This is a genomic window from Nostoc sp. UCD121 (assembly GCF_014222285.1).
Taxonomy (GTDB): domain Bacteria; phylum Cyanobacteriota; class Cyanobacteriia; order Cyanobacteriales; family Nostocaceae; genus Nostoc.
Genome location: NZ_JACKZS010000003.1, coordinates 1 through 106,738, shown reverse-complemented (window position 1 = coordinate 106,738; position 106,738 = coordinate 1). Strand labels below are relative to the sequence as shown.

The 106,738-nt window shown below is 40.3% G+C and carries 74 protein-coding genes, 1 pseudogene and 2 riboswitches; of the genes and pseudogenes, 45 read left to right on the top strand and 30 right to left on the bottom strand.

The genetic code is table 11. The features are described 5' to 3' along the window. Positions 1 to 177 precede the first annotated feature (177 nt). From GNF10_RS01480 to GNF10_RS01470, 3 genes are all read left to right on the top strand, one after another. Positions 178 to 354 carry a hypothetical protein gene (locus GNF10_RS01480; RefSeq protein WP_159402606.1) on the top strand — a complete coding sequence of 59 codons (177 nt, stop codon included), beginning with the start codon at positions 178 to 180 and terminating at the stop codon, positions 352 to 354. Positions 355 to 530: 176 nt separating this feature from the next. Further along, on the top strand, positions 531 to 3,425 hold the full coding sequence (locus tag GNF10_RS01475) for a glycerol-3-phosphate acyltransferase (RefSeq protein WP_185583456.1): 2,895 nt from the start codon (positions 531 to 533) through the stop codon (positions 3,423 to 3,425). Beyond that, positions 3,422 to 3,769, top strand: coding sequence for a cupin domain-containing protein (locus GNF10_RS01470; RefSeq protein ID WP_185583458.1), 348 nt, complete (start codon positions 3,422 to 3,424; stop codon positions 3,767 to 3,769). Before GNF10_RS01475 ends, GNF10_RS01470 begins: the two co-directional genes overlap by 4 nt. 98 nt (positions 3,770 to 3,867) lie before the next feature. Here the strand turns inward: GNF10_RS01470 and GNF10_RS01465 are convergent, their stop codons facing one another. The 4 genes from GNF10_RS01465 to GNF10_RS01450 form a co-directional block, all read right to left on the bottom strand. Next, complete coding sequence (locus GNF10_RS01465) at positions 3,868 to 4,224, bottom strand: hypothetical protein (protein ID WP_185583460.1); 357 nt, start codon at positions 4,222 to 4,224, stop codon at positions 3,868 to 3,870. A 275-nt stretch (positions 4,225 to 4,499) separates the two neighbouring features. Continuing rightward, positions 4,500 to 4,805, bottom strand: a complete 306-nt coding sequence (locus tag GNF10_RS01460) for a hypothetical protein (protein WP_012408049.1) — start codon at positions 4,803 to 4,805, stop codon at positions 4,500 to 4,502. A gap of 270 nt (positions 4,806 to 5,075) precedes the next feature. Further along, complete coding sequence (locus tag GNF10_RS01455; protein WP_185583462.1) at positions 5,076 to 7,304, bottom strand: CHASE2 domain-containing protein; 2,229 nt, start codon at positions 7,302 to 7,304, stop codon at positions 5,076 to 5,078. A gap of 5 nt (positions 7,305 to 7,309) precedes the next feature. After that, positions 7,310 to 8,140, bottom strand: a complete 831-nt coding sequence (locus tag GNF10_RS01450; RefSeq protein WP_185583464.1) for a DUF928 domain-containing protein — start codon at positions 8,138 to 8,140, stop codon at positions 7,310 to 7,312. A gap of 561 nt (positions 8,141 to 8,701) precedes the next feature. On the opposite strand from GNF10_RS01450, the gene aroA reads away from it, so the two are divergent. The 4 genes from aroA (at position 8,702) to GNF10_RS01430 (ending at position 14,985) form a co-directional block, all read left to right on the top strand. Next, a complete protein-coding gene (aroA, locus tag GNF10_RS01445) occupies positions 8,702 to 9,982 on the top strand; it encodes a 3-phosphoshikimate 1-carboxyvinyltransferase (protein WP_185583466.1) in 1,281 nt (426 codons plus the stop codon). Positions 9,983 to 10,721: 739 nt separating this feature from the next. Further along, the gene (locus GNF10_RS01440) at positions 10,722 to 11,273 is read left to right on the top strand and encodes a PEP-CTERM sorting domain-containing protein (RefSeq protein WP_185583468.1); all 552 of its coding nucleotides are present in this window, start codon (positions 10,722 to 10,724) and stop codon (positions 11,271 to 11,273) included. Between the two features lie 226 nt (positions 11,274 to 11,499). Continuing rightward, entirely contained in the window at positions 11,500 to 13,089 is a 1,590-nt protein-coding gene (locus tag GNF10_RS01435) for an alkaline phosphatase (RefSeq protein WP_185583470.1), read from the top strand. 1,062 nt (positions 13,090 to 14,151) lie between these two features. Continuing rightward, positions 14,152 to 14,985: a dienelactone hydrolase family protein gene (locus GNF10_RS01430; protein WP_185583479.1), complete on the top strand. Its 834-nt coding sequence runs from the start codon at positions 14,152 to 14,154 to the stop codon at positions 14,983 to 14,985. A 291-nt stretch (positions 14,986 to 15,276) separates the two neighbouring features. Here the strand turns inward: GNF10_RS01430 and GNF10_RS01425 are convergent, their stop codons facing one another. Next, positions 15,277 to 18,393 carry an MFS transporter gene (locus GNF10_RS01425; RefSeq protein WP_185583472.1) on the bottom strand — a complete coding sequence of 1,039 codons (3,117 nt, stop codon included), beginning with the start codon at positions 18,391 to 18,393 and terminating at the stop codon, positions 15,277 to 15,279. Positions 18,394 to 19,019: 626 nt separating this feature from the next. Between GNF10_RS01425 and GNF10_RS01420 the strand changes: the two genes are divergently transcribed. The 3 genes from GNF10_RS01420 to GNF10_RS01410 are packed head-to-tail and all read left to right on the top strand — an operon-like array spanning position 19,020 to position 19,724. Next, positions 19,020 to 19,232: a high light inducible protein gene (locus tag GNF10_RS01420; protein ID WP_185583473.1), complete on the top strand. Its 213-nt coding sequence runs from the start codon at positions 19,020 to 19,022 to the stop codon at positions 19,230 to 19,232. A gap of 42 nt (positions 19,233 to 19,274) precedes the next feature. After that, entirely contained in the window at positions 19,275 to 19,478 is a 204-nt protein-coding gene (locus tag GNF10_RS01415) for a high light inducible protein (protein WP_185607104.1), read from the top strand. 42 nt (positions 19,479 to 19,520) lie between these two features. Continuing rightward, positions 19,521 to 19,724: a high light inducible protein gene (locus tag GNF10_RS01410; protein WP_185583475.1), complete on the top strand. Its 204-nt coding sequence runs from the start codon at positions 19,521 to 19,523 to the stop codon at positions 19,722 to 19,724. Positions 19,725 to 19,912: 188 nt separating this feature from the next. Here GNF10_RS01410 and GNF10_RS01405 read toward each other — a convergent pair whose 3' ends face one another. The 5 genes from GNF10_RS01405 to ntrB all read right to left on the bottom strand — a co-directional run bounded on the left by GNF10_RS01405 (position 19,913) and on the right by ntrB (position 25,648). After that, entirely contained in the window at positions 19,913 to 21,250 is a 1,338-nt protein-coding gene (locus GNF10_RS01405) for an SLC13 family permease (protein WP_185591920.1), read from the bottom strand. Between the two features lie 112 nt (positions 21,251 to 21,362). Next, complete coding sequence (locus GNF10_RS01400; RefSeq protein WP_185581372.1) at positions 21,363 to 21,980, bottom strand: universal stress protein; 618 nt, start codon at positions 21,978 to 21,980, stop codon at positions 21,363 to 21,365. 207 nt (positions 21,981 to 22,187) lie between these two features. Beyond that, positions 22,188 to 22,299, bottom strand: a riboswitch (cyclic di-AMP (ydaO/yuaA leader). 37 nt (positions 22,300 to 22,336) lie between these two features. Further along, the gene (locus GNF10_RS01395) at positions 22,337 to 23,173 is read right to left on the bottom strand and encodes an ABC transporter ATP-binding protein (protein ID WP_185581373.1); all 837 of its coding nucleotides are present in this window, start codon (positions 23,171 to 23,173) and stop codon (positions 22,337 to 22,339) included. Between the two features lie 106 nt (positions 23,174 to 23,279). Then, complete coding sequence (locus GNF10_RS01390; RefSeq protein ID WP_185581370.1) at positions 23,280 to 24,722, bottom strand: ABC transporter substrate-binding protein; 1,443 nt, start codon at positions 24,720 to 24,722, stop codon at positions 23,280 to 23,282. Positions 24,723 to 24,796: 74 nt separating this feature from the next. Further along, a complete protein-coding gene (gene ntrB / locus GNF10_RS01385; RefSeq protein ID WP_185581371.1) occupies positions 24,797 to 25,648 on the bottom strand; it encodes a nitrate ABC transporter permease in 852 nt (283 codons plus the stop codon). Between the two features lie 97 nt (positions 25,649 to 25,745). After that, positions 25,746 to 25,958, bottom strand: a riboswitch (cyclic di-AMP (ydaO/yuaA leader). A 415-nt stretch (positions 25,959 to 26,373) separates the two neighbouring features. Between ntrB and GNF10_RS01380 the strand changes: the two genes are divergently transcribed. Continuing rightward, positions 26,374 to 27,564, top strand: coding sequence for a HAMP domain-containing sensor histidine kinase (locus GNF10_RS01380; protein WP_185586103.1), 1,191 nt, complete (start codon positions 26,374 to 26,376; stop codon positions 27,562 to 27,564). 58 nt (positions 27,565 to 27,622) lie between these two features. Here GNF10_RS01380 and rnc read toward each other — a convergent pair whose 3' ends face one another. From rnc to GNF10_RS01365, 3 genes are all read right to left on the bottom strand, one after another. Continuing rightward, entirely contained in the window at positions 27,623 to 28,816 is a 1,194-nt protein-coding gene (rnc, locus tag GNF10_RS39245; RefSeq protein WP_185586102.1) for a ribonuclease III, read from the bottom strand. Between the two features lie 72 nt (positions 28,817 to 28,888). Next, complete coding sequence (locus tag GNF10_RS01370; protein ID WP_185586101.1) at positions 28,889 to 29,497, bottom strand: hypothetical protein; 609 nt, start codon at positions 29,495 to 29,497, stop codon at positions 28,889 to 28,891. Between the two features lie 43 nt (positions 29,498 to 29,540). Next, positions 29,541 to 30,128: a Uma2 family endonuclease gene (locus tag GNF10_RS01365; protein ID WP_185586100.1), complete on the bottom strand. Its 588-nt coding sequence runs from the start codon at positions 30,126 to 30,128 to the stop codon at positions 29,541 to 29,543. A 91-nt stretch (positions 30,129 to 30,219) separates the two neighbouring features. On the opposite strand from GNF10_RS01365, the gene bchD reads away from it, so the two are divergent. After that, on the top strand, positions 30,220 to 32,253 hold the full coding sequence (gene bchD, locus GNF10_RS01360; RefSeq protein ID WP_185586099.1) for a magnesium chelatase ATPase subunit D: 2,034 nt from the start codon (positions 30,220 to 30,222) through the stop codon (positions 32,251 to 32,253). Between the two features lie 58 nt (positions 32,254 to 32,311). On the opposite strand, the gene GNF10_RS01355 is transcribed toward bchD, so the two are convergent. Then, the gene (locus GNF10_RS01355) at positions 32,312 to 33,097 is read right to left on the bottom strand and encodes an RNA polymerase sigma factor SigF (protein WP_118167949.1); all 786 of its coding nucleotides are present in this window, start codon (positions 33,095 to 33,097) and stop codon (positions 32,312 to 32,314) included. 845 nt (positions 33,098 to 33,942) lie between these two features. Between GNF10_RS01355 and GNF10_RS01350 the strand changes: the two genes are divergently transcribed. The 9 genes from GNF10_RS01350 (at position 33,943) to GNF10_RS01310 (ending at position 43,412) form a co-directional block, all read left to right on the top strand. Next, positions 33,943 to 34,671: a Bax inhibitor-1 family protein gene (locus GNF10_RS01350; protein ID WP_069069689.1), complete on the top strand. Its 729-nt coding sequence runs from the start codon at positions 33,943 to 33,945 to the stop codon at positions 34,669 to 34,671. 286 nt (positions 34,672 to 34,957) lie between these two features. Further along, entirely contained in the window at positions 34,958 to 37,468 is a 2,511-nt protein-coding gene (locus tag GNF10_RS01345; RefSeq protein ID WP_185586098.1) for an S-layer family protein, read from the top strand. A 180-nt stretch (positions 37,469 to 37,648) separates the two neighbouring features. Further along, positions 37,649 to 38,801 (top strand): PCRF domain-containing protein gene (locus GNF10_RS01340; RefSeq protein ID WP_185586097.1). Its coding sequence is split into 2 segments (ribosomal slippage): positions 37,649 to 37,723 and positions 37,725 to 38,801, totalling 1,152 coding nucleotides; the frame shifts between segments, so codons are not numbered across the junction. A 118-nt stretch (positions 38,802 to 38,919) separates the two neighbouring features. Then, positions 38,920 to 40,042 (top strand): peptide chain release factor 2 gene (gene prfB, locus GNF10_RS01335; RefSeq protein WP_185586096.1). Its coding sequence is split into 2 segments (ribosomal slippage): positions 38,920 to 38,991 and positions 38,993 to 40,042, totalling 1,122 coding nucleotides; the frame shifts between segments, so codons are not numbered across the junction. Positions 40,043 to 40,268: 226 nt separating this feature from the next. Beyond that, positions 40,269 to 40,424 carry a DUF3285 domain-containing protein gene (locus GNF10_RS01330; RefSeq protein ID WP_185586095.1) on the top strand — a complete coding sequence of 52 codons (156 nt, stop codon included), beginning with the start codon at positions 40,269 to 40,271 and terminating at the stop codon, positions 40,422 to 40,424. Positions 40,425 to 40,537: 113 nt separating this feature from the next. After that, the gene (gene ybeY / locus GNF10_RS01325; protein ID WP_185586104.1) at positions 40,538 to 41,065 is read left to right on the top strand and encodes an rRNA maturation RNase YbeY; all 528 of its coding nucleotides are present in this window, start codon (positions 40,538 to 40,540) and stop codon (positions 41,063 to 41,065) included. 151 nt (positions 41,066 to 41,216) lie between these two features. Further along, positions 41,217 to 41,672, top strand: a complete 456-nt coding sequence (locus GNF10_RS01320) for a diacylglycerol kinase family protein (RefSeq protein ID WP_185586094.1) — start codon at positions 41,217 to 41,219, stop codon at positions 41,670 to 41,672. Between the two features lie 369 nt (positions 41,673 to 42,041). Next, on the top strand, positions 42,042 to 42,641 hold the full coding sequence (locus GNF10_RS01315; RefSeq protein WP_114084118.1) for an aminodeoxychorismate/anthranilate synthase component II: 600 nt from the start codon (positions 42,042 to 42,044) through the stop codon (positions 42,639 to 42,641). 3 nt (positions 42,642 to 42,644) lie between these two features. Continuing rightward, entirely contained in the window at positions 42,645 to 43,412 is a 768-nt protein-coding gene (locus GNF10_RS01310; protein ID WP_185581263.1) for an MBL fold metallo-hydrolase, read from the top strand. A gap of 106 nt (positions 43,413 to 43,518) precedes the next feature. Here GNF10_RS01310 and GNF10_RS01305 read toward each other — a convergent pair whose 3' ends face one another. After that, the gene (locus GNF10_RS01305) at positions 43,519 to 44,760 is read right to left on the bottom strand and encodes a VCBS repeat-containing protein (protein WP_185581264.1); all 1,242 of its coding nucleotides are present in this window, start codon (positions 44,758 to 44,760) and stop codon (positions 43,519 to 43,521) included. A gap of 1,141 nt (positions 44,761 to 45,901) precedes the next feature. On the opposite strand from GNF10_RS01305, the gene GNF10_RS01300 reads away from it, so the two are divergent. After that, complete coding sequence (locus GNF10_RS01300) at positions 45,902 to 47,212, top strand: aminopeptidase P N-terminal domain-containing protein (RefSeq protein WP_185585653.1); 1,311 nt, start codon at positions 45,902 to 45,904, stop codon at positions 47,210 to 47,212. Between the two features lie 177 nt (positions 47,213 to 47,389). Here the strand turns inward: GNF10_RS01300 and GNF10_RS01295 are convergent, their stop codons facing one another. The 4 genes from GNF10_RS01295 to GNF10_RS01280 all read right to left on the bottom strand — a co-directional run bounded on the left by GNF10_RS01295 (position 47,390) and on the right by GNF10_RS01280 (position 52,991). Next, the gene (locus GNF10_RS01295; protein WP_185585654.1) at positions 47,390 to 47,935 is read right to left on the bottom strand and encodes a hypothetical protein; all 546 of its coding nucleotides are present in this window, start codon (positions 47,933 to 47,935) and stop codon (positions 47,390 to 47,392) included. A gap of 244 nt (positions 47,936 to 48,179) precedes the next feature. Further along, positions 48,180 to 50,501: a site-2 protease family protein gene (locus GNF10_RS01290; RefSeq protein WP_185585655.1), complete on the bottom strand. Its 2,322-nt coding sequence runs from the start codon at positions 50,499 to 50,501 to the stop codon at positions 48,180 to 48,182. A gap of 131 nt (positions 50,502 to 50,632) precedes the next feature. Then, positions 50,633 to 52,519, bottom strand: a complete 1,887-nt coding sequence (gene ftsH2 / locus GNF10_RS01285; RefSeq protein ID WP_185585656.1) for an ATP-dependent zinc metalloprotease FtsH2 — start codon at positions 52,517 to 52,519, stop codon at positions 50,633 to 50,635. Positions 52,520 to 52,844: 325 nt separating this feature from the next. Beyond that, positions 52,845 to 52,991 carry a hypothetical protein gene (locus GNF10_RS01280; RefSeq protein ID WP_185607103.1) on the bottom strand — a complete coding sequence of 49 codons (147 nt, stop codon included), beginning with the start codon at positions 52,989 to 52,991 and terminating at the stop codon, positions 52,845 to 52,847. On the opposite strand from GNF10_RS01280, the gene gatA reads away from it, so the two are divergent. Then, entirely contained in the window at positions 52,990 to 54,450 is a 1,461-nt protein-coding gene (gene gatA / locus GNF10_RS01275; RefSeq protein WP_185583455.1) for an Asp-tRNA(Asn)/Glu-tRNA(Gln) amidotransferase subunit GatA, read from the top strand. The two genes, GNF10_RS01280 and gatA, sit on opposite strands and share 2 nt — an antisense overlap. A 193-nt stretch (positions 54,451 to 54,643) precedes the next feature. On the opposite strand, the gene GNF10_RS01270 is transcribed toward gatA, so the two are convergent. After that, a complete protein-coding gene (locus tag GNF10_RS01270) occupies positions 54,644 to 55,123 on the bottom strand; it encodes a helix-turn-helix transcriptional regulator (RefSeq protein WP_185583453.1) in 480 nt (159 codons plus the stop codon). A 374-nt stretch (positions 55,124 to 55,497) separates the two neighbouring features. Continuing rightward, positions 55,498 to 56,232, bottom strand: a complete 735-nt coding sequence (locus GNF10_RS01265) for an SDR family oxidoreductase (protein WP_185583450.1) — start codon at positions 56,230 to 56,232, stop codon at positions 55,498 to 55,500. A 162-nt stretch (positions 56,233 to 56,394) separates the two neighbouring features. On the opposite strand from GNF10_RS01265, the gene GNF10_RS01260 reads away from it, so the two are divergent. Both GNF10_RS01260 and GNF10_RS01255 read left to right on the top strand, forming a co-directional pair. After that, a complete protein-coding gene (locus tag GNF10_RS01260; RefSeq protein ID WP_185583477.1) occupies positions 56,395 to 57,330 on the top strand; it encodes an AraC family transcriptional regulator in 936 nt (311 codons plus the stop codon). A 207-nt stretch (positions 57,331 to 57,537) separates the two neighbouring features. Beyond that, a complete protein-coding gene (locus tag GNF10_RS01255) occupies positions 57,538 to 58,164 on the top strand; it encodes a PadR family transcriptional regulator (RefSeq protein ID WP_185583448.1) in 627 nt (208 codons plus the stop codon). Between the two features lie 45 nt (positions 58,165 to 58,209). Here GNF10_RS01255 and GNF10_RS01250 read toward each other — a convergent pair whose 3' ends face one another. Further along, positions 58,210 to 58,896 carry an HAD family phosphatase gene (locus GNF10_RS01250; protein WP_185583446.1) on the bottom strand — a complete coding sequence of 229 codons (687 nt, stop codon included), beginning with the start codon at positions 58,894 to 58,896 and terminating at the stop codon, positions 58,210 to 58,212. Positions 58,897 to 59,091: 195 nt separating this feature from the next. Between GNF10_RS01250 and GNF10_RS01245 the strand changes: the two genes are divergently transcribed. Further along, positions 59,092 to 59,865: a glucosamine-6-phosphate deaminase gene (locus tag GNF10_RS01245; RefSeq protein WP_185583444.1), complete on the top strand. Its 774-nt coding sequence runs from the start codon at positions 59,092 to 59,094 to the stop codon at positions 59,863 to 59,865. A 141-nt stretch (positions 59,866 to 60,006) separates the two neighbouring features. Here GNF10_RS01245 and GNF10_RS01240 read toward each other — a convergent pair whose 3' ends face one another. Further along, on the bottom strand, positions 60,007 to 60,492 hold the full coding sequence (locus GNF10_RS01240; RefSeq protein WP_185583442.1) for a pentapeptide repeat-containing protein: 486 nt from the start codon (positions 60,490 to 60,492) through the stop codon (positions 60,007 to 60,009). Between the two features lie 133 nt (positions 60,493 to 60,625). On the opposite strand from GNF10_RS01240, the gene GNF10_RS01235 reads away from it, so the two are divergent. Then, entirely contained in the window at positions 60,626 to 62,689 is a 2,064-nt protein-coding gene (locus GNF10_RS01235) for a TrkA family potassium uptake protein (protein ID WP_185583439.1), read from the top strand. 111 nt (positions 62,690 to 62,800) lie between these two features. On the opposite strand, the pseudogene GNF10_RS38245 reads toward GNF10_RS01235, so the two are convergent. The 5 genes and pseudogenes from GNF10_RS38245 to GNF10_RS01210 all read right to left on the bottom strand — a co-directional run. After that, positions 62,801 to 62,953, bottom strand: a pseudogene (locus tag GNF10_RS38245) (WGxxGxxG family protein); the annotation flags it as partial. Between the two features lie 1,687 nt (positions 62,954 to 64,640). After that, on the bottom strand, positions 64,641 to 65,345 hold the full coding sequence (locus GNF10_RS01225) for a DevA family ABC transporter ATP-binding protein (RefSeq protein WP_185593557.1): 705 nt from the start codon (positions 65,343 to 65,345) through the stop codon (positions 64,641 to 64,643). A 267-nt stretch (positions 65,346 to 65,612) separates the two neighbouring features. Further along, positions 65,613 to 66,785, bottom strand: a complete 1,173-nt coding sequence (devC, locus tag GNF10_RS01220; protein ID WP_185581541.1) for an ABC transporter permease DevC — start codon at positions 66,783 to 66,785, stop codon at positions 65,613 to 65,615. A gap of 150 nt (positions 66,786 to 66,935) precedes the next feature. Next, on the bottom strand, positions 66,936 to 68,141 hold the full coding sequence (locus tag GNF10_RS01215; protein WP_185581542.1) for an ABC exporter membrane fusion protein: 1,206 nt from the start codon (positions 68,139 to 68,141) through the stop codon (positions 66,936 to 66,938). Between the two features lie 295 nt (positions 68,142 to 68,436). Beyond that, a complete protein-coding gene (locus tag GNF10_RS01210; RefSeq protein WP_114080674.1) occupies positions 68,437 to 68,760 on the bottom strand; it encodes a hypothetical protein in 324 nt (107 codons plus the stop codon). Positions 68,761 to 69,605: 845 nt separating this feature from the next. Here GNF10_RS01210 and GNF10_RS01205 point away from each other — a divergent pair. The 18 genes from GNF10_RS01205 to GNF10_RS01120 all read left to right on the top strand — a co-directional run bounded on the left by GNF10_RS01205 (position 69,606) and on the right by GNF10_RS01120 (position 103,350). Beyond that, complete coding sequence (locus GNF10_RS01205) at positions 69,606 to 69,872, top strand: hypothetical protein (protein WP_185580841.1); 267 nt, start codon at positions 69,606 to 69,608, stop codon at positions 69,870 to 69,872. Positions 69,873 to 70,653: 781 nt separating this feature from the next. Continuing rightward, positions 70,654 to 77,856 (top strand): type I polyketide synthase, encoded by a 7,203-nt coding sequence (locus tag GNF10_RS01200; protein WP_185580840.1) that lies wholly within the window; start codon positions 70,654 to 70,656, stop codon positions 77,854 to 77,856. 146 nt (positions 77,857 to 78,002) lie between these two features. Then, positions 78,003 to 81,290 carry a type I polyketide synthase gene (locus tag GNF10_RS01195; protein ID WP_185580839.1) on the top strand — a complete coding sequence of 1,096 codons (3,288 nt, stop codon included), beginning with the start codon at positions 78,003 to 78,005 and terminating at the stop codon, positions 81,288 to 81,290. 183 nt (positions 81,291 to 81,473) lie between these two features. After that, complete coding sequence (locus tag GNF10_RS01190; protein WP_185580838.1) at positions 81,474 to 83,135, top strand: PfaD family polyunsaturated fatty acid/polyketide biosynthesis protein; 1,662 nt, start codon at positions 81,474 to 81,476, stop codon at positions 83,133 to 83,135. Between the two features lie 14 nt (positions 83,136 to 83,149). Then, a complete protein-coding gene (locus tag GNF10_RS01185) occupies positions 83,150 to 84,451 on the top strand; it encodes a hypothetical protein (protein WP_185580837.1) in 1,302 nt (433 codons plus the stop codon). Positions 84,452 to 84,496: 45 nt separating this feature from the next. Continuing rightward, the gene (locus tag GNF10_RS01180) at positions 84,497 to 84,784 is read left to right on the top strand and encodes a 2Fe-2S iron-sulfur cluster-binding protein (RefSeq protein ID WP_185580836.1); all 288 of its coding nucleotides are present in this window, start codon (positions 84,497 to 84,499) and stop codon (positions 84,782 to 84,784) included. A gap of 248 nt (positions 84,785 to 85,032) precedes the next feature. After that, the gene (locus GNF10_RS01175; RefSeq protein ID WP_185580835.1) at positions 85,033 to 85,338 is read left to right on the top strand and encodes a phosphopantetheine-binding protein; all 306 of its coding nucleotides are present in this window, start codon (positions 85,033 to 85,035) and stop codon (positions 85,336 to 85,338) included. Positions 85,339 to 85,516: 178 nt separating this feature from the next. After that, positions 85,517 to 86,851, top strand: coding sequence for a condensation domain-containing protein (locus tag GNF10_RS01170; RefSeq protein WP_185580834.1), 1,335 nt, complete (start codon positions 85,517 to 85,519; stop codon positions 86,849 to 86,851). Between the two features lie 68 nt (positions 86,852 to 86,919). Continuing rightward, on the top strand, positions 86,920 to 88,797 hold the full coding sequence (locus GNF10_RS01165) for a hypothetical protein (RefSeq protein WP_185580833.1): 1,878 nt from the start codon (positions 86,920 to 86,922) through the stop codon (positions 88,795 to 88,797). 670 nt (positions 88,798 to 89,467) lie between these two features. Next, positions 89,468 to 90,220 (top strand): class I SAM-dependent methyltransferase, encoded by a 753-nt coding sequence (locus GNF10_RS01160; protein ID WP_221643672.1) that lies wholly within the window; start codon positions 89,468 to 89,470, stop codon positions 90,218 to 90,220. 154 nt (positions 90,221 to 90,374) lie between these two features. Then, a complete protein-coding gene (locus GNF10_RS01155) occupies positions 90,375 to 91,637 on the top strand; it encodes a glycosyltransferase family 2 protein (protein ID WP_185586189.1) in 1,263 nt (420 codons plus the stop codon). A 117-nt stretch (positions 91,638 to 91,754) separates the two neighbouring features. After that, positions 91,755 to 93,410, top strand: coding sequence for a cyclic peptide export ABC transporter (locus GNF10_RS01150; protein WP_185586190.1), 1,656 nt, complete (start codon positions 91,755 to 91,757; stop codon positions 93,408 to 93,410). Next, the gene (locus tag GNF10_RS01145) at positions 93,397 to 94,764 is read left to right on the top strand and encodes a hypothetical protein (RefSeq protein ID WP_185586191.1); all 1,368 of its coding nucleotides are present in this window, start codon (positions 93,397 to 93,399) and stop codon (positions 94,762 to 94,764) included. Before GNF10_RS01150 ends, GNF10_RS01145 begins: the two co-directional genes overlap by 14 nt. A 304-nt stretch (positions 94,765 to 95,068) precedes the next feature. Further along, a complete protein-coding gene (locus GNF10_RS01140; protein WP_185592782.1) occupies positions 95,069 to 95,956 on the top strand; it encodes an SDR family oxidoreductase in 888 nt (295 codons plus the stop codon). A 574-nt stretch (positions 95,957 to 96,530) separates the two neighbouring features. Then, a complete protein-coding gene (locus GNF10_RS01135) occupies positions 96,531 to 98,486 on the top strand; it encodes a PAS domain S-box protein (protein ID WP_185586013.1) in 1,956 nt (651 codons plus the stop codon). A gap of 11 nt (positions 98,487 to 98,497) precedes the next feature. After that, positions 98,498 to 100,015: a response regulator gene (locus tag GNF10_RS01130; RefSeq protein WP_185586014.1), complete on the top strand. Its 1,518-nt coding sequence runs from the start codon at positions 98,498 to 98,500 to the stop codon at positions 100,013 to 100,015. A 150-nt stretch (positions 100,016 to 100,165) separates the two neighbouring features. Further along, on the top strand, positions 100,166 to 101,329 hold the full coding sequence (argJ, locus tag GNF10_RS01125; protein ID WP_185586015.1) for a bifunctional glutamate N-acetyltransferase/amino-acid acetyltransferase ArgJ: 1,164 nt from the start codon (positions 100,166 to 100,168) through the stop codon (positions 101,327 to 101,329). Between the two features lie 818 nt (positions 101,330 to 102,147). Next, positions 102,148 to 103,350, top strand: coding sequence for an AAA family ATPase (locus GNF10_RS01120; protein WP_185586016.1), 1,203 nt, complete (start codon positions 102,148 to 102,150; stop codon positions 103,348 to 103,350). Between the two features lie 61 nt (positions 103,351 to 103,411). Here GNF10_RS01120 and GNF10_RS01115 read toward each other — a convergent pair whose 3' ends face one another. Both GNF10_RS01115 and GNF10_RS01110 read right to left on the bottom strand, forming a co-directional pair. Next, a complete protein-coding gene (locus GNF10_RS01115) occupies positions 103,412 to 104,263 on the bottom strand; it encodes a response regulator (protein WP_185586017.1) in 852 nt (283 codons plus the stop codon). 197 nt (positions 104,264 to 104,460) lie between these two features. After that, positions 104,461 to 106,440, bottom strand: coding sequence for a scytonemin biosynthesis sensor histidine kinase (locus GNF10_RS01110; RefSeq protein ID WP_185581984.1), 1,980 nt, complete (start codon positions 106,438 to 106,440; stop codon positions 104,461 to 104,463). Positions 106,441 to 106,738: the final 298 nt, after the last annotated feature.

The window sequence follows — 106,738 nt, the reverse complement described above, 5'->3', positions numbered from 1 at the left end:
AATTACTTCTTTCCCCTCTGCTACCTTATTCCCTAACTCTCCACCGTTAATAAATACGACTCATACCTCTGAAGAAATAAGTAATTGTGGGGTTGGAAAAATTGCGAGGCTTAAACAAAATAATATTAGGAATTTAACATCATCCGTAAATAGAGGGACTACAATCAAAACGGACAAATGTTTCATGCTCCAACAAGAGAGGATTACAAAGCTATGTCCGACTTAAATCGAGGAATTATGAAGTTTGAGGGTGCAGATTCCCCAAAAGTAGTCACTATCTCTACCGTGTTGCTTCTGGGATCGATCGCTGCTCTCATCATCTGGGCGCTGCAAGCTGCCTATGCGCTAAACTAAAACCATTAGTAGTCTAGAAGGGCACTTGTCTTAAACGGTTTCCGTTGTAGCCAAGTGTCCATTCCATGACTAATAAATAAAAGCGCCCTAATTACCATCAAAAATTTCAGAAAAACTTTAGATTTTAGATTTGAGGTTTTAGATGGAAAATTTAAATCTAAAATCCAAAATCCAGAATGTTTGAACCTTGGGGTGTTTTAGTTATTTTAATTATCTGCCCCCTCTTGGGCGGATTACCCCTGATTGCATGGATAGCTTACGCGCTTACGGGTAAGCAATTATCACAAGTTGGTACACGAAACATTAGTGTATCAGCTGCCTTTTATCACGGTGGTAAGTTTGTCGGAATTCTGGCAGTCTTGTCAGAAGCTTTTAAAGGAATTGCAGCAGTTTTCCTCACCCGTCTTTTCTTCCCAGAGGGATCGTTTTGGGAATTAATCGCCCTGATCGCTCTGGTAATTGGTAGATACTGGATAGGCAGAGGAGCAGGTACAACAAATGTCGTCTGGGGATTTGTCGTACACGATCCCCTGGTGGCAATATTTGTTTCTTTCTTTGCAGGTATTAGCTTTACAATTCTGCCATCAAAACAGGCAGTCAAATTTGGGGTTTTGCTTCTCTTTCCACTGTTTGTAGCAATTTTGCATCTAAGCGATATCCCCAGAATGCTTGCTGCTGTCGCTTTAGCTGGTTTAATGGCCTGGATTTATGCAAAAATTCCAGATGATATGAACCTACCAGTTCAAGAGGCACAAACAGAATCGCAAGCGATGTTGGAATTTTTACGGGGCAATAGCGCGATGGTTTCTTTAGATGAAGAGTTGGATGCTGCTATTGTCGGAGAAAAGGCGGCTACATTATCCCAAATTAAGCGCTGGGGCTATCCAGTGCCGAAGGGATGGGTACTAGCGCCAATCGACGATCCAAAAGTGTTGACAGAATTTCTCCAGCCATCAGAATTATCCCCCTTGGTGGTGCGTTCTTCTGCCATTGGCGAAGACTCAGAAAATTCTTCCGCAGCTGGACAATATGAAACAGTTTTAAATGTTACTAGCCCAGAGGCATTACAGCAAGCGATCGCTCAAGTTCAAGCTTCTTACAATCATCCATCTGCTGTACAGTATCGGCGCGATCGCGGCTCAAACGATACAGCAATGGCTGTGTTGATTCAACAACAAGTCCAAAGTGTATATTCTGGCGTTGCTTTCAGCCGCGATCCCATTACTCAGCAAGGTGATGCAATTATCATTGAAGCCCTTCCAGGCAGCCCAACGCAAATCGTTTCGGGAAAATTCACACCAGAACAATATCGCGCTTTTGTCGTTGAAACAGAAAAATCTTCCTCTGTGCAATTAGAGGGTGAAGGACGAGTTCCCCAAGCATTAATCAAGCAAGTCGCATATTTAGCTTACCGACTCGAAAAACGCTATCATGGCACTCCTCAAGATATTGAATGGAGTTACGACGGTCAAACGCTTTGGGTGTTGCAATCTCGACCGATCACCACTTTGCTACCAATTTGGACACGCAAAATCGCTGCTGAAGTGATTCCTGGAGTAATTCACCCCTTAACATGGTCAATTAATCGTCCTTTAACTTGTGGAGTTTGGGGAGAATTCTTTACTCTAGTTTTGGGCGATCGCGCTTTGGGGTTAGATTTTAATGAAACAGCAACTCTGCACTATTCCAGAGCTTATTTTAACGCATCCCTCTTAGGAAATATCTTTCTCCGCATGGGATTGCCGCCGGAAAGTCTGGAATTTTTAACCAGAGGAGCTAAATTAAGTAAACCTTCTTTGCAGTCAACCTGGGAGAATTTGCCAGGACTAGGGAGGTTGCTGAAGCGGGAATTAAATTTAGAAAAAGACTTCAAACAAGATTATCACCAACGGTTTATTCCTGGGTTGTCGCAGTTGGCGCAGGAAAATGTAGAGAATTTGGAACCAGCCAAGTTGCTAATCAGAATTGACTTTATTTTAGAGTTGCTGCGCCACGGGACATATTACAGCATTTTAGCTCCCTTAAGTGCCGCCCTCCGACAGGCGATTTTTCGGGTGAAGGATGGCCAAATTGATAATAGCGTGACTCCAGAGGTGGCAGCATTGCGATCGCTCAGTGCAATAGCCACGGATGCCAAGCAAGTATTGCTTGAGTTTGAACCACAGCAGGTATTTGAGCAATTAAAGCAAACCCCAGAGGGAGAGAAAATCCTGCAAGAATTTGACGAATTACTTCAGGATTACGGCTATTTAAGTGAAGTAGGAACTGATATTTCCGTTCCTACTTGGCGGGAAAATCCCCAGATGATTAAGCAGATGTTTGTGCAATTAATGCAGGGGAACGAACCACAAGCAGGCGCTAAAGATGCGATTAATAGCATCTTTGCTGGTAAACGCAAACGTTCTTTTGTCCAACGGCGTGTGGATATTAAAGGGCGAGTTACCGAAGTTTATTCACGGCTGTTAGCTGAATTACGTTGGAGTTTTGTCGCTTTAGAGAAGATTTGGTTAAAATCCGGCTTACTCCAGGAAGCAGGAGATATCTTTTTTCTCAACTTTGATGAAGTGCGGCGTTTAGTTGTAGCTGACGATTCTAGGTTGATTGAAGAGTTAGATAAGTTAGTGGAATCGAGGCGATCGCAATTCGTTCAAGATAGCGAGTTCATTCAAATTCCACTTTTAGTCTACGGCAACACACCTCCTCACCCCTTAGCTCCCTCTGCACTCTACTCTGACCAAATATTACAAGGGATTGGAGCCAGTCACGGGCAAGCTGAAGGCAGGATAAAGGTGTTGCGAAATTTACAAGATGTGCCGGAGATTGACAGAGATACAATTCTGGTAGTACCTTATACAGATTCCGGCTGGGCCCCTTTGTTATTAAGGGCTGGAGGATTAATTGCCGAAGTTGGTGGACGGCTTTCTCACGGTGCAATCGTGGCTCGTGAATATGGTATTCCTGCTGTCATGGATGTTCGGGGTGCTACATGGCTTTTGCAAGATGGTCAACGGGTAAGGATTGATGGGTCTAGGGGTATTGTGGAATTATCTAACGATTTAAGACCTGAATGATTACCAATTCTCTGAAAAACTTGCCAGAAGAGTCTGTCTCTCACAATCCCGAAATCAAGAAAAAGGTGATGTTACGCTTCGGCGATTTGCCTCACCTAACTAACTTTTCTCAAGCGCGTTTTGCTCCCGGACAAACCGCGCCAGCACACGCGCATCAAGATATGTGCGAAGTATTCTTTGTGGAAGCCGGTTCAGGAGTAATTTATATTGATGGTACAGAATACCCCCTGCTTCCAGGGAATTGCGTAGCGATAGAAGTGGGAGAAGTACATGAAGTTGTCAATAGTGGCTCAACTGAGCTTGTTTTGACCTACTTTGGTTTGCGTGTGGAAAAATCAGCGTAATTATTGGAATATCAAAAGCTTTAGTGAAGGCTCAAAAATGTTGTGCCCTCACTAAAGCTTGTGGATGTTGCTTAAAACAAAGATAAATTTGTAGAATCCTAATATACCAAGGGTGTCACGCCGCGCATCTGACGTAAAGAATTTATACAGGCAGGACAATCGCAGTTAAATAAGTTGACTGCCACATCGCTTTCCTCGACATTGAACTCTAGCATGGGAGAATCTTCTTGAGAAAACTCTATTTCACGCTGGTAGTTAGGAATTTGAGCCAATACAGAAGCCCTGGCACATACTAAACCCACTTTATGTTTATTGCGGATACAAGATAGACGGTCTGTGGTTTGGGTTTCTGATTGTGGCTCTATAGCTTGTGCTTGATTCAGCATTACCCCCATAGAGAGAATGGAGCTAATCAGTACAGGAGAAGAAAGCAAACTCAGTAAGAATTTGTTCATTGATTTTCTTAGAAAACAATTGCGATCGCTCAGGTTATCCGATTAAATTTTACAGTGCAAGTCAAGTCTATCAGGAATATCACTAAGAGGTTGTTTGAAAAGTATTATTGCTAACATCTAAGCTTCAGAAATCTAACCCTAGTTTTGTAGGGTGTGTTATCGCGTCAGCATAACGCACCGTCAAAGATTTTCGGTGCGTTAGGACTAAAGTCCATAACGCACCCTACTTAAGATTTGCTTTATAAATAGTCTCTTAATGTATTGAGGCTTATCTGCTAGCTAAAAAAATCTTTGTGGGCAGCAACAAGCATCTGAGCCTGCCTTAAAACGTTTCCGAATAAATAAATAGGAATCTGCCAAGCTGCAACAGTAACTTCTTTAACTATATCTTGTACACTAATTGCGATTAATTCATGCTCTGGCGGCTCTCCTTCAACGACACCAGACCAAGTAAAAGCTAATAAAAAATCATCCTCTCCAGGCAAGGATGCAATTAAGCATTCTTCTGGCGTTGGCTGGCAAATAATCCCATATTCATTTGCAAGCTCTACAAGTTTTTGAAAGTTGTTTATGTTTGTCATTTCTCTTTTGGATGTAATTGAATTTCAGTTTTAGAAAAATCATATTTTTGTCTCCATCACTCAACTTATTTGCTCCATAGCATAAATTAAAAATTACGAATTATTAAGGAGTTATTGGAGTCTGATCGGGCTTAAGTTCAAAATCTTACCGCGATCGCTTGGTTGCATCAGCAACAATTGTTACTGTTTTAAAAAATTCTGAACTACCTACTTTTTCAGTTGACTGTATTTACATACACCTCCCTTCGTTACCATTTAAATATTGATGCTCTAACCTGACTCAGCTTGACGGAGTGCATTGAGCATTGCGATCGCTTTTGGCGGAACGGCTGTAAACCGAAGCAGAAAAAGATGCTCATCAACATTAGACTGTTGGATCACCTTGGCATAGATATGTTCTTCTTCTGTAGCTATTTCTGCTTCAATCAATAGCTTGAGTTTGAGATTACTTAATATTTCTAAAGAATCTAACGATCGCAATTGTGCCCCTTTTTCAGAGAGGCTAATCAATGCTCCCAGAAATACTTTACCCACTGCATATTTTCCCTGTAAAATGGTGTATTTTACAGGTACTTCTTGATTGAGAATGATTATTTCTTCATCATCTTCAGGCAAGAATAAATTATATTTACCGCCAATGCCACGAATTTCACAAATTGTCACAGGGTGTCTCATCCCTTTGGGTTCTATTTGTAGTTGCCCAGCAATTTGGATGTCAATATTTGCATCTTTGCAGGTATTTTCAGAAACTAAAATCTGTCCTCCCACTGTATAAGATTCAATTCGAGCAGCCAAATTAACATGACTGCCAATAACTGTATATTGAGCGCGTTTTTGAGAACCTACATTTCCGGCTACAGCTTCCCCTGTATTCATCCCAATTCCCATTTCGAGAATGGGAAAATTCATTTGCCGATTTTGTTCATTTACTTGCTGCATTGCCAATTGCATCGCAATAGCACAAGCGATCGCTCTTTGGGAATCATCTATGCGGCTAATTGGCGCACCAAATATCACAAAAATGCCATCACCCATAAACTCATTAATCGTGCCTTTATACTGATTAATCACATCTGTCATTGTTCCCAAATAAAGATTCAAAATCTTTACTACTTCTTCAGGTGGCAATTGTTCGGAAATAGCTGAGAATCCTCTTAAATCAGACACAAGAACCGTAACTTTTCTTCGTTCTCCCCCTAGCTTTAACCCAGAAGGAGTTTCTAGGATATTGGCGACGATTTCATCAGTTAGATAGCGTCCGAGGGTTTTTCGCATCTCGGTAGCGCTTTGAGCAATATACTGAGTAAGTGCGATCGCAGAACCAGCGAATGCCAGCAATGAAGGGACAACAGGAATCCACCAACCAGCCAAAAACGCTAGAAAACTACCACCAATTAAACCGCCACCTGCTAGCAAAACACTAACAGTCATAAGGGTTTTCTGGTTGCTACTGTGGCGTTGTAACCAACACAAGCTAGCACCAATAATTGACCAAATTAAAATTGATAGCCATTCTAGCGGCTCAGGTAAACACTTAATCAACGGACGGCCATCCATTGCCGCACTTAAAATTTGACTAATCAAATTGGCATGAATTGTTATACCCGCCATTCGTTCTGCGTTAGTCAAGACGTTACTGCTATAAGGCGTATAAAATAGATCCTTCAAGCTCTCAGCAGTAGCACCAATTAACACCACCTTGTCCCGCATTAAGTCTGGTGGAATGGGCTTATCTTGTACTTCGCCCAGAGAAACTTTAGTAAACTGCTGTATCCGTCCTCGATAGTTCAACAGCACTTGGTAACTTCCCGCATCTGCTCGGACATAACCCCCATCATTAGCTTCAAAAATCGGGAAAACGCCACGATTTAACTGCAAATAATTAGAGTTAGTTGCTGCTGGCTTGGCGGTAATACCTTCAGGCTTCAAGTACAACAATGCCAGCTTTAACCCAAAGCTTTCCAGAATCTCATCATTATTTAAATTTACGTATAATAGCGATCGCCGAATTTTGCCATCCCCATCTATGGGTAAATCATTTGACCCAATTTGATCAAGTCGCTTTAGTTCTGGAGACGAATCAACTGCCGAACTATCAACAGTATCAGAGACTTTTTGGACTCCAATCAAATTTGGAGTAGATTTAAACACCTTAAGTAAAGCTTCATGACCAGGATTGACGGGTAAATCACGATAAATATCTAAACCAATCGCTCTGGGTTGTTGCTGTTTGATTTTCTCTAACAAACTGGCAAGTTTTCCATCAGACATAGGCCACTGGCCCTGCTTACGGACATCTGCCTCATTAATTTCAACTATGACGATGCGGGTATCAGGCGATTCTTGTGGACGGAGGAGAAAAAATTGATCTAGTGCTGCCAATTCCAACAATTGCAGTAATCCAGTCAAGCGTAGTGCAATCACCAGGGCTGTAATATTGGGAACAGCAAGTAAAACACCACGCCATTGCCAGATTTGCGATTTCAGCTTTGCCCACATAAGATTTAGTGCTGAGTGGGGAATAGGGAGCGGGGAGTTGGGAATGGGGAGTTGGGAGTTGGAAATTCTGCTTTAGCTCCATGCCCTTCTCTCTTAGATGTGCAACAATCGATCAATGCTTCTGAAGCGATCGCACTCAAACCTACAGACTTCAAAAATTGTCTCCAATCTAGCTTCGCTTTAAAATTATTCGGCTCAGTCCGGCGTAGCTGCACCAAACTAGTCAGCGCTTCATGCCAAATCCCAGCTTCTGCATAGATGGTGGGTAACTTGTACACATTTGCCTTTGCTAACGCCTCCGACAACGATGAGCTTGGTTGAGTGCGTTCCACCCAACCTTCTACAGTCGGATTGTCGCTGGAGTCTTGAGTATTACAAACAATTGTTAGATACCAGTGATAAGTTTTGCCTACAGTGAGACCGGGGGAACTCTCAGGAAGTTTGAAGCTAATAATTCCAGGTTTAGCAGGGAGCTTAAAAGACGTTTCATAAAATACATTCTGGTCTTCAGCTAGCAGCACAAACTTAGCTGTTTTAACTTGAAATGGAGGTAGATACCAGAAAAATGTTGGATGTTGAGCAAATGTCAGCCCTAATTTATCTGGAGGCATTAAGGGAGTTATTAATTTTTTCCCTATTAGGCAAGAGCCGCTACGGGTAGACCCACCAGCACTTGCAGGAGGTTTTCCTCGCTGTGGTGGCTTAAATGCCTGACTAATTTGCCAAGTTTTGTTGGGATGGTACGACTGAGCGTGTACTTGTGCTGTTAAAGCAGAAAGCAAACCCAAAGGTAAGGAAAAGGCTAGAAAATATAGGAATGCTTTAATCGGTTTCATATTGATAATGCCTGGGTTATAAATTATTCAAGTGAGTAAATTAAGTATTCCCAAAAGCAAGATCAAATTTTTCACCTACAAACTATTGGGTATGAGTAATTAGGAATTGCTTATTTTTCCCTGCTCCTGTGTCTAAGAGGATGTTTTAAAAGTCCTTTCGTCGGTAACAAAACGTTATCGATCCCCCCAACCCCCCCTTAAAAAAGGGGGGCTTTAATTCCGGTTCCCCCCTTTTTAAGGTCTACGGTGTACACACAAGTCTTATAAAGTTGTCTAACAGTGTTTCGATCCCCCCTAACCCCCCTTAAAAAGGGGGGAAATTTCTTCAAGTCCCCCTTTTTAAGAGGGATTTAGGGGGATCAGATGATTTGTGTGTACACGGTAGCTTTTTAAGGTAGGGGGGATCTAAAAGTGTCTAAAGTTACAGTGAAATACTTTTCAAACAACCTCTAAAGAGTCGAAATGCACAAGGGATAGACATGGAAGAAATCTAAAATCCAAATTGCTTGACAATATGGGAATATATAAAGTTGTAGCTAACCGCCTACGTAGAGGTTTAACGTGGATACCATTGCAATTCCTGCTCTAAATCGGCCAGTGGATGCCACGGTAGAAATTCCCGGTTCTAAAAGTCTTACCAATCGGGCATTGCTTGTGGCTGCTTTGGCACAAGGTGACTCCATTTTAGAAAATGCCTTATTTAGTGAAGACAGCGAGTATTTTGTCAAATGCGTAGAGCAATTAGGCATTCCCATTACGTTAAATCCTAATTTGGCTCAGATTCAGGTTGCAGGAAGGGGAGGCGACATTCCAGCTAAACAGGCAGATTTATTTGTGGGTTTGGCAGGTACAGCAGCACGGTTTATCTCGGCGTTGGTGGCACTGGGTAACGGTGAATATCGTCTAGACGGCGTTCCCAGAATGCGAGAACGACCGATGGGTGATATGCTCACGGTGCTGCAAACGGGTGGAGCAACCGTTAACTTTGAGGGAAACTCCGGGTTTATGCCCTACACCGTCTATAGCCAAGGATTCGCTGGCGGAAATTTTCGGTTAAAAGCTAACCAAACAAGTCAGCAACTTTCGGCATTGCTAATGATTGCGCCTTATGCTCAACAGGATACGAGCATTGAGGTTGAGGGGACATTAGTTTCTCAATCTTACGTCAAAATGACCTGTCGTCTGATGGCAGATTTTGGCGTGGAGGTGAATCAAATCGGCGATAATCAATTTCAGATTAAAGCGGGTCAACGTTACCAAGCTCGACATTACACAGTAGAACCCGATGCGTCAAATGCTTCTTACTTTTTTGCCGCCGCCGCCGTCACGGGGGGACGAGTGCGCGTCAAACATTTGACGAAACAATCGTGTCAGGGTGATATTCTCTGGCTAGATGTTTTAGAACAGATGGGTTGCGAAGTTAAAGCTTCGGATGATTACACCGAAGTGACAGGGCCGAAGCAATTGCAAGGCATAGATATTGATATGAATGATATATCGGATTTAGTGCAAACATTAGGTGCGATCGCGCCTTTTGCCAGTTCACCGATTACCATTCGTAACGTGGAACATATTCGCTATAAGGAAACCGACCGAATTCGAGCAGTAGTAACAGAGTTGCGTCGGCTAGGGGTTCAGGTTGAAGAATTTCCAGATAGACTAAAAATTGAGCCTGGCCCCATTACCCCGGCGGAGATTGAAACCTATCACGATCATCGAATGGCGATGGCTTTTGCTGTCACTGGCTTGAAGGTTCCAGGAATTGTAATTAAAGATCCTGGCTGTACAGCGAAAACTTTTCCAGATTACTTTACTCGATTCTTCAAAATGTTAGAAGAATAATTGAGTAGTATTTTGTAGCGATTATCTTCATTTTGTGTTTGATTTTAGTGGTAGGTTATGACTCATAATAAGTAGTTTGTAGTGGGGACTTCAGTCCCCAAAGCTAGGATTTTAGTCCTAAATACGAACGAAGATTTTTATTTGAAAAGGTTTTTGCTGAATTCAATAATCTTTATAGGACTTAGGGACTTCCAATAAATAAGTTATCAAGAAAGGCAGAGGGCAGAAGGCAGGAGGCAGAAGGAATACTGTTTTCTGCTCTCTGCCCGTGACCAAAGGGAACTTGGGTTTAAGACCCCCACCAAATTTTCTTGTTTTGTGGCCCCAACTAAGTACGGTGTTGAATCCCCGAATATATTGAACCTTCTGCCCTCTGCCTCCTGCCTCCTGCCTTCTTCAACCAAAACGAACCACAGAGACGCAGAGAACACAGAGGAAGAAGAAATAGAGAGTATTTTTGCGTCCGTTTTGGGATATTTTTTTATTTGGAAGTTCCTTATACAAAACTACAGGATGTAGACGCAAAAGGGCTTCCCGCAGAGTAGGAGAAGCCCTATATATTGCAAACTTAAATTTGATCTTATTTTACCTCTAATTAAAGTCTGCTTAAACTCGCAATTTTAATATAAGGTGCATCCAATTACTTGGAGACTTATTTCTCTTTATTAAAAAGGGAAAAATCATTGATTTCTATCACTGTTCTAATCAGTGATATCAGTTTATTGTGAGGAAAATGGAGATGAAAATAGTTCCAAAATTAGCCATTGCTGCTGCTAGCCTAACTCTAGGTTTTGCTGTTGTAGATGCAAAATCTGTATCTGCTGCAATTATTAATTACGCTTTCACAGTTGATAGTCCTATAACTAAGGGAAATGGCTTTTTTAGTTTTGATGACTCGACTTTGAGTAATGATTACATTCCCGAAGCGACAATTCAGTCACTCTCTTTTCAATTTGATGGTGATTCTACCGTCTACACAGAACAAGATGACAACAACTATCCAGACTTCCCTATCGTATTTCAAACCACATCTTTAACAGGACAAACATCTTTTTCATTAGATTATCAGTTCAACGATAAATCTGATCCTGCCAGTTCTACCAGTTACGAAATCATCGGTGAAGATTTTACAATTTTCTCTAGAACCGCTCCAGATGCTGAACCCATATCAGGTAGAGTTTCGTATACACAAGTACCTGAACCTACACCTTTATTTGGCGCTCTCTTTGCTTGTAGCTTTGGCTTGATGATGAAGAGAAAAGTAGCATCAATAAAAAAGGTTAAAGTCTAACCTTCATTAAGTTGATATTAATGCTTTCTTTGCCAAAACTTAATCTGTTATTAGTAGGCTTTTCTGTAGCAACATAACATCTAACACATTGATAATAATGGAGAAATTGGGAATTAAAACCTGATTTTGGTAAGGGAATTAATTATGAAATTTGCCTACGATTACCCTGCCTTCTTTGTGTTAGCTGTTGCTGTGCTTTAACTTACCTGTTACTCAGGAGTAGAGAATGGTAGATTACCGGAATTTTGAGCGCTTTCTGCATAGTCGAATGAAACGACGCAACTTAATTATCGGGGCAGGAGCATTGTCTGGTTTAGCGATCGCTAATCAATTTTCTCATCAAACAGCGATCGCTAAAAGCAGATTTTCTAATTATCCTTTCACCTTGGGTGTAGCATCGGGCGAACCTTATCCTACCAGCGTAGTGATTTGGACTCGTCTCGCTCCTGAACCCTTAGAGGGAGGAGGAATGCCACCTGTGAATGTGCCAATTCGTTGGGAAGTAGCAACTGATCCTGATATGAGGCGCATTGTCTCTAGAGGTACGGTACTTGCAACCCCACAACTAGCTCACTCAGTGCGAGTTGTGGTAGAAGGACTGCAATCTGATACTTGGTATTGGTATCGATTTCTGGTTGGTCAAGATGCTAGCCCCATTGGCCGCACTCGGACAGCACCTTTAGCAAATAGCTATTTGAGTAAATTTAACTTTGGTCTAGTCTCCTGCCAAAACTATCAGCAGGGATTCTATACCGCCTACAAATATCTAGCACAGGACGACCTCGATTTAGTAGTGCATGTTGGTGATTACATCTATGAAGGGGGAATCTCAACCACTAGCCCCAGAAAGCACAATAGTACAGAAATTTTCACCTTAGAAGATTACCGCAACCGCCACGCCCTTTATAAAACTGATAGCAATCTGCAAGCAGCCCATGCAGCATTTCCTTGGATTGTTACCTGGGATGACCACGAAGTAGAAAATAACTACGCCAACAATATTTCAGAAATTGATACTGAACCAGATCAGGATCGGGCAATCTTCCTCCAACGACGGGCTATTGCTTATCAGGCTTACTACGAACACATGCCACTGCGCCCCTTCTCGCGTCCCATTGGCCCCGATATGCAACTTTACCGTCGGCTTTCCTTTGGTAATTTAGCCACCTTCCATGTCTTAGATACCCGCCAATATCGCACCGATCAGCCCTGTGGTGATGGTACTAAAGAACGTTGCCCAGAAAATTTAGATCCGAATGCAACCATTATCGGTAAAGCACAGGAGGATTGGTTATTCGATGGTTTAAATAGCTCACAGTCGAAGTGGAATGTTTTGGCGCAGCAGGTTCCCATTGCTCAACGAGACATGAAACCAGGAGAAGGCGGAACTTACAGCATGGATAAATGGGATGGTTATGTGGCTTCGCGCGATCGCCTCATGGCTTTCCTCGGACAGCGCCAGCCCTCTAATCCAGTATCTTTAGCAGGCGATGTGCATTCCCATTGGGCAATGAATCTCAAAGCTAACTTTGATAATCCACAATCCGCTACAGTTGGCAGTGAATTCGTCTGTTCTTCAATTAGCTCCGGTGGTGATGGCTCAGACAGCACCCCCGCAGTTGAAGCTTACTTACCCGATAACCCACACATTAAGTTTTTCAATAATCAACGGGGCTATGTTCGTTGTTCCCTGACTCCCACAAACTGGAAGACAGACTATTTGGTTATGTCAAATGTCACAACCCCATTTGGCACGATTAGTAAGCGGGCTTCATTTGTGGTTGAAGATGGTCGTCCAGAAATACAACAAGTCTAATGGTTTAATTCCCAGGTATTGACACCACATAATCACAGATGGATACAGAGAAATTATCAGTGTTCATCTGTGTTTTTATTTTTAGAAAATTGACTTTTGCAAATCGATGCTTTCTAGCACCCACTCAATCGAAAAGATTAGCGATCGCACTATAAATCAATATCATTCAGTTAAGAAAAATAGTAGGTTGGGTTGAGCTATTGCTCAACCCAACCTACACAACTTCTAGCTTTTACTAAGAGGATGTTTGAAAAGTTTTCTTCTCGGTAACAAAACATTTTAGATCCCCCTAAATCCCCCTTAAAAAGGGGGACTTTGATTTCGGTTCCCCCCTTAAAAAGGGGGGCTAGGGGGGATCAGTTAGTGCCTAAAACCACAGTCAACCACTTTTCAAACAACCTCTAATAGGGATTTTGATAAATTGCAATCCAGTATTGTTTTATCATTGCTTTATCTACCTGTGTTTCAATCCCTGATAGGGATTTTGATAAATTGCAATCGTTGCGTTGCTTATCGCAGTAGTGCGATGGCGTGTTTCAATCCCTGATAGGGATTTTGATAAATTGCAATAATAGCGGGAGCCTGAAACCCAAGCTGTATTTACTTTTCAAGGTACAGTTGCGCGATTCGAGAGCAATCATAGCATTACAGAATTTGTTTGGAAAGAGTGCCAAAAAATTTAAAGGCTGAAATCGTCTTTTGGTAAGCATTTCAGAGATTGCGCGGATTAGGATTAGCTGACTAATGGGTTGAAAGCCTTGCTGTATTTGGAATAGAAGCACTTTTTGAGGACTTTAGAATTTGTACACCTACCCTTCCGCGCATTTGAGATATGAGAACCCAGCTAGAAAGAGTAACTCAGTACAGAAAATTGCTTATCCCGTGGCTTTTCTTCGCCAATACAGGCGGCTTTTCTCTGACAAGAGCCACACAGAAAAAACTTTTGGACAGCAAACGAATCTAAAATATTACGGTAAACTGATTCATAAATTGTAATATTTGTTGTCGTACTACTGTACTGATAACCAACAATAAAGTTTTCGCCAATTTAGGGTAGAGATGATGAAAGAAATAACACGCCGCAAATTTATCGCAACAAGCACCTTGGCGACGGGTTTTGCCTTGGCAGTGCAACCCATTTCTGCTCAAGTCACCGCTACCGATGCTAAGGGGTTGGTAGCTGGTGCAGTGAAAATTCCCGTCAAAGATGGTGAAATTCCTGCCTACAGAGCAGCACCCGCTACTGGTGAAAATTTCCCAATTGTCTTGGTAATTCAAGAAATCTTTGGTGTACACGAGCATATTCAAGATGTTACTCGTCGTTTTGCTCAGTTGGGATACTTGGCGATCGCACCGGAATTATTTATCCGTCAAGGCGATGTCACTAAGTTAAGCAGTATAGACGAAATTCGCCCGATTGTTGCCAAAGTACCAGATTCTCAAGTGTTATCCGATCTCGATGCGACGGTAAAATGGGCTGTGAAATCAGCTAAAGGCAATGCCGATAAATTGGCGATTACAGGTTTCTGCTGGGGCGGCCGCATTACCTGGTTGTATGCAGCACACAATCCCAAGGTGAAGGCAGGTGCAGCATGGTATGGGCGGCTCGTGGGCGATGCTACCGAACTTCAGCCCAAGTATCCAATTGATATTGCATCGGCATTGACAGTCCCCATTCTTGGACTCTACGGTGGCAAGGATACTGGTATTCCCCTTGATACAGTAGAACAGATGCGCGATCGCTTAAAGTCTAGCAGCAGCAAATCTGAAATTATCGTCTACCCCGATGCACCCCACGCTTTTTTTGCCGATTATCGCCCCTCCTACCGCGAGAAAGATGCTAAGGACGGTTGGAAACGTCTTTTGGCTTGGTTTAAGAAGTATGGCGTTTCTTAAGCTGTTATGTCATTTGTCATTGGTCATTAGTCATTAGTCATTGGTTTGATAAAGCAATAAGTAGGTCGGCTACTTACGCTTGGGTTAAGCATTTCTTTGTTCTCTTTGCGGTACCCTGCGGCAAGTCGCTCCGCGTCTATGTTAAAAAAATTGGCATTGGCAAAGAGTTTTAGCCTTAACTCAACTGTATTGAAGGATAAATGACTAATGACTAATAACTAATAACTAATGACAATAGAAAAGCCTCCCAATAATGGGAGGCTTAAATGTGAGCGGAGACAACTTGTTAAACTATGGCCTTGCAGCCAGCGCTCCTCCTAATGCAGAGAAAACGGCGGAGACGGATGCTGTGGCAAATAACCACCACGCTGCTGTAGCTGCGGCTTTGCGGGTTTCTTCAGCTTGTCGCTGTGCTTGATGCTTCACCTGTTCTAGGCGGCGTTGGGCTTCTTGCTGTATGCGTTCTGCACGTTGCAATACTGTGTTGCGGGCCCGTTCAATTTGGTCGATGATCCGGTTGGCATCTTCTTCAGAGATGTCCTCACGAGAACTCATAATTGCTACTAAAGTCTCACGATCAAAAGAAGATAGGCGATCGCGCAGGGCATCAAATCCCGCTTGAGGATCGTCAAAAAATGTGCGGACATCGCGCTTGATACTATCGTAATTTAGTTCCGGGCGATCCAGGGAGTTTAAATAGTTGCGGATGCGGGCAAAAACTCCCTCAATTGCATCTTGAATACCTCGTTGGATATTCCGCACTTGTTCTACAAATTGATCCCTGACGGATACAATGTTATCGGCAATCCGCGCTGCTTCTTCATCAGAAATATCTTCCCGAATCTTCAGCAGGGCGATGATCGTAGAACGGTCAAAATGGGAAAGGCGATCGCTAAAACTTTCTACCCCCACTCGCGGATCGTGCAAGAGTAATTGTAAGTCGCGTTTGATACCTTCAGGATTAAGTTCTTCTTTACCAGTTTGGCGTAGATACTCTTCCAGATAAGCTTTGAAGTTTTCCGCTCTTTGCTGTGTGCGGGTAGCTAAACGACGAGGCGCACGTACAAAGTTACGAATCGAAGTTTGGGTGGAATCAATGATTTCATTAACTTGTTGTTCGCTCAAGTCTTGACGTTGACTGAGCAACTTCACCAGTGTATCCCGGTCTACGCGCGACAACCGCCGACGTAGTGCAACGGCTCCCTCTTTGGGATTTTCAAACAATTTGGTCAAATCTCGCTGAATACCCTCTGGATTCAGTTCTTGTTTACCAGTATTCCGCAGGTAATCTGCGATCGTTGTAGTAACAGAGTCGTATTGCTCTTTGGCTTTATCCACTACAGCTTGAGGTGTGTGGCGAATGTTATGCCAGGACTCCTCAGCCGCATTGATCGCTTGATTAACTTGATCTTCACTCAAATCTTGGCGCTGACTCAATAGTTGTACCAAGGTATCGCGGTCAAAGCGAGACAACCGCGCCCGAATTGAGGTAATTCCAGCTTGGGGATCTTCTAATAGCTTTTTGAACTCCGCGCGGATGGCATCAGGATTCAGTTCTGATTTCCCGGTGTTACGCAGATATGATTCTACATTCAGCCACAGGGTTTCAGCTTGATATTGTGCCTGTTCAGCTAATCCTTTGGATTCTAGCAAGACGCGATCGCGTTGTTTTTCTAATTCATCCAGAATGCTGTCTACTTCATATAGCTGAACATCATTCCGTTCCAGCAATATCTCCCGGATTTCTTGACGTTCAATGTGTGCCAGTCGCAATGTCAGGGTTTCATAATCTGCATCTGGGTCTTGCAACAGTGGTTTAAAATTCTGTTCAATGCCTTCAGGTGTCAAATCCGTTTTTGGGGTAACGAGCAGATAACTTTCTACTGCGCGTTGCAAGTCTTGGACTATTTCTCTTTCTTCGATACCTGTAACTGTCACCAGCACATCTTTACGGACAAATTCTAGCTGATCTGCAATGCGCTGAATTTGGCCTTGGGTAAGTAGTCCCCGTTGTTGGAGAATTTTGACGAAATCGTTACGTGATAATCTTTCTAGTTCTCTGCGGACTATTCCAGGATCGGCTGCTGGATCGTAAATGACATCACGAAATTCTTGGGCAATTTTTTCTGGGCTTAGTTGCCAAGCATAAGTGTTGTACAGATAATTTTCGACATCAGATCGAATTGGGCTATAGGGTTGTGATGGTGTTGGCAACCCTAGCTTATCTGCTTGTTGGGTGACTTTATCTTTGGCTGTGGTGAGGCTACCCAAGATTTTTTCCACATCCAAATCAGATAAATCTGCCCGTCCTAACACTACAGCGGTTAAGGCGGATAGTCCTTGCTGGATTGTACTTTGAATTGGCCCAGAAGCTGCCTTTTGGTCAGCTTCCTTGGAACCACGTGTTTCTGCAACTAGTCGATCCAGCTTGGCGTTAAGTTCATCTGTCTTACTTTGTCCTGCTGGAAGTGATTTCAGATAATCCATTAACTCACCCATCCGGTCTTCAGTGGGTGAATGCTGACTTACTACCTGTTGCCAAACCTTATATAAAGTATCAGCAATGCGGGTAACGTCTTTTTTGGAAAGGTCGGTGCGGCTGCTAACTAACTCGATAAACTTTTGGCGGTCGATGTTGCGAATATCTGGAGTCCCTGCGATCGCTTTTAATTGCGGATCGTTGAGTAAATTTTCAAAATCACTCCGAATTTTCGACACATCCAACTCTGGTGGACGCAGCTTATCTAAATAATCTTCTATGTTTTCCCGAATACTTCCAGGGTCGATGCCGCTTCCTAGTTCTCGGCGGACGGCGGCGGCGGCGGCTTCAGCTGTTGCGATAACTTGATTATTGACAGCTTTTGCGCCTAGTGCGGCTGTAGCTGTGCCCATAATCGCCTGAAAACCGGAAGTTGCCGTATTTACGACTGAGCCAATTAAGGAACCCACAGTAGTGGAACTTACCCAAACCAGGAGTAAAAAGTAAGCACCCCAAATTACCAAACCGAGGATTGCTCCTAAGCCTGGATCTAAGATTACAAGGCTTAATTTTACTGCCAGGAAACAGGCAATTAATAGAGCGATCGTTACAGTTATTAACGTCCAAATCCCTACTGCCGTGCCGATTTTGCGAATGCTGCCGCCCAAACTTCCGACTTCCCCAGAATCTGAATCCGAGTCAGATGAGTGGCCCAGATAGGAAATACCGGCTGCAAGGGAAAGATTAGTTAGAACTAATTGGAAAGCAAAGGCTAAAATCACACCGGAGATTAAAGCCACAAAAAAGCGCGGGCCGGAAGTGAGAACCGATGCCTGTGCTGGCGTGACGCTTGAGGGATCTACTGGAACCTGTGCTAACCACAATAGTGGTTTGTAGAGTTCCAGCATGATTTCCGTACTTTGGAACATTGTATTTCCTTCTACTAAGTTTAAATTTGGGGAGTTAAGATTTTCTTGAGAAGCAACTCTTAGTATTTTTGTCTGTACCTATGGCAATACCTAACTGTTTAGTTCAGAATCGTAGAATTTAGCTATTGAAAGCATCTCTCCAAAGGCTGAAAACTATATACAGCAAAAGATATAAATTTTATTATCTAACGGTAAAAGTATTTAAAAATTTGGTTAATTATTGGCTACCACGCTCTTAATTTTAACTGCTTAATCAAAATGATTGATTTTGCCAAAGCTATAGTTTAATTACTAGAACTTTACATTTATTTATAATTATTTTTTATCACCCTCTCAGGGTGGATTTGTCTGCACTAATATGTTGTTGATTATCGTCCAGAAGAAGTGCCTGTAGTTTGTGCCTACAGGCAGAAAGCAATCTAGTTATAAATAGCTACATTAAAGTTAACAAATGAATTGTTGACGACAACAAGATGGCAACTCATTATTCTAGAGATTTGCCAATACTTGTAAAAAAGTAATTTGCTTTGGAATTTAGTCGGTTATAGTGTCCAGCGCGATGTTTTACATCTGATTGGCTGCTAGAAATTAAACATCTAAAAAGCTAAGAAATTTTGGAGAAACAAATGGCAACTCAAGAAACTCGACCTTCTACTGATTTACCACCTGTTGCACCAGAATACAACGGTGTAGATCGCAACGCCTTTCTGTTTGGCTGGACTCCTCAAGCCGAAATTTGGAATGGTCGTTTGGCAGCAATTGGTTTTCTCGCCTATTTGCTTTGGGATTTAGCTGGTTATAGTGTCCTGCGCGACGTACTGCACTTAATTGGCTACTAAAGATTAAACCTTTCAAAACTTACTGGATATTGGAGAAAAAAAATGGAAACTCGCTCATCTAACGATTTACCACCTGTTGCTAAAGCCTACAATGGTATAGACCGCAATGCTTTTTTGTTTGGTTGGACTCCTCAAGCCGAAATTTGGAATGGTCGTTTGGCAGCAATTGGTTTTCTCGCCTATTTGCTTTGGGATTTAGCTGGTTATAGTGTCCTGCGCGACGTACTGCACTTAATTGGCTACTAAAGATTAAACCTTTCAAAACTTACTGGATATTGGAGAAAAAAAATGGAAACTCGCTCATCTAACGATTTACCACCTGTTGCTAAAGCCTACAATGGTATAGACCGCAATGCTTTTTTGTTTGGTTGGACTCCTCAAGCCGAAATTTGGAATGGTCGTTTGGCAGCAATTGGTTTTCTCGCCTATTTGCTTTGGGATTTAGCTGGCTATAGTGTCTTACGCGATGTATTGCATATAATTGGCTATTAGTAGCCATAGCAATATAAGCTGTTGCGCTTTTAATTTGCACTAATATTTTTTCAATATGATTGTGGGGTGGGTATCTTACCCGCCCTGATAATGCAAGTTGTATACGTAACAGCTTAAGACTTCCGCAAATAATAATCTAAACCCTAGTTTTCAGGTAGGGGCAATTCATGAATTACCCCTACCTTTATTTAAAGTAGAAAGCGAAACAACACATACAAAGCCGAAGCTACCAGTTGCAACAGCATCACTGGAATACCGTAGTGAAGAAAAGTTTTAAACGAGATGCGTCGTCCATGCTGCTCAGAAATACCGGCAGCGACGATATTAGATGATGCCCCTACTAATGTGCCATTACCTCCCAAAGTTGCACCAAACATCATGGCATAAAAAAGCGGTAATACTTCTGGGGGAAACTGCCCTTGAAAATCTTGCGCTAGAACTTCTGCGGGTGCTAATCCCACAGTTACAATATATTGTTTGAGTAAGGGAACCATCCCCACCACTAAAGGAATATTCGGGACTACGCTGGATAATATACCTACAAAAAATAATAAAACTAGGGAACCCAGGATAATATTTTTTCCTAAAATTGTTGCAAATATTCCTGATAAACTATTAATTACACCTGTTTTCTCTAGCCCTCCAATTAATACAAAAATACTCATAAAAAATATTAATGTACTCCAGTCTACATCCCGCAAAATATTGTTAACTGAATCGATTTTGCTATGGTGAGATAACAATAAAGCTAAAGCTGCTCCTAACAAAGCTGCGGCAGCAGGCGAAACCGGAACTGGTAGAGTTTCTCCAACGACAAAAAATAGCAGGACGAAAAATACTATAACTGCACCAAAGCTTAAAGCTCGTGGATGATTGATTTGTGGATGTGGCAGTTCTTCTAAATTATCTAACTGGGTATTCCAAATTTTACGAAATAAAAATGGTAGTGTTGCAATTACTATAGCAACGGCAATTACCCCTCCTAAACTCAATTCCCATAAATAATCTGTAAAGCTGATATTCACAGCATCACCAACGATAAAGGTAGCTGGATCTCCAACTAAAGTAAGAAGTCCGGCACTATTAGCAACAAATACCATTAAAATTAACAAGGGAACAAAATTTATCCCGACTTCCTTCGCCATTGGTGGAATTAAAGGCGCTAACAACATCACTGTTGTAGCATTTGGTAAAACTGCACAAATGGGTGTCACGATAGCCACAATACCGAGTAATAGACGCTTGCCTTGTCCCTTAGCCAAGAGTACTATTTGAGTTGCTAAATAATCAAATATCTTGGTAGGTTCAAAAGCCCGCACTAATACCATCACTCCAAAGAATAAACCGAGTGTTCCATGACTTTTGCCGATGTAACCAACAGCTTCTTGTAAAGTCATAACGTTGGTAAAAACTAATAATAATGCTCCCAATAATGCAGCGATGGTGAGATGTACCCATTCCGTCATCACTAAGATAATGACGCTTATAAATGTAATCACGCTGAGAATTGCTTGCCAGTTGTCCACATCTTACTCCTGAAGTTTTATTGGTTGCATAGTAGCAAAAAAAGCCACCTAGTTTTAGGTGACTTATCTGTGATTACAATTGAATAAAAATTACTGAAATTTTAAACAACGGTTATTCATCAATACAACTGGGAATACCTAAAACAGCACAGGGGAAATTAGAACCTAATGCTTCAATCATTGGATGACTAACAGATTGGCAACCGAGAAATAGAATATCGGCGGCTTCTGATTCAACAACTTTGTGAAGTTCTGCAGAAATGCTGCCAAACCGCAAATGAGATTTGAAGCAACCTTGCCATTCTTCAGCCAGACTTCGGGCTTGCCAGAGAATTATATCTGCTTGTTGTAAGGGAGTTACCACTGTCTGCAATTTGGGTTGAGTTAATACCTGTGTCACAGACTTTGATACTTCACTAATTTGACATTCTAATGAAGGCTGTTGTGGAAAGCTCAAGATATTTGGATATTGACTGCTTTGATTGTCTTCTACCACATAAACAGCTTGAACAGTGACTTCTGCATTAGTAGCTAAACGAGTTTGATGGGCAATCCAGAAAGCAATGTCTAGCGCCGTATGACTGTTAGGAGATGCGTTGTATGCAACAATTAAATTAACTGCTTTTGCTTTTTGAGGTTCTTTAAAAAAAGGTTGTTTTGGTTCTGGCAGGAGTACCATTTGTTCAATTAAGTCATCTCGACCTGTGGCACTTTGCAGACGTGCTAACATTGGCTTGATTTGCACAGCTTTACTTCTCCCAATGAAATGAATTAGTAATGAGAAAGAAGCAGGGGGACAAATTTTAGATTTTTGGACTTCGGCTACGCTCAGTCGAACAATTTTGGATTTTAGATTGAGTAACGATAACCAAAATTGCAAATCTTAAATCAGTCCAGGAAACCCCAATAATAACTGTATTACAGCCAAAGTCTTGGGGGTTCCTTCCATTGCCTACGGAGTTAGCTGACGGGCTAAGACTGGAAGGTGTCTCTCATAAGATTAGCCCCAAACATTGGTTCCTCCGTTCCAAATTCAGCTTTCATGAATTTGAATTAGGCTACCCACTAAAAAAATGATAATCTAATTTACTCGTCTTGGGCAAAATAGCGATCTAGAAAATTCAGAGCGTGGTTGCGGAGTTCAAAATATTCTTTTGAGTTTCGCATGGCGGCGCGATCGCGCGGATGCTCAAAAGGAACTTCTAAAATCTCTCCTATACTAGCAGATGGGCCATTGGTCATCAAGACGATGCGATCGGACATATAAATTGCTTCGTCTACATCGTGAGTAATCATCATCACTGCTTGACGATTATTTTCCCAAATATCCAATACTTGCCGTTGCAATTTACCACGAGTTAGCGCATCTAGTGCCCCAAAAGGTTCATCCATCAGCAACATTTTGGGACGAATTGCTAAGGCTCTGGCAATACCTACTCGTTGTTTCATCCCTCCAGAGATTTCATCAGGATATTTGTCAGCCGCCGCCGTCAAGTTTACCATTGCCAAGTGTTCATTTACAATGCTAATTTTTTCAGCCCGATTAGCATTGTTTAGCACTTCATCCACAGCTAAACGGATATTCTCTCGTACTGTTAGCCAAGGTAACAATGAATAGTTTTGAAATACCATCATCCTTTCGGCTCCCGGCTTATGAATTTCTTTGCCATCAAGCCGAACTGAGCCGGAGGTGGCTTTTTCTAAACCAGCTACTATCTTTAATAGGGTTGATTTCCCGCAACCAGAGTGACCAATTACAGAAATATATTCATCTTCACCAATCGTTAGATTAACTCCATCTAAAACGACAAAGTTAGCTTTATCAGGTGTCGGATAAGACTTGACTAAATTTTCAATTTCTAAAAATCCAGTGCGGGGCAGAACTCCAGTCTGGGTATTAGTAGGTAATGAGGTATATTCCATCATCAAAGGCTCCCGAAATAATTTAGTCAATCAATTTTGGATTAACTGCGACTTGTACCGAAAATCTAAAATCTAAAATTGCCAAGGTCAGATTTAAACTTGGGATTTAAGACATGAAAAAGTTAGTGGGAGCGTTAGCCCTGATAGCAAAACTATTCAGATAGCCCACAGGATCGCTGGGGTCGAAGCCTTTCTTATCTATAAATACTTCTGGTGGTTCGACCTTGTAATCATCCTTGGGACATTTTATGCCCATTTCAGATGCTATCTCGCGGTATAAATCTGTTCTCCAGCCAAGTTCGGCTAGTTTCTCGGCATTTTTGGGAAATTCCTTAATTTGTCCCCACCGGGCTGCTTGTGTCATTAACCAGATACTTCGCGATCGCCATAAGAATGTTGAGTGTTCTTCTGGTTGTTTGGGAAGGTTGTCAGGAATATCGAAGAAAATCGTAGTATCATCGGCTTTAATGGTGCGGTCTTTACCATCAAAGCCGCCATAGTTATAGTTGCCGAGAATTCCGGGACTGGTAAACTTCGCAATTGGCGCACCTTTCTTTTTGGGTCTAGCACCTGTAAAGGAACGGTCTGTTATCAGTTCGGCTACTTCTTGGCGGTTTTCTGCTTTGCTGCAATATTGGCAAGCTTCAATCATCGCCTTAACTAGGGAACGATAGGTTTTGGGATATTTTTCGATGAAAGATTCCATCACTCCCAAAAGTCTATCTGGGTGTCCCAACCAGACTTCTTTGCCTTGTGCAAAGGTAAAACCGATGTTTTCGTTACCTGTTATTGCCCTTGTATTCCACGGTTCTGCAACCATGTAAGCTTGCATTGCTCCAATCCGCACGTTTGTCACCATTTGGGGAGGCGGAACGATGATGACGCGAAACTCTTTAAGCGGATCAACACCGGCGGCGGCGGATAAGTAACGGATAAAGTATTCGTAAATGGAGGAACTTAATACTACTGCCCAAACTCTGTTTTCTGGCGCTTGCTTGTCAAAGTAGCCTCGGAAATCGCGCCCAAAGGCTTCTAAAGCACCATCACCATATTTTTCTTGATACTCGTACCACGGACGCAGCCCAAAATCCCACATGGCTTTGTTCATTGTCATGGCGTTACCGTGGCGGTGAATGGTCATCGCTGCACACAAGAGGGCGTGGCGTGCGCCTTCAGCACCAATTCTCGCGTTAGTAACTGCACCAGATACCACGGGTGAAGCATCCAGGCGACCAAAAATTAAACCGTCGCGGGAGGTGGCCCAACTGGCTTCGCGGTTGAGTGTAACGTTCAAACCATATTTACGGAAGAAGCCTTTTTTCCAGGCGATCGCAAATGGCGCACAATCATTAACGGGAACGTAACCAACTGTAAGATCGGCTTTTTCTAGGTCGCCGCTTTTAACTACTGGTTGCACAGCTAAGGCTTCTTCTGTTAATCCTTTGGCTGATCTATCTCCTGAAATTCCACAGGAGGACAGCGCCATTCCCGCCGTTGTTGCTCCTATTCCCTTAATAATATCTCGTCGAGTCCAGTTAATATCACCCATTCTTGTAGCTCCATTGGTGATGAATTACAATTACTCACGTTACATTTTGCTGTTTTGATAGCAACCGAATTTTGTTAGTTGGAAGTTTTAGGGCGGTGGGTTACTAATTCTTGGATTTTGTCCACGGTGTAATCCAGGATTAACCCGGTTACACCAATTATCAACACAGCTAAAAAGACTGAACTCAGGTTTAAGCGACTCCATTCATCCCAGACGAAAAAGCCGATCCCAATACCGCCTGTAAGCATTTCCACAGCAACGATTACCAGCCAAGCTATGCCTAAACTAATTCGTAAACCTGTAAAAATATACGGCAAACTTGCAGGCCAAATGATTTTTGTAATCCGTCTCCAACGGGGCATTTCCAGTACTCGTGCCACATCTAAATAATCTTTGGGAACGCTAGAAACTCCTAAAGCGGTATTCATAATTGTTGGCCATAAGGAGGTAATAAAGATGACAAAAATAGCTGAAGGATCTGCCAAATTGAAAATTGCTAAGGCGATGGGCAGCCAAGCTAAGGGTGATACGGGTTTAAAAATTTGAATGATCGGATTGAGCGCTAGCATTGCCGGTCTGGACATGCCAATGAGAAACCCCAGAGGAATCGCTACTACCGCACCTAACAAAAAGCCTATTAATACCCGGCGCAGACTTGCTATTAACAACCAGCCAATTCCCAAGTTGCCTGGGCCTCGCTGGTAGAAGGGATTTAAGATGTAGTCTAAATTAGCAATTAACGCTTCTGGTGGGGTGGGCATCAATTCATCATTGGCAAGTGCAATAATCCACCACAGCACAATTATTCCCAAGAAACCCAATACTGGTAGAATAAATACATCTCTGAGGATGACAGGTTTTGTCTTTTTCCACGCAGCTTGTGTTGCGATCGCAGCGATCGCGGCCAAATTTAATTGAAATATCATTTACGACCTCAACAGATTTAAGTGCAGGTACAAAAAATCCGAGCAGTACCAGCCTTGGACACCGATGAGATCGGAACATTATAAAAATGCCGTCTCTTCAGTCTCCTCTCAATGCCTACGAAGTTAGCTGACGGGCTAGGGCTGAGAGATGCCCTTCTTTTTAGAGTGCTGAGTACCGAGTGTTGAGTGCTGAGTTAACTCTTCACTTCTCACTTTTAACTCTTCACTTTCTATGAGATACGCCCCACAATTTGGTTCCTCCGCTCCAGCGTTATCCACTGTGACACGCTGAATTAGGCTGACTTACTCTAATGGATACTAAATTATGCACAATATAGCATTGATGCTCAGTAAAAGCCATCTATCTTATGATAAATGTTGTTTATTTTAATACTTATATCAAGTGTTATTAATTAATTATTGGTAATAAATAAGACTTGTATATTTAGTTGTGTTGTGAGTGAACTCCTTGGACAGACAGCTAAAGAATATAGTCAAGACAAGTATCAAAAATATTACGTGCTTGATTAATATTTTTAATAGAAAACGGAATATACCGATAAAATTTTATATACGACTACTTAATTAGCAAACAAAATAACATATATTATATATTCCTTTTGGTAGGTGAATTAAATTGTTAAATTTGGTAAAAACCCACTGCAATAGCTAAACTAATTGGATATGGAAGTTTGCTCATCTATCTCCTAGTTGAATTTAACATAATGGATTTTAGTCAAGTACTGGCTGAAAAAACGGACACCATCATCGATAAATGGGTTGCAGCAGTTCGCAAGGATAGACGGATTGAAAGTGCTGATGACCTATCTTATACAGGAGTAAAGGATCATATCCCTGATGTTTTACAAGCTATGGTGACAGTGCTTTCAAAATTTCAGGAGAATGATATTGAGTCAATAGTTACTGCTAGTTTTCAGCATGGAGCTATTCGAGCCGAACAAGGCTTTGACCCAGCAGAAATTGCCAGAGAATATCATCTGCTGCGAACAGTAATATTTGATATTCTACAAGCAGATTTATTAGAGGGAACACCTGTAGATATAATTCGTTCTATGCGTTTGATTGACGCTATCATAGACGAAGCGATCGCTCGATGTTTTAAGAGTTATGTTGAAGAACGCTTGCGAGAATTACAGCAATTGCAATTATCACTAACGCTCCATAATGAAGAACTTACGCGCTTAATGAGCGCCAATCAAGAGTATCTTTCGCAACTCGCTCACGAATTGAAACATCCTCTAACTTCTATTATTGGTTACTCGGATCTGTTTTTACGCCAACAACGACGCAAGACAGAGATAAAAGACACCTCAACCAATTTAGAACATATTGAGCGGGTACTACGTAACGGTAGACAATTACTCCACCTAATTAACGATGTATTAGAACTTTCGCGCTATGAAGCAGGACAGATAAAACTTCAACTAGCACCCACAGATGTGCCTGAATTAATTAATAATATCTGTGAAATGTTGGAACCTTTAGCTGCTGGGAAAAATCTAAAAGTCGTAGTGGATTGCCATCGCGCTCCCAAAGAATTAATCACAGATCCTTTTCAATGCCAACAAATTATTACAAATCTTATTAGTAATGCGATTCGCTATACAGAGTCGGGGACTATTATTATAATGTGTCAGGTGTTGGATAAAGAGAGATGTGCGATCGCAGTTTCTGACACTGGAATTGGCATTGCACCAGAAGACCAAGCCCAGATATTTGAACCCTACTTTCGCGTAAGTGCTAGCGATCGTCCTTATCTACCTGATAGTACAGGATTAGGGTTAGCGATCGTTTCGCGGTTAGTAAAACTACTACAAGGTCAAATTAACTTAGTTTCTGAGGTGGGAGTTGGTTCTACCTTCACTGTAATTTTGCCCTTACAAATAGAGAGTTGATTTCGCGCCAAGACGTAAAATTCTTCTTTGCGCCTTTGCGTGAAATCAAAAAACATTATTACAATAATCCTTGTTTTTTCAACTTAGCTAGTGCATCCTCAGCAGCAGCTTTCTCTGCATCTCTCTTATTGCGTCCCTTACCTTCGCCATAAATTTTTTCATCTACCAATACTTTGGCGATGAATTCTGGTGCATGAGAAGGGCCACCTATTTGTTCTGTGAAATATTTAGGGGGAGTGGGGGTAACGTTGCGTTGCACCCATTCCTGAAAGCGATTTTTTGAGTCTACAATTACAAAATTGTTGGTGTTACTATCAGACTTATGAGAAATGGATAGGTTTTCAGCTATGACTGAATCAAACAATGGTTCTACAAAATCTCGTACTGACTCAGTTCCCGAATCTAAAAAATACGCACCGATAATCGCTTCAAAAGTGTTACTGAGCAATCTAGATTGTGTGCGTCCTCCATCTTTTTCTGCACCATTACCTAGCCGTATCCATTTACCCAAATTTAAACTAACAGCAAATTTTGCTAACTGCGGCTTATCCACTAGCCGAGAACGTAAAGGTGTTAGTTCGCCCTCTTTTTTCTCAGGATATCGACGATAAAGATACTCGCCACTTAAAAAATTTAGTAAGGCATCACCCAAAAACTCAAGTCGCTCATTATCTTCACCTGAATTAGGGTTTTCATGCATATACGATGTGTGAGTGAGTGCGCGAAGCAGGAAAGATGCATCTTGAAAAGGCAATTGTATTAGTAGTTCATCTAAGCTTTCTCTGATGCGAACTTCTTCGGCTTGTTTCGGAGAAAGAGATCGCAAAACTTCTTGCTTCTGCTTTTCTACAATATCTGCCTCTGATGCTGAAATAGCTTTGAGAAGTCGAGCAATACTATCAAGTGCGCGATAAGTATCATCAGTAGAGAAACGCTTTCCATTAATTTCATGCGCCCATTTGTTGCGAACTTCCATAATTTCGCTAACTAAGGCACGTTCTCCATGACCCAATTTTCTTTTGAAGACCTGGTTCCATTGTCCGATTATTACTTTTAGTAATTCTGAAATATCATCGTGCAGAATGTCTTCTGGGTTACGCTTTATACTTTGATTATCAGATAGGCAGGATGTGGCTATTTCCAGCCAGCGTTTACCGTATACTTTCCGCATTTCCTGCTCAAAATAGGGGTGTAGACCCTGATTTAAATAAATTAAAGCACTCTCGACTCTGTTGCGATTACTAATAGCCATTGAGGTTTTTATTTGTATGATTCCCAAGATAACTGAATAGTGGTGTCAATAATATTCAATCTAATAAATAATCTATAGCTTACGTTGCGCGATTGCACTATACAAAATACCTAAAATTTTCTTAATATCCTTAATATAATACTCACTCAAGTCAATCGAAACTACATTACTTTCAAGCTTAACAAATTGCCAGATAGTACCGATAGTAACAGCACCATATATAGCTTTAATTTGATTTCCACCTCTCTCGTTAAATAACTGAGCAGCTACCATTTCAGCAATACATTGTGCTAAACCATATCTCAAATTCTCATTTTTACTTTCTACTAAGACAATCACCGGACTACGCACAAACAACTGTTCCGAAGAAAGACTCAAAATAAAATCACAAAAGCCGTTTAATCCTCGCTGGCTATCAACAGTAAAATCAACTCCCGAAAAAAAGCTTATTTCATAATTAAATTTGCGTCTAATTTCTAATAAAATTGGACTGATTATCATTTCACTTCGAGCTTTTCCTGAACTTATCGCTACTGCTAAATCAACATTCTCCTTAAGAATAGTAGATAATAAATCACTACATTCTTGCTCCTGCACATTTGCGAATAGTCCAGATGATTCGTGGATAACTAACCCAAAAGAATCAATAACTTCAATAAGTTTAAAATCACTATAAGCCATAGAACTTACTCCTTTGTCTTATGACTGAATCCTATAACAAAGTTTAAAAATTCAGCTTTGGCGGAAACACCTTCGCTAAATCCAGAGATAAATCAGGGAACCAAGGAAAATTTATCACCTGATTTGACAAGATAATTCGCTTATTTAAATAGCCATATTTACCTTGATTATCCTGAAATGATACACTGTAATATTGCAACTGATTATCGAATAAATTGAATATCCAATAATCAGCAATACCTGCTTGAGCATAGAGAGGTATTTTCACATCTTGGTCATAAGCTAAAGAAGAATCTGAAACCTCCATCACCAACAACACATCAGCAGGTTGAGGGTGAGACGAGAGAGAATTATCATCTCGGTTTTGAACAATCGCAAAATCCGGTTCAGGCTCGCTCTTAGGTGGCAAAGTAATCGGGGCTTGAGATTGCAAAGTTGCCCTATCTCCTACAATTTTTGGGAGTTGCTTCCACAAATTCCTTAAACAAGTTTCATGGGCTGTACCTTTGGATGCCATCTCAATAATTTCCCCGTTGATTAATTCAATATGGTCATCTTCATGGAAAAAGCCCAATTCTCCAAGCCTGTGGTATTCATCTAGTGTGAAGCGTTTAGCCTGAGCAATACTCATAACCTTACCTTTCTCTCATTGCCATAATACTTATTCTAAATGTGCCAGAAATTGGTATGCTAAAGGCCGAGACTCGCTATGAAAGCAAACAATGCCTGCGCCTACTATCAACCCCACCATCACTGCCTTTCCCTTGACGGCTGTAGTCGGTCAAGAAGCAATTAAATTAGCCTTGCTGTTAGCAGCCGTTGATCCTGGTTTGGGAGGAGTAGCGATCGCAGGTCGTCGTGGTACGGCAAAATCTGTAATGGCTCGTGCTATCCACGCTCTACTACCGCCGATTGAAGTTGTCAAAGGCTCAATCAGCAATTGTGACCCCAACCACCCAGAAGAATGGGACGATCAACTATTGGCGGAGTACGCAGACAAAGATATTCAAGATGTGCCCGTCGAAATTATCCCCGCACCTTTTTTGCAAATTCCTCTAGGTATCACAGAAGACCGACTTCTCGGTTCAGTAGATGTGGAAAAGTCGGTAAAACAAGGTGATACCATTTTTCAGCCTGGTTTACTCGCTACAGCAAACCGGGGTGTATTGTACGTAGATGAAATTAATTTATTAGATGACCAAATATCAAATCAGCTTCTAACAGTATTATCTGATGGACGCAACCAGATTGAACGGGAAGGGATTAGTTTTCAGCATCCGTGCAAATCCCTATTTATTGCCACCTACAATCCAGAAGAAGGCGGATTACGGGAACATTTATTAGATAGAATTGCGATCGCACTCTCTGCTGACGGTGTACTCGGCTTAGATCAAAGAGTAGAAGCAGTTGAACAAGCGATCGCTTATTCTAAATCTCCCCAAGACTTCCTCAAACAATACAACGAAGATTTAGACTCACTCAAAACCCAAATCATCCTGGCACGAGAATGGTTGAAAGAAGTAGTCATTACCCATGAACAAATTGCCTACTTAGTGGATGAGGCGATTCGCGGAGGAGTTCAGGGACATCGCGCCGAGTTATTCGCCACGCGAGTTGCCAAAGCTGCTGCGGCTTTGGAGGGAAGGACAACAGTTAATGCCGAAGATTTGCGCCGTGCTGTAGAACTGGTAATTGTACCACGTGCCACAGTTGTGCAGACACCGCCACCCGACCAAGCACCGCCACCGCCTCCACCGCCGCCACAACAGAATCAAGAAGAACCCCAAGATGAATCTGAAGAGGAACAAGAAGAACAGGAAGAACAGGAAGAAAATCAAGAACAAGAACCCCCAGACATCCCGGAAGAATTTATCTTTGATCCAGAAGGGGTAATCCTTGATGACAACGTGCTTTACTTTACTCAAATGGCAAAGCGGCAAGGTAAATCTGGTAGTCGCAGTGTCATCTTTTCCGATGACAGGGGACGCTACATTAAGCCAATGTTACCCAAGGGGAAAGCGCGACGCATTGCAGTAGATGCTACCTTAAGAGCAGCTGCTCCTTATCAAAAATCACGAAGAGAAAGACAACCAGATAGAAAAGTTATTGTCGAACAACCTGATATTCGCTCGAAACGCCTGGTACGTAAAGCCGGGGCGTTGGTAGTGTTTGTGGTAGATGCTTCTGGCTCAATGGCCCTGAATCGAATGCAATCGGCTAAAGGTGCGGTGATGCAACTGTTAACAGAAGCTTATCAAAACCGCGATCAAATAGCATTAATTCCCTTCCGGGGAGAACAAGCAGAGGTATTATTGCCTCCAACACGTTCTATTGCCTTAGCCCGTAACCGTTTGGAAAGGTTGCCCTGTGGTGGGGGTTCGCCCTTAGCGCATGGTTTAACTCAAGCTGTACGCGTCGGCTTAAATGCCCAGATGAGTGGAGATATTGGGCAAGTTGTCCTTGTAGCAATCACCGATGGGCGGGGTAATATTCCCTTAGCGCGTTCTTTGGGTGAACAGCTAGAACCAGGAGAAAAGCCAGATATCAAAGGAGAATTATTAGAAATTGCTGCTAGAATCCGGGCTTTGGGAATGCAACTATTAGTAATTGATACGGAAAGTAAATTTGTGTCTACTGGCTTTGCTAAAGAATTATCGCAAACAGCAGGCGGTAAATATTATCATTTGCCAAAAGCGACAGATCAAGCTATTGCTGCTATGACCAAAGGTGCGATCGCTGATTTAAAATCTAGATAATTAGTCATTTGTCATTTGTCAGTTGCTTTTGTACTAACTACTGACCATTGACTAATGACTACGATCCAGTGGGCATTACCTGTGGTTGCAAATAGCAAATCAAATCCTGGATTCCCTTTTGCAGATAGCGCGTTACTGTCATTGGACTAGTGCCAATATTCTTAGCAGCATCCTTGCGAGAAAGTTCTTTCAAAAATACCATTTCGACTGCCATGCGGGGCTTTTCTTCCAACATATTTATTGCGCCTTGGAGTTGTTGGCGTTCTTCTTCTTGTTGCAAAAGCACATGAGAACGAGGACAAGGAAGTGCTTCACCCAAGGTTATTTGGCAATCAACATAGTTAACTGCGGTTGCATCTAAACTCAAAGGCATCCGATTTTGAGCGGCTAACTTGGTTTCTTGCCATTCTTGCACAGATACCCGGAGGTGGCTGGCAATTTCAGCATCCTTGGGCTGGCGACCTAAAGACATTGCCAAGTCCTTGCGAATCTTTTGCCCTTCATTGTATAATTCTTGCCAACGACGAGGAATTTTTAATAAAGTACTGCGATCGCGCAAAAAGTGCAGCATCTCACCGCGAATATATGGCACAGCAAAGGAACTAAAAGCATATCCTTGGCTAGGGTCGAAACGCTCAATAGCCCTAATTAAACCAAAATACCCGATTTGTTCTAAATCTTCATAAGGTTCATTACATTGATGGCTGAATTTATGAGCCATCTTCCGTACTAAGCCAGTATGTAACTGTACAAGTTTATTACGAAGTTTAATAGAAGGATTCTGGTGGTACAAGTGTAATAATTCTATACCATCAGTTCGTAAAGAGGACTCACTTGCTGCCATATACATTCCTTTGTTGTAACTCCTATTCCTGAGAAAATGGAGTTGCGTATATTTTCTTCTAAGCTGTTATTATTTTGCTTAGTCAGGGAAGAATAAGCTATCGTCGTTTCACTGAACTTATGAGGGGTCTAACTCCATAATTCAGTATTTGTACGCATGATTTTGCTAACCTCTTTGTTGCAGGTTATTTTTGTTTTTTACATAACTATTAAATGGCAGATAATCTTTAGCTTTTGCAACAAAAACTAGCTATTTATGCTGAACAGTGTATTGCTGACCGGATAGCCATCTGGCATAGTGAGAGCAAGGTGAATTGGTACTGAATTAATCGCAAAAGAGACTGGGCAATTTTATCTTTTAGTACGCACCGTCATTAATAAAGGTCGAAAATCCAAATTGAAAGTTGGGTGGAAGAACAAAACCTAAGCTACAAAAAACAGAATTCCGACTCACTTTCATGAAGATTTATACTTAGCCCTCTTTAATCACTCTCGCTAGATAAAAATCTAAAACCCTTATTTTTCAGAACTTTTATCAATTTAGGCGTAGGCTGGGTTGAGGAACGAAACCCAATATCCAAAACCTTGGTATTGTTGGGTTTCACTCCGTTCCACCCAACCTACATTTATTTTTATTTCCCCAAAGTGAATAAAAGAGGGTTAGTTGGGTCTTGAGGTACATTTCTATTCAATGCTTGGTGAGATGGAAACTTAGCTGCTAACCGCATCTATTACCTACCCCTCACTCACCCTAAACTGGTTGCGTCTAAATCTTTGGCTGTTAACCGCAAAGATTGGTAACAATAGGAATAAGCAGAACGTTTTCCTAAAAAACAGTTTTTCAATATGAGCAATACCAGTAATTTTCGTGAAGCTATCCGTGAGGCTAAATCTCACGCCCTCGTTGGCCCAAACGTAATCGCCAACGCCCTCCCCTACGTCGGTGGTGGATTGGTGCTAACGGCATTAGGAACCTACGGGGGTTTGGGAGTTATCCGTACTAACCCCGAAATTTTCTTTCCCACCTTCATCGGTGCGGTGATTTTGGAGTTAATTTTGTTCTTTGTTGCCCAAAATGTTGCCCAAAAAGGTAACAAGGGTCTTGCGCTACCCCTGTTGGCAACCTACAGCCTCTTGTCTGGATATACCCTCAGTGGCTTGGTATTTGTCGCTTTGAGATCCCAAGGTGTTGGTATTCAAGGCATAGGTTTAGCTGCCCTTGGTTGTGGCGTTACTTTTATTTTTGCCCGTCAAATTGGTTCAAATCTTTCTGAACAAGATGGGATGGCTTTGACGAAAACCATCAATCTCGGTGTTATTGCCTTGGTGGTTGTGTGTCTTGCCCAATTCGGCTTTGCCATGTTTGGTGTTTACACTCCAAATTGGTTAGAAATTGCCATCTCCGGTTTAGGAGTATTCCTGTTTGTTGGGGTTTCTGTTGTTGATTTCTACATCTTGCCCCGCACTTACAGCGATGACCAATATCTGCCTGCTGCTTTGTCGATGTACCTCACTTACATCAACTTGTTTGTCTTTATCTTGCGGTTGCTAATTGCCATAAATGGCCGCGATTAATTGTCTGTAGGCACTAACAAAAGTAAAATTTTATAAAGTAAAACCGTGGTTAAATTTTTCGCAGCCACGGTTTTTTTATCCGTTTAACAGTAATATATGTAACGCCATGTGCGACTTAATATTCTGTAACAAGTTCGTCGAACTGAAGTGGGTCAAAATTTGGGAATTTTCTTTTCAATCGTTCATACACCAAACTTGTGAAACGAAACAATAAATCGCACATTGCGTTATCTTTCATACCTTTAAGGGAACTTTAACTTTAACGAGTTCAATCAAGGTATTGGTGATGAGAATTATCGAGAAAGAATCAAATCTCTGGTTTCAATTGTTGTTAACAGCATTGACCTCTGGATTTTTCACTTCAGGCATATCATCACCAACCTTGGCTCAGGTGACATCGGATAGCACTACTAACACTATTGTCAATACCAGTGGTAATGATTTTTCTATTCTAAATGGTATTGATAAAGGTAATAATTTATTTCATAGTTTCAGTAATTTCTCAGTACTAACGGGTGGCAGCGCCACCTTTGATTTAACAAACACGCCAAATATTACAACGATATTTAGTCGAGTTACAGGTGGCAATGTATCTAATATAGATGGGTTGATTCGCACTCTCAATAGCAATAACCCAGTCAGTTTATTTTTGATGAATCCCAACGGCATTGCATTCGGGCCAAATGCCAGCCTGAATATCGGTGGGTCATTTGTTGCGACAACAGCCAATAGTATTAAGTTTGCTGATGGGGTAGAGTTTAGTGCTGTGAACGCTTCCAGCCCACCTCTGTTAACAATGAACGTACCTGTGGGTTTACAGATGGGACAAAATCCTGGTAGCATTACAGTTCAGGGAAATCAAAACCAGTTGACAGATAGTACTGGCTTTGGTACAGCTAATGCGAGCAAAAGTCCCCCCGGATTACAAGTTGGGGAAAATCATACACTGGCATTGATTGGTGGTGGTATAAACTTCTACGGTGGCGTTGCTTCCACCAAGAGCAGCGGACATATAGAAATTGGTAGTGTAAGCACTGGGCTAGTTGGACTAAATGCCACTCCTACGGGTTGGGTACCAGATTACTCCACTGTGTTGAAATTGGACGATGTTCATCTGGCAGAACAATCACTGCTCAATGCTACTGGTTACAATGGCTCAATCCAAATCCAAGGACAAAACATCAGCTTAACTGAGGGTTCTGCTGTTTTGCTCCAAAACTTGGGAATAAAAGAGTCTGGGGGAATTACGGTCAATGCCACAGGTTCCCTCAACTTGATGGGGAACACAGCCAATGGTGAATTAGGAAGTTTCCTCCAAATCAACAATTTCGGCACAGGTAAAGTAGGAGATATTTCTGTCTCAGCTGCCCAGCTATCCCTCCAGGATGGAGCAAGAATTGTCACTAGAACCCGGACTCAAACATCTGGTGGAAACATTATCACGAATGTGGGTAGCACAACCGATATCAGAGGCTTTAACAGTGCTAATCCAGCGGTTTATACTGCGATTATCACATTTTCATTAAATAGCGGCAATGCAGGGAACATAACGGTATCCACGGATAATCTCAGCATTCTGGATTCTGGTGCAATTAGTTCTGTGGCTGTTAGCTCTGGACAGACTGGCAAAATACAAGTTAATGCAACAAATCTAATCGGAATTGCGGGTTACAATCCTATGGCATTTTCAGAAAGTTCGCTATCTACGATTACTCAGGGTTCTGGTAATGCTAATAGCACAGTCATCAACACATCTAAATTAGTGATTCAAGGCGGTGCATCTCTTGGGTCTTCTACCTTAGCAACAGGTTCAGCCGGTAGTGTGGAAATTAAAGCTTCAGAGTCCATATATGTTGAGGGTCGTGTTACTCAGGGTAATGCTGCTGGGACAGTCTCTCGCGTCTTTTCCAACGCTGAGATTCTCAGCCCAGCTATTCAAGCTGCATTTGAACTACCAGCCCTTCCTACTGGCAATTCAGGTTCTGTAATAATTAACACACCATCATTACGCCTCATAAATGGAGGAGTGGTTAGCGTCACAAATGATGGCCCTGGCAAAGGCGGAGATGTACGAATTAATGCCAACTCGATTTTTCTCGACAATCAAGGTAGCATCAGCGCATCAACCGCTTCTGGCAATGGTGGAGATGTCAGATTAGACTTGCAAGATTATTTATTGATGCGTCACAATAGTGCCATTTCAGCTACTGCTGTGGGCTATGGAAATGGTGGTAATTTGTCAATTAACTCACCTGTGATTGTTGGTTTAGAAAATAGCGACATCATTGCCAATGCAGTTCAAGGTCGAGGTGGCAATATTAACATCACTACTCAAGGTATTTTCGGTCTTCAATATCGTCCTCAACTGACAATAGAAAACGACATCACTGCCAGTTCCCAATTTGGTGTTAACGGTACAGTTGATATTAACAATTTTGGTGTTGACTCCAATTCTGGTTTAGTAAAACTACCTGCAAATGTCACTGATCCATCACAGCAAATTGCTACAGGTTGTGCAGGTAATCAGGAGAGTAGTTTTGTCGCCACCGGTAGGGGTGGGATACCGCAAAATCCTATGCAAGAAGTGAGGAGCGATCGCACTTGGTCGGATACCCGCGATATCTCTGCATTCCGTCAAACCCAGTCAGTACAAGCACAAATACCTAAATCGCCACAACTTCTTGTGCAAGCTTCTTCTTGGCATCGTAACGCTCAGGGCAAAATTGAGTTAATTGCAGATAAATATCCTACTCAGGTGCAATCATCCTTAACTTGTGCAGCTGTTCCCAAAACTTAGTTACAACCCTAATAGTGTTAGAAATAATACTATTTTGGGTCACTGGCAACGATTTTCTCGCTCCAGTGAGGATTGTGGGAATTTTCTTTTCAATCGTTCATACACCAAACTTGTATAACGAAACAATAAGTCGCACATCGCGTTATAGTGAACTAAGTTAAGCCTCAAGTGAACAAAACTATGCTTGAACTCTTAAATATCAAAATCGAGGTAGAAAGGTTGTCTAATATCTTGGCTAAGGCTGAGGACTGTCTTTGACCTCCAATATTTGACTGCAAGAATTCAATACTTACATCAAGTAATTGCTCAACCAGATTTTTGGAATAATCCAACCCGTGCTTATGAAGTACTTCAAGAAATTGAATACTCCATATTCTACAAGCATCAGCAATATCAGCGCTGGTGTTCGATTCTAGAAGATATCAAGGCTGCGTTGGAATTGCTGGAATTATCAGCTGATGAGCAATTGTGGCAAGAGGTGCAAAGCAACCTTACCCAACTCCAACAAGAACTCGAAACAGCAGAAATACGACAATTATTGTCTGGCCTCGAAGATAAAAAAGGTGCATTTATCACTATAACTGCTGGGGTTGGTGGTGTAGATGCTGAATATTGGGCATATATGTTGCTGCAAATGTACTGGCGTTGGGCAAAAAGCCACAATTACCAATTGGATGTAGTAGAGATTTCTGATGGGAATGAGGCCGGAATTAAGTATGCAACTTTAGAAATTACAACACGTTATGCATACGGCTACCTCAAATCAGAAACAGGCACACATCAACTACAGCAAATATCGCCCTTCGATGTTATTAACAGCTTGCAGACGAGTTTGGCTAGTGTAGAAGTTATTCCAATATTGGGTGAGTCCGTTGAGTGGGAGATTCCAGAGAAGCATTTAGAAATAACTTGGTATCGCCATCGGGGAAGTGTCAACCGCCCAGAAACATGGGTGCGGGTGTTTCACATTCCTACAGGAATTAGTGTATTTTGCGATCAACAGCGCAGTCTGATGCAAAACAAAGAGAAAGCCTTAGCTATTCTCAAGAGTAAATTGTTTGCGATGCCTACGGCTGGCTACGCCTACGCACTAGCCCAAGGTGTTGAGATTGACAAAATTCAACACCGACAGATAAAGTCTCTATCCAACAAGCTCATCCGTGAATATATCTTGCATCCTTACACCTTGGTGAAAGATTTACGTACCAATGTAGAAAGACCTGCGGCGGCAGAGGTTTTGGACGGTAAAATTGACTTGTTTATCAAAGCCTATCTGCAACAGCTATATCTCACTAGTTCAGGGGATAAGGAAGTGCTTGATAATTTCAAGTAACTTTTGTAACCTATACAAGTTGTGCAGAAAAAATTTGCCCAACTACAGCTAAAATCAAGAAACATAAAAAGAGCAATTTTCTAATCCAAAGCGCTCTATCTATCATTCAGCAAGCATTATGGATGTCCTAGAACTCAAACGCGAAATCGAAACGTTGTCTGGCCGCCTGGGTAAAACCCAGGAGTATCTTTGACGTACCTGCACTGGCAGCCAAAATTCAAGACCTGGAAAAGATATCAGCACAGCCAGAATTTTGGGGTAATCAAACTGAAGCGCAACAAACCCTACAAGAACTCACCGAACTGAAAGCCCACATCGAGCAATACGATCGCTGGCACGCTAATCTGGAAGATACTAGGGCAGTTGTTGAATTGTTGGAGTTAGAAACCGATGAGGCACTACTCCAAGAAGCGGAATCTACAATCACTAAACTGAATCGTGACCTGGATCAGTGGGAGTTACAACAGTTACTTTCCGGCCCCTATGATGCGGAAGGTGCTGTACTGACGATTAGTGCTGGTGCTGGTGGCACTGATGCTCAAGACTGGGCATTTATGCTGATGCGGATGTACACCCGTTGGGGCGAAGCTCACGGCTATAAGGTAACTTTAGCTGAAGAGTCGGAGGGTGATGAAGCCGGAATTAAATCGGCAACCCTAGAAATTACCGGCCGCTATGCTTATGGTTACTTGCGTTCAGAGATGGGTACTCATCGCTTAGTACGGATTTCACCTTTTAATGCCAACGGCAAGCGGCAAACCAGTTTTGCAGGGGTGGAAGTGATGCCGCAGATTGATAACTCTGTGCAATTGGATATTCCAGACAAAGATTTGGATATCACCACAACTCGCTCTGGTGGTAAAGGTGGGCAAAACGTCAACAAAGTAGAAACTGCGGTGCGGATTGTTCACCTTCCCACGGGTCTTGCCGTGCGCTGTACAGAAGAGCGATCGCAGCTGCAAAATAAAGAGAAAGCCCTAAATCGTCTCAAAGCAAAACTTTTGGTCATCGCCAAAGAGCAACGCGCCCAAGAAATTGCCGAAATTCGTGGCGATATGGTAGAGGCCTCCTGGGGAAACCAAATCCGTAACTATGTATTTCACCCTTACCAAATGGTGAAAGACTTACGTACAAATACAGAAACAACGGCGATTGGCGATGTGATGAATGGCGAACTTGATCCATTCATCCAAGCTTATTTGCGCCAAGAAAACAAATTAGTAGAAAATAGTTCTGCATAATTTGGGATTATTTACAAGTGCTAAGTAATGTTTTTAACATTACTTAGCACTTGTTATTTATTTTTTAGTGTTTCAGATTGGCGCGTAGGCGTAGCCCGTCGTAGACATTGCTAACATTCCCTCTTATTGCGGCGTTTTCAGAGAATTTCTGAGTAATATACAGGCGATCGCTATTCTATCCCAGACCAACTGTTACAGTTATAAAAGAGTCTGTAGACAAATAACTATGAGCAACTCTCCTTCAACAGAACCTCAACCTAGCTACGTAAAACTCGCCATGCGAAACATGGTGCGTAAGGGCGCAACTTCCCTGAAGCATTTTGGATTGACTGCCGTAGGCCTTTTAACTCTCCTTGTTGGTCTTGCTTATCTAACTCACTAAGCTATTACGCAACTGGTGAGGGTTGTCATTAGTCATTTATCTTCCAAACGACAGATGACCAATGACAAAGGACAGTCTTAACAACAAACCTCAGACAAGGAGACTATGTGCCCCTGAGCGTTGAACTATATGTGGAGGATTCTTTTTACGATTTGTCCCTGACAACATCTGTAAAAATTGTTGACACTGATACTCGAATTCCTCCTGAAACTTGGGAAAATTGGTTCAATCAGTGGTTGGAAATACTTCAACCTCAAATTCCGCCAGCGCCAAGTTATGAAATTGGGCTGCGTTTGACAGATGACTCGCAAATTCAAGAACTGAATGCTCAGTATCGTCAACAAGATAAGCCTACAGACGTTTTAGCTTTTGCTGCTTTAGAAGTGGATTTTCCGCAAAGCAAAGAAATGCTTGCATCTGTACCATTATACTTAGGTGATATTATCGTGTCTGTAGATACAGCACAGCGCCAAGCGAAACAGCAGGAACATAGCTTACCAACCGAACTAGCTTGGTTAGCATCCCACGGTTTATTACACCTGTTGGGCTGGGATCATCCTGATGAAGAAAGTTTGGGGCGAATGTTAAAACAGCAAGTAAGATTGCTGAACGCAACAGGTATTGCTATTGACATGGAATAGCAGTAGTTATGTGTTCTTAATGTTAATTTTGGGTAATACTTTTATAATACTTCTGTGCAAATTTGCTTAAAGATTGCCTCAAAGTTAATTCTGCCATTAAGATCGGCGAATATTCCCACTGTAGCAACTCTATTTTTGTATTTTTAAGTCTATGTCCCCAAAAATTTCTTCATCACCAACGCCTACCTCGTTACAAACACTGGTGTCTAACGAACGGGAATTTTCCTGGAAAGTAGCCTCTAATTTATTTGTTAGTTTTAAATATGCCTGGGCTGGAATCAGCTATAGTTTTCAAACTCAACGTAATTTTCGCATCCACGTAAGCGTTTGTGCTTTAGCTATCGGTTTAAGCGTATTTTTGCACCTGCAAGCTGTGGAAATAGCGGTAATTGGTATAACTAGTGGTTTAGTTTTGGCATTAGAATTACTAAATACAGCGATCGAGTCTCTTGTGGACTTAACCGTTAAGCAGACATATCATGAATTGGCAAAAATCGCTAAAGATTGTGCAGCTGGTGCAGTTCTTGTCTCTGCTTTAGTAGCGGTGCTGGTAGCTGGTACGCTATTGCTCCCTCCTCTGGTAAGGTTAATTATATCCACTTTGTAAATAATGATTTGCGTAGGCGTAGCCAAACCCAGGCATCGCCAAGTGACTTGGTAAGAGGATCGCACTCTACCCAATTCACTGTAGAGAAGACATTATAAGAAATTAAAAATTTAAGAAGTGGCTTGTTATAAAGTAGCCGCTTCATATTTATGTGTCTACGTTAGCGTTATTTTTATATCTAGTGAACAATATATAAGATAAGTTAGCGTGAAAAAAACTAAGTATATTAAGAAACGTAAATAGGCTTAAAACCCTTACTAATGACCAATGGCAAAGGACAAATGACAGCCTTAGCCAGTTAGCTTTAATTTCGCCAACCTACTTAGTATCAGTAATCTGATAAGAGCTAAAAACCAGGAGTGATAAGCTTTGATTATAGTTATCGACAATTACGACAGTTTTACATATAACTTAGTGCAATATCTGGGAGAATTAGCAGCAGAATTCTCAGTAGCAAATGATATTAAAGTTTTTCGTAACGACAAGATATCCATAGATGAGATTCGGGCATTAAAGCCGGAAGCCGTAGTTATTTCTCCTGGGCCTGGCCGCCCGGAAGATGCGGGTATATCCTTAGAATTGATTGAACAGCTAGGACAAGATTTGCCAATTTTAGGTGTCTGTTTGGGACATCAAAGCATCGGTCAAGTATTCGGTGGTAAAATAATTCCTGCTCCAGAGTTGATGCATGGCAAAACCTCTCAGGTATCTCACACTGGGGTGGGGGTTTTTCGGGGATTAGAAAATCCTCTCATCGCCACTAGGTATCATAGTTTGGTAATCGAACGTGAGACTTGCCCAGATGTGTTGGAAATCACCGCTTGGGTTGAAGATAACACCATCATGGGAGTGCGACACCGGAACTATCCTCACATTCAGGGTGTCCAGTTTCACCCAGAGAGTGTCCTGACATCTTCAGGAAAACAGTTATTACGAAATTTTCTCGAACAGTTACAGTCAAGAGCATAATTAATGAAACGACGACAGTTGATGGGCTATGCTGGGGCGGGGTTGGCCACAGCTTTAGTTACTACCTTGGGTTCTAAATCTCAAGCTGACGCACAATCTAGCGGTTTATCAGTTCAGTGGTTGGGTCATACTTGCTTTCTTTTTACTGGTGGTGGTGCGAAAATTCTCGTCAATCCATTTCGGGCGGTTGGCTGTACTGCTAAATATCGAGTACCAAAAGTTGCAGCAGATTTGGTACTGATTAGCAGTCAATTGCTGGATGAAGGTGCGGTGGACGTACTACCGGGAAATGCAAAACTCATCTACGAACCAGGAGTTTATGAGTTTAAAGGTATTAAGTTCCAAGGAATTGCCATAGACCACGATCGCAAAGGTGGTAAGCAATTTGGCTCAAATACTGCTTGGAGTTGGAAGCAGGGCGGGATTAATATCTTACACTTAGGGGGAGCCGCTGCACCCATTTCCATTGAGCAAAAAATCTTGATGGGACGACCCGATGTATTATTCATTCCGGTGGGAGGCAGCGCAAAAGCCTACAATGCTCAAGAAGCAAAGCAGGCTATTCAAGTATTAAATCCCAAGCTGGTGATTCCGACCCATTACCGGACACAGGCGGCTGATGCTGCTAAGTGCGATATTTCACCACTTGATGATTTTTTGACCTTAATGCAAGGTACGACAGTGCGGCGTAGCAATGGAGATAGTGTTTCCATTAACCCTGGTAAATTGCCAGAAAAGAGTGAAATTCAGGTTTTGACTTACAAGTTTTGACGAGCAGGAAATGAGGGGATAAGGGAGCAGGGGGAGATGAGGAAGAATAATTCCTAACTCCTGTACAGACGCGATTAATCGCGTCTGTACTCATAACTCCTAGCTTTTAGAATGTATACCACTGTGGGCCAAGCTTATCTGCATCGCTGATGGGATTCTCAACGGCTGTTGTTCCATCTATAGTCCAAATATTGTCTGAACCTGCGGTCTGATCGCGCCAGTAGATGTCGGTCTTACCGTCGCCGTTGAAGTCACCAAGAGATGGTGTCAAAGCTGCGTTATTAGTTGGTAAGAAAGCTTCAGTCGCAACTGTTGTACCATCCATCAACCAAGCGGTGTTCGCACCTGTGGTTCCATTGTGCCAGAAGATATCGGTCTTACCATCACCGTTGAAATCACCAATTTTGGAAGTCCAGGATGAGTCAAGTGTTCCCAAAGCGCCTTCTGTGACTAAGATGCCTCTCATCGTCCAAACCTTGTTCTCACCTGTTTGAGCGTTTCTCCACAGAATGTCAGTGCTTAAATCGCCGTTGAAATCACCAAGGCTAGCAGTCCAGGCTGCGTCTTGGGACTGTAGCGCAAATTCAGTCTTTTGGGCACCATCCATAAACCAAGCGCTGTTATCGCCAGTTGTCGCATTGCGCCAGAAAATATCGCTCTTGCCATTGCCATCGAAATCAACAATGGTAGGAGTTAGAGCTGTGTCTGTAGTGTCTAGAACAGTTGCAGTGAGAACTGTGGTGCCATCCATCTCCCAAATAGCGTTCTCACCAGTTGTAGAATTATGCCAGAAGATATCGGTTTTGCGATCGCCGTTGAAATCCCCAATCTGAGGACTCCAGGCTGCATCAACGCTAGATAGAGCAGCCGCAGAACCAACTCTTGTGCCATCCATCAGCACAATGCTGTTCTCACCGGTTGTCTTATTGCGTAATAAGAAGTCGGTTTTACTATCAGCATTGAAATCAGCAATTTTGTAATCATAGGCGGATAGGTCAAATTGACCCAAAGAACCCTGTTCAAGAACTTTTGTGCCATCCATCAACCGAATGACAATCTCACCAGTTGTAGAATCAACCCAAACTTTATCTGTTTTACCATCACCGTTGAAGTCAGGAACAATCGCCGCACTGGTTAGGTAAGGATTAGGATTAGGATTGGCTGAGTTGGTGATAGACTGATTCACCGCTCCAGTTTGTAGTTCTTGTGAGGAACTCTTACTCCAAGCTCCCAAAGTAGAAAGTGAATCATCAAGAGAAGTCGTCAAAGCATTTGATTTTTTAAAAGAGGCTAATCCTAATGCAGATGTATTCAAAGGTGAGGGTGAGAAATTTGAATTTTCAGTCATGGTTTATTTTTATCGTTGGTTGTCATATTTTTCTAACTTTTTTTGGCAATCTCTTTCTGTAATGAAATAACATTTATCGGGGCTTCAAGATTTCTTTATAACTATTTTTTATTTATTAATGTCATTCTTTAAAGATAAATATCTGTTCCTTTTAAATGATTAATAGGGAATTTTCAAGTTCTATATAAACAATTATGAAATTATTTTTGTTTATTATGTATGTGATGATTTGCAGATAAAGCTTTATTACTTTATCTGTTTTCTTTGACATTAGGAATTTTATCAAAATTCTACTTGTATCTTTAACAGTTCATTAGCGAGACAAAAGTATTCACACTAGACTAATATTTGATTGCCTAAAATAACTCCATACAACTCAAAAAACCTTCTTGACTATTGCCCGACCACTAGGCTAGAGCAAAAATCAAAGCTGCTTACTATGCTACCCTTTCAAGCTTCGATTCATTGGTAAGTAATTTCACAGTAAGGAATTTAGTCCTTATTTTTAAGTATCCAAATGTTTAATGCAAACTTTAAAAATTAGCTTTATAAAGTAATATTCGTATTTATTACAAAATTACAAATATGCTAAGATTGAAATAATCGCCACATTAGTTTTAAAATTTGTGTAATATTATCTTCTTTTATGATGAATTTCTCAATTGTTTGCGGAATCACTACTATTTGTTATTTTGTAGAATAGCTTACTGTCTTCAAGTATACGAGCAGGTAATTGCACGCCAGATTATGAAAAATGAGTATATGTACATACCACGAATTCATCTTTATTGACCACGTAATTGATCGCTTTTATTGCTGTGGGTTGAGCAGACATATTCTTTACAGTGTGTTGTAGAATTTATTAACTACCAAAATTGATATGGAATAAGGCGTTAAAAATAATTTATTTTTTTATGAATATACTCAATTATTCGATAACAATAATATTTCCGAGTTATTTCAAAATTAGGAAATCTGAGTATTTCAAGATAATTGATTATTCTCCAACGATTTATGGCTTAAGTGGAAACAAATATTGGTTAGAATAACTTAGATTAGCAACTATTAAGATGCCTGAACTGTGCATCTACCAGTTGCTAAAAGTGTAAAATAATACAATATTTTCATAAAAACATCAGCTATGCAAGCAGAATATCGGCAGCGTCGTGAGCAGTTAATGGCAAAAATTGGTGATGGCACAGCCATTTTTCGCAGTGCGCCAATGGCAGTGATGCACAACGATGTCGAGTATGTTTATCGCCAAGACAGTGATTTCTTCTACCTGACTGGTTTTAATGAACCACAGGCAGTAGCAGTGTTAGCGCCGCATCATTCAGAACATCGGTTTGTGCTGTTTGTCCAACCGAAGGATCGCGAAAAGGAAGTATGGACTGGTTATCTTTCTGGGGTAGATGCAGCCAAGGAGATTTATGGTGCTGATGAAGCGTACCCCATTAGCGAGTTAGATGAAAAGTTGCCGCAGTATTTGGAAAAAGCCAGCCGCCTTTACTATCACTTAGGACGCGATCGCAATTTTAACGACCAAATCCTGAAACATTACCAAAGTTTACTGCGGACTTATCCTAAACGCGGTACTGGGCCGATCGCCATTGAAGATACTGGCCCTGTTCTCAACAGCATGAGACTAATTAAAAGTGAAGCTGAGTTGGGGTTAATGCGTCAAGCGGTTGCGATCGCCACCGAAGCACACAATTACGCCCAAGAAATCACCGCACCCGGACGTTATGAGTATGAAATCCAAGCGGAGATGGAACGCATCTTTCGAGTGCGGGGTGGAATGGGGCCAGCTTATCCTTCGATTGTGGCCTCTGGGGTGAATGCTTGCGTACTCCACTACATTGAAAATAATCGTCAAATGCAGGATGGAGAATTACTGCTAATAGATGCTGGTTGTGCCTACGGTTATTACAACTCTGATATTACGCGGACATTTCCTGTGGGGGGTAAATTTACGCCAGAACAAAAGACATTGTATGAGATTGTACTAGAAGCACAAAAACAAGCGATCGCTCAAGTAAAACCAGGTAATCCCTTCAAATTAATTCACGATACAGCAGTGCGCGTTATCACGGAAGGTTTAGTTGAACTTGGCATTCTTAAAGGTGAAATTGATAAGTTAATTGAAGAAGAGAAATATAAGCCATATTATATGCACCGCACCAGTCATTGGTTAGGTTTGGATGTTCATGATGTAGGAGTTTACCAGCACGGTGAAGATAAACCACAGATTTTACAACCAGGCCAAATTTTGACAGTGGAACCGGGACTATATATTGTGCCTGACACCAAACTAGCAGAAGACCAGCCAGAGACTGATACTCGATGGATTGGCATTGGTATTCGGATTGAGGATGATGTGTTAGTTACACCTGATGGACATGAGGTTTTAACTGCGGGAGTTCCCAAGGCAGTGGATGAAGTGGAACGATAAAAATAGGCAGAAGGGGAGCTAATTTCCAAGTCTCTCTCCCAATCTGGGAAACGTTAGAAAACCCGGCTTCAACAAAGTAAGCCGGGGTAATTCATGCACTTGTATAAAATAAAAATGAGGCTTAATCTGGGCGATTGTCACTTTTGGCATTAGGAGCAATCGCAGAAAGTTCTTAAATCAAGAACAGCCCTCAACAAATTCAACTTCTGGTAGTTTACCTGACCGAAACTCAGTAACACGCTTACCGTCAGTCTCGAAAACAACGCGATAGTTCTGATCAGCATGGTCTTTCGGAATAAATGTCAAGTAGTGTCCGCCTTGGACGTATTTATGAGGTGTGATTTTAATTTGTTCTGGGTAAAGAGACTTGATTTGTGCTTCGGTATCGCCAATTTTCGCACCTTTGAGGGTAGTAATCTGGGTGTTCTGCCGTACATCTACTCTAGAAATGCGACCTTCTGTCACCATGAACGAAAGATTTTTTGGTTCATTTTGTGGCTTAACATAGTAGCAATTGTTATTGGGTGGATCGCCCACTAACTTAGTACCAGCAGCCTTTGTCGCTTGGGAAACAGTCATCCCAACTCGTACTGCACCGATTCCATTGATAAACAGTTTCGCCTGATTTGTCAGTTTCGCTTTTGCTACAACTGTGCCGACAGTTAAAGAAGAAACTGCCAACGTTAAGGAAGCAAGAGTCAAGAATTTAACTTTATTATTCATAAATTGTGGAAATAAAAGTAGTAGATTTTTGCATACAGTATCTATGCTACCAATTTCAGATTTTCAAGTTTTTGACTGGCGAAATTGTGATATTACTTCAATCAAACCAACAATATTACGGTTGAACTCAGGTAAATCTTCCACAAGTATCCAATATTCCTGATGTATAGAACCGCCCACACCCTCTTTCCTTCTACTTCTGCCTCGATCTACTTAATATCAAAGTCTGTTTTGTTGGTTTTTATCAACTTGGATCTTCCTTATCCATAGCTTCAAAAAGAGTATTTCCAGTTTGCTCATCTGCGTAGGCGTAGCCCGTCGTAGACATCGCTCCTTGATTATCTCCCAAATGACGACGAATTTGGCTACGTAATATATATGCTTCTGCTTCTTTAGGATTTAGCTGAATTACATAGTTCGCATCTGCAATCGCACCTTTGTAATCTTGGAGTTTTTGACGAGTATATCCACGAGAGATATAAGCGTAGGTATCTTTGGCATTCAATTTAATAATTTCGTTGTAATCAGCGATCGCTCCTTTATAGTCTTCCAGATGATTAAGAACTTGCGCTCGCTGGTAATAGATACCACTGACATTTTTGGGGTTAAGGCGCAAAATCTCGTTATAATCTTGAATCGCGCCTTTATAATCTTTTAATCTATTCCGAAAGCTGGCACGAGTCATACGAGATTCAATATCGTGAGGTTTTAAGCGCACAATTTGGTCATAATCTGCTAGTGCGCCTTTATAGTCATGCAGTCCCAAACGCGCCCGTGATCGCTTTATATAAGCATCGACATCATTAGGATTTTTACGCAAAGCAGCAGTTGTCAGCTCAATTTCTTGTTGTCTATTTTTTCTGATCTGCTCAAGCCTTTGCTGAGAATTTTGAGAGTAATAAGTCAATAACTTTACCCAGCTAGGAGCCAGAGCTTGCAAAGTACCTAATATTCCTCCTAACAAGGTTACACAGTATATAACTAATAGAAAAACTCTAGTTTTCCATTTACTACGGGATTCATGCTGCTGTTGAATCAATCCCTTTACTAAGGTGTATCTTTTACTGAAAGGCAAGCTTCCATATCCGAGTTGCTTCAGATACTTGAATATGAAATGCAGAATATTATCCTGAGCTATGGGTGGATTTAGTCGTAGTTCTTTTTGAAATTTCTGATTAATTTTAGCGCTTTGAAAGCTATTAGGGATGCCCATAGCTATCAACATCGCAAATAACAATAACATTGGTCTATCTTTTCCTAGAAATCCTAAGATAATCACACCAAATACTTTAAATAAAACACCAATGTAAGGGAAACGGGAAAACAGCAGTAAATCAGCAATTTGTCCTCCATCTAGAGGATAAATCGGGAGTAGATTAAACAAGTTTAGAAATATCAGCGTCCAACTTGTTTCTCGTACCCAATCAGGATAAGCACTACCCAAAGGTGCAAGGCTCGCCAACCCAATCCCCAAAATTAACCCTGGTAATGGCCCTGCTAAAGATATCCAAAACTTTTGGGTGAGTGTAGCGTCATCTTTACGGGCAGTTGCTAAAGCGCCTAAAAACGGTACGAATAAAACAGAGGTATCACGATAGCCAAACAGTTTCATCGCCAATAAATGTCCGCCTTCATGGAAGAACAGTACAGCGATGAAAATCACCACACTTTGTGGAGTAAGAAAGCTTGTATAACTGGCGATAAACAACCCTAAACTACCCAACAAAAGCCAAGTGCGAAATTTTTTACCCACCAAACCAGTTTCGGTATACTGCATTTGTTTAAATCCCTCTACTTCCAGTTCTATAGGGATTTCTTGTAAAATGCTGGAATCAGTTTTGGCTTGTTGTCTGCGTTGCTTGATGATGTTTGCTGCTTTCTTGTTACCCTGCGTCATCGGGTTAAGCGATCGCAGGATTGTTAACCAATGTATCTCAAATAACTCTGTTCCCTTGATTGGTGATATTTTCTTCGTCTTGGCTAAGTTACTAACATAGCCACTCATCTGTATCTGTAGTGCTTGAGCAAAAGACTCTGGTGATAAACCACAAGGTGTTTTGCTGGTAATTAATTGTTTGAGACGATCTTGATGAGTCTGCCATTGTACTGATACTTCGCCAGTATAAACATCCTGAACAATAGTGTTAGGAAACTCACCTATAAGTCCATGCTGTTTGCCGTTGACAGTCAGCAATAAAGTTTTATCCTTAAAAAAGGTATAAAACTCTATATCGAATAAATTGACAGGTTCGGCTAAACGACGAATAACTACTGTGGCATAGCTTTTGAGTGCTTTGTTATATAACAGAAGTTCCCAATTTGTTTGCTGATATGCTTTGCTGATTGGTTGATATTGTAAATAGCTGCATGGAAGAAAGCCGAATTGCTCTAGTTCTTTAATGGGAGTTTGAAATAAATCTTTTAAATAGATAGGAACTGTATCAGCTTTTGTAATCTGGTACTTGGGATATTGAATCTGAGATTTGCTAAGTAGTAAAAAGAGAATGAGATAGCGAATAACAGTCAGTAGAACGTAAATTGCGATCGGGTAGATTAGGTATTGCATAGCAATATATAGTTTTTAACTATGCTTAGTATTCCCTGACACTAGATAAAATAGCTTGGATTGCAAATACCTAAAACAAAAATGGGTATAGCCTTTTGACCATACCCATTTCAATGATTTTAGAACAGTGCTTACAGCTGCGGTACGTACTGCTGTTTTTCAGGTACTTCAGCGTACTCAGCCACAATTTGGCGGAATTCTTCGCCGTCAATGGTTTCTTTTTCGATGAGCAAATCGACTAAGCGATCGGTGACAGTGCGATGATCGCGGACAATTTTCTTGGCGTTGTCATAGCATTCTTCCACGATCGCTCGGACTTGTCCATCAATGCGGGAAGCGATGGATTCGGAATACTCAGATCGAGTTGTCCAGTCACGACCCAAGAATACTTCACCCTGCTGGCTTTCTAATGAAAGTGGCCCTAAGTCGGACATCCCGAACCGAGTCACCATCTGCCGTGCCATTCCCGACAACTGTTGCAAGTCTCCACCAGCGCCAGTTGTGACTTCCGCAGCGCCAAAAATTACCTCTTCAGCAGCGCGACCGCCCAAAGCACCAGTAATCCTGGCTTTCAACTGAGAACGAGAAATTAACCCTTGTTCTTCGTTGGGAGTAAACCAAGTTAAACCTTGCGCTTGTCCCCGTGGGATTAAGGTAACTTTTTGCACTGGATCGTGGTCTTTTAACAAAGTTCCCACTAAGGCATGTCCAATTTCATGGTATGCAATTAAGCGCTTGCTCTTGCTATCCACCAAAGGAGTACCTTCCATCCCCGCAACTACCCGATCCACCGCGTCATCAATTTCGCGGAGGGTGATCGCTTCTTTGCGTCTTCTCGCAGTCAAAATTGCTGCTTCGTTAAGTAAGTTAGCTAAGTCAGCACCAGTGAATCCAGGAGTGCGGCGAGCGATCGCATCTAAAGATACGCTAGGGTCTAGTTTCTTGTTGCGTGAATGGACTTGCAAGATTTCCAAACGCCCTTTGATATCGGGTGCATCGACTGTTACTTGCCGATCAAAGCGACCGGGACGTAACAAAGCTGAGTCTAGTACGTCGGGACGGTTGGTAGCAGCAATAATAATGATGCCTGTGTTACCTTCAAACCCGTCCATTTCAGTGAGCAACTGGTTGAGGGTTTGCTCTCTCTCGTCGTTACCGCCACCGATACCAGCGCCCCGTTGCCGTCCTACTGCGTCAATTTCATCGATGAAGATGATGCAGGGAGCGTTATCTTTGGCTTTCTTGAACAAATCGCGGACGCGGGATGCACCCACACCAACGAACATTTCTACAAATTCCGAACCGGAAATACTGAAGAAAGGTACGCCTGCTTCGCCTGCGATCGCTTTTGCTAGTAAAGTTTTACCAGTTCCAGGAGGCCCAACTAATAGCACTCCCTTGGGAATCCGTGCGCCTACAGCAGTAAATCTTTCTGGCTGTTTCAAGAAGGTGACGACTTCTTGTAGTTCTTCCTTAGCTTCTTCAATACCTGCTACGTCATCAAATTTAACCCCGGTTTTCGCCTCCATTTGGAAACGCGCCTTAGATTTGCCGAAGTTCATCGCTTGACCTGGCCCGCCGGGAAGGTTGCTAGAACGCCGGAACAAAAAGAACAACCCAGTAATCAATAAAACTGGAAACACGAGATTGCCCAGCAATCCCCAGATTGCCCCATCATTCCGCATAGGGTGAGCATCAAAACTAATATCTTTTTCTTTGAGCTTGCTAATTAACTCAGGAGCGTTAATAGGCAAATCTACCCGCCACCTTTGGACGCGATTTTCGATGTCTGGATCGCGGGCTTCAATAATAGCTGTTCTACCGCCTTCGTAGAGATCAACACTGCTGACGCGATCGCCGTCCAAGTATTCTAGAAAGCGGCCATAGGTCATGCGGGTATTGGCTGCATTCTTGCTCATATCAGTAGGAGCGCCTGCAAAGGCCCCTTGCCAGAAGAAAAAGCCAATTACCAAAGCCGGCAATGTCCAGAGTACTACGACTTTCCAAGAGAATTTCATCTTAATTTGCCTCTAGATGCCTATACAATTCATTAGCTCTAGTAACCAAGTGTTCATCACTCTGTCACTTTAAGCTGTTAAACGGATGTTTATAAATCCATTTTGTTTAATTTGATCTCTTATATGCACTGTCATAAGGCAATTAGAGCATTATGGCGATGCCAACAAGAATCTTAATCAAAGTTAACTTAATTTTAATACAAAATCGCACGAGAAAAGGGAGAGCAACGGGATGCAAAGCCACGGAGAATTTCTCCACAACGCTTCTCATATCGTTTCAACCCCTGACAATCATCTATTTAGGGAGCTGGGGAAGAGGTAATTTTTATTCTCCCCCTTGCCCCCTGCTCCCTTGCCCCTCTGCCTTTTGTGCCCAATGCCCCATGCCCAATTCCCCATTCCCCATTCCCAATACCCATATCGGCCAATATGTACTAAAATCAATGACTTGAGTCACAAAGAGAGCAATCATGGCATCCATCCGCGAGTTGCACCAACAACTAGTTAAAAAAGAACGTTCTGCCGTTGAAATTACCCAAGAAGCTTTAGAGCGCATTGAAGCGTTAGAGCCGAAATTACATAGCTTTTTATGTGTTACCGCAGAACGGGCATTAGAGCAGGCGGGTGCTGTGGATGCCAAAATTGCTGCCGGGGAAGAAATCGGGCTGCTAGCAGGCATTCCTGTTGGGATTAAGGACAATTTATGTACTAAGGGAATTCCTACCACTTGCGCCTCCCGAATTCTAGAGAATTTTGTGCCGCCTTATGAATCAACGGCGACGCAAAAACTGGCAGATGCTGGGGCGGTAATGGTAGGCAAAACCAACTTAGATGAGTTTGCAATGGGTAGTTCCACAGAAAACTCTGCCTACCAAGTCACGGCTAATCCTTGGGATTTGTCACGAGTTCCAGGTGGTTCTTCGGGGGGTTCGGCGGCGGCTGTGTCGTCTCAAGAATGTGTAGTTGCTCTTGGTTCTGATACTGGTGGTTCAATTCGTCAACCTGCATCTTTCTGCGGTGTGGTGGGGATGAAACCAACTTATGGTTTGGTTTCTCGTTATGGTTTGGTGGCTTACGCTTCGTCTTTAGATCAAATTGGGCCATTTGCAAACACAGTAGAAGATGCCGCAATATTATTAAGTGCGATCGCAGGTCACGATCCCAAAGACTCTACCAGCCTCAAAGTTGCTATTCCCAACTACGCCGCCAGCCTAAAACCAGACTTAAAACCCAGAGGTCAGCTAAGAATTGGGATCATTCAAGAGACTTTTGGTAAAGGTTTAGATTCTGTCGTGGAACAAGCTGTTACCAAAGCAGTAGATGTATTACAAAGTTTGGGAGCAGAAATTCATATGATTTCCTGTCCCCGTTTTCGCTATGGCTTACCCACCTACTACATCATTGCCCCGTCCGAAGCGTCAGCAAACTTGGCTCGTTACGATGGGGTTAAATATGGCTACCGCGCTCCTGATGCCGATAATCTACTATCGATGTATACTCGTACCCGTGCCACTGGTTTTGGTACAGAAGTCAAACGCCGGATTATGATCGGCACTTATGCCCTTTCTGCTGGCTATTACGATGCTTATTACCTGAAAGCGCAAAAAGTCCGCACCTTAATTAAAGAAGACTTTGAAAAGGCTTTTCGCGTGGTTGATGTGTTAGTTTGTCCCACATCTCCCACTACAGCATTTAAAGCAGGGGAAAAAACTACTGATCCCTTGAGCATGTATTTAACTGACTTGATGACTATTCCTGTGAATCTTGCTGGCTTACCTAGTTTAAGTTTGCCATGTGGTTTTGACGACCAGGGTTTACCAATAGGATTACAGCTAATTGGCAATGTACTGCGAGAAGACCAATTGTTTCAAGTAGCTTACGCTTATGAACAAGCTACTACTTGGCATTTGCGTAAACCACAAATATCTTGAATTTGTCATTGGTCATTTGTCATTTGTCATTGGTGATTAATTCTTATCCTTCACTTGCCACTTCCTCTAAGGAAGTTAGCAGAAATAAACCAATTATGTTACGAAACGCAAATAGGCTTAAAGTTTTTACTAATGACCAATGACAAAGGACAAATGACAGCCTTGCCAGCTAGCTTTAATTGCGCCAACGTACTTACTTTTCTGACAATTTGTTAGTATTGCTGACTATTGACTGTTGATTATTGACTTCTGGAGTCAAAGATTCAGATGCAATTTGTGGTGGATTAAGTATGTGTAAAAGACCAGCAGATGCAGCTACTAATAACAGAATATAGGTAACGACAAGAGGTATGTATGTATTTGGTTTGTTGTCAGAATTATTATGATCGTTCTTGGGATCTTGGCGGACTACTGGATTGCTTATAAGAGTATGTGATAAAGCATTTCCATCCAGCCCTAAAGCATCTCCATAGCGACGAATGAAGCCTTGAAGAAAAATAGGCTCAGGTAATTCTTCAAATCGTTCTTCTTCTAAAGCGTGCAAAACACCTGCTCTAATAAGTGTTTGAGCGGCAATTTCTTCTATGCGTATGGCTTTTTCTTGCCTTACTTGTCGTAAATGTGTGGTTATTTCCTTTAGCTGCTCTACTTGAGCTTGGTTTAAGAGTGTCACTGTCTTCTCCTGTATGGGCTAATTCTACTATTCATATAGTGAGAAGACTTAAAATGGCATACGTATTTTTACTAGATATTTGATTTTCGTGAATTTTTTAAGAAGAGTTGAAATCTAGACTTAAAAATGCTATGGCTGCCGAGGCTGGTATATTTGATGTTACAAAATATACTTTGTGCTAAATAAAATAGGGCATAAAAGTTAATAAGCTGCAATTTATAATACAAGTATTTTCTAACTGCCACTCTGGGCTGGGATAATTGCCGCGATCGCTCCAAGAGAGGGAGCAGGGAGAAAATTCCCCTCCTCTGCACCCTGCCCCTCTGCCTTTTTCAATGCGCCATCTGTCTATTTTTCATAATGTTCTCGCAGCGTTAGAATGGGCTTGCTGTCGGGCGGACAATCACTTCATTGACATCAACATCATCCGGTTGGGATACGGCATATAATACGGCTCTGGCGATCGCCTCTGGGGTCAGTGCGATTTTCCGAAGTTCTTTCAAGAAGCCTGTTGCTGATTCGTCTGTGATATCAGAGCCGAGTTCAGTCTCAACCACGCCAGGGGATATTATTGTGACGCGAATATTTCTCGATTCTTGACGTAATCCATCGGATATGGCCCAAACAGCAAATTTTGTCGCGGAATAAACCGCGCTGGTAGGCCCCACCATGTGCGCGGCGATGGAGGCGGTATTGATAAACTGTCCACCGCCTTGCGTTTCCATGATTGGTAAACCAGCAGCAATACCATTCAATACGCCGTGGATGTTCACATTGATCATGTTGTCCCATTCCTCGACTTTCAAGGCATTCATTGGCGATAGGGGCATCACGCCTGCATTGTTGAAGATGACATCGACACGACCAAATTTATCTTTGGCGAAGTGAATGAACGCTTTCATATCCTCACGATTCGCAACATCCACCGCTTTGAATTCCGCTATATAACCCTGGTTACGGATCTCCTCGATAATCTTTTCTAGCTTTTGGGTGCGCCGTGCCCCTAGAACGACTTTTGCACCGTTTTTAGCGAGTAACTTAGCGGTGGCTTCACCAATGCCGCTACTGGCTCCAGTGATCGCAATGACTTTATTTTCTACGTTTAACATGGTTATTTTTCCCTCTGTTGAGGTTAATTTAAATTTTGGATGTGTTCATCGTATGAGTAAGTGCAAAGGTTTAAAATACACAGACCTCGCGCTTTATTGCCTAATTCTCCAAATTGATCTTCTACAATGCCTACAAGAGGATGATTAAATTAATCGAAGAACATTGTGACGAGCAAAATCATCAACCAAGTCATAAACCAAAGTGCGATCGCTCATCAATGTCAAGAATTGGCGGCACTAGTCACTCGTCACACTGATGGCAAAGGCGACGGTTTTCATCAAACAGCTATTGAACAGCTGGAATTTCAGCGAGAATCTTCTGCTTCCACCTCACTACAAGGTGTCTGCGAACCTATCTTCGCCATCCTTGTTCAGGGCAAAAAGGAAGCGTTGCTGGGTGAGGAAACCTATCGTTATGGCGCGGCTCAATATCTGGTAGTGTCGGTTGATTTGCCATTGAGCGCGTTTATCGTTGAGGCAACCCCAGAGCAACCCTATTTAGGATTCAAGCTGAATCTAGATCCACGTCAACTCTGCGATATTATTACTGCTCAAACCAGTGTGATTGAGGAGAAGAAGAACTCTGTCAGAGGCTTATTTGTCAGCACCATCGATGCACCGTTGCTCGATTGCGCTATGAGACTGACACGGCTTTTGGATACGCCCCAGGATATCCCAATTCTTGCACCGATGATTATCCGCGAAATCTATTATCGCCTTCTAATGGGTGAACAGGGCGAAGCTGTTCGCCAAATTGCGACATCTGGCAGCAATATGCAGCGTATCGCCGAGGTAATAAAACTCATCAAGGCTGATTTTACAAAGCCGATGCGGGTTGAGGAGCTAGCTGGGCAGGCAAGTATGTCTTCTTCATCTTTCCATCACCATTTCAAGAAAGTGACATCGATGAGTCCGCTTCAATATCAAAAGCAATTAAGACTATTAGAAGCACGTCGTCTAATGCTTGCCGAAAACTCTGATGCAGCGAATGCTGCCTATCAGGTGGGTTATGAAAGCCCCTCACAGTTCAGCCGCGAATATTCCCGTATGTTCGGTGCGCCGCCGATCAGGGATATTGAACGTTTACGCACAGCCTAAGAGACGCGATCAATCGCCGTCTCTACAAGTGTTTTGGTCTTATCTGAACTGTATTGATAGCAACGCTATGAGCGAGTCTTCTCCCTTTGGAAGCTTTGCGTTGGCACAATTGCTTACTTCAAAAATCTTCATCAAAATTCTATTCCGATATATCGCGATATATTCCGATATATCGTATATTAGAGAAAGTTGATTTGAGATTGATTTATGTTTAGACACTTTCGTTCACGCTTTGGTACACCTGCATGGGCAGGAGTTAACGAAGACGATTTCTTGCTTGTCAGGTCTTGGTTTGGGCATGGTAGGCATCATGGTAGAGATCATGACAAACACTTTGGTAATGAAATGTTTGGTCGTGGTTGGGGAGATGAACATCGGACTCGTCGGGGTGACATCAAGTTCATCCTGCTGGAATTGTTATCCGAGCATCCTAGTCATGGTTACGACCTAATTAAAGAGATGGAAACTCGTTATGGTGGTTTCCGTCGCCTCAGTCCTGGCTCAGTGTATCCCACACTCCAATTACTGGAGGAAGGTGGTTATCTCAAGAGCGCCCAGGAAGGTGGCAAGCGGATTTACACGATTACCGATGAAGGTAGAAAATTATTGGCAGAACGTGCCCAACAAGAAACTTCAGACTCTCCTTGGGATACCGTCAAAAGTTTCGTGAAAGGTAAGCCCCAAGAGTTTATGGAGTTGCGGAATGCTGCAACAGAATTAGCTGCTGTTGTAGTACAGGTTGCTCGTAGTGGCAATGTGGAGCGAATAAATCGGGTTCGTGAGCTTTTAGAGCAAGTTAAACGGGAAATTCACACGATTCTGGCGGAAAAATAAGTAGAGATGCAAAAATTCGCATCTCTACATTCTCGGATTTTGCGTTTATAGGTTAGAAGCGATCGCACTTAAATCTGGCTCAATCAGTGAGTTAAGCAATGTCCACAACTGCAAATCAGTAAAATCTGGAATTGCCATAAATGCGCCGACTTCTTGTAAAACTTGCGGATCGTGGGTAGAAGCGATGCCAATAGTGCGGATATCTGCGCTCACTGCCGCCCGAATACCAGAGGGAGAGTCTTCTAATGCGATCGCTTCCTCTGCTGTAATCGCCAAGTTATTCAGGGCGACTAGGTAGGGTGCAGGGTCAGGTTTACCTGCTACACAATCATCCGCTACAACAACCGTATGGAAAGCTTCTTTTATTCCCAATACTTCTAGCATAAATTCTGCATTTAATCTAGGTGCATTAGTTACTAATGCCCGCTTTAATTGATGTGTCTCCGTCCATGCTATTAGCTCAGAAAATCCATCCAATGGTTTAAGATTCGAGGCGAGTTTGCGGAAAAACGCCTCTTTTTCGTCTGCAAATTTCTGCCCTTCTGTGGTTGATAATTGTGGCAAAATGTCCTTAACAATTTCTGGATTTAAGCGTCCACTAATTCGGGATTTATAAAATGTTTCGTCAATTTCTATGCCATAATTTAGCAGCATTTCCTGCCAAGCTCGGTAGTGTATAGGGTCAGTATTGACAATAGTGCCGTCGAGGTCAAAGAGAATTGCAGCTAGCATGATTTTTTGGTAAAATGTAAATAATTGTTAACTTAATTTAAATAGTTTACATTGTTTTTTTGCCTTTATACAGCGCAAAAAGCGATAAATTAATCTGCTAAATCCTAAAATCTATACTGAATAAGCCATGTCAAGGTAGACAGGTAGAGCTTCTCAAGAAACTACCGTATAATTGATAACCTTCTGTGTAAGCAAATGCTAGCCGCTACAAACTTTTTTCGCGTTGATGATTTACTGGTGCAGATTTATAACTCTGAAGTCGAAATGGCCCAAGATGTTGCCGAAATCGCCCAAAAGCATTTACAGCAAGTTCTCAAACAACAGGATACAGCTGCTGTATTGTTAGCCACAGGTAACTCCCAACTCAAATTTCTCGATGCTTTGATTGCATTGGGTGGTGTAGATTGGTCGCGGATTATTCTGTTCCATCTAGATGAATATTTGGGAATTACTGCTGACCATTCTGCGAGTTTCCGGCGCTATATGCGAGAACGTGTAGAGAAGCTGGTTGTCCCTAAAGTATTTCACTATATAGAAGGTGATACACTGCAACCAGTAAACGAGTGCGATCGCTACACCAAACTATTGCAAGCACAACCAATAGACTTATGCTGTCTTGGTATTGGCGAAAATGGACATTTGGCTTTTAACGATCCAGCAGTAGCAAATTTTCAAGATCCTTATAGTGTGAAACTAGTAAAACTGGATACAGTGAACCGTCAGCAACAAGTAAGCACGGGTCACTTTCCAAATCTAGAAACTGTTCCACAATATGCTTTTACTATCACCATATCGGCGATTTGTTCAGCTAAAAAAATTATCTGTCTGGCTCCAGAAAAACGTAAAGCGAATGTGGTAAAAGAAATGTTGCAAGGAGCTATAAGTACAGATTGCCCGGCTTCTATTCTTCGTCAACAATCCCAAGCTACGTTATTTTTGGATGTCAATTCTGCTAGTTTGCTTTCTTGAACTTCTCTCTGAATTCTCAGAAGATGTTTTAAAAGTTTTTGGTGATGTATCAAACATCAAGTTTGTGGAATTCACTATGACTTTTTGTCAAATGTTCCTAAATAAATTCAGGATATTATTCAAAAGCAACCCTTTACATGGTCAGAAAACGTCATTCCCTCTAGTTTTGCTTTCAGCAATGCGTTCAGCGATATAAAGATCGAGGGTAAAACCAGGGACGAAAACTCCGTCTTCCCGAACAACGTCCCAGTACTCACAAGGATCTTTGCCTGAGTTACTCCGTGTAGCACCTTGAAGGTTGACTCTGATAAAATGAGTACTAGTCACATCGCATAGCCTTATATTAGCCCCTCTCAAATCACAGTCATAAAACCAAGCCCATTCCAAGTCACAATTCTTGATAAGAGCATCCCTAAAGTTACAGTAAATGAACTGAGCTTTCAAATTGCAATCCCATAACTTAATACTACTCAAGTTGACATAAGAAAATTGAGCGCCTCTGAGACTAATACCTTTCAGTTCAGCCCCACTCAAGTCAGCGTATTCTAAAAGGATCTGCTGGAAATCTCGCTCCCCAGCAGCGTAACGTCTGAGAAATTCTTCTACAGTAACTCTCTCCCTTTCCATTCCTCAACTCCCACATCAAGTAACACATATTGCCCAATGCCTTATGCCGAATTCATGCGATCGCGCGAACGGTAAGATATAATCCTAGCAAACACGTACTGTTAGCAGTATTGAATGCTGCCATCAACAGAAAGTGCATCCTCCTCCTAGCACCAATCCCAAAAAATCCCAAGACCTTTTCTTAGTATGCGGACTCCAAAGTTTAGGACAACATTGTGTTGCAGTCTTAAAGGAGTACGACGTTAAAGTTAACGCCATTGACGATGTACAACTCGAACATTGGGAAGTCCCAGAAGTACCAAGCTTACTAGAAAAATTAATCATCGGAGACTGCCGCCAACCAAGTGTTTTAGAGCAGGCAGGTATAAAGCAATGTCGTTCAATACTTTTAGTCACAAGAAATGAGCGGATAAATATAGAAGCAGCGTTTGCAGCACGGCGACTTAATCCGCACGTTCGCCTGATTGTACGTTCTGACAAACAAAATTTCAACAAACTTTTGTCCGAAAACTTAGGCAATTTTGTTGCCTTTGAGCCTACCCATCTCTCTGCTCATGCCTTTGCTTTAGCATCTCTCGGATCTGAAGCCATTGGTTACTTTACTTTAGAAGGGCAACTATTGCAAATAATCAAGCACCAAGTACAAGCGAAGGATAGCTGGTGCAATGGCAAGCCAGTACATAGACTCAATCTCACAACTCGCCGCATTTTGAGTCACACAACCGTTTCATCCGATCCCCTCAAAGAATTGTTTGGATGGAACCCAGAAGCAGAAGTGCAGGTAGGAGACACACTCGTTTACATTGATGTTGCATACGAATTGGCTTTCTCTGAGCAATATACAAATAAATCTCATGGCCAAAGTTGGCAGTGGCAAGAGTTTCTTCAAGGCATCACAGCGAAGAATCTTAAGCAAAAAATATTACAATTTTGGCAATCTTACTACCAAAGCCAAAATCAAATTCGGCGAATTGCAACAATTTATGGGATTACTGTACTTATTTTGTGGTTCGTTGGAATTATTCTTTACCGCTTGTATTATCCTGACATCACCCTGCAAGAAGCTTTCTATGCAACAGCAGTCTTGCTCTTGGGAGGATACGGAGATTTATTTGGCGGTGTTGAGTTTAGCTCGCAATCTGAACCATCAGATCGTATCCCTTGGTGGTTGCGGTTCTTTAGTCTGGGACTCACGTTGACAGGTCAAGCTTTCGTGGGAGTATTATATGCACTGGTAACTGATGCTCTTGTCACTTCCAGATTCCAGTTTTTCAAGTCTCGTCCTCCCATACCACAACGCAACCATGTAGTAATTATTGGCTTAAATCGCTTGGGACAGAAAGTTGCTGCTCTTTTGCAAGAACTCAATCAGCCGTTAGTAGGAATTCATACTACCACTCTCGAACCAGGCACTTTACCAGATATACCCCTGATTATTGGCAATGCTACCGAAGCACTAGCTAAGGTGAATCTATCCCGTGCTAAAAGTATCGTTTTAGTGGGGGACGATAATATGGAAAATCTAGAAATTGGTTTGATGGCTCATGGAATGAACCCCACCACTAGCTTGATTCTCCGCTCTCAAGATCGTCATTTTAGTGATAATATCGCTCCTCTGTTTCCCTATGCCCAAGTTTTATGTGGCGCGGCTTTATCTGCGGAAGTCTTTGCTTGTGCTGCCTTTGGGGAAAATGTTTTGAGCTTGTTTCACTTGAGCGAGCAAATAGTCATGGTGACGGAATACAAGATTGAAGATGGCGATACCCTGAATGGGTTGCTTCTATCTGAAATAGCATCTGGCTATAGTGTTGTGCCGATTCTCTACCATAAATATCGGCGAGATAATTACTCCTTAATGCCCTGGTATGATGTTAAGCTTTATGCTGGCGATCGCTTGATTGTTTTAGCCACAAGCAGTAGTTTGCAGCGAATCGAATGGGGTGAAATGCTGCCTCGCCTTTGGCAGGTGGAGATCGAGAAAGCTTTGACTACAAATGCTGTTGTCTATGGTGCTGAAGAAATAGTTTTGATTACAGGATGTAGTTTAGCTACTGCTAGGCAATGGATGAATAATTTGCCTGGAGTATTGCCAATACCACTTTATAAACATCAGGCTCAACGTCTGGTGCGGGCGCTAACAAAAATACAAGTTTTGGCAAATATAATTTTCATTGGGCAAGGCAGTAGTTTGATTTGAGTAACCTGGGATGTAATTAAAAGGGCGCAATATCAATATATTGTGCCCCTACTGACCTAACCTGAAGTTGACAAAAACAAGAGTTGTACGATTTCTAGAATGTAGTGAATACTATCTAGAACGAGTACCCGTTACTTCATTAGGATCGTTATAAGCCCGGACTTTATTATCACGATTACGAGCCAGGCCTGCTAAACCGGCTAGACCAAGTAAACCTAGCCAACCCCAATCGAAACCGCGATCTTCAGTTCTTTGGGAAGTTGTAACACCTGCGTTTCTGTTAGTACCTGTAGTGTCAGTACCTGTTGTACCAGTACCTGTTGTACCAGTACCTGAGCCAGTACTTGTAGTTCCAGTGCCTGTGGTATCAGTACCTGAGCCAGTGCCTGTTGTTCCAGTACCTAAACCACTTCCTGTAGCATCAGAACCTGAGCCAGTACCTGTTGTTCCAGTACCTAAGCCAGAACCTGAACCAGTACCCGTAGTTCCAGAACCTGAGCCAGTACCTGTTGTTCCAGTACCTAAACCACTTCCTGTAGCATCAGAACCTGAGCCAGTGCCTGTTGTTCCAGTACCTAAACCAGAACCTGTAGTTCCAGAACCTGAGCCAGTGCCTGTTGTTCCAGTACCTAAACCACTTCCTGTAGCATCAGAACCTGAGCCAGTGCCTGTTGTTCCAGTACCTGAGCCAGTGCCTGTAGTTCCAGTACCTGAGCCAGTACCTAACCCAGAACCTGAGCCAGTGCCTGTAGTTCCAGTACCTGAACCAGTACCAGTAGTTCCAGTACCTGAACTACTGCCACTACTAGACCCCCCACTACCTGAGCCACCGCTTTGGGCAAAAACAGTAGGAGGTAAGGATACAGAAGCGAAACTTATGGCAAAAGCAGTAGCCAGAACAGTTTTAGATAAATTAAAAGACTTCATGGTCATAGTTCCTTTTATGTTGTAGATTTCTGTGGTTGATTGATGTTCAAAACTGATATTTTCTACTTAATCCAGTGCTAAGTTAGGTAACTTTTGACAACCAAGATAAATTCAGAAGTTTTTCACTTAGTTTATGTTGGAAAAATTGAAAGCATTTGAAGCTCCATAACACATGAATATTCGCCAGACTCAAACTAATTCATAATCAGTAATTATTTAATTTATGATTAATAAGCTACGAGCAAAATCGCTTGCTCACAAAAAAACAAGGAATAAAAATTAATCTTACTGATGTAAAAATATTTATTTATATTCACTTGCGCTCTACTTTTAATTACTTATTATGAATTGTTTTTTCATTCCTAATTAACATAACAGCTAGTTTTTTATTACACTTCTCCCATAGGAGTAAACCTACTTCTATCGCAGGCATTACTTTTACATTAATTAAATTTACTCTGTGAACATGAAAATAACGAAACGTTTTGCAGCTTACAATCCGATAAGCAGGACTCAAGATAATCACAATCTTCACACTGGATATATTGCCCTGGATTAGCACATCCACAGGGAGGATTCACAAGACATTCAGAAGGATCTTGAGGTGTTCGAGATTTTTTGAATAGAAGGTATAAAGCTGCTTCTTGTAGACAAAAAATCAAATCTTTAAGCATAAACTTCTGTACCAATCGTAATGAATACAACGATCTTTAGATTTTTCGATGAGTTGATTTTTTTTATTTTTTTTATTTATTTAGATACATTTTATAAAATTAAGCAGCTAAATGCTGGTAATAAAGCCTAATGCTCTATCTAAAAATACTCTACAATATTATATTATTTCAACCGATAACTTATAACTTCATACTCTAGATGTGTCTTACTCTAGACTTAAGGAATATTGTTTCACTATAATGACTCATACAAATTCTTTACCCTCAACTTCTGTGCTGGATATTTGTAGCAAAATTAAACTAAATTAGTATTCATAAAGACATATTCAAATTTTACAGGTATTTGGTTATCATCCATTTGGCAGATGACAAACCTCTTTGACCAGATAACCATCTTCCATCTGAATTATGCGATCGGCAATATCTAAAATTCTGTTGTCGTGAGTGACCATTAAGATAGCACAATTCTGTTCTTTAGCTAGTTTCTGCATTAGCGTGACAACATCTCGGCCTGTTTTACTGTCTAAAGCAGCTGTAGGCTCATCAGCTAAAACTAATTTTGGATGGCTTACTAAAGCACGAGCAATTGCTACCCTTTGTTTTTGTCCCCCAGAGAGATCAGATGGGTAATAATTAACTCTATTTTCCAATTTAACCGCATTTAGTATAGCTTCTGATTTGCTGCGAGCTTCCCATTCAGAAATATTTTTGTGTAATTCTAGCGACATTTGAACATTTTGTCTGGCTGTTAAGAAATCTAATAAGTTATGAGCTTGGAAAATATATCCAATGTGGCGGCGTACTTTAACTAATTGCTCATTACTAGCTCCAGAAAGCTCTTGACCTAAAAATTTAAGGCTTCCCTCTTGGACAGACCGTAACCCACCAATTAAAGTTAGTAAAGTTGTTTTTCCTGAACCTGATGGCCCAGTCATAATCACAATTTCTCCAAATTTAATATTAAAATTAATATCAAACAATATTTGACTTCGTACTCTTTTCTCACCAAAGTAATGATTTAGATCGTTGATACTCACAATAAACTTTGTTTTCATGATTTTTTCAGATATATATGTATATGACTCATATTTGATTTTTGCGAAGGTAGGTAAAACTCAAAGAGCTTTATTATCTATTGTCTACCTATTGCAATTGCGCTGCGCGAATAGAAATCAAAGCAGTCTAAGTAAGTTTGCGTAAAAAAAACCAAGTATGTTACGAAACGTAAATATGTTTAAAACCCTTACTAATGACCAATGACAAAGCACAAATGACAGACTTAGCCAGTTAGCTTTAATTTATCCGACCTATTTAATGTCAAATTAAAAAATATCTGCTGGATCTACATTTCTAAGTTTGTTTGTAGATAAAAATCCAGAAGTTAAGCACATTAAGGTTGCTGATATCAATACTAAAATGGCTTTATCTGTACTCATAATAACTGGTAATTTAGTAGCATTTCTTGACACATCATATAAGGCTATAGATATAGCCAGCCCTGGAATATAACCTAGAGATGCTAAAATTAAAGCTTGTTGAAAAACCACACTTAATAAGTATTTGTTTTTAAATCCCATTGCTTTTAAGGTTGCATATTCAGTTAAATGACTAGAAATATTACTATAAAGGATTTGATAAACAACGATTACACCAACAATAAAACCCATTAATACCATCAGATTAAATACAAATCCAATGGGTGTTCTAAGAGACCAATAGGCTTTTTCTAAAGCAATAAAATCTTTGCGAGTAATTACTTTTACGTCTTTGGGTAGCTTGGCTGATAAATCTGCCAAAACTTTTTGAGGATTGGCACCAGGTTTGATTTTAATTAATCCTATATCTATCTTTTGTACTGGACGATCTTGAAATATACGGACGAAAGTTGAAGAACTAACGATTAAATTTCCATCGACTCCAAAGGAAGGCCCTAGCTTAAATAAGCCACCAATTTTAACTTTGTAACCGACTAATCCACTGTAGCTAAATATTTCAACTTTGATAAGTTTGCCTTTTTCAAAATTTTTAGCGATCGCTCCAAATTCAGGACGAGAATCGCGGTCAAATAAAACGATATTAGGGATTTTAATCAAATCAAGCTTTTCTTCAATATTTGGAAATTTGAAAACTGATTTAACTGGGTCAAATCCCAGCACATATAATGGAAATTTTAAACCATTATTGGGATTTTTAAACTTGGCAAATTGTACATATAAAGGGCTAACTGATTCCACACTATCAAAGCCTAATACTTGATATAAATACGACCGAGAAAAGCTCTGATTGGATGTTAAAGATTTATATTGGGCACTGATTAAAAATAAGTCTCCTTCTAGATTCTTATGCAACTGCGTAGCACTGTCATAAAGAGCAGATTGAAAACCAATTTGCATAAACATGAGAACTGCAACAAAGGCAATCCCAGCTAAAGCTACAAGAAAGCGAATTTTTTGTCTGGCTAGTTGTAACCAAGCTAAGGGGATATTGAGAATCATTTAGTAAACCTCAATGATGGAAATTAGACTAAATTAAGAAAGAATGCTTTGTTTAAATCAATAATTCTTTGTGAAAGCGTAGTCAATCACGAATTACTATTAAGTAAAATAGTGACGTTTGATGAGTTAACAAAGCTTTTTTTAAAAGTTTTAAATCTCAATAATTACCTCTACTTGTAAATCAGTCAGACCAGCAACTCTCTGGTTATCTTGAAGATTATCAATACGAATTTTTACATCAACTATTTTGTTATCTGTGTCTGCTTGAGGGTTGTTATTGAAGATATTTTGTTTGCCAACTTGTAAACCAATATCTGTAACTTTTCCTCGTAATTTCCCTGGTAAAGCATCGCTAGTAATAATCGCCGACTGACCGATACGGACTTTTTTAATATCAGTTTCATAGACTTCTGCTACCACATACATCTGTTGTGTGCGACCTAAATCAGCTATTCCTGTAGTGCCGATAATTTCTCCAGGCCAAGTATTAATTTTCATGATTTGCCCGGTTATGGGCGATCGCACAATACTTAAATCCCACTCTGCCTTAGCCTGGTTAACTGAGGCTAATGCACTGTCGACATCAGCTTGTGCTGCTGCTATGTCGGTAGGACGAACCTCAGCAATACTCTTGAGTCTGGCTTTGGCCTCGATTAACTGCTTTTGAAGAGTTTCTGTAGTGCGCTTGAGAGAAGCTTTAGCTTCATTGAGTTGCTGTTGAACTGTATCGAGTCGTAAACGTTTAGTATCTGCGTCGGAGGCTGAAATCGCACCATCTTTGTATAACTGCTGATATCGCTGATTTTCGCTTTCAGCATTCCGCCACTCAGCCTCTAAGCGAGCGAGCGTTGCTTCTTGAGCAGAAGTTTCTCCGCGCAACTCAGCTTCTAAACGAGCAATGGTTGCTTTTTGTGCAGATATATCTCCAGCTTTTGCGCCAGCTTTTACCTGGTTAAGACTAGCTTTAGCAACTAAAACTTGTTGTTGGGCTTTTTCTAAAGCTGCAAGACGAGGAAAGTAACTGTCAAGCATTGCAACTACTTGCCCCTGTCGCACTTTGTCTCCTTTGTTTACCATAAGTTTTGTTACCCTAACACCCCCTTGGGACTCTGGAGCCGATAGACGAATAACCTCTCCTTGAGGTTCTAAATATCCTAATGCTGCAATAGTAGTCATTTTAGGAGAACTACGTGGGGTAGCTATAGGCTGTACTTTCGAGGACAACTGAAATCGTGAAAAGGTATAGAAAGAGGCTGCACCAGTAGCTAGAGTCATAGTAGTTGCTAATATAACTGGCCACCAAACTACAGGTTTAACGAATGGTTTGATGAATGACTGTTTTTGTTTTTGTACCATAATTACCTATTCCAAATTAGCGATGTCTGAGAACAAGGTCTTTCCAAATTATTCAGAAATAGCAGAGATGAAATTAGACCTTATATCATGCAAATATGAACACTCTAATTCAGCTTGAAGCGGGTAAAAGTAACTATTTTGAATTAGTGAATTAAGCCCCCCTAGTGAAGGGGGGTTGGGGGGAGCTTCCAAAGCTAGATATTACTAACATCAATCATATTGATCCATTAATCCGTTAGTAAATCAACTCTGGATAAAGCCGGTTGGTAGTTTATGCATCTAGCCAGAGGTAGCTTTATTTGTTAAGAACTGCCTCTTTTTTACTTTTAACGATCGCCAGATATTCGTTGCGAGTTCCATCTATGCGATAGTGGTCGCAAATTTGGCAGAGTTTCAAGATATCCAATCGACTAAATACTTTTTGATGTTCAATGCCGTTGTCGTTTCTCCATCGCCAGAAAGTTGTCCGATCAATGCGGCGATTACTTTCAGGCCATCTTCGTCGAGATAAAAAATCTACCAGTTCATCTTCATAAAATGAGTAGCCTTTTGGTAGCTTCAGGAGTTCTTCTCTTAACTCAATTAGCGGGATGAGTGGATCTAGCTCAGATAGTCTCATGCCAGCAAACCCTTATATTTTTTTCGTGACAGTCTAATTATGCAGAAGGCTTCATACAATACGGTTCATTGCATTAAATCACATTGTCATACTGCGCGTTTATGAATGTATAGAGCGACCAGCAATCAGGTGAATTTATATTTACATTCTCCCTATTTATGTATCTCTCCGCTTCTTAAACAAACAGTATTGAATTACATTATTTAATCACTTACGATAAACTGATTGATACTCGATTGCAACCTATATGCAACAGTTGTGAAGAGAAATAGCTAGCAATGTAATCGATACAATTAATGAAAAACAATTGCAATTTCTCACTACTTTCTAATATTTTTATGTCCTCGCTTTTACTCAGCATATCAAAATAACTCTTTGCTTGATGATGGGTCTGCTGTTCGCTAGTATTTTTCATTCTTTAGATATAGTTGCTAGTGGCTATTGTTACATTGCAGACAGAATTACTTCTTTAGGAATAAAAATCCTTAAAAAATATCTTATTGATTAATACATAATCTTTAAAAAAAATAAATCGACTTTTGGATAGATGTAAAAACTATAGTATTACCTCACGGGTACTTGGTTGATTTAATTGGCTATTATCTCTATTTTTCAATAAGTAAATAAATTAATACGAGGCTAATATTGTTGATACTTTAATACTTTTTCTCAGTATTTTTTCGAGCAAGCTGTGATTGCTAAACTGAAGATATATGCAATTTGTATGCAATTCGAGTAATGTATTTTTGTTATGTGACATACTAATTGAAAAGAGTTCTAATAGTTATGTGAGTAACAGCGATCGCCCCCCAAAGACCCTAGATAAAATGAAACTACAGCGATTCATGCTCTCATTGCCAAGCTTTGATAACCAGCGACTGATTTTTCATGCAGCTCGCCAGACTCTTCGCAAAGCTGAGATGGCCCGCGTTGCGGTGCGTGAATGGCTCAATCAACATGATTGTGAGCTAGAAGAGTGGAAAACAAAAAAAGCTTCTGAGCTTGGAATTAGTATTAGTAGGCTTGAACAAAAGCTATTAAATGCTGCTCAAAACCAGGCGATAATTAATAAGAAAGATGACAGCTTTGATTCCGAAAATGATTCTGTATAAGTTGATATTTAGGTTCTGATTTATTTACCAAATTGCAATCAGAACATGCACTATTCTAAGCTAATTTTGAGGGTTTACATTAATCATTAAGGTGCTTAGAAAATTCTAACTACAAACTTATTTACCCAGCAAATTTAATGCAATGAACCACAGAGACACAGAGAACACAGAGTCAGAGACAAAAAGATATCGGGCTGACAGACTACTAGTAACGTTATTGAAATGGACTAATAAATTATGCCCAAGAACATTTTACCTCTCAAGAACGATACCGTTGTATATAAGTTGTATGTCAATTGTCATGAAGAATTAAACAGCCTAATATTAACTACAATTGATAAGTTGACATATTAGCTGGATGAAAACATCCAATTTGTATCTGATTAACAACTTATGTTGTAATATTGAAGCCATTTCCAATTTAGAGCAATTTTTTAGCCAAAAAAAATCTCTTGAAGTCTTGTTTATGGCTTCTGAACCTCAAGTAAAAGTATATCGCTTACCATCAATAGTCTTTAGAGGATATTTGAAAAGTCCTCTTGTCGGTATCAAAAATTTTAGATCCCCCTAAATCCCCCGATCAATTGGGGGACTTTGATTCCGGTTCCCCTCTTAAAAAGGGGGGTTAGGGGGGATCTAAAGTGCCTAAATTCACAGCGAAACACTTTTTAAAAAACCTCTTAGCCTTACCTAAAAAGTAAACGCGTCTTTCTCTATTTGTAGAGATGGTAATTTTATTATCATCTCTACATCTCAAAGATCTAATAGTGAAGAAAAAGTCATGACTGCTTCTAGAATTGAAGCTGTTTTAGCACAGTTGCAAGAAGAAGTTAGCAATTGTGAACAGGCTGTACTCAAGCTCATACAGGTGAAAAAAGTTATGGTTGAGAATGCACCGTTAACCAGCGAAATAAATAGACCTCAGCAACAAACAGATATTGCAATTATTGGGATGGCTTCTATCTTTCCCCAATCCAAAAATTTACAGGAATATTGGGAGAAAATAATTCACAAAGTTGATTGTATTACTGATGTTCCCCCTTCGCGTTGGAGTGTGGAGGATTATTATGATCCTAATCCCAGAACACCTGATAAAACATATTGCAAAAGAGGCGGATTTATCCCGGATGTCAATTTCAATCCGATGGAATTTGGACTTCCACCTAACAGCCTAGAAGTCACAGATATATCGCAATTGCTAGGTTTGATTGTTGCGAAAGCAGCGATGGAAGATGCAGGTTACGGCGAATCTCGACAGTTTAACAGCGATATCTACGATCGCCTTCGCCAACGCACTGGTGTAATCTTAGGTGTGGCACTAGGCAGACAGTTGGCGGTTCCGTTGAGTGTGAGAATGCAGTACCCGGTTTGGGAAAAAGTCCTCAAAGGCAGTGGCTTATCTGACGACGATACACAAAAAATCATTGAGAAAATCAAAAGTGCTTATGTGCAGTGGGATGAGAATGCCTTCCCCGGTATGCTGGCAAACGTAGTTACAGGAAGAATTGCTAACCGCCTAGATTTGGGGGGAACTAACTGTGTTGTAGATGCCGCTTGTGCCAGTTCATTAGGTGCGCTCAAAATGGCAATGAGCGAGCTAATTGAGCATCGAGCCGATATGATGATCACTGGCGGAGTTGACACCGACAACTCAATTATGGCCTATATGTGTTTCAGCAAAACTCCTGCTGTTTCCCAAGGTGAGAATGTCAAACCTTTCGATGCAGAATCTGATGGAATGATGCTAGGCGAAGGTGTGGGAATGTTAGTCCTGAAACGCCTTGAAGATGCCCAGCGAGATCATGACCGAATCTATGCAGTCATTAAAGGCATTGGGACTTCTAGCGATGGTCGCTACAAAAGTATCTATGCGCCACGTCCAGAAGGTCAAATGAGAGCTTTGCATCGTGCTTACGAAGATGCCGGATTTTCGCCTACAAGTGTTGGTTTGATTGAAGCACACGGCACTGGTACTATGGCTGGAGACCCCGCCGAATTCTCATCGATAAAAGAAGTTTTTGGCGAAAACAATCCCAAAAAGCAGCATATTGCCCTTGGAACTGTCAAATCGCAGATTGGACATACAAAAGCTGCTGCGGGTGCAGCAAGTCTGATCAAAACGGCTTTAGCTTTACACCACAAAGTATTACCAGCCACGATTAATGTCACCAAACCGCATCCTAAATTAGATATTGATAGTTCCCCATTTTATTTAAATACCGAAACCAGACCTTGGATTAGCGGCGATGACCAACCAAGACGTGCAGGGGTAAGTTCTTTTGGCTTTGGTGGCACAAATTATCATGTCGTTCTGGAAGAATACACAAGTCAGCATCAGCAACCCTATCGTTTACACAAACCTTCTCAGTCGGTGTTGCTATTTGCGTCAACACCTGAAGAATTGTTATCGCGCATTCAAGAAATTAGAAAGCAATTGCAATCAGATACGGGAGAACAGCTTTATACAGAATTGATTGCGGCTTCTCAATCTTTAGAAATTCCGGTTACAAATGCCAGACTTGGGTTTGTTGCTGATTCTCTCACTCAAGCTTGTGACTTGCTGCAAACAAGTATTGACTTGCTCACAAGCAAGCTGCAAGCAGAATCATGGGAATATCCCCAAGGAATTTACTATCGCAAAACTGGCATAGAAACAGAGGGGAAGGTGGTTGCCCTATTTTCTGGGCAAGGTTCGCAATACTTAGAAATGGGTCGGGAACTCTTAATTAACTTCCCTTACTTGGGGCAGACTTATGCTCAAATTGATAGCCTTTTACGCGAAGACGGTTTGCAGCCTCTTTCGGAGGTTGTTTTCCCGAACCCTGTGTTTGATCTAGATCAAAAGACTGCCCAGATGAAGGTGTTGCAGCAAACAGAATATGCACAGCCAGCCATTGGAGCTTTTAGCGCTGGTTTGTACAAGATATTGCAACAAGCTGGGTTTAAGCCAGATTTCGTTGCCGGACATAGTTTTGGAGAACTGACTGCTTTGTGGGCTGCGGGAGTTTTGAGTGAGAAAGATTACCTGTTCTTGGTCAAAGCTAGAGGTCAAGCGATGGCTGCACCAAAAGATCCTCTATTGGATGCGGGAGCGATGTTGGCGGTGAAAGGGGATGTAAATCAGGTTACAGAACTAATTCAGAATTTCCCGCAAGTCACCATTGCTAACTTGAATTCTCCAAATCAGATGGTGTTAGCAGGGACGAAAGCTGAAATTGCTAATGTACAGGAGGCTCTGAAAACTCAAGGGTTCTCTAGCATTTTGTTGGGAGTTTCCGCAGCTTTTCACACTCCATTAGTGGCTTATGCACAGCAACCTTTTGCCAAAGCAATTGAGAAAGTTATTTTTAATGAGCCACAAATCCCGGTTTATACAAATGTTACCGGGAAGCGTTACCCAAATGAGCCGCCAGTCATTCAAAAAATCCTCAAAGAACACCTGAAGAATCAGGTGCTATTTAAGCAAGAAATTGAAAATATTTATGCTGAAGGCGGTTACTGCTTTATTGAATTTGGACCGCGAAGCGTTCTTACCAACTTGGTAAAAGATATCCTGGGCGATCGCCCTCATTTAGCTGTAGCTTTAAATGCTAGTCATCTCAAAGATAGCGATCGCACTTTACGGCAAGCTGTTCTACAGTTACGCGTTGCTGGATTACCTTTGCAAAACTTAGACCCCTATCAATTGGAGTACAAAATCCCAGAGGCTTCTCCAAATAAGGTCTTAAATGTCCGCTTAAATAGCACTAACTATGTATCGGATAAAACCAAGCAGTCCTTTGAAAAAGCTATGCAAAATGGGCATGAAGTGAAATCCACTGTTGCGAACGGCAATAAACCCAACTTCTCTCAATCCACAGAGAAGGTATCAGTCAACGGTCAATCCAGCGTTGGCAATGGCAATAAACCTAACTTCTCTCATTCAGCAGAGAAGGTTGCAGTCAATGGTAAATCTACTGTTGGTAATGGCAATAAACCTAACCCCTCTCATTCAGTAGAGAAGGTAGCCGTTAACGGTCAATCCAGCGTTGGCAATGGCAATAAACCTAACTTCTCTCATTCAGCAGAGAAGGTTGCAGTCAATGGTGGAGTGAAATCTGTGCAGAATGGCCAATCAGACCAACTAGATATCAAGTCTTTGCAATCTAGTTCAGAACTTCCTCTAAGTTATTTAAGAGCTATAGAGAACTTAGAGTACACATTAATAGAGGTCAATCGCCATCAGCATGATGTCTTGCAGGTTCATGAACAATCTTTGAATCATCAGACAGAATATACTAAAATTTTCTTCCAACTCATGGAGCAACAACATGCGTTATGGGGAAATCGTAAATTCAGCGAACCACATACAGAAACACAGCAACTCGTAGTCTCCAGTTCAGAGCGCAGCATTATGCGGTTTCACGATCATCAAACCGATAGCCTCCGCATCCATGAGCAATATCTGAACTATCAGCAAGAATACACTAACAACTTTTTCCAATTGCTTCAGCGACATTATCAACCGTCGCCCAGCCATACTAATCAACATCTGATACCGCCAGTCAATTATCAACCAAGTCCAGTAGCTCCACCAGTCGAAGAGGATAACCCTGTTCTGAAGACTCCACCGATTGCTTTACCGAGTAACGGATTTGCCACTAAATCTGAGCCAGTTTCAACTAATGGTAACGGCACAAATGGTAATGGCGCACATCATCAAGCAACAGCAGTTCTGGATATTGCTCCATTAAAAGAGAATACTGCACCTGTAGAAATTGCACCCGAACCACCAGTAATCATCGATCAAGCTACCCTGAGTGAAACTTTAATTAATATCGTTAGTGATAAAACCGGCTATCCAACGGAGATGTTAGAGCTAACGATGGATATCGAGGCAGATTTGGGGATTGATTCGATCAAACGTGTAGAAATTCTCGGAGCGTTGTTAGAACTATATCCCGATTTGCCCAAGCCGAATCCCGAAGAAGTAGGACAGCTACGCACACTGGCTCAAATAGCTGAATATATGGGGAAAATTGCATCTGATATTTCTGGTGCGATGCCTGCGACGGGCTTTGTCAATGCCCCAAATAAGTCAGGGAGTAGGGAGCAGGGAGATGAGGGAGATGGGGAAGATAAGGGAGATAAGGGAGATGAGGGAGATGGCGGAGTAACAGCAATACCTTCCTCATCCCCACCATCCCCTTCATCTCCAGAGCTTGCTAACATTGTGTTCGATGTCGTTAGTGAAAAGACAGGCTATTCGACGAAAATGCTAGATTTGTCGATGGATATAGAGACAGATTTGGGAATTGATGCTGTCAAACTTGTGGAAATTCTCGAAGCGTTGCTAGAACTCTACCCGGATTTACCTAAGCCGAATTCAGAAGCATTGGCTCAATTACGTACCCTTGGACAAATTGTTGCACATATAGAAAAGGGAGCAGGGAGCAGGGGAGAAGAGTTTTCCACAATGTCCAATACCCAATCCTCACTTTTTCGTAGTCCTGTCAGACTCAAATATCTTCCCGAACCTGATGTTTTAGATTTCACCTTACCCGATAACCATATCGCCTTGCTTACCGATGATGGTTCTCTGACTACGGCGAAACTAGCTGAGACTCTGTTCAAACGTGGCTGGAAAACCGTTGTCTTAACTTTTCCTCCAACCGTGATTGCTAAACAATCTCCGTTACCTGAAGGGATTAGCCGTGTGGTGCTTGCAGATTTGAGTGAGGAGCATTTGCAAGAACAGTTAGGAGCGATCGCTACTAACTATGGACAAATAGCTACATTTATCCATCTGAACCCTTCCACTCACGATGAAATAAGCAACCATGTTCGCTATCTGGAATCAGAAAAAGCCATCCTTCGCCATGTCTTTCTCATCGCCAAATATCTCAAAGAACCACTCAATCAAGCGGCACTTCAAGGACGTAGTAGTTTTATAACTGTGGCTCGTCTGGATGGTGAATTCGGACTAGGGCAAAAAACTAACTTTGGTGCAATTGGCGCTGGACTATTCGGACTTACTAAAAGTTTGAACCAGGAATGGGAATCTGTATTTTGCCGAGCGATCGACCTCAGTCCTGATTTAGATGCCGAAACATCAGCACAGCATATCTTCGCCGAACTTCATGACCCAAATCTATTAGTCGTGGAAGTGGGATATAACTCACAAGAGCGAGTAACTCTAGTATGTGAACAGGAAGAACAAAAAAATAGAGAGCAGGAAATCGGCGGAATCCCCTTTGCACCCAGCACTTCTTCCTCCAACGTTTTCCCCATCCCTAATGCCAAATCCCAAGTATTTCTCGTAAGTGGCGGTGCGAAAGGGATAACGGCTCAGTGTGTGATTAAACTAGCGCAGCGTTATCAATGCAAATTTATCTTGGTGGGTCGTTCCACCGCCGATCCAGAACCCGTATGGACTGAAGGTTACTTAAGCGAAGCAGATTTGAAAAAGCGGATTATGGAGGATTTCTTCGCCAAAGGCGAAAAACCCACACCTGCAATGGTGCAGAAAAAGTTTAACGCTATTTCATCTAGTCGCGAAATTGCTACAACCTTACAAGCTATCAACAAGGCGGGCGGAAAGGCTGAATATTTTAATGTTGATGTGACTGATGCGATCGCACTTCAGGAGCAAGTTGCTAATGCTGTCAAGCGTTTTGGCCCGGTAACAGGAATTATTCACGGGGCTGGAAATCTAGCTGATAAGCGGATTGAGAAAAAATCAGTCCAAGATTTTGAAACAGTTTACACTGCCAAAGTTAAAGGTCTCGAAAATCTGTTGCGGTGCGTAACACCGAGTCAACTGAATTATTTAGTCCTGTTTTCCTCTGTAGTTGGTTTCTACGGAAACGTGGGACAGTCAGATTATGCGATCGCTAATGAAATTCTCAACAAATCAGCCCACCTTGTCAAACGCAACCATCCCCATTCTCATGTAGTAGCGATTAATTGGGGCCCTTGGGATAGTGGTATGGTTTCTCCTGAATTAAAGCAAGCTTTTGCTGAACGGAATATTGAGACTATTCCTGTTGATATTGGCACAGAAATGTTAGTTGATGAATTAGCTAGTATAAATCAACAAACTGTGCAAGTTGTAATTGGGAGTCCCCTAGTATATATCCCCGAAAAGTTACCAAGCGAGTTGAGAACTTTTCGTATCCATCGGCAGCTAACATTACCAGCTAATCCCTTTTTACAAGACCATGTAATTGCTGGTTATCCAGTTCTGCCAGCAACTTGTGGACTATTATGGATTGCTAACGCCTGCGAACAAATATATCCTGGTTACAAAGCCTTCCTTTATACAAATTATAAAGTCTTGAAGGGACTAATCTTTGATGAAACTTTAGGAACTGATTACACTTTAGAATTGCAAGAAATTGCTAAACATGATATCAATGAGATAGATTTTGATGCCAAAATTTGGAGTAAAACTCCAGAAGGTAAAATCCGTTATCATTTTAGTAGCCAGATCAAACTGAAGCGGGAAATTCCTAATGCCCCTACACACGAATCCCTGAACTTAAACCAGGATCATAAAATCACCGCTACGACTTCATCAATTTATCAGAATGGGTCAGCTAGCTTGTTCCACGGACTTACTTTTCAAGGCGTAAAATCTGTCTTAAATGCCACTCTGGAAAAGATTACTATAGAATGCTATTTGCCGAAGCCTGAAGAAAGGCAACAAGGGCAATTTCCAGTCCAAACATTTAATCCTTACATTGCAGATGTGGAGATTCATGCATTCTGGATTTGGGCACAGCATTTTTATCAGGTAGCTTGTTTACCTTCGGAAATCAAGAGTTTTGAGCAGTTTATAGCTATCCCATTTGATGAAAAATTTTACGTCTCTTGTGCAATAAAATCAAAGACAGAATCGGGTTTAGTTGTTGATCTCATCGCCCATAATGAACAAGGACAAATATATAACCGGATGCTTGGAGCAAAGGGAACTATTTTACCAAAGCAATTAGATGAAATTTAAATAGACATCGGCACTAAGAATTCAGTAGTCCGAATTTAGAAGGAATCTAATTAGTATATTGATTCATCAAATTTTCTCCTGATTCTTTAATTATTCTGACTCCTGAATTCTTGCAAAAAGTGTAAATCAGCTTGAGGAGGTGAGTGATGGAAGGATTTTCACAAAATAAAATTCCTAAAATAGCTATTGTGGGGATGGATTGTTATTTGGGTGGTGGCTGTAAGGGATTAGATGCCTTTGAACGCAGTATTTATGAGGGAATTCAGCATTTCATTTCTATACCTCCTCAGCGATGGCAAGCAATAGAAGCACAACAAAAGTTGTTGAAAAACTATGGTTTTGCTGACGGTGTATTACCATTAGGTGCATACATTAAAGATTTTGAAATTGATACTTTTCGTTTGGAAATCTCACCAGAAGAAGTAGACAATTTTAATCCCCAAGAACTGTTGATGCTTCAGGTAGCTGATAATGCTTTGAAAGATGCAGCCCTTCATCAAGGCACAAGAATAGCAATAATAATTGCTACTGCTAAAGAACTAACTCTGCATCAACAAAAAGAGCAACTGGAAGTCATTGACAAATACAATGAATATCCCAGTTACATCGAAAATAGTGTGGCTAATTATATTTCCAAACTGTGGAATTTTGCTGGTCCTACATTCACATTAATTGCCGAAGAAAATTCTGTTTTCAAAGCCTTAGAACTTGCCCAAAAGCTACTCGCAATCAGAGAAGTAGACGCTGTTTTAGTCGGTGCAATCGAGCTTGCTGGAGATGGCGCTAGTGTTCTACAGCGAAATCAAATAACAAAAGTTAACACGGGCGTGAATACTCTCAGTTACGACCAGAATGCTAACGGCTGGATAGTAGGTGAGGGTGCGGCGGCTGTAGTATTGAAGCTCCACGACACAGCAAAACGAGAGAACAATCGCATATATGCAACGATTGACGCTCTTAGTCTGGTGGAAAATTCCAAATCTAAAATTAACTCTTCCTCTGTCCCAAATACTGAAGTGATAACCCAGGCTTGTCAACAGGCTTTTCATTTAGCAGATATCCAACCAACAGATATCAACTATTTAGAAGTTGTTGGTAGTGGAATTCCCCAGCAAGATGAGTTAGAAATTCAAGGTTTGCTCACAGCTTATCGCACATTTGAAGCAAATTTAACTTGTGCGATCGGTAGCGTCAAAGCCAATATCGGTCATACATCTGCCGCATCAGGGATAGTTAGTCTGGTTAAAACAGCACTTTGTTTATATCACCGCTACATCCCCGCAGTTCCTCAGTGGTCTGGTCCCAAAATGCCAGAGATTTGGCGAGATAGTCCCTTTTATGTTGCTTCTGAATCAAAACCCTGGTTTTTAGAAAAAGGAGCCGCTAAAAGAATAGCTGCAATTAACGGGATGGAGATAGATGGGAGTTATGCACATTTAATTTTGTCAGAGGAGCTATCTCAGAAACATCGTAGCAGCAGGTATTTAGAGCAAATGCCTTACTATGTGTTTGCGATCGCAGCTGACGATCAATCAACTCTATTAGACCAAATCCGCACTCTTCAACAAACTATTCAAAATTGCTCTTCCCTATCTGCTGCTGCTAAGTTGACTTTTAAAGCTTTTCAGCAGCATCAACAGGCAACTTATGCTGTAGCAATTCTCGGACACAATCAAGATGAATTGCAGCGAGAAATTAAGCACTCCCTCAGGGGTATTGTCAATGCCTTTGAAACTGGAAAAGACTGGCAAAGTCCTCTAGGCAGTTATTTTACGGCAAAACCACTGGGTCAAAGAAGTAAAATTGCTTTCGTTTACCCAGGTGCCTTTAGCGCCTATATCGGTCTTGGTCAAAATCTGTTTCGCTTGTTTCCTCAACTTTACGATGAACCACTCGTTAAAAGTAGTTACAACCGTATAGAAAACGTAGAGAAACTTGTCTATCCTCGAAGCTTAAAAAAATTATCAAATAGACAACTGGAAGACCTTGAACAGAAATTGATTAGCGATCCAATAGCAATACTCGAATCAGAAATGTTCTTTGCCAGAGTCTTAACAGCAATTTTGAACAATTATTTCCAGATCAAGTCTCAAGGTGCTCTTGGTTATAGCTTAGGCGAGATTAGCATGATCTTGGCACAAGGTATTTGGGATAACTTTCAAGATGGTAGTCAGAGCTTTAACTCATCTCCTCTGTTTAAGACAAGGCTATCTGGTTCCAAAAATGCTGTGCGCGAGTATTGGGGATTACCTCAAGAACAGGATGACAAAGGCAAAGATTTTTGGGGCAACTATATTCTCATGTGTCCAGTATCCCGTGTTAAAGAAGCTATCAAACACGAAAACCGCGTCTATTTGCTTTTAATTAACACTTCAGAAGAAGTTGTAATTGCAGGTGAAGTTCAAGCTTGTAAGCGAGTAATTGCTAACCTAAATTGTAATGCTTTCTCTGCCCCCTTTACCCATGTCATCCATTGCGAGGCAATGCGCTCTGAGTACGATGAGATTGTGAGATTAAATACATTACCTATCCAAAACGTATCAGAGACTATTTTTTATTCCACAGCCGAGTATAAACCCATTAACCTCGATAGCCATTCTATTGCTCACAATATTGCTCAAAATATCTGCAAACAGCTTAATTTTCCTCAACTAATTAACCGCGTCTATGAGGATGGCTTCAAAATTTTCATCGAAGTAGGTGCAGGTAGTAACTGTTCGAGATGGATTGATAAAATCCTCAATCAAAAAGAATACGTCACAGTGTCTCTTAATAAAAGAGGTGTAGACGATCATACTTCTATTGTCAAATCCTTAGCAAAACTTCTAAGTCATAGGGTTGATCTAGATTTATCACCGCTATATTCTCAAGAATCGGAAATTCTTAACCAAAGCCAGTCTAGAGTGAAAACTATAAACTTGGGCAATAGCAAGATTAGTTACACATCTTTAAAGAAGAGAAATCAAGAAATACTTCAAGATATAAGCATCGGAACTGTTAATCAGCAGCAATATCAACTATTAGAATTAAAGGAATTTGCACACATGAATTCTTCTTTGCTCCAAAATCCAACCAAAAGTCTTGAAAATACCTCTACAAATTTAGAAACTCTCCCAGAGCAAGCTAGTTTCGAAAATAGCAACAAATCTGCTAAGGTATTGCTACAAGAGCGCCATGAAACTGTAGAGAAATCACAAATTAACAAAAGTTGGGCAACAGAACAGGAAACTCCTAGTTTAACAACTTACGGTGTTACTGACGAACCACATTTACTCAACTTACGTAGTCCTTATTATCAAGATTTGAGTGAAAATGCTTCCCGTATGACTAAAGCCCATGCTATTTTTCTGCAAGCGCGGCAAGAATCGCTAAAGCAAATTAGCGCCATAATTCAGTTGCAAATGGCTTGTTATCAAAAGTTATTTGAATCATAATTATTTCAAGCTGCAAATTACCCAGATTACTTGAATAAATAATTGGGACAAAATCAAGCTTTATTAGACAAGGGGATCTTACCCCCTTGTTCTAGAGCAAACTTACAGGTAATGAGTATCAATTCTGATGTCATCTATTCAAAAATTATCTGGGGAAAATTTTCTTAAACTGGAGATTTTAAAATGATTGGTGCAGATAATGTGCTAAATAATAATGGCAGCTACCTGAAAGCATCAGACTTTCTTTACCAGCAGAATCAAGTTTGGCAAGGTACTTTAGATTCTATATGTTTTAACGAAAAAGGTATAAAGTCTAAGTTGCTAAATTTAGATAAGCCTTGTTATATTATTAGAGTTGAAGGAAAACTTGGCGCAACTAACGAAGGTTATTTATATCCTTACAATCCAGAAAAAACTGGACAAACAGAAATATTAATAGCTGCTCCACCCCTTTCAATTCGGCAATTAGGCGATCCAAGCTTTCTTAACTTTCATGGTGTAAAATACGCTTATACCACGGGCGCAATGGCTCAAGGAATTGCATCTGAAGACTTAGTAATTGCCCTTGGCAAAGAGAAAATATTAAGTTCATTTGGTGCTGGTGGTTTATCTCCTAATCGCGTCGAAGCAGCCATTAATCGCATTCAACAAGCTTTACCCCAGGGGCCTTACGCATTTAACTTACTCCACAGCCCCAGTGAACCTGCTATTGAACGTGGTGTTGTTGATTTGTATCTTAAATATCAGGTGAGAACAATAGAAGCCTCTGCCTTCCTTGATTTGACTGACAACATTGTTTACTACCGGACTGCTGGACTTGGCTTGAATTCAAGCAATCAAATCGAAATCAAAAATAAAATCATTGCCAAAATTTCCAGGAGAGAAGTTGCAACTAAATTTCTGCAACCTGCTCCCGCAAAAATTTTGAAACAATTAGTTAATCAAGGTCTTGTTAGCGAATTGCAAGCAACCCTAGCTGAAAAAATTCCTGTAGCTGACGATATTACTGTCGAAGCAGATTCTGGAGGTCATACAGATAATCGTCCTTTGGTTTGTCTCTTACCTTCCATCTTGGAATTGAGAGATGAAATTCAAAGAAAGTTTTCTTATGAAAAACCTGTCAGAGTCGGAGTAGCAGGAGGAATTGCTACACCACAATCAGCATTAGCTGCTTTTATGATGGGAGCTGCTTATGTTGTAACTGGCTCAATTAATCAGTCTTGTATTGAAGCTGGGACTTCTCAACATACTAAACAGTTACTGGCTCAAGCTGATATGGCTGATGTGATGATGGCTCCAGCAGCAGATATGTTTGAAATGGGAGTAAAACTCCAAGTTCTCAAAAGAGGAACTCTCTTTCCTTTACGAGCACAAAAACTGTTTGAATTATACAAAAACTATAATTCAATTGAAGATATTCCGCTGATAGAAAAAGAAAAATTAGAAAAACAAGTTTTCAAAAATAGCTTAGAAGCAGTTTGGGAGGAGACAGTTAATTATTTATCTCAACGTAATCCCGATAAATTAGCCAAAGCTATTAATAATCCCAAACTGAAGATGGCTCTAATTTTTCGATGGTATCTCGGATTATCATCGCGTTGGTCTAACTTGGGGGAAAAAGGCAGAGAAATGGATTATCAAATTTGGTGTGGTCCTGCTATGGGCAGCTTCAATGATTGGGTTAGAGGTTCTTACTTATCTGAACCAAATAATCGCCATGTAGTTGATGTTGCCAACCACATGATGACTGGTGCGGCATTTTTATACCGAATGCAAAGTTTAAAGATCCAAGGCTTACAAATGCCAGCTTATTACAGTGAATATCGCCCAGCTACTTTTAACTAAAAGGGGAAAAATACATGGAAACTGTTAGAATTGATGACCGATTAACTAAGATTCAAAACAAGCTTTTTGAGCAAGCACACACTAAACCTTTAGAATTAAAATATCTTGCTATAGCTATTAATAAACAGGGGATAAATGGAGAAAAGCTGTACTCTCATCCTGGAATAATTACTTTACCGATGCAATTCTGTGGTTATTTACGTTCTTTGAGTAAACGGCAGAAAGCAATTTTGTCGGCAGCATTCTTAGCTAATTTCTATAAGTTTGTTGCCAATAGTGAATCACAAACTCTTGTATCTAATATAAGTGTTGGTGAAAAAGTTTTTGCTTCCTACTCAGATGAGTATATGATTCTTCATCAGGAAACGAATGAAGAGTTAGATCATATTTGGTCTTTCCGAACTATACATAGCATGGTGGTTCGAGAAACAGGAGTTAAAGACTCATTCGATGAGCCTGGTTTCTTTTATGGAAATGTTGGGGCTATATCTCAATTAGATATGGAAAAACTTACAACTCATTTCACTTTGGATGTAGAACTTGAAAAAACTCTGTTTCATCTAGCGAATGGTAAAAGTTTTCTCAAAAATTTAGTAGATCAGCTACAAGTTCAAGATAGAAATTGGTTATATCGAACTTTACGTTTTATAGTTGGGGATGCCGTAAGGATGCTACCCGCTCAAAAAGTTCAAGAGAATGGATTGGGTGGTTTATGGCTACTTTTCCGATATGTTGCCAATGTAGAGTTAAAACAAGCTGAAAGCTTTTTATTTGATGATCCTGAAAATTTTGATTATGAACCATTGGCTTTTGAACTGAATCAGGGTCACTTAGCAGATGAAGCCCGCCATTACACAACCTCTTTTGATTTAGGCTTAGAACTGTATAAAAAAGCTTCTCCAGAAGCTCAAGATTTCATTCGGCATTTTATGCAAAGAATTGTAGAAGATAACATTAACGGTGCTTTTAGAACTTATCTTGAGAAGATAGACTTAATTAAGCAAGGATTACTATTTACTGATGTTAGAGTTGGGCTAGATGCACTACGTATGTCTTTAAATCATCCTGAATTTGCTAATAAACAAATAGATTTTGATGAACTAGTTGATTCTTGGAGAGACATGAGCTTGAGTTGGCGAAAAATAATAGGCCCCTTAGAACAAAAAACTTGGCACTATCGAGCGCAGCAGCTATCTCGTCTCATCCAATCACTGGAACTTGAATTAAATAAAGACAGACTAGGTAATCGCTATAAGCGCTATCAGGATGCTCTGGAAACTAAGGATATTCAAAAGCTTGTTGAAGTTGCTCAATAAGTGGAAAATATATTAACTATTTTACCAATCGCAATACGTTAAAAAATGGTAATATCCATTCATTTTCAAGACGATCAAAGAACAGTTCAAGTCGAAGCAAACCAAAGCTTAACTAATGTTTGCGATCGCTATCCTAGTTCAATTTTATTTGGTTGTCGTAGTGTTGCTTGTGGAACCTGCCTCATAGAAATTATCAGTGGGATAGAAAATCTAACTCCTGTGATGGATGAAGAGCGGATTTTACTTGATGTGTTAGCTCCAGAGAATCCCAATGTTCGCCTAGCTTGTCAATGCGTAGTGCAGGGTGATATTTGCATTCGCATGGCTAATTAATTGACAAAGTTTATGTAGCTCGGTATACGCTTATATCGATTAGCTATGAGGTTGCTCGATCATTACGGGCAAAATATAAAGTCTTCGCAAGCTACAAAAGATTGTTATTAGGAAACATGAAGCAGTTGCGAAAGCCCACTGGTTTTTCTAATATTTCTTATCTAAGACTTTTCAAAAACTTTAGCCAGTATAGCAATCCTATTTCGGAATGCTATATATCCAATTCCTTTTACTTCAGAGGTGTGTAAATGAGTCAGTCTATTTCTGAGACAACTAAAAAGCAGTCTTATACCGCAGAAGAAATTCAAGCTTGGTTAGTATCTCATATTGCAGAGCAGCTAGGAGTTGAACCCAAGGATATAGATGTCCGTCAGCCTTTAGACAGCTACGGTTTAGAGTCAGCGCAGGCAATGGTTTTAGTTAGCAAAGCGGAGAAGTTGTTTGGTTTTGAACTATCTCCAATCTTATTGTGGCGTTACCCTACTATTGAAACTCTATCTCAGCGATTAGCCGAAGAATCTAAAGCTTCCCAATCAGAAACTTTTGAGATTTGAAAACTAAAGCTGTTCTTCAAAGTTTAAATAACAAGATTTTGATAGTTTCAAACTATGCTTTACAGGTTTTTAGCAAAGCTTATTCAACAGGTTGTTAAGCTTGTCAGTCAATAGAAACAAGCTCAATCAATAACTAACCTTGCAAGCAATCAGTCCTTAGAGGAAATCAAAAGTAAATATGATTTACAACAGAAAACTAGGATGTCTTGAGCAAGTTATGGAAATCTTAAACAGCCGCGCTAAAACCTGGAACATAGTCACCATTAGCCGTATCAAAGGCCATATCTGCGAAGAAAATTTGGCACAAGCATTAGACGTGATACAGTGTCGTCATCCACGCCTAAATTCTCAAATTATCCGTTCCACAAATAGCCTCAGCTTTCAAAATCAAGGAACAGCAAAAATAGCTTTACGCGTTGTAAGGCATTTAAATAATGAGCAGTGGCAAGAAGTTGTTTATGAAGAGATGAACAAAGAAATTGATAGTAGCCAAGGTCTGCTGCGAGTAGTACTTGTCCATCTGCTGGGTGATGAGCATATAAGTTACCTAATTACAACAATACACCATGCGATCGCAGATGGTTTATCATCCATCCGACTTCACTCAGAAATCTTAACTTGGTGCGAGAGAATTGTGTCCGGCGAACCAATTCACCCAGTTACTAGCTTAACTCCACTTCCACCCATCGAACAACTAATGCCCGAATGGACTAAGGGGTTCAGAGGTAAGATAAACAGCATTATCTTCTTGTTGCAGCTTGGATTCCAAAAAATCTGGAATCAACCAAAAACATTAGGTTTTCACAAGTATGTATCCATTGCAAAGCGTACTTCCAATATTATCCACAGACAACTTGACCAAGACTTAACCCAAAAATTTGTAAATCATTGTCGGCAAGAGAAGACAACAGTACATAGTGCTTTGTGTGCTGTACTTATGTTTACAGTAGCCAGAAAAATAATTAAAGGTAATAGGAAAGATGTACGAGTAAACTGCCTATCATATTTTGATTTGAGGAGATATTTAGAACCAGCAATCAGCGATGACCGTATGGCTGTATTAGCCTCTTCTGCTATGGGATTTCATACTATACGTAGAAACATGTCTATCTGGGAATTAGCTCGTGAGGTGAAGCAAAAACTTGAATTTAGTAAAGAGTCTGGCGATCTTTTTAAAATGATTTTGATTGCCAAGCACCTCATATATTTTTGTTTTATCTTCCCTAAGCAAGTAGCTGCCACAGTGTCTGTTTCTAATGTTGGCAAGGTAAATGTGCCCACAATTTACGGTGAATTTGAACTAGAAGAAATCAGCTTTGCTGGTTCTAATGCTTTGTATGCAGGTCTTTTTGTTATTCATGCTTCAACTTTTAAAGGAAAAATGCTGCTAAATTTTGTATTTTCCCAACCTTCAATTGATCAGAATGATATGGAAATTCTTGTAAATAATGTGATGTCCTATATATTGGATATTTGCAATTTAAACATAAATTATTTATTAACATTGGATTAGGCGTAATTGTTAATAAATTTAGAAGTTTACAAGCTAATATTTTGAGAAAATTCGGAGATTTTTCGACCATGAACGCATCAGATATCGTAACAAAACTTACTCAACAGGGTGTTCATTTTTGGGTTGATAACGATAAGTTAAAGATTCGCTCACCAAAGGGAATAATCACATTAGAAATGCAAGCAGAAATAGTTGCTAGCAAAGCAGAGATTGTGGCATTTTTGCACGAAATGGATGTAGCTGTTGACTTGAGTTCTATCCCTTTAAGCCAAGGACTAAACTTACAAACTATTGGTCGTCTAATTGGAGGATTTTCAGAGCAATCAACTGTAGAGTATAAGCCACCAATTATTGATCCTAAAGCTATGGCTCAAAAATTGATAGTTACATTTAAACCTTTACCTGATAGCTACAATAATCAAGAAATTCGTAAATTTCGCCAAGAATTGGAAGTTATACTGAGAAATTATGGGGTCAAGGTTTTATCTTGGAATGAAGCGATCGCAGAATTTAATTATGACCTAACACTTCCGATAATTAATAAAAAGAAGAACTTCAAATTCAAAGGGATTAAATCAGAAGTTAATGCAATCATTGATGTGGAAATAACTCCTTCAATTATAAGAAAAATTGGTATATTTGCAGCAGAGCTACTCTATCAATTTTATTCTAATTTTGTTTTAAACGATCGAAAAATACCTGTTATAAAAATAGCCCGATTGAGCAGTTGGGCTGAAGATCATGCAGCTAAATATGTTGACAATCCTACCAAGACACAAGTAATTGTTATTACAGAAATAGACAATAATTTTATTAACCCTCTTATCCCATACAAACAAAAAATAAATATTGGCTTAAACACTTTAATTAGAACATTTTCAGAGATTGTTATTGGAGTCTCCTCTGAGAAAATTTCTATATTAAACATGAATCTTTCTGACTCTATATTTTCCAAAGACGAGATAGAAAGGTTTGCTTTAAAATCACTAATTCCTAAAGTTTTTGTGCCGATTGCCCCACTTTTACTGAGTCGGTTTGAGCTAGGACACTACAATCCCGAAGAATCTAGCTATGCTGGAAAATTAGTTAAATTGGGTCATGAGTTAGCAGCAACAGGCTTATTTCCTCCTGGTTTTAAATTGGATGAGGTGATTAAAAGAAAATCCCATAGAGATATTGTCAGCATCATTATAAATGGTAGGACAGGTGTTTCTTATGGCTTTGTTGCTTACGCTGAACCTCCACAATATTTTGGAAATGTAGAAGTAACTCAAAACGAGTGGGAAGGTCTACTACCTGTTAAGGGATTTAATAGTAACGAACTTCGTCAAAATGAAAATGGTAGACGCTATGTCAAAATCAAAATATTAGAAAAATATGTATTTAGACAAATCCCCGATATTTGGCTTGTAAGTTCTCGTTCTGGGTCAAATAAAACAGACTTGAATATCGCTGACGATATTATCAGAATTGGTTTGAAAGAAAAGCTATATCTCCAACTTCCTAAAGTTATTCGTTCGGAATTAGCAGATATGAAACCTTCTTATGATATTTATGTCATGCTTGCGATTAGTCTTTCTGCGGCTTTGTATACACCAGAATTAATTAAAAATGGTGCGCCAATTGTTCATTTTCACGGCTACCCAGCATTTGATTGGTTTAAAGCAAATGAATACTGTGTTGGGGTAAATAATCCTTCGGTACCTTGTGGAACCTATGAATCTGGTGTATTCAACTTTCTGGGTATTTCTAGCTTGGTCGAACAACAAGCTAGAAATATATCTTTAGTTAGTTTAGTAGAACCAGATCATGGCACGAATTTTATAGCTCATGATTTGGATTATTTAGTCGAAAGATTGAAAACTGGGTGTGCAGACGGGCAAATTGAATTAGGTGGAAAGCATTTTGCTTCTCTGAAATCTCAGATAGAAGAGTGCAGAATCTAAATTATCGAACAGAATCAGTAGTCAGAATTCAGAATGAATTTTGACCGAAAAAGCGTCTGAATCCCCGACTAATAGGGCAGCGTAAAGCCTGCGGCATAGCTACGCTTAGATCTCATCCTGGAGCGTCTTGATTCTGACTTCTGTTAGCGGTAGTGGGGCGTTTAGCCCATTCAGAATAGCTGAATTTTTCTTCAATGAAATAGTCTTTTAATTCATTACCAATTACGGATTATTTTAGTTTATATCATCCGTATAAAAATGTTAGATCATTATTTCTAGCATTTTTATGCGGATGATTTTTTATTTATTATAAAAAATTATTCAGGTAGGAAGTTGCGTATGAGTTGCGATTGAGTATCTCCCTGTCATAATATACTTATAAATCACAACTGGATGAGATTGTTAGGTAACTATAAAAGAATCCAGTTCAGTTAAGCATTTATTTATTCTCTCAACGTCGCACCAGTTGCTACAAGTAGAGGAACCCGCCCAATACACTGGCTTCTCTGTAACTCTGTGGTTCGTTAAAAAACTGACTTTGACAATATATTTTAGCTTTAACTGAACCTATTAAAATATAGCAATTTATATACAATAATCTACGATAATTTTGTTGTTTTATTGTATATATAGACTTGAAAAGAAACAAATTACAAAGGATATATCATCAATGCTTAAAAACTCCTCTATTCCTAATCTGCTCAACAATACATTCAAATCTTTAGCTTGGAGTTTCAAGTTTATCAATAGTCAAATAATGTTGTACAAAGAGGCCAGGTTAGCGCCTACTTTCCATGACGTGGTACTAGAAATTGCCAATCTTCCGCTAGAGCAGATACCAACGCGCAAAATGTTAGCTGGATTGTTAGTAGGTTGGAGGAATAATTTTTTTGCTGCTGACCTTGATTATCTAGAGGAAGTGGCAAAGCAGGCTGCAACTACCCCTGGCCCTATCCTTGAGTGTGGCAGTGGACTAACAACTATTCTTCTGGGATTGCTTGCTGGTCGGCGCGGTGTTGAAATTTATTCCCTAGAGCATCTGCCGAAGTGGTACACACATGTAAGTGATATACTGCAACGCTATTGCATTTCAGGAGTCAATATTTATTTGTCACCCTTGCACGACTTCGGAGGTTTTTGTTGGTATCAACCTCCTTTAACTAGTCTACCGAATGATTTCCGCCTAGTTATTTGTGACGGGCCTCCTACGAATCAAACACCTGGTGGTCGGTACGGTCTTTTGCCTGTTCTTGGACAACATCTTGCCACCAATGCGCTGATTTTGCTTGATGATGCCGATCGCGAGGCTGAAATAGAAGTGCTGCGCCACTGGACAACTGAAGCAAAATTGAGCATTGTGCAGCGCGAATTGTCTTCGGGGTCATTTGCATTAGTGACTTATTTAAGCAGAGTTAATCAATAGGACTTACGCACAAGTTACAGAATAACGAACCACAGAGGCGCAGAAAAGCCAGTGCGTTGGGCGGGTTCCCTGACTTGAAGCAACTGGTGCGACACGGAGAAATGAGAGTTTAAAAGATATTTTGCGTAAGTCCTAATCAATTTGAGGTAAATCAATGAACCAGATAGGGATCTATATTTTTGGAGTTTTGGTATTTTTTGCAGTTATTCAAACGCTTTGTGCGCTAGCTTTTACATCATCACTTTGTTTGCCAAAATCAGATGATATACCAGATGAGTTGTTACCCAAGGCGGTAGTCATCCTTGCCCTGCGAGGTGCTGATCCATTCTTAGCTGATTGTATTCGTGCCTTACTACATCAAAACTATCCAGAGTACGAATTGCACATTGTAGTTGATAGTCAGCAAGATCCTGCTTGGGATATCATCACAAAAACCATTCAGCAAACAGGAGCAACGCACGTTAAAGTCAGTCCTTTAATTGTGCAGCACAACACCTGTAGTCTCAAATGCAGTGCCTTAGTGCAAGCCATCTTTGCATTAGATGATTCTTACAATGTAGTGGCTTTTATAGATGCTGATGTCGTTGCCTATCCAAACTGGTTACGTGAATTAGTTGTACCCTTAATGGACAAGCAAATTGGAGCCAGCACAGGAAACCGGTGGTATTTACCACCAAGCGAACAATGGGGTTCGCTGGTGCGATATGTATATAACTCGGCATCTGTTGTCTCCATGTATATCCACAAATATGCTTGGGGAGGTTCAATGGCAATGAAACTCTCTAATTTGCGACAAGCCCAACTTTTAGATATATGGACGCAAAGTCTTTCTGTTGATGCACCAGTCCACAAAGCTTTGCAAAGCATCGGCTTAAAAGTGAAATTTGTACCTACCGTTATGATGATTAATCGCGAGGATTGTGATTTAGCTCAATGCTTTCGTTTTATTACACGCCAATTAATTATGCCAAGACTTTATCACCCTAAGTGGATGGTGTTTGTCCTCCAGGTATTCGTACCCTCATTAGCTCTTGTAGTAGCTATGGGAATGATGCTAATTTCCCTAGTCAGAGGAAACTTTGCAGCAGCAGCTTTGTTTGGGGGCGGATTCGTCGGCTATATCTTGGTAATGGCTTTACTAATTACACATTTAGAACAAGGTGTGCGGCAGATGCTTTGGGAGCATAGCAAACTGATGAAGTATTTTTCATTTCGATTTTTAGTAAAAGTTTTGCTGGTAGTTCCACTGGCACAATTAATTTCTACCCTCGCTACAGCATTAACTATGAGCAAGCAAAATGTTGAGTGGCGTGGCGTTGTCTATCAAGTCAAAAGCCCTTATGAGATTTTACTAACTGAATACCATCCTTATCAAAAGTCGCCTCAACCACTTGATAGTAAAGCTTCAATTGGCTAATTTTAAGCTTAACAATGATGCAACATTCCATTACTTCTGATGTCATCTTGCAGATGTTTATTTGCCAAATAGCTAGCTAATTTGACTAAATACTATGGGTTGTTAATCAATGACGTTATGAACCTAATCCGCCTGCTATTACGTACTTCTTCTCTTCACCTCTGTTTGGCAATTTTAGCTGGTATTCTTAGCGGCGGGACTGCTGCTGGACTAATTGCCCTAATTAATATGACATTGAGTCAAAACCAGCCATCAAAAACTATATTAATTTGGAGTTTTGTAAGTCTTTGCTCACTGCGGTTAATTGCTAATTTTATTTCTCAATTTCTGTTGATTCAACTTTCACAAAAAGCAATTCTCAACTTACGGATATTTTTAACCCGCAGCATTCTTGCTTCACCCTTACGTCACTTAGAACAAATCGGTGCTCATGGACTTTTAGCTGTTCTCACTGAGGATATTCAAACAATCTCTAACACAGTTATTACTGTCCCTTTTGTGTGCATTAATATTGCCATTGTGATTGCCTGTCTGATTTATTTGAGTTGGTTATCTAAAATTGTCTTCCTCATAGGTATTAGCTTTATGTTCCTGGGAATATTCAGCTATTCACTACCAATGATGAAGGCTATGTCTTTTTTAAAGTTGGCTCGTGAGCAAGAAGATAGATTATTTAAGCATTTTCGTAGCGTCATTCAAGGCACAAAAGAACTCAAACTACATCGCCGACGACGGCAAGCATTTCTCTCTGAAGAACTCCATACCACTGCTTTATCATTCCGCCGTCATAATGTTGTGGGTATGAGTATCTTTGCTGCGGCTGCTAGTTGGGGACAAGTTCTATTTTTTGTTGCTATTGGGTTACTTTTATTCATCATCCCTACTATCAATAAAATTCCACCTGCAATTCTATCTGCTTATGCCCTAACTATTATCTACTTGATATCACCTCTAGAGTACATTATGAGTATGATGCCTAGCATAACTAAAGCCTTAGTAGCTTTAAAAAAAGTGGAGTCTCTGGGTCTATCATTAGTAAATTATTCAAACGAAATTTGCGATAATGTTTCACTGGCATCAGATCAATATTGGAACTGCCTAGAACTGGTAAATATAACCCATGCTTATTATCAAGAGCGGGAAGAAAGCAACTTTATTCTTGGGCCTATTAACTTGAAATTTCATCCAGGAGAACTTGTTTTTATTGTAGGAGGTAACGGTAGTGGGAAGTCTACTCTCGCTAAGTTAATTAGTGGGCTTTACATTCCGGAAACAGGAAATATTTATCTAGACGACCAGCTCATTGATAATCATAATTTAGAGTGGTATCGACAGCAATTTTCTGTAGTATTCTCCGATTTTTATCTTTTTGATCGCTTCCTGGGTTTGGATAGTGGCGATCTGGATATTCAAACTCAAAAGTACCTTATTCAATTGCAACTAGACCATAAAGTTAAGGTCAATAATGGAGTACTTTCTACCACTGACCTTTCTCAAGGACAGCGCAAACGTCTCGCTTTAGTTACTGCCTATTTAGAAGACCGTCCCATCTATATGTTTGATGAGTGGGCATCAGATCAAGATCCTGTATTCAAAGAAATTTTCTATACTCAACTTCTGGTAGAGCTAAAGAAGAGAGGAAAAACTGTACTAGTTATTAGTCACGATGACCAATATTTTTACCTGGCAGATCGGATTGTCAAGCTGGAATACGGCCAAGTTAAAACTGAACATTTAAATATTGGGAAGGAGCCAAACAATGTTTTTGAATAATTTTTTTAAAAGATATGAGCAGTCCAGCAATTTTTTAGAAGAAGATAAGATCGCATTACGAGAAAAACAAAATAAAGCTTTAGAAGCAGATGTAAAATCTGTTCTGTATTATAGAAATTTGATTCAAACTCAAACTAATAATACTTTTGACAGCACTCGGATATTAGGAATAGTTGCAACTGCTAAAGGAGCTGAAAATTATTTACCTTATACCATCCCTAAAATCATTCAACAAATTTCGGAAATAGGGATGATGACTGATATAGTCATTGGTTTAAATAATGGTTTTGAATGTCAGACTGTTATACACTATTTAAGTTTGCTGCAAAATATCGAAATCATTCATTTATATACTGAGGAAAAGTTAGCAAACAATATCCCAGCAAGAATATTCGACAATTTGATTTGCAAAGGTAAACCGTATTATTTAAATAACATCGAACCTCAGCAGTCCAGACACAGGATATTTGTAGTTCATCAAAGAGAGGGGCAGTACGCGGCAGGTAAAATCAGAGTTTTGGGAGAGATTTATGGCTCATTACTACTGAAGAGTATAGAAAATGGATGGATACCACCCGCGATTTTAATGACTTTTGATGCTGAATCTCAGTTTTTAGTTGAGCAAAAGTATTCATTGATTGAGTGTGAGTCTAATGGCTTAAATTTAATAGTAAGCCAACTACAAAATCAGTTACAAATAGATCTTTTAGGTACAAGGAATAAGTTTGCTGTTTACCAAAAAGGTATTATAGATGGAATTGAAGTTCTTCTACCTAATTTTACTGAAGAACTGCCACCTCTTCAATGGTTTATAGATATTGCTCATGGTAGGTTCAGTGGCTTTCAGCATAAACCTGGAGGAGGTACATTTGGTAGATCTGATGCGATAATTAGCTTGTTAGCAGTGATTACTATAAAATATCCAGGTGTCAGGGCGGAAGATACTCAACTTACTATATTAGCCAAATATGCAGGCTTTATAGGTGACATATTTCTAGATGTAGTTTCTACAAATAGAACCCCCAGCGTAAGCGATATGACAATAGAAGAACCACCAAACAAAGCTTGGATAAAACAAATGTATAGATGGATAGCTTCTATTAATGGATTAAAGACACTTTATGGAGAACATAATATTAAAATGGTTGTAGATGATGGCTTTCCTTGGTTTACTTTGACCAACCCGATTATATTTTTCAAATTGGTAATGGCAAATCAAAAAATCAAACTATCTACAGTTATTAAGAAAATTAGGTTTTTGATTATTGCGCTTTTAACTTGTCAAGAAATACAAAAGCATAGCAGAAGAAACCCTGACATTCTTCAAGGTAGTCAAGCAAAGGCTTTTTGGTGAAAGTATTAGAGTGAGTAAAAATATAGTGCAAACTTGTAGCTTATTTAAGAAATTTTATTAAGTGATACAAGTGCCATATAAAATAGCTGTAAAAGCAGATAGCAATCGTCCTACAAAAAAGCTGTAAAACCGCGTTTACTTTGAAAACCGTAGTTCTTTGCAATTAGGTTAAAGCTCAGAACTAAAGCTACAACTGAATAATATACTTTCTTGAAAACTCCAGGTTTCAAAATAGATGGGGTTTATATAGCCTCTATTTTCAAAATAGTGTGGCAATAGCAGGATAAGGTTTAAGGAATTTGTCATGACAACTTTAGCAGGTAAAACAGTACTTTTAACAGGTGCATCACGAGGTTTAGGAGTATACATTGCCCGTGCTCTAGCTAGAGAGCAGGCAACTGTGGTTTGCATTTCTCGTTTCAAGTCAGGGCTAGATGTAACATGTGCTCAAATCAAAGCTTTAGGTGGAAAAGCAATAAGTATTCCCTTTGATATTAAAAACGTGACAGAATTATCAACTCTCAAACAGCAGATTAATAAAGTTGTAGGTCCAGTTGATATTGTCATCAATAATGCTGGCATAGAAATTTATCGAGATTTTGTTGATTATTCTCTAGAGGATCTCCAGTCAATATTGACAGTTAATCTACTCGCGGCTACTGAATTAACCCGTTTGTTTCTGCCAAGCATGTTGGAGCGGCGTAGTGGTCACATTGTTAATATTGCTTCTCTAGCTGGTAAAAAGGGAGTCCCTTATAACAGCATTTATTCTGCGAGTAAAGCTGGCTTGATTATGTGGACTGATGCGATGCGACAAGAATTAGCTGCTACTAATACCAATATATCGGTGATCTGTCCGGGATATATTTCTGAAACTGGTATGACTGTTGATAGTCGTGTACCTGCTCCTTGGTTAGCAGGTACATCTACACCAACAGATGTAGCAAATGCAGTAATTAGAGCTATTAAACAAAATAAGGCAGAGGTAATTGTTAATAAAAATATGTTAACAGAAAATATGACAAAGCTAATGTTTGCTATGGGGCAATTTTTTCCAGAATTTGTAGATGCAATTTATCATTGTTTGGATGTAGTTAAGCTGAACCGCAGGCGTGCAAATGCGAAAACTTTTGCCACAGATCAGATTAATATTCCAGCTCATGATTATGGAATGTATAACAAGAAGAGTTAAATATCGTTAATAATTTTTTTTAGGAGAATGAAAAAAATTACGGCAGTATTTAAATCATTTTATAACTTTTAGGCTACCTCGATATTAATAGCGATTGCTCTTGTAATAGATAGACTTATACTAATGACACTTGTATTAGAAGAGCAATCACTATTGATTGAGAAGAAATAATCATAATTTTGTTTTTGATGTACCAATAAAATATAAATATTTGGACTGATTGCTGTTACTGGTAGTTGGTTTTTGAAGAACACCTTGGACTCAACGAATACAGTGAGTTACGAATAATTTTGGCTGCAATCATTGTCACGCTCCTAATGCTATCCAGTTTTAATTAACTTGAAAAAATAAAAATAAGAAACAAGTTTCTAATTTTACATAGAGCGATAATTTAAACGTTTAGTTTCTAAAAAAATATTTGAACCAAAAGTTTATGATAAAATTATTATGCTGCAAACAGCCTATATTATTCTCTTGCCAAAGTAATAGAAGAAAGATGTAGTCAGCTCGGTGAATCAGCACTATTTAGCTAAAATCTTAGGAGTGTCATCAATTTCGATAGCACCCCTAGATCATGATGGAATTTTTACATAATTTTTTCTCTACTAGCCAGTTTATTCCCCACGGACATTGCTACCTCTGGAAACCAGAATTGGTGTGGTTGCATCTGGTTTCAGATGTACTAACTGGACTTGCTTATTATTCAATTCCAGTTATGCTAGTTTACTTTGTCCGTAAACGGCGAGATGTGCCTTTCGGCTGGATATTCCTGATGTTTGGCACATTCATTGTTGCTTGTGGCACAACCCATTTGATGGATGTATGGACGCTTTGGTATCCTACCTATTGGCTATCAGGGTTACTCAAAGCTATTACCGCTTTTGTCTCTGTATTGACGGCTATAGAGCTTGTGCCATTAATACCCAAGGCACTGGCTCTACCAAGTCCTGCTCAACTAGAGAAGGAAATTGCTGAACGCATACTAACTGAGGAGGTGTTGAGGGAAAGTAAACAACGCTGGCAATTAGCTTTGCGCGGTAATAATGATGGAATTTGGGACTGGAATGTTAAAACTAATGAAATATTCTTCTCGGCCCGTTGGAAGGAAATGCTTGGTTATGAAGACCACGAAATTTCTAACCATTTAGATGAAAGGATGAAACGAGTACATCCAGATGATCTGGATTGGGTAACAGAAGCAGTCCAAGATCACTTTTCTCAGAAAACACCGTTTTACACTACTGAGCATCGAGTTTTATGTAAAGACGGCACTTACAAATGGATTTTGGATCGAGGTCAAGCACTTTGGGATGAAGATGGTAATGTAGTGCGGATGGCAGGCTCACATACCGATATTACTGAGCGTAAGCAAGCAGAGGAGGCAGTAATTAGTCTACTTAATCAACTAGAAAATATGGTGGAGGAACGAACAGCAGAGTTAACAAGAATTAATCAATCGCTACAGACAGAAATTACTGAGCGCCAGCGAATAGAAGAAGCATTACGAGAAAGTGAAGAACGATTCCGTGCTACATTTCATCAAGCTGCTGTTGGCATCGCCCATGTAGCAATAGATGGAAGGTGGTTGTTAGTTAATCAGAGGCTTTGCAATATTCTTGGTTACACGCCCGAAGAACTACAGTTGCTAACTTTTCAAGATATTACTCACCCAGATGATATTAATGCCGACCTAAAATATTTTTACCAGATTTTAGCAGATGATATTCAAACTTACTCAATAGAAAAGCGCTATTTTTGTAAAGATAGCTCCATGATTTGGGTTAATCTTACCGTCTCTTTAATGCGCGAACCTAGTGGGGAGCCAAGATATTTTATTTCTGTAGTGGAAGATATTAGCGAACGGCAAGCTGCACTACGCGATCGCAAGCAGTGGGAGGAGCAAATGCAAGCATCACTCTTAGAAAAAGAGGTGTTATTAAAAGAAATTTATCATCGGGTCAAAAATAATTTACAGGTTATTTCCAGTCTGCTAAGTTTACAATCTGCTTATATTAAAGATAAAGACGATTTGGTAATATTCCAACAAAGCCAACAACGGATTGCATCAATGGCTCTAGTTCACGAAAAGTTGTATGAGTCTCAAGACTTAGCAAAGATTAATTTTGGTGAATATATTCGAGATTTAGTAGCAAGTTTATTTACTGCATACGAAGTCAATGAAGATGCGATCGCTCTGGTACTAAATATAGACAAACACATTTTTCTTGGATTGGATACGGCAATTCCTTGTAGCTTAATTATCCATGAGCTTGTATCTAATTCCTTGAAATATGCATTTCCCGCAGGTAGTAATGGTACGATTTATATAGAAATTAACCAAAATAAAGATCGGCAAGTTACACTTGTAGTCAGTGATGACGGAATTGGTTTACCAGCAAATTTTAATTTTCAAAAAATAGCTTCTTTAGGCTGGCAGTTAGTAGATGCTTTAACCAATCAACTTTCAGGAAATATCAATATTCAAGGTGATATGGGTGTGAAGTGTCAGGTGACATTTACATTAATATAACAAACTAAAATATGACATCTGCAAAAATCTTAGTTGTGGAAGACGAAGCTATTGTTGCGAAAGACTTGCAATATCGACTTATAAAATTTGGTTATACAGTTCCTGAAATTGCTTCTTCAGGACAAGAAGCAATTAACAAAGCAGTAGAAATATCCCCAGATTTAGTGTTAATGGATATTAAATTAAAAGGGTCAATGGATGGGATAGAAGCTGCCCAAGAAATCCATAAGCATTTGGATATTCCAGTAATTTATTTAACGGCTTATGCAGATGATAAAACATTAGCAAGAGCCAAGATAACTGAGCCGTTTGGCTACCTACTCAAACCTTTTAAAGAAAGAGAACTACAAACAAATATTGAAATAACTCTTTCTAAGCATGGTTTAGAAAGGCAATTAAAAGTAAGTAAAAAATGGCTGGATGCACTTTTAAAAAGTATAGGTGATGGTGTGATTGCTAGCGATCTGCAAGAATTTGTAACTTTCATGAATCCGGTTGCTGAAAATTTGACTGGATGGAAACAGGAAGAAGCTTATGGCAGAAATTCAACAGAAATATTTAATATTGCTAATGCAGATACTCATAACTCTATTGAAAGTCCGATTATCAAAGTTCTTCAAGATGGCATTATCGTCAGCCTCCCAGCAGAAACTATTCTGATTACTAGAGAGGGTAGAGAAATACCAATTGATGACAGCGCTGCACCAATTAAAGATGATCAACATAATATTACGGGTGCTGTGTTAGTTTTTCGAGATATTACTGAGCGCAAACGAGCGATTGAGGCGCGTCAAAGGCAAATTGAGCAAGAGCAGCTTGTAGTCAAATGGGAGGAAATAAATCAACTCAAAAATGACTTTTTAAATTTAGTTTCTCACGAACTGCGATCGCCTCTGAGTAATATGAAGCTAATGATTCAAATGATACAACTGTCTACTAGTACTGAGGAAGCTCAACGTTATCTAGAACTGATGGAAGGCGAGTGCGATCGCGAGTTAGGATTAATTAACGATCTACTTGACTTACAACGGCTAGAAAGCTCATCTTATCCAGTTATCACACCAGATGCGTTGCTCTTACAGCAGTTCATAACTTGGATGATTGAGCCATTTCAAATTCGTGTTCAACAACATCAGCAAACTCTAAATTTGAATCTACCTTCAAATCTCCCACCCCTGCTCTCAGATGGCATAAGCTTAGAACGAATCTTAATAGAATTGCTTAATAATGCCTGTAAATACACACCTGCGGGTGGTGAAATTATCCTAAGTGTAAGTCACAATTCCTTGGAAACGCCTGCAAAAACTATTATTACTACCAGTAATTCCGCAGAAATTTCAGCAATAGAGTTACCACGAATCTTTGAAAAATTTTATCGCATCCCCAATGCAGATATCTGGAATCAAGGTGGTTCTGGATTAGGTTTAGCTATAGTAAAAAAATTAGTCGAACAATTGCAAGGAAACATTCAAGTAGAAAGCGGTAACGGATGGACAACATTTACCCTTACATTAACTGATTTCTTATAGGTTTTTAGGTTCTCTTAAAATTTCCTAATTTTTATCCTACACATCAATTATTAGAGGTGTATAGATAGATATACTTCTCTAATAACTGATGTGATAAATATTTCTGCAAATGGTATGAGATAATTAAAGCAAATTATTAAATCTAGAGAAATGGCATTAACTATATCTTCTGCACCCCAAGGTTTTAGTGCATTTATTACTAATTTAGGAATACGCGATACAACTGATGATTTTGTATTTATTAAATCAGAAGTTCCTTGTGTTGCTGATGGAGTCTTCACTCAAAGTCTTTTCGCCGGGCCAAGCGTTACTATTAGCCGCGACAACTTAAAAGATTCACAAGTACAAGGAATTGTCGTTATATCTAAAAATGCAAATGTCGCTAATGGTGCTGTTGGCATTGCTGATGCCCAAGAAGTTTTAGAATTGGTTGCAACGGAAACTGGAATTGCTGCACATAATATGGTGATAGCTTCTACAGGTGTAATTGGCAGGTGTTACCCAATTGAAAAAATTCGAGCAGGTTTATTAGGATTGGGCAAAAAATTGACTCCTGCTGATTTTAATGCCGCAGCCCGTGGTATTATGACCACCGATACAGTATCAAAAATAGCTACACGACAAATAGGAAATGCCAAGCTGGTAGGAATTGCCAAAGGTGTTGGCATGATTGAGCCTAATATGGCTACTCTCTTAACTTTCTTTTTTACTGATGCGGCAATTTCTACAAATAGCCTTCGTTCTATTTTTCGCTCTACTATAGATAAAACCTTTAACTGCCTGAGTGTAGACACTGACACTTCTACTAGTGACTCCGCCGTGATTCTAGCTAATGGAATAGCCGGTGAAGTTTCAGAAGCAGATTTTGCCAGTGCATTGCAAGAAGTTGCACAAGAATTGGTGCTGAAAATTGCCAGAGATGCAGAAGGTGCCACCAAAATTATTGAGGTAACTGTAGATTCAGCTATTAACTATGTACAAGCGAAAAAAGTAGCTAAAGCAATTGTCAATTCACCATTAGTAAAAACCGCCGTCTATGGGGCAGATCCGAATTGGGGACGAGTTGCGATGGCTATAGGTAAATGTGAAAATGAACAGCAGATCAATCCAGAACGAGTTGTTATTAGTTTTGATGATGTGAAAGTTTATCCTAGTAGTTTAACTAATGAAAATCTGGAACAATTGCGGCAAATTATGTCCAAAGACAAAGTAGATATTCATGTTAGCCTCAATATTGGCGAAGCTTCTGCAACTGTATGGGGTTGCGATCTTTCAGAGGGTTATATAGAAATTAATGGCAAATACTCAACTTGATTAACAAGAAGAGACGCGAAATTGCACTGGGCTTCAAACCGCTACGCTAATGTCTTGTTGCGTTAACGCGTCTCTATATATAGGAATTCGATTTGATTTTTGTTTACGTGGGCAGCAAATAGGTAAGAGGCAAGAGGCAATAGGAAAGAAGGGTTTTTGAGTTGTACAGAGTTTTTTCAAAAATCAAATATGAGTCCTATAGTTCAATACGGTTCAGTTAAGGCTAAAACTCTTTGCCAAAGTCAATTTGTTTTACGAACCACAGAGACAATAGAGTTGCCAGTGCGTTAGGCGGGTTCCCCGACTTGTTCGCTGAAAGCGTTCCCGCAGGGTAGCAACTGTCGCGGCACTGAGAGAATAAAGAAATGCTTAACTGAACTGCATTGTCCTATAGCTTGGATAGATACCTACACAAATTTGCAATAGCTGGGGTTGAAGCTTGAGTAACACAGCATAGTTGCCCTCTGTATCGGTAATATTCGGAACCTCACCTTACTATCAGGGAGAGAAACTTTGGCATCAGCCAAAAGTGGGATTATGTGCTTTTAGACATGATATTAGTCAGAAATGTAGAGATGGATAAATGGCGGAGGGACATTAAGAGGTAATTGCTTTGTCAAAAAAGTTGACGCAGGTAGTTGGTGTGTAATATAGTATATTACACAAGTAATGAGTTAGATTAAAAAAACTTCCTAGCCAGTACAGCACGGTGAAAATAAAATTACCATTTGTATGCAAGTAGTGGATATTACAAGAAAAATTTTAAAATCTCATATTTAACACAAATAGCTCTATTAACGCTGCATAACTAAACAAATATGGATTTTGACTATTTTAGAAGCAATGAAGGCACTCCTACAAATAATACCCGCCAAAGCTTGCTTGCTAGCGGTTGGCGGCCCTTTAATCGAGAGTTAGATTGGGGGTTCTTATGGCAACTGTTGTATAGTGACTCCCGCGAATTAACTCAAAAAAGTTTGAATTTAGCGAGTAATGTTGCTGATATTTTGGGGCGAAATAATTATGCTTGGTGGGCTAATTTATTAAATATTGTATCTGACAATACCCGCTACGAAGTTGAAAAATTTTGGAATTACATCACACCAGATCCTCAATCACCAGATCATCGCTACAAAGATGTTTTGAGTACGGAAACGCCTATCGTTCAATTTGTCAGTCGTAGTAGCATTCCCATTGATTATGTTCTTAATCGGCTGCAAGAAATTACTGTTCTGCGAGTTTTGGGTGTGTTGGGTAATCCTGACATTATTACTCAGTATTATTCAGAAAGAGATTTTTATTTTCCTATAGATAGATTTATTAGCTGGGAACGCTTAGATGTGATTAATACTGTTTATGCTTACTGGGCAAAGCATGACGTTTGGTTGCAAATTGATCCCTACGATCGCGGGCGGCGACAATATAGTTTAATGGCGAGAAATCTTGCCCCACTAATTAACAAGGCAACTTACGACTTGGCAGTTATGCTGAGTGGATATCAAAGTCGTGTAGGTAAAGTTCACAGCCAATTTCCCATTCGCACATTTCCGGCAGATATCCAACAGTTTACTGATGCTGTACAGCAAGCGATTCTGAATCAAAACCAGTTAGCGGTTGTTGTACATGGGAAACCAGGTACTGGTAAAACAGTCTGGACACAAGCTGTAGCAAAAGAAGTTCTTGTACCTTTAGGGTATGTAATTTTTATTTTAGATCATGATGCGATCGCTAATTTTGTACCCCCAACTTACATAGAACGTATTTGTATCGTTATTAATGAAGCTGATAATCTAGCGCAAAACCGCGCTTCTGAGGTAGCGCAATACAATAACAAAACCGAACACATTCTCAGTTTGCTGGATGGCACTTTGTATCAAAGTGTCATTGATGAGTCTGGTATCCAAATGCAGCAACGATTAGTTGTCTTGATGACTTGTAACACTACTGAAAGATTAGATCCAGCCATGTTACGTAAGGGCAGGGTGGATTTAATATATGAGTTTACGCAACTATTTATTTGAGGCAGGGGGCCCACTTCTCATGTCAGTTGTAATCTAAATGAAAATTGCTGTAAATCGACTTTCACCAAAGTTTCACCTGTTTTTGGGATACAAGCTGATGCTGTTTGCGCCAAGCTTGGGGAGGTAAACCGTGATGTTGGCGAAACTGGCGAGAAAAATGAGACACATCTTGATAACCTAATGCTTTGGCAATCTTCTCGATAGTCTGATTATTATTTTGGAGTAAAAAACGAGCGCCTGCCATTCGGCGTTTGACAATCCAGCAGTTTACAGTCTCTCCCGTTTGCCTTGCGACTCGGTTAGTTAAGTAAGCAGGTGAGTAACCAACAGCAACAGCCACATCACACAAAGTAATCCCTTGATGATAATGGGCTTCGATAAAGTCGAAAACTTCTTTTAATTGAGGAATACAGGGAAAGATTGACTTAGAAGGGATTGTGGGTTCTTCAGGTGCGATCGCACTTGGAGTATTATCTACAAATACTGATTTTGGAGCTTCCTCAAATTTCCTAGCGCACCAGTATTGCATAGTAGCTTGCTTTTGGAGTCGAATAGCGATCGCTCTAAGCAATTCGTCTAGTGTCGAGGGTTTGGTAAGATAATCATCTGCTCCCAATTCCATAGCTTTGCGAACATCTGCTTTGTTACTACTCCCAGTCAGAAAAATAAAAGGAATAATTGCAGTAACAGGATCTTGGCGTAGCGTATTTAAAACGCTATAACCATCCATATCGGGCATCGTGATATCGCAAATCACTAAGTCGGGTATACACTCTTGTGCTTGTTGGATACCAGCAAGGCCGTTGTTAGCACTGATTGTATCAAAACCTTTAGCCTTAAGACCTTTTAAATAAAGATCGCGGGTAACATTATCATCTTCAATGACGAGAATTTTATTTGATGATTCGTACATAATTTTTTATTACCATAACTTTTAGCAGAAGCTGGTTAATATTAAACTGTGACGGAATTTTGCCTAGTTTAGTTGGATTTATGCTGTGCTGTACTCAACTTTTTAGGGAGTATGAAAATAGGCATAAGCTTAATTACTTCGTTCCGAGAGTTGTGATTGTTAAGTTGTTAATTAATAACTAATCTTTATTTCAACATTCATAACTCGGAACTACTAAACTCTGACTTGATTAACGCCAACGTCACAGTAAAGGTAGTGCCCACACCAAGTTGACTTTCCACAGATATTTGACCATGATGTAAGTCTACCAAGGTTTTAAGAATTGACAGTCCTAGTCCAGTGCCAGGTATGTGATCGATATTAGTTCCACGGTAAAATGGTTCAAATATTCGTTGTTGATCTAGTGCTGAAATACCAATACCTCTATCTTCGACCTGGAAAATTAATTGCTCATTTTCGCAAGAAAGTCTCAAATCAATTGTCATACCGGAGGGAGAATACTTTATTGCATTATCGAGCAAATTTTTCAAAATCGGCTCTAACAGTTTTTTGTCTATACAGGCTGTTAGAGAATTTTCTTGAGTGACAAAATTAATCGGAATTTTGCTAATGCTCATCTGCATTTCTGCAACTAAGTCATTACAGAAATCAACTAACTCAAGTGGTTTTGGCTCATAGTTTATTTTTGCTGCTTCTGCCTTAGAGAAGAATAAAATATCATCCAACATCTGACCAAGTTGTTCGGTGGCTTTTTGAATGTGATCCAGCAGTGGTTGGATTTTCTTCTGTGTACGTTTGTCTACTTCTTCCTTTAATAAACTATTAGAAAATGAAACAATATTCAAGGGTGTACGGAATTGATGGCAAACCATAGAAAGAAAACGCGCTCTAAGTTCGCTAAGTTGTTTTGCTTGTTCTAAAGCTTGGTTAAGACCTAATTCTGCATATTTGTAATCGGTAATATCAATGCCTGCAATCATTTCTACTGGTTTTCCACCAAAATCTAACACTCCATCTAGCATTACAACCGCACAAGCTAGCCATCGCTCTGTACCGCTTTTTGTCAGAATATTCATCTCCTGGTATTCAAAGTTAGTTGCTTCACTCTGCTTACGTACCTGCCTGCGTCTTTTGCTTTTAATCAGTCGGCGAATATCAAAACCCGTTAACAGTTCTTCTTTTGTGTAACCAGTCAGCTGCTCTACTGCTGGATTTATGTAGCAAAGCCGCGTACCTTGAATTAGAAAAGTGCTGGTATCTGTTGTTTCGGCTAAAGTCCGAAATCTAACTGCGTTTAACCGCAATGCCTCTTCAGTCTGTTTCGATTCAGTAATGTCCCAAATACTCCAGACTCTACCAATAATTTTGCCATCCAACAAGTGAGGCTTAGAATAGTGTGCAAAAACTCTCCCATCTTTCAATTCCAGAATATCGTAGCTCTCGAAATCAGATTGGCTAGACACTTCCCAAATTAGCCTATTAAAGGCTTGTGGATCTTTAAGTTGACTCTCAAAAAAGGCTTTGCATCGAGGACATTTTTTAGATAATATTAGGGACTCCGGGATCTGCCACATATCCACAAATTTCTGATTCAAGCTCAGAATATCTCCTTCAGAATTAACTGCAACAATACCAATGGCAGTAGATTCGAGAGTAGAACGAAGCAAAGAAAGAGATGCTTCTAATTCTATTTCTTTTGATTTGAGTTGAGAAAATTCCTGCTGTAAATTGTCTTTGGCATCCCTTAATTCATCAGTCCATTTTTGCACGCTCAGTTCTACTATTTCATCACTTATTTCCCGAACAAAAGCACAGCCAAATTCTATATCTTGTTGTTTTACATAGCTAATGGATATTTCTACCAGAAAGATTCGCCCGCCTTTTGTGCAGTAGCGAGATTTAAAAGTAAGAGAACCTTGTGAGTTAATATTTGACCAATTGTGTAGAGAAAAATCTACGTCTATATCTTGCAGCCTCATGGAAAGTAATTCCTCACGGGAATACTCAGTCATCTGGCAAGTGGCATCGTTGACGTAGAGAAACTGTGCATTTTCTCCTAAACAAAAGGCAGCATCTACAGCTTGATTTATTAGAAAGTGAGCAAACTTCATTTCTATTTCTGGCTGTAGTGGCCATTGAGTGTTTGATCTAGCTAATCTATAATCGCCAGAATTCATATCCCTACTTGCTCCTGGTAATTAATCAGCACCATAGTCATTAATGAGTTGATAATCATAACTGACTAAAAACTCTGGTGCAGAGTTAGGCAGTTAAAAAATCAAATTAGTTAGTAAATTAAAAAATATTACTAACGAGGTTAACAAAACTTATCATACCAATAAAAAGGGAATAATTTAACCAATTTTTCCTGAAAAAATCAATATTTAATTTGAAATTTATTATTGACTTAAACAACTTCTAATGAATGCAAAAAATAGACAAATCAAATTTTGATTAGTCAATATACCTTATTAG

What these genes read in the sequence shown, in the direction of transcription:
- argJ (WP_185586015.1), top strand. Translation starts at nt 100,166, where the DNA reads ATGGCATTAACTATATCTTCTGCACCCCAAGGTTTTAGTGCATTTATT.
- GNF10_RS01145 (WP_185586191.1), top strand. Translation starts at nt 93,397, where the DNA reads ATGTTTTTGAATAATTTTTTTAAAAGATATGAGCAGTCCAGCAATTTT.
- GNF10_RS01215 (WP_185581542.1), bottom strand. Translation starts at nt 68,141, where the DNA reads ATGGTACAAAAACAAAAACAGTCATTCATCAAACCATTCGTTAAACCT.
- GNF10_RS01415 (WP_185607104.1), top strand. Translation starts at nt 19,275, where the DNA reads ATGGAAACTCGCTCATCTAACGATTTACCACCTGTTGCTAAAGCCTAC.
- GNF10_RS01190 (WP_185580838.1), top strand. Translation starts at nt 81,474, where the DNA reads ATGATTGGTGCAGATAATGTGCTAAATAATAATGGCAGCTACCTGAAA.
- GNF10_RS01370 (WP_185586101.1), bottom strand. Translation starts at nt 29,497, where the DNA reads ATGGCTTATAGTGATTTTAAACTTATTGAAGTTATTGATTCTTTTGGG.
- GNF10_RS01240 (WP_185583442.1), bottom strand. Translation starts at nt 60,492, where the DNA reads ATGGAAAGGGAGAGAGTTACTGTAGAAGAATTTCTCAGACGTTACGCT.
- bchD (WP_185586099.1), top strand. Translation starts at nt 30,220, where the DNA reads ATGCCTGCGCCTACTATCAACCCCACCATCACTGCCTTTCCCTTGACG.
- devC (WP_185581541.1), bottom strand. Translation starts at nt 66,785, where the DNA reads ATGATTCTCAATATCCCCTTAGCTTGGTTACAACTAGCCAGACAAAAA.
- GNF10_RS01280 (WP_185607103.1), bottom strand. Translation starts at nt 52,991, where the DNA reads ATGATTGCTCTCTTTGTGACTCAAGTCATTGATTTTAGTACATATTGG.
- ntrB (WP_185581371.1), bottom strand. Translation starts at nt 25,648, where the DNA reads ATGATATTTCAATTAAATTTGGCCGCGATCGCTGCGATCGCAACACAA.
- GNF10_RS01425 (WP_185583472.1), bottom strand. Translation starts at nt 18,393, where the DNA reads ATGTTCCAAAGTACGGAAATCATGCTGGAACTCTACAAACCACTATTG.
- GNF10_RS01365 (WP_185586100.1), bottom strand. Translation starts at nt 30,128, where the DNA reads ATGAGTATTGCTCAGGCTAAACGCTTCACACTAGATGAATACCACAGG.
- GNF10_RS01120 (WP_185586016.1), top strand. Translation starts at nt 102,148, where the DNA reads ATGGATTTTGACTATTTTAGAAGCAATGAAGGCACTCCTACAAATAAT.
- GNF10_RS01345 (WP_185586098.1), top strand. Translation starts at nt 34,958, where the DNA reads ATGAGAATTATCGAGAAAGAATCAAATCTCTGGTTTCAATTGTTGTTA.
- GNF10_RS01310 (WP_185581263.1), top strand. Translation starts at nt 42,645, where the DNA reads ATGAAACGACGACAGTTGATGGGCTATGCTGGGGCGGGGTTGGCCACA.
- GNF10_RS01255 (WP_185583448.1), top strand. Translation starts at nt 57,538, where the DNA reads ATGTTTAGACACTTTCGTTCACGCTTTGGTACACCTGCATGGGCAGGA.
- GNF10_RS01330 (WP_185586095.1), top strand. Translation starts at nt 40,269, where the DNA reads ATGAGCAACTCTCCTTCAACAGAACCTCAACCTAGCTACGTAAAACTC.
- GNF10_RS01135 (WP_185586013.1), top strand. Translation starts at nt 96,531, where the DNA reads ATGATGGAATTTTTACATAATTTTTTCTCTACTAGCCAGTTTATTCCC.
- GNF10_RS01290 (WP_185585655.1), bottom strand. Translation starts at nt 50,501, where the DNA reads ATGCAATACCTAATCTACCCGATCGCAATTTACGTTCTACTGACTGTT.
- GNF10_RS01210 (WP_114080674.1), bottom strand. Translation starts at nt 68,760, where the DNA reads ATGAGACTATCTGAGCTAGATCCACTCATCCCGCTAATTGAGTTAAGA.
- GNF10_RS01140 (WP_185592782.1), top strand. Translation starts at nt 95,069, where the DNA reads ATGACAACTTTAGCAGGTAAAACAGTACTTTTAACAGGTGCATCACGA.
- GNF10_RS01155 (WP_185586189.1), top strand. Translation starts at nt 90,375, where the DNA reads ATGAACCAGATAGGGATCTATATTTTTGGAGTTTTGGTATTTTTTGCA.
- GNF10_RS01320 (WP_185586094.1), top strand. Translation starts at nt 41,217, where the DNA reads ATGTCCCCAAAAATTTCTTCATCACCAACGCCTACCTCGTTACAAACA.
- GNF10_RS01110 (WP_185581984.1), bottom strand. Translation starts at nt 106,440, where the DNA reads ATGAATTCTGGCGATTATAGATTAGCTAGATCAAACACTCAATGGCCA.
- GNF10_RS01180 (WP_185580836.1), top strand. Translation starts at nt 84,497, where the DNA reads ATGGTAATATCCATTCATTTTCAAGACGATCAAAGAACAGTTCAAGTC.
- GNF10_RS01130 (WP_185586014.1), top strand. Translation starts at nt 98,498, where the DNA reads ATGACATCTGCAAAAATCTTAGTTGTGGAAGACGAAGCTATTGTTGCG.
- GNF10_RS01470 (WP_185583458.1), top strand. Translation starts at nt 3,422, where the DNA reads ATGATTACCAATTCTCTGAAAAACTTGCCAGAAGAGTCTGTCTCTCAC.
- GNF10_RS01380 (WP_185586103.1), top strand. Translation starts at nt 26,374, where the DNA reads ATGGATTTTAGTCAAGTACTGGCTGAAAAAACGGACACCATCATCGAT.
- GNF10_RS01150 (WP_185586190.1), top strand. Translation starts at nt 91,755, where the DNA reads ATGAACCTAATCCGCCTGCTATTACGTACTTCTTCTCTTCACCTCTGT.
- rnc (WP_185586102.1), bottom strand. Translation starts at nt 28,816, where the DNA reads ATGGCTATTAGTAATCGCAACAGAGTCGAGAGTGCTTTAATTTATTTA.
- GNF10_RS01295 (WP_185585654.1), bottom strand. Translation starts at nt 47,935, where the DNA reads ATGAATAATAAAGTTAAATTCTTGACTCTTGCTTCCTTAACGTTGGCA.
- GNF10_RS01165 (WP_185580833.1), top strand. Translation starts at nt 86,920, where the DNA reads ATGAACGCATCAGATATCGTAACAAAACTTACTCAACAGGGTGTTCAT.
- GNF10_RS01400 (WP_185581372.1), bottom strand. Translation starts at nt 21,980, where the DNA reads ATGTTAGCACGTCTGCAAAGTGCCACAGGTCGAGATGACTTAATTGAA.
- GNF10_RS01355 (WP_118167949.1), bottom strand. Translation starts at nt 33,097, where the DNA reads ATGGCAGCAAGTGAGTCCTCTTTACGAACTGATGGTATAGAATTATTA.
- GNF10_RS01430 (WP_185583479.1), top strand. Translation starts at nt 14,152, where the DNA reads ATGAAAGAAATAACACGCCGCAAATTTATCGCAACAAGCACCTTGGCG.
- ftsH2 (WP_185585656.1), bottom strand. Translation starts at nt 52,519, where the DNA reads ATGAAATTCTCTTGGAAAGTCGTAGTACTCTGGACATTGCCGGCTTTG.
- GNF10_RS01205 (WP_185580841.1), top strand. Translation starts at nt 69,606, where the DNA reads ATGCTCTCATTGCCAAGCTTTGATAACCAGCGACTGATTTTTCATGCA.
- gatA (WP_185583455.1), top strand. Translation starts at nt 52,990, where the DNA reads ATGGCATCCATCCGCGAGTTGCACCAACAACTAGTTAAAAAAGAACGT.
- GNF10_RS01185 (WP_185580837.1), top strand. Translation starts at nt 83,150, where the DNA reads ATGGAAACTGTTAGAATTGATGACCGATTAACTAAGATTCAAAACAAG.
- GNF10_RS01460 (WP_012408049.1), bottom strand. Translation starts at nt 4,805, where the DNA reads ATGACAAACATAAACAACTTTCAAAAACTTGTAGAGCTTGCAAATGAA.
- GNF10_RS01395 (WP_185581373.1), bottom strand. Translation starts at nt 23,173, where the DNA reads ATGGAATATACCTCATTACCTACTAATACCCAGACTGGAGTTCTGCCC.
- GNF10_RS01420 (WP_185583473.1), top strand. Translation starts at nt 19,020, where the DNA reads ATGGCAACTCAAGAAACTCGACCTTCTACTGATTTACCACCTGTTGCA.
- GNF10_RS01250 (WP_185583446.1), bottom strand. Translation starts at nt 58,896, where the DNA reads ATGCTAGCTGCAATTCTCTTTGACCTCGACGGCACTATTGTCAATACT.
- GNF10_RS01480 (WP_159402606.1), top strand. Translation starts at nt 178, where the DNA reads ATGTTTCATGCTCCAACAAGAGAGGATTACAAAGCTATGTCCGACTTA.
- GNF10_RS01160 (WP_221643672.1), top strand. Translation starts at nt 89,468, where the DNA reads ATGCTTAAAAACTCCTCTATTCCTAATCTGCTCAACAATACATTCAAA.
- GNF10_RS01300 (WP_185585653.1), top strand. Translation starts at nt 45,902, where the DNA reads ATGCAAGCAGAATATCGGCAGCGTCGTGAGCAGTTAATGGCAAAAATT.
- GNF10_RS01265 (WP_185583450.1), bottom strand. Translation starts at nt 56,232, where the DNA reads ATGTTAAACGTAGAAAATAAAGTCATTGCGATCACTGGAGCCAGTAGC.
- GNF10_RS01440 (WP_185583468.1), top strand. Translation starts at nt 10,722, where the DNA reads ATGAAAATAGTTCCAAAATTAGCCATTGCTGCTGCTAGCCTAACTCTA.
- GNF10_RS01435 (WP_185583470.1), top strand. Translation starts at nt 11,500, where the DNA reads ATGGTAGATTACCGGAATTTTGAGCGCTTTCTGCATAGTCGAATGAAA.
- GNF10_RS01195 (WP_185580839.1), top strand. Translation starts at nt 78,003, where the DNA reads ATGGAAGGATTTTCACAAAATAAAATTCCTAAAATAGCTATTGTGGGG.
- GNF10_RS01200 (WP_185580840.1), top strand. Translation starts at nt 70,654, where the DNA reads ATGACTGCTTCTAGAATTGAAGCTGTTTTAGCACAGTTGCAAGAAGAA.
- GNF10_RS01115 (WP_185586017.1), bottom strand. Translation starts at nt 104,263, where the DNA reads ATGTACGAATCATCAAATAAAATTCTCGTCATTGAAGATGATAATGTT.
- GNF10_RS01175 (WP_185580835.1), top strand. Translation starts at nt 85,033, where the DNA reads ATGAGTCAGTCTATTTCTGAGACAACTAAAAAGCAGTCTTATACCGCA.
- GNF10_RS01305 (WP_185581264.1), bottom strand. Translation starts at nt 44,760, where the DNA reads ATGACTGAAAATTCAAATTTCTCACCCTCACCTTTGAATACATCTGCA.
- GNF10_RS01225 (WP_185593557.1), bottom strand. Translation starts at nt 65,345, where the DNA reads ATGAAAACAAAGTTTATTGTGAGTATCAACGATCTAAATCATTACTTT.
- GNF10_RS01390 (WP_185581370.1), bottom strand. Translation starts at nt 24,722, where the DNA reads ATGGGTGATATTAACTGGACTCGACGAGATATTATTAAGGGAATAGGA.
- GNF10_RS01410 (WP_185583475.1), top strand. Translation starts at nt 19,521, where the DNA reads ATGGAAACTCGCTCATCTAACGATTTACCACCTGTTGCTAAAGCCTAC.
- GNF10_RS01465 (WP_185583460.1), bottom strand. Translation starts at nt 4,224, where the DNA reads ATGAACAAATTCTTACTGAGTTTGCTTTCTTCTCCTGTACTGATTAGC.
- GNF10_RS01450 (WP_185583464.1), bottom strand. Translation starts at nt 8,140, where the DNA reads ATGAAACCGATTAAAGCATTCCTATATTTTCTAGCCTTTTCCTTACCT.
- GNF10_RS01245 (WP_185583444.1), top strand. Translation starts at nt 59,092, where the DNA reads ATGCTAGCCGCTACAAACTTTTTTCGCGTTGATGATTTACTGGTGCAG.
- GNF10_RS01475 (WP_185583456.1), top strand. Translation starts at nt 531, where the DNA reads ATGTTTGAACCTTGGGGTGTTTTAGTTATTTTAATTATCTGCCCCCTC.
- GNF10_RS01170 (WP_185580834.1), top strand. Translation starts at nt 85,517, where the DNA reads ATGATTTACAACAGAAAACTAGGATGTCTTGAGCAAGTTATGGAAATC.
- GNF10_RS01350 (WP_069069689.1), top strand. Translation starts at nt 33,943, where the DNA reads ATGAGCAATACCAGTAATTTTCGTGAAGCTATCCGTGAGGCTAAATCT.
- GNF10_RS01455 (WP_185583462.1), bottom strand. Translation starts at nt 7,304, where the DNA reads ATGTGGGCAAAGCTGAAATCGCAAATCTGGCAATGGCGTGGTGTTTTA.